We start from the raw sequence: 111,825 nt of genomic DNA, 5'->3' as shown, positions 1-111,825 counted from the left end.
CTTGCCCCAGGCCGCGGCGAAGTCGCGGGCGAACTTGGCCTGGGCGTCGTGCTGACCATAGACCTCGGCAATCGCGCGCAGCTGGGCGTTGGAGCCGAACATCAGGTCGGCCAGCGTGGCCGTCCATTTCGGGGCGCCGGTTTTGCGATCGCGGCCCTCCAGCACGCCTTCGGTTCCGGTGCGCTCCCACTTCGTGCTCATGTCCAACAGATTGACGAAGAAGTCGTTGGACAGCACGCCCACGCGCTGGGTGAACACGCCATGCTTGCTGCCGCCATGGTTGCCACCCAGCACGCGCAGACCCCCGACGAGCACGGTCATTTCGGGCGCGGTGAGGTTCAGCAACTGGGCCTTGTCCACGAGCAGCTCCGCGCCAGCGCCGCCCAGGCCCTTCTTGGCGTAGTTGCGGAAGCCATCGGCCTTGGGTTCGAGCACGGCGAACGAGGCCGCATCGGTCTGGTCTTGCCGCGCATCGGTACGGCCGGCGTGGAAGGGCACGGTCACCTCGACGCCTGCAGCCTTGGCGGCGGCTTCCACCGCAGCATTGCCCGCGATCACGATGAGATCGGCCAAGGACACCTTTTTGCCGCCCTGGTTGAACTCGGCCTGGATGGCTTCGAGCTTGCCCAGCACCTTGGCCAGCTGGGCCGGCTGGTTGACGTCCCAGTTCTTCTGCGGATCGAGGCGGATGCGCGCGCCGTTGGCACCGCCGCGTTTGTCGCTGCCGCGGAAGGTGGAGGCCGACGACCAGGCGGTGTAGATCAGTTCGGCGCCGCTCAAACCCGAGGCCATGACCTTGGCCTTGAGCGCGGCCACGTCTGCGGCCGAGATCAGCGGATGGTCAACGGCAGGCACTGGGTCTTGCCAGATCAGTTCTTCCTTGGGGACGAGCTTGCCGAGGTAGCGGCTGCGCGGGCCCATGTCGCGGTGGGTGAGCTTGAACCAGGCGCGGGCGAAGGCGTCGGCGAACTCGTTGGGGTTGGCAAGGAAGTGGCGTGCGATCTTCTCGTAGGCCGGGTCCATGCGCATGGCCATGTCGGCGTCGGTCATCATGATCGGCACCTTCTTGCCCGCATCGTCCGCCGCCGGGGCCATGTTCTTGTCGGTAGAGGTCTTGGGCGTCCACTGGTTGGCGCCGGCGGGGCTCTTCACCGAGCCCCACTCGTTGCCGAACAGCACTTCGAGGTAGCTCATGTCCCAGGTCGTGGGCGTGGGTGTCCACGACCCCTCGAGGCCGCTGCCGATCTGGTCGCCGCCCTTGCCGCTTTTGTATTTGCTGATCCAGCCCAGCCCCATGTCTTCGGTGGGCGCGGCCTCGGGTTCGGGGCCGACGTTGGTCGCAGGCCCTGCGCCGTGGCACTTGCCGAAGGTGTGGCCGCCTGCGGTGAGCGCGACGGTCTCATAGTCGTCCATGGCCATGCGGGCGAAGGTTTCGCGCACCATCTGCGCCGAACCCAGCGGGTCTTGCTTGCCGCCGGGGCCTTCGGGGTTCACATAGATCAGGCCCATCTGCACCGCGGCCAGCGGGTTTTCCATCTCGTTCTGCTTGGTGCCTTCGCGCTGGTCGTCGAGCCACTTGCCCTCCGAACCCCAGTACACCGAGTTGTCGGGTTCCCACTGGTCGGGTCGGCCGCCAGCGAAGCCGAAGGTCTTGAACCCCATGCTTTCCAGCGCGACATTGCCCGCCAGCACCAGCAGGTCGGCCCATGACAGCTTGTTGCCGTACTTCTGTTTCACCGGCCACAGCAGACGGCGGGCCTTGTCGAGGTTGACGTTGTCGGGCCAGCTGTTGAGGGGGGCGAAGCGTTGCTGGCCGTGTCCTGCGCCGCCGCGGCCGTCACCGATGCGGTAGGTGCCCGCCGCGTGCCAGGCCATGCGGATAAACAGCGGGCCGTAGTGGCCATAGTCGGCAGGCCACCAATCCTGCGAATCGGTCATCAGCGCCTTGAGGTCGGCCACCACCGCGTCGAGATCGAGGGTCTTGAAGGCCTCGGCATAGTTGAACGCCTCGCCCATCGGGTTGGACTTCTCGGATTGCTGCTGCAGGATGCCGATATTGAGCTGGTTGGGCCACCACTCCGCATTGCTGTGGGCACCGGCCATCGCTTGAGTCAGAGACCCACCCGCAAACGGGCATTTCAATTCGCTAGACATGGTTTACTCCTTTTGTGATTTGCTGGGTAAAGTCACCGGCGCTCAAGGGCGGGCGCGCTGCAGTGCTTGACCGGGCGCCAGATCGGCACGGGGCGTGACGCGAAGGGGGATGTGTTGCATGGCAGTCTCCTTTATGGGTATGGGGTGGTGCGCTGGCTGAACCAGACACCCAACCAGCGTAGTCGGTGAACGTTGCGAATAACAATTGAATGTTGTTATGCGATTGATTGACCAAATCAAAGCAGTCCCGAGGACCCGTCGCCCAATGAGACTTTTTTCCTCGCCAGGTCGCCTCATGTATGACAGCATGTCGCCATGTCCGCCCCGCGTCGGGGGCTTGAACCGTTGGCAATAGCCGCCCATTCATGGGGGGCGTTTGTCTTCAACTAGGTAAAAGTTTGTATATTGAGTTGGCCGCAGACCGGCGCACGCGAGAGGGTAACCCACCGATTTCGCTGTCCTCGCGCGTGCCAGACCCCTCATGGATGACACTCATTTCGCCCCGCCCAGCTCGCTCAGGAGCTATGCACGCACCTCCGCGCTGTCGATGGCGCTGGGCAGCGGCGTGTCGCATTGGCTGGCTCACAGGCACCCCGTGCGTCGCATCCTCATGTTGCACGGCGTGGGCGACGCGCGGATGACGCCCGACGACTTCCTGCGGGTGATGTCCTGGCTGAAGCAGCGCTACAACATCGTGCCGCTGGACGCGATGATCCACGACGTCATGGCGCGTCGGCCCGCCCCCTTCGGCTCTGGAAAAAGTGAGCTGGCCATCACCTTCGACGACGGTTTGCGCAATCAATACAAAATCGCCCGTCCCGTGCTTGAGCAACTCGGCATTCCCGCCATGATCTTCGTCTGCCCGGGCATGGTGGAATCCAAGCAGTGGATGTGGAACCACGAAGCCCGCGCGCGGCTGCGCCGTCTTTCTGCCGGGGCTCTGGCCGAATGGGCCGCGGCCGCCGGGTGCGAGGCCTCGAACCTTGAAACCACCATCGCCTGGATGAAAACCCTTTCGTTCCCGCAGCGTCAGCAGGCGCAGTCCACTTTGCGCGAGCACACGCCCGGTTTTGTCCCCACCCCGCAAGAGCACGAGGCCTACGACCCCATGACCTGGGACGAGGTGCGCGCCTGCGATCAGGGGCAGCTGTCGATCGGCTCGCACACCATGACCCATCCGATTCTTCCGACGCTGACGGAGGCGGAGATCCAGCGAGAGCTCCACGACAGCCGCAGCATGCTGGAGCTGCAACTGGGGCGTGCCGTCGATCTGTTTTGCTACCCGAACGGTTCGACGGATGAACGGGTCCGGAGCATCGCCCGGTCGCTCTATCGCGCCGCGGTGACCACCGAGGAAGGCACGGTCTCCGAAGCGGTCGACCCGATGGCCATACCGCGCATCCCCGTCACGTCCCACCTTCCCCTTCTGGCCTGGCGCATGCATCGTCCCTGGGCCTGAAGGGCGCTGCATTCGCGTCTTTCGTCTGGTCGTGCCACCACCCTCATGCAGATTGAACTCGTCACTTCGACGCCGGATTTCGACGCCCTGGAGCCTGACTGGCGCGCCCTCGAAGACCTGACCTCGCGCAACAGCCTCTTTCTCGGCTGGGATTGGCAGCGGCTCTGGTGGTCGCACTACGGGCAAGGGCGACAACTGCGGATTCTGGTGGCGCGCATCGGCGGCCAGGTCGTGGGCATTTTCCCGCTGTACCTGGAAACACACCGCGCCTTCAGGGTGCTGCGTGTGCGCAAGCTCAGGCCGATCGGTGCCGGAGGCGATACGGCGCCAGACGATCTGGGCATGGTGTTCGACCCGACCCATGAACAAGCCGTCTCCTGCGCCTTCGTCGATCACATCCTGCATCACGTTCCCGATTGGCAGTTGCTCGACCTGGTCGATCTGTCCGCCGATTCCGCCCTGGTGGCCTGCTTCGCGCAGAGAAGTGCCGACGCTTCCGAAACGATCGAACGCATGCCGGTGAACCGCATCATCTACGGCGATCTGCCTCCAGATTGGGAGCGTTATCGCCAGGGTCTCAGCCGCGATCGTCGTCAGGCATTGGCTCGCTATCGCCGCAAATTCGAGCAGTTGCCCGGCGCGCATTTTCGTCAGGTGAGGCAGTCCGGTGAAATCGACGAGGCCTTCGACTGCTTGGCGGCATTGCATCAACTGCGATGGAAGGGGCGGACGCAGGAGCTCAGTTTTACCTCCCCACAGTATCTCGGCTTTCATCGGGGCGTGATGCATGCGCTGCAGGCCCATGGTCGGCTGCGCCTTTTTTCGCTCGAACTCGAGGGGAAGACCATCGCCATGCTGTATGGATTCAGGTGGGGCCAAACCTTCTATCATTTTCAAGGCGGTTTCGATCCTGCGCATGCGGGCCTGAGTCCGGGGCAGCTCTTGATGGCCTATGCCATCGAACAGGCCATCGGTGAAGGTTGCAGGACCTTTGACACGCTCAAGGGTGAGTACGGTCACAAGAGACATTTCTTCCAGCAGACGCGGGAGACACTCGGCCTGCGTGTCCACCGTCCTGGGCTGATCCATTGGCTCTATCGACTGAAGGCCCGTGTGTCCGGGCACCGCGAACTGACAGAACCTGTACCGCTCAGCGAGGCAAGGAGCGCGACACTCACCCCGAACCCGGTAGCCGAGGAGCCAAGAGCATGAGTACGGATGCCGACGAGACTGGGCCTATCGACCCGGAAGCACTGGTGTCCGTGGTCATTCCCGCCTACAACGCCTGCAGCACCATCGCGCAGACGCTCGACAGTCTGCTCGCCCAGACCCACCGCAATCTCGATGTCGTGGTGGTGGACGACGGCTCCACCGACGGCACGGCCGAGATTCTGGAGGCCTATGCGGGGCGGGTGCGAGTGATCCGGCAGGCCAATGCGGGCATTGCCGTGGCGAGGAATGTGAGCGTGCAGGCGGCTCGGGGCGACTACATCGCCCTGCTCGACGCCGACGATCTGTGCCGTCCGGATCGCATTGCGATGCAACTGCGCTACCTCCAGTCGCACCCCGACATCTTGCTCTGCAGTTCCGATTTCGGCGCCTTCGACGAGACCGGCCCCCTGGAGCCCGCCTCTTACTGCGGTATTTACTACACCCGTTGCAGTCCGCAGCGCGGTGGCGTCCGGGCGCGTTACCCGCATGAAGAGACGTTCACCTTGCTGGCCCACGAAAGTGCCCGGCAGAACGGCAAGACCGACATCAAGGTCTACCGGGGAGAGGTCTACGACGAACTTGTGCGGGGCAATTTCATCCATCCACCCACGGTCATGTTCCGCAGAGACGCGCTGCAGCTTGCCGGGATGTTCGATACCGAGATCAGAATCGTCTGCGAGTGGGAATGGTTCGTTCGCGTGGCGCGCGTCGGACCCGTGGCCCATCTGGATCTGCCTTTGCTGGATTACCGGCGCAGCCCCACCCAGATTTCGTCCAGTCCGCGCACGGCGCTGGACTCGCTTTCGGTCGCCAAGAAGATTTACGCGCGCGAGAGCAAACCGGGGCAGCGCGGCAGTCGCCAATCGCTGCGCCACCTCGGCGCACTCAGCCTCAGCGCGGCCGACGTGCTGGCCGAGCTTCAACCCGAGGTGGCCTTCGGCCTGCTGACCAGCAGTGTTTTCGTGTATCACACCTTCAAGGGCCAGACGCTGCGCACCTTGTTTAAGATCATGGTGCCTTCCGGGCTGCTGAACCTCCTGCGGCGCGTTCGCTCTTGAATCGCGAGGGCGCGGCGGGCGGACGCAACCGGCCCCTTTGCTTCAACCCCTTTCCCATCTGATGACTGCTTCTCTTCCGCGCGATGCGGCGGGAGCGACGGGCGCGACCTCGCCCAGTCTCTCCGTGGACGATTTCGATTTCGACCTGCCTCCTGAACTGATCGCCCAGCATCCCGCGGCGCGACGCGGCGACAGCCGCCTGCTCGACGCGGGCAGTCCGCCCGCATGGCGGGATCGCGGTTTCCGCGAACTGCCCGGTCTGCTGCGCCGGGGCGATCTGGTGGTGTTCAACGACACGCGGGTGATTCCCGCCAGGCTCTGGGGCTTCAAGGCCGCGCAGGGTGATGCGCCCCACGCGCAGGCCGGCCCGGCGCTCGGGGGTGTCGTGGAAGTGCTAGTCGAGCGGGTGCTGGCCGATCACCGGGTATGGGCTCATGTGCGGGCGAGCAAATCGCCCAAGCCGGGGCAGGTTCTCTGGCTCGGCGCCCGTCGTCCGGATGCACCGGAAGGTGCGCTGCCGCCGTCTTCGGCGCCGTTGTTCGCGGTCCGCACCGTGGGGCGCGCCGGGCCCGACGACAGCCTGTTCGAGCTCGCGTTTCCCAGCGAGCCCTTGGCATTGCTGGATCAATACGGCGCCGTGCCCCTGCCGCCCTACATCACCCATGCACCCGGCGGCGAGGATGCCGAGCGCTATCAGACGGTCTATGCGCGGCATCCCGGCTCGGTGGCCGCGCCGACGGCGGGGCTGCACTTTGACGATGCGGTGCTGGCGCAGATCGACGCCGCCGGTGCGCGCCGCATGGCCGTCACGCTGCATGTCGGCGCGGGCACGTTTCAGCCTGTACGGGTGAGCGATCTTCGCCAGCACCCGATGCACAGCGAGTGGTACACCGTGCCCGAGGCGACCGCGCAGGCGATTGCCGAAGTGCGGGCGCTGCAGGTCGAGGCACGCGCGGCGGGCCGGGCCGATGCCGCGCCGCGGGTGGTGGCCGTGGGCACGACGGCGATGCGCGCGCTCGAATCCGCCGCCCTGGCCGCCGAGGCGGAGGGTGCCGCATTCGGCACCGTGCTGCCCGGCGCGCGCGATACGGCGCTGTTCGTCACCCCGGGCTATTGCTTTCGGGTGGTGGATGCCTTGCTGACCAATTTCCACCTGCCCCGGTCCACCCTGCTCATGCTGGTGTCGGCCTTCGCCGGCATGGACACCATACACGCCGCCTACGCGCATGCGATTGCGCAGCGCTACCGGTTTTTCAGCTACGGCGATGCCATGTGGCTTTGCCGCGAGGACGCCGGCACCTTGCGCTGACACAAACCCATGCGGGCCTCGTGCCGACAAAATCGGCGCCACGATTCAATCGGGAGCCACCATGGAACAACCGTTTTTCTCCGCACGGCTTGCGCAAGGCCGCGAGCAGCACCGTATCGAGCACATCGCAGCCCTGCGCCGACACATCGCTTCGCACAGGCCGCAGGTTCTCGGCGCCGACGAGCAGCATGACCTGCTGCACATGCACGAGGAGGAAAAAATCGCCCGCGACGTGTATGTGCAACTCGGCGAGCGCTGGGGGCTGCGCCCGTTTCTCAACATCAGCGGCGCTGAGCAGGCGCATAGGGACGCTATCGCCGCGCTGCTGTTGCATTACGGCTTGAGCGATCCGGCACCCGGGCTGCCCGTGGGCGTGTTCCACACTCCTGCTTTCCAGACGCTGCATGACAGTCTTCTGGCGCAGGGCCTGAGCAGCGAACGCGACGCCATCCAGGTCGGGCTGCGCATCGAGGAACTCGACATCTTCGATCTGGCCGAAGCCCGCAGCCGCACCCGCCAGCCTGAAATCCTCGCTGTGTATGAAGACCTGGAGCGCGGTTCGCGCAACCATCTTCGCGCGTTCCACCACCACTTGCTGCGGCTGGGCGACCGCTATGTGGCACAGCACATGCGCCAGGCCGACTTCGACGCCGTGGCCTTGAGCCCGCACGAGTCGTGCTGAGCGAGCGGATCAGGGCAACGCTGCACAAGTCCTTCGCGCGTCGCGCATCCTGGCCGCGGGCGGTCTGCGGCGTTGCCAGTCCTTGCCCTATTGATCCGGCACGTTGAAGTCTGAAATGGCACCCCACCCCAACCCTCCCCACAAGTGGAGAGGGAGCCAACACGCCTCCTCCGCGGCGTAGGGGAGGTTGGGATGGATTTACGCAGATCGCGCGAAGCGCAGTTCTCTCCTCCCCCACAGCGTGGGGGAGGTTGGGAGGGGGAGACGCTTGCATGGCGAGGCCCATTGACCCGTTCATCCTTCTTCAGGCCAGATCAATAGCTTGGGCCAGGGCCGTGGTTTGCGCCTTGCATCCCCTCCCGCGGCCAGGCGGGCCATCACGAAAACTTGTTTGGCGCTGCCTTAGTGCCCCGGCTTCTGATCCCGCCCCGTCTCCACCGCCGCGCGGGTCTGCTGCACGATCTCGTTCAGCGCCCGGTCCAGAAGGGTCTGCGCGCCCTGGGCGAAATGCGATGCGTCGTTCACCGCGAGCGGCTGGCTGCCGTCGAAGCGCCAATGCGCGGCGATGTGACCGGCGTGTGGGTTGGCCAGTTCGCAGGTCAGATCCAGGCGCACAGCGCCCTGGGTGGCGCGCACATCGTGCTCCAGGCGGTTGAGGGTGCAATGCAGCGTCCAGGGCGCGCGCACCAGCACGGCCTGCTGCTGCACCGCGCTCACCCAGGGCTGGCGGCTCAGGGTGTGGGCGATGGCCTCGCCGATGAGTTGGGCGGGTGGCGCCAGCCAGCGGCTGTCGCGATAGGCGTCGAGCGTGTCCGGGCTGCGGCTGTACATCATGGCCGGCGACTGCAACCCCGCGCTGGCCCGCACCGGCAGCAACTGGATGACGGTGGGCTGAGGCAGCGGAGGCGAGGCAATGTCGGCAGCGGTCAGCCGGTAGCTTTGCTGCACCGAGGCTCGGTTGATCGGCAGTGAGCAGGCGGCCAGTGCCAGACTGGCGGCCATCACCATGCCGACGACGGCACCGCGGCGCAGAGGGTTGAGGCGGCGGGCAGGATTCATGGTTGTTCTCCCGGGCCAGGCGCGGGCAGCGCCGGACCGTAGAGCAGTTGGCTGGGATTGGTCTTGAGGTTTTCGGTCAGGGAACCGAGCTGGCTGCTCAGTTGCTGCAGATTGCGCGCCAGGGCGTCCACCTCGGGCAGGGTTCGGGTCTGCAACTGGGTCATGGCCTGTACGCCGGCTTGGGTGAAGGCCGTGGTGGTATTGCCGGCCCGGGCCACGCTGCTGGCCGCCGCGCCGATCTGGGGCATGACCGCGCTGAGCTGCGCGGAGACGCCCCCGAGCTTCTGCACCAACACCTCGGTCTGACGCACGAGCACCTGGCCCTGCTCGCTCATCTGGGTCAGGTTCAGGCTGGTCTTGCGGCCATTGGCGAACATCTGATTGATGTTGCCCTGGTTGGATGCGAGTGTTGCAGACACGGTCTGGAGATTGCGCAAGGTCGCGCCGAGTGCCTGCACATTGGCCGGACTGAGCAACGCGTCCACCCGCTGGCTGATGCGCGCCAGCGTGATGGCCGCATCGTTGATGCCACCCTCGATCTGGGTGAACACCGAGGGCTTGTAGGGAATCACCGGATCAGGTTCGCCCGGTGGCGTGGGCAGCGGCCTGGGCGAGGCGCCGCCAATGAGGTTGACGGCCGACAGCCCGGTGACGCCTAGCGGACTGAGCTGTGCCACGGTGTCGTCGCGCACCGGCACGTCGCGGTCGATTTCGACTTCGATGCGGATGAGCGCCGGGCTCTTCGGATCGATCTCGATGCTGGCAACCTTGCCCACGGTCACGCCGCGGTAGAGCACATTGCTGTCGGTCTTCAGGCCGCTGACGTTGTCGGTGGCGTAGATCAGGTAGGGTCTGGTGGCCGTCTGCTTGCCACCGGTCGCCAGCCACCAGGCCAGGCCACCCAGCATCAGGGCCAGCAGCACCACGAACAGGCCGACGGCGGTGTAGTTGACTTTGGATTCCATGAGGGACCTCGACATCACCGGCCGTCTTGCGGGGCGGTTTCGTGAAGATAGGCGGCCGAGCGGCTGCCGCGGAAATAGGCCACGAGTTCCGGTTCGTCGCGTCGTGCCAGCTCGGCGGCCGGGCCGATGGCGAGCATTGTCTTGCGGGCGAGGAAGGCCACGGTGTCGCTGCCATGCCAGATCGAATCGAGATCGTGCGTGACTTGCAGGATGGTCAACCCCAGCAGGTCGCGCAATTCGTGGATGAGCTGATCGAAGGCCGCGCCGCCGATCGGGTCCAGGCCGGAGGTCGGCTCATCGAGCACCAGCAGTTCCGGGTCGAGCGCCAGGGCGCGGGCCAGCGCGGCGCGCTTGACCATGCCGCCCGAAAGCTCGGACGGATACTTGTGCGCCGCATCGGCCGGCAACCCGGCCAGACCGATCTTGAGCATGCCCAGCTCGGGCAGCAGAGGCTTCTCCACCAGGCCCTGCTCGCGCAGCGGCAGCAGCACGTTTTCCAGCACGGTCAGGCCGGTGAACAGGGCGCCGCCCTGAAACAGCACGCCGATGCGTTGGCGCAGCGCCTGTCGCTGGGCTTCGTCGGCCGTCAGCGCGTCCTGACCGAAGAGCCTGAGCGTGCCGGCGTTGGGCGCCCGCAGCAAAATCAGGCTGCGCAAGAGCACCGTCTTGCCCGAGCCCGAGCCGCCTACCAGCGCCATGATGGCGCCGCGCGGCAAAGCGAGGTTCAGGCCGTCGTGCACCACCACGTTGCCAAAGCGGTTGACGATGTTCTGGGCATCGATGACCAGATCGGCGCTTGTCTTCATAGATGCAGCAGGTTGTAGAGCACGGAAAACCCGGCGTCGATCACGATGACCAGGAAAATCGACTGCACCACGCTGACCGTGGTCGCGCGCCCCACCGCGGCCGCGCTGCCCTTGACGCGCAGCCCCTGCATGCAGCCCACCAGGGCAATGACGATGGCGAACACCGGCGCCTTCACCATGCCGAGCACCAGCGTCTTGAGCCCGACCACCTGCGGAATGCGCGCGGCGTATTCGCTGAACGGCACGCCATAGCCCACGGCCGCGACGACGCCGCCGCCCACCAGGCCCATCACGTCGGCGAACAGCGCCAGCAACGGCAGGGTGATGAGCAGGGCGACGACCTTGGGCAGCACCAGCATGTCGAAGGGCGAAAGCCCCAGGGCGCGCAGCGCATCGACCTCTTCCGTGATCTGCATGGTGCCGATCTGCGCGGTGTACGACGAGCCCGTGCGCCCGGCCACCAGAATGGCGGTGAGCAGCGGCCCGAGTTCGCGCAGGGTGATGATGGACACCAGATTGACGATCAGGATGTTGGCCCCATACGTGGCCAGCGTGGCCCCCGCCTGATACGCCATCACCATGCCGATGAGGAAGGACAGCAGACCGACGATGCCCAGTGCGCGCAGCCCGGCCGCGTCGATCTCGTGGATGATCTCGCGCCAGCGCAGCCGCCAGGGCCGCAGCAGCGCGGGCGTGCCGCGCCATACCAGCTCGCCGACGAAGGCCAGCAGCGCCCGCATCTCGTCCAGCGCGGTGAGGGTGGCGCGACCGATGTCGCCCAGCAGGCCGAGCGGATGCTGGGCCGCGGGCACCGGCAGCGCGCGCTGTTGCACGAGTTCGAGCAGCTGCCGCTGCGCATCGCTCAGTCCGGAGAGATCGATCTGCGCGCCAGCGCTCTTCCAGCGGTCCATGGCGTTGAGCAAGGTGAGGGCGCCGCTGGTGTCGAAAGGCACGTCCGGGGCGCGGAGTGCAATCTGCCGCACCCCCGCGGGGAGCTGCCAGTCGGGCGGGCGACGCAGACCGCGGGAAGTCCAGTGACCCTTCAGATGACATGACTGCGGAGTGCCGGAGACGACCTCCGCGCTGCCACCCCAGGCCAGGGCGGCGGGCGCGAAGTCGGTGGGAGGCGGCGCAGCGTGCATGGTGTCGGTCGGGCAGGTCGATAGGGTAGCGGATCGTGCGGCCTGCGCCGTGGCAACTCTGAAACAATGTCGCCCATGCTGCAATTCACCGTCCATCGCACCTCAGCCGCCGCGCGCCGCGGCACGCTCACCCTCAATCACGGCACCCTCGACACCCCGCAGTTCATGCCGGTGGGCACCTATGGCACCGTCAAGGGCATCACGCCCGACAGTCTCAAGCAGGCCGGAGCCCAGATCATTCTGGGCAACACCTTCCACCTCTGGCTGCGGCCGGGGCTGGAGGTCGTGCGGCAGTTCGGCGGACTGCACCGCTTCATCGGCTGGGACGCGCCCATCCTCACCGATAGCGGCGGCTTTCAGGTGTGGAGCCTGGGGGCGATGCGCAAGATCAGCGAGGAAGGCGTGCGTTTCGCCTCGCCGGTGAACGGCGACAAGCTGTTCCTCACCCCCGAGGTGAGCATGCAGATTCAGACCGTGCTGAACAGCGACATCGTCATGCAGTTCGATGAATGCACGCCCTACGACGTCGATCGCGGCGGGCAGAAGCACATCACCACCGAGACCGAGGCCCGCGCCTCGATGGAACTCTCGCTGCGCTGGGCCGCGCGCTGCAAGACCGAGTTCGCGCGGCTGGACAACCCCAACGCCCTGTTCGGCATCGTGCAGGGCGGCATGTTCGAGCCTCTGCGCGACGCCTCGCTCGACGGTCTTGCCGCGCTCGATCTGCCCGGCTACGCCATCGGCGGCCTGAGCGTTGGCGAGCCCAAGGACGACATGCTGCGCCTGCTGCGCCACACCGCGCCCCGCCTGCCCGCCAACAAGCCGCGCTACCTCATGGGCGTGGGCACTCCCGAAGACCTGGTCGATGGCGTGAGCGCGGGCATCGACCTGTTCGACTGCGTCATGCCCACGCGCAATGCGCGCAACGGCCATCTGTTCACCCGCTTCGGCGACCTGCGCATTCGCAACGCCCGTTTCAAGCAGGACGAACGCCCGCTCGACGAAAGCTGCCCCTGCCCCACCTGCCGCCAGTTCTCCCGCGCCTACCTGCACCACCTCGACCGCTGCGGCGAAATGCTGTTCGGCATGCTCGCCACCACCCACAACCTGCACTATTACCTGCAGCTCATGCACGACATGCGAGCCGCACTCGACGCCGGTACGTTCGAGGCCTTCGTCGCCCAGTTCCGTGCCGAGCGGGCGTGCGGGGTGTGATCGCTCGAACGCATTGGCGGCCTCGTGGCCTTTAACCTGCAGCCAGTTGCGTCGCCATGCGGCCGACCGCGCGCAGCGCTTCTTCCCGTTCCGCGGTCCAGCGACCGCCGACATTGAGCCGCAGACAGTTGCGATAGCGATTGGACGTCGTGAACAGCGTTCCCGGAACGATGACGATGCGCTGCTCGATGCAGCGCTGATAGAGCGCCACGGCATCGACCGATCTGGGCAGTTCGACCCAGAGGATGAAGCCTCCCGCAGGATCGGTCACGCGCGATCCCGGAGGGAATGCGGCGCCGATGATGTGGCGCGCGATGTGGGTCTGGTCGGCGAAGCAGCGTCGCAGTTGACGCAGACTTTGGTCGTAGCCTCCCTGTTCGAGCAGTTCGGCCACGGCCCACTCGATCACGGCGCTGCCGCCGCCGCTGAGCGCGCGTTTGAGCGCGGCGACTTGTTCGCTCCAGCGCCCAGCCTCCACCCAGCCGATGCCGCGAAGGCCCGGCGCCAGGGTTTTGCCGAACGAGCCGCAGAGCATCACATTGCCGTTGCGGTCAAAGGAACGCACGGCGCGACGGTTCTCCTCGGTTGGCACGAGTTCGTTGCAGATCACATCTTCGATCAAGGGAATGCCGCGTGCGTCCAGAAGTTCCGCGAGGCGCCGTTTTCTCGCGGTCGGCATGATGGTGCCCAAGGGGTTGGAGAGGGTCGGCACGGCGACGACGGCCTTGATCGGCTGGGTGTCCAGCGCGACTTCAAGGGCTTCCAGTGAGAGGCCAATGCCAGGCTGCATGGGAATTTCCACTGCGCGCAGCCCCAGCGCTTGCAGGGCGCGCAGAAAGCCGAAATAGGTCGGCGATTCGATGGCAATGACATCGCCCGGCTGCGTTACGGCGCGCAGGCAAAGGGTGATGGCCTCCATGCAGCCATTGGTGACGACGACGTGCCGGTGATCCAGGCTGCAACCCAGTTCCAGCGCCCGGCGGGAGATGGCTTGCCGCAGCGGCGCAATGCCCGGCGCTGTGGCGTAGACCCCAAGGCTGCTGGCATGCCGCTGTGCACAGCGTGCAATGGCCCGGCGTACCCGCTCGACTGCGTAAAGGTCTTCGCTGGCGGTGGCGGCGCCAAATGAAATGTAGGCAGGGTCGCCAGCGGCATCGAGCACCGCGTCGGCAATGGCGTTGGTTTCCACCGCGACGGCCCGCGCGGGAGGCCGCGTGGTGGTGGGCAAGGGGAGCAGCTTGCGCGCGCGCCGCACAAAAAACCCGGACTTGGGGCGTGCCTCGATCACGCCGCGGTCTTCGAGCGTGCGATAGGCCTGCACGGCGGTGGATATGGAAACGCCATGCTGTTCAGACAGGGCGCGAACCGAGGGCAGCCGCGCACCCGGACGCAGAGAGCCTGACGCAGCAAGCCCGGCGAGTCGCTCGGCAAGGGTGAGGTAGAGCGGGGTGTCGGGATGGGCGTCCATGGTTTGCATCATGGCAGAGATCTCCAGCCGCGACACCATACAGACGGGGACTGAAGCGACCAGTACAGATCTCAATAAATCGACTTTGTATCGATACAGATCGAAGGGCGTTGCGTCTGTTCTGACGACGTGGCGATGCCTACAGTGAAGCCATCACTCGCACGCTCTCAAAAGGCAATGGAAGGACGCCCCAAGTTTCCTCTCCCCAGGTGGGGGCGGGCCGCGAGCCGACCCTGGAAGCGCCTAGGAGATGGCCATGCATAGACTCGAACACGGGATGTTTCTTCGACTGGAGCGCGCAGCGGGTGCGCAGATTCGGCTTCTGTCCGGTCGGGTCTGGATCACCGAGAGTGGCCGGCCAGAAGATGTGTTTTTGTGCTCGGGGCAGAGCTACGACATCGTCGGCCCGGGCCGGGTCGTGGTGGAGCCCCAGGCGGGTTTGGCGACGCTGACAATCAGCCGCGAGGCGGCGTCCGCGAAAGCGCATCGATCCTGCTTCGACGTTCACCGCACGGCGAGCCCTGAGCGGAACTGATGTCTGCATCCCTTCCCGCCCTCGGCCTTGGCCTCAACACACCTATGTTGACCGACAACCTTTCCGCGTTGGCCCTCTTCGCCTTCGTCACCTCCCTCACGCCGGGTCCGAACAATCTGATGCTGCTGGCATCCGGCGCGAACTTCGGTTTTCGCGCGTCGATACCTCATCTGCTGGGCATCAGTACGGGGGTGCTGATTCTGCTGGCCAGCGTGGGTTTGGGATTGGCGGAGGTGTTTTCGCACTGGCCCTGGGCCGAAGTCGCCACGAAAGGGATCGGCGCGGGCTACATGGTCTATCTGGCCTGGCGCATGGCCAGCGCATCGCTTCCCGACGCTTCCGCCGGGCGGGCGCCGCGCCCCATGCGCTACATCAGCGCCTTCGCGTTCCAGTGGGTCAATCCCAAGCTGTGGCTGATGGCGCTCAGCGCGTTCTCCGTGTACGTACCGGGTTCGCGCGGATTCTTGACGGTGCTGGCCGTGGCGGCGCTATTCAGTGGGATCAATTTGCCGACCATCAGCGTCTGGGCGCTGGGTGGCGCCAGGCTGCGTCATTGGCTGATGGATCGGCGGCGTGTCAGGGTGTTCAACGTGGCCATGGCCGCCCTGCTGCTTGCCACGCTCTGGCCGATGTTGTCGTGAGGGCAAGGCGCAGGGTCTCCCGCGGCGCCGATCCTTCAGCCTTTGAGCGTCGCCCCGTAGCCCTCGTCGGCGACGGCCTTGACCAGTGATTCTGGTGTGGCGCTGCCTTGCACGGTGGCGCGGCCGGTGGCCAGGTCGACCTGGATCTCCTGGGTGCCGGGAACGGTTTTGAGCGCCCGGGTCACGGCGGCGACGCAGTGGCCGCAGCTCATGCCGGTGACTTGCAGTTGCACGGTGTTCATGGGATGTCCTTGTGGGGTCGATCGGGGGTTCAGGCGGTTTTTGCCAGGGCGTCGCGGGCTTGCATCAGCTTGCCGCAGACTTCCTTGGCCACGGCGTGGACTTCGGGTTTGTCGATCAGACCGAGCACCGAGGTGGGGTCCATGAAATCGATCACGATCTGCTTGCTCGCGGCGTCTTCGCGCACCACGACATTGCAGGGCAGCAGGGCGCCGATGTGCGGATCGAAGTCGAGCGCCTTCATGGCATAGCCCGGTGCGCAGGCGCCGAGGATGCGATAGGGCGGCCGGTCGACGCCGAGCTTGGCCTTGAGGGTGGCCGACACGTCGATGTCGCTGATGATGCCGAAGCCCTGCGCTTTCAGCGCTTCGGTGGTGCGGGTGATGGCTTCGTCGAAGGCGCAGCAGGGCTGGGCGGAAAACACGATGGAGGGCATGAGGCGTCCTTTCAGGCGGTGGGGGTGAGGGAAGGGAAGGCGGGCGTCTGGGCTGCAGCATGAGCCATGGGCGCATGCCAGGGCGTGAGGCGTTTGAGCCGCAGGCTGTTGCCCAGGACGAAGACCGAGGACAGCGCCATGGCCAGCCCGGCCAGCATGGGATGAAGGTGGATGCCCCAGGGCGCGGCCACGCCGGCGGCCAGGGGAATGAGCACGATGTTGTAGCCGAAGGCCCAGGACAGGTTGCCGTGGATGGTTCGCAGCGTGCGGCGGGCGGTGTCGATGGCGCTGGGCAGCGCGGCGAGATCGCCATGGGTCAGGCTGACGTCGGCGGCTTCGATGGCCACGTCGGTGCCGCTGGCGAGGGCCAGGCCCACATCGGCCTGGGCGAGTGCGGGACCATCGTTGAGGCCTTCGCCGACGAAGGCCACCCGCCTGCCCTGGGCCTGCAGATCGGCGACGATCCGGGCCTTGTCTTGAGGCAGCACTTCGGCATGCACTTGCGCGATGTTCATGGCCTGCGCCACGGCCTGCGCCGTGAGGCGGGCATCGCCAGTGACCAGCGCGATGTCGAGGCCGCGTTCGCGCAGCGCCTGCACTACGGCGGCGGCCTCGGGCTTGGGCGGATCGGAGATGCCCAGAAGGGCCGCGCAGACGCCGTCCTGCGCAAGAAAGACCGTGGTCTGACCCTGCGCCTGCAGCGCATCGGCCTGGGCGTCGAACGACCCGAGCGCAATGTGTTCGCGTGTCATCAGCCGCCGCGAGCCCAGCAGCAGTTCGCGCCCTTCCAGGGTGGCGCGCACGCCGTACCCCGGCAGGACGCTGAAGGCCTCGACCCGCGGCAGCTCCAGCCCGCGCTGCCTGGCCGCATCGCGCACGGCGCGGGCCAGCGGGTGCTCGGAATCGGCCTCCAGTGCGGCGGCCAGCCGCAACGCCTGATCGTCGCCGAGGGGGCTGTGCAGCGCCGTGAGCGCGGGGCGGCCCAGGGTGACGGTGCCGGTCTTGTCCAGCAGCACGGTGTCCACGCGCGACAGGTTCTCCAGCGCTTCGCCCCTGCGAAACAGCACGCCCATTTCCGCGGCGCGGCTGCTGCCCACGAGGATGGCCGCGGGGGTGGCCAGGCCCATGGCGCAGGGGCAGGCCACCACCAGCACGGCCACCGCGGAGACCAGGGCCGAACTGACGTCGCCCGCGAGGGTCAGCCAGGCGGCGAAGGCCAGGGCGGCGATCAACAGCACCACGGGGGTGAAGACGGCCACCACGCGGTCGGCCACGCGCTGCACCGGCAATTTGCCGGTCTGGGCGTTTTCCACCAGCCGCACGATCTGGGCAAGCACCGTGTCCTGACCCAGCGCGGTGGCTTCGATGACCAGGCGTCCTTCGAGATTGACCGTGCCGCCCACCACGCGGTCGCCTGGCTTGCGGCGCACCGGCAGCGATTCGCCTGTCAGCATAGATTCGTCGATGTGGCTGTCTCCATCGCGCACCGTGCCATCGACCGGCAGGCGTTCGCCGGGGCGCACCAGGACGCGCTCGCCGATGCTCAGGCTGGCGAGGCCGACCTGCTGCTCGGTACCCTCGGCATCAATGCGCGTGGCCTGCTTGGCCTGCAACCCCAGCAGTTTCTGGATGGCGGCCGAGGCTCGTCCCTTGGCACGCTCTTCCAGATACTTGCCCGCGAGAATCACGGCCACCACGACGGCGGCCGAATCGAAATAGAGATGCCTCGACTCGGCCGCGAAGAGCTGCGGCGCCAACAGCACCAGCGAGCTGTAGACCCAGGCGGCCCCGGCGCCGGTGGCCACCAGGGCATTCATGTCCGGCGAGAGGTGACGGTAGGCGAGAGCGCCGCTGCGGAAGAAACGCCGCCCAGGGCCGAACAGCACGGCTGTCGTCAACGCAAACTGCACGCCGTCCCAGAAATGCGCCATCGGCGAGGCCCGCAGCAAGGCCGCATCGAGTCCTGGCCAGGCCATGGGCAGCATGGCCAGGATCAACACCGGCAGCGCCAACAGGCCCGCGAGCGCCACGTCGCGCCGCAGGCGCTCGAGACCGTGGTGCGGTGCGGGGATGTCGTCACGCCGCAGCGGGTGCGCCTCATACCCGGCGTCCACGACGGCCTGGGCCAGCGTCTGCGCATCGGTCATCGCCGGATTGAAGTTGACCCGGGCCCGGTTGACCGCCAGATTGACCTCGGCCGACAGCACGCCCGGCTGACGGCGCAACGCTCGCTCCACCCGGCCCACGCAGGAGGCGCAGGTCATGCCCTGAATGTCCAGGACGGCATCGGCGAGTACCGGTGTGTAGCCGGCGGCGCGTACCGCGGTGGCGAGCGTATGCGGGTCGGTCATCGCCGGCTCGTAGCCCACCTCCGCCTGCCGCGTCGCCAGATTCACGCTGGCCGACCGCACACCCGTCTGTTTGAGCAGCGCCCGTTCCACCCGTGTGCTGCAGGCGGCGCAGGTCATGCCGTCGATGCCAAGACGCAGGGTCTGTGCCGGGCTGGACGGGGCTGGATTGGCAGCAACGGGCTCAGGCTTCATGCCGGGTCTGCGCCTCAGTTGCACCGCGCAGGGCGGCAAGAATGGGGCATTGCGCCACGGCACCGTGGCCGGGACAGGCGCTCAGCAGGGTCTGCAGCCCCGCCTTGAGCCGCTGCAGATCGTCGAGTTTGGCGTCGATCTCGGCCAGACGCTGCGCGGCGATGGCGCGCACGGCGCTCATATCGGCTTCGGGTCTGCCGTGCAGCGCCAGCAGCTCGCCGATCTGCATCAGCGAAAACCCCAGCGCCTGCGCCCGGCGGATGAAATCGAGCTGCTCCAGGGCCTGCGCCGTGTAGCGCCGGTAGCCGCTGGGGCTGCGCGCGGCGGGCGCCAGAAGCCCCAGACGCTCGTAGTAGCGCAGGGTCTCGGCACCGAGCTGCGCACGCTGCGCGAGTTCGCCGATGGTGAGCAGGGGGGTGTCCATCAGGTCGGGCGGGGGCGATGAGTTTGAGCAGACTGCATGAACAGACTTTACAACCTACTAAAGACTTTAAGGTTGTCGGGGTCTTGGGCGGGTGCCGCCACCGGTTCAGCCTGTCATCACCGCGCGGCCCTCATGGCGACGGGCTTCTGCGCAGCGCCCAGGCGACGAAGCGTCGGCCGTACAACGGCTGCCGCCAGATCAGCCAGCCGGCGGCCAGCGCGTTGAGCAGGGCCACGCTCAGCAGCAGCCCAGGCACGCCAACGCCCGCCACCAGCAGCGCCGCGCAATAGCCCGAGCAGACCACCATGTAGATCGCGTTGAGAATGTTGTTGGCCGCAATCACGCGGGCGCGGTGCGTCACCGGGGTGTGGTGCTGGATGAGGGCGTAAAGCGGCACGCTGTAGATCCCGGCGCTGGCCGAGAGCAGGAACAGATCGAGCATCACCCGCCAATGCGCCGGGTCGCGCATGAAGGGCAGTACCTCCTGCAGCGCCGACGGATGCGGCAGGTTGCGGGTGGCGAAGAACAGGTCGATGCCGAACACCGTCATGCCCAAAGCGCCCAGCGGCACCAGGCCAATCTCCACCCGGCCGCGGGCCAGCCCCTCGCAGGCGACCGAGCCGAGGGCGATGCCGATGGAAAACACGCCCAGCAGCAGCGAGGCCACGGCCTCGTTGCCGCCGAGAACGTCTTTGGCGAACACCGGGAACTGGGTGAGAAACGCCACGCCGTAAAACCACATCCACGAGATCGCCAGAAGCGCCTGCAGCACCGTGCGGTCGGCCGCGGCGAGACGCAGGTTGCGCCCCGTTTCGGTGAAGGGGTTCCAGTTGATGCGGAGCTGCGGATCCACCGGCGCGGTCGCGGGAATGAAGCGCGCCGCTGTCCAGCCCAGCAGGGCCACGGCCACGCAGGCCAGCCCGGCCAGCAGCGGGCCGCGCTCGAAGGTCATCAGCAGCCCCCCGGCCAGATTGCCCAGGAGGATGGCCACGAAGGTGCCCATCTCGGTCATGCCGTTGCCGCCGGTCAGCTCCGGCGGGCTGAGGTGCTGTGGCAAATAAGCGTACTTGGCCGGGCCGAACAGCGTGGAGTGCAGTCCCATGCCGAAGGTGCAGGCCAGCAGCGCCGGTATGCTGGCCGTGACGAAGCCCCACAGCGCCAGCAGCATGATGACGATCTCCAGGGTCTTCACCCGGCGCATCAGCGAGGCCTTGTCGTACTTGTCGGCCAGTTGTCCGCTGGTGGCCGAGAACAGCACGAAGGGCAGGATGTAGAGCGCCGCGATCAGGTTGACCATCAGGCCGGTGGACAGCGCCGTCGCCGCTTCGGCGCGGTAGGCCACCATCACCGTGAAGGCGAACTTGAACAGGTTGTCGTTGCCGGCGCCGCCGAACTGGGTCCAGAAGAACGGCGCGAATCGGCGCTGGCCCAGCAGGGCGAATTGATTGGGGCGGGCGCGATCGGTCATGGCGGTGTGCTCGGGCGGATGGGCGGGGCGATGGTACAGCCCGATAATGGCCGCCCATGACGACACCGCCACCTGCCGCCACGCCCGCCGTGGTCAATATCTCCTGCTACAAATTCGTCAGCCTCGACGACCTGCCCGGCTGGCAGGCGCGACTGGCGGCGCAATGCGAGGCGCTGCAGCTCAAGGGAACGATCCTGCTCGCGCCCGAGGGCATCAACCTGTTTCTCGCCGGGCCGCGGCCGGCGATCGATGCGGTGATGGCCACGCTGCGCGCCGACGCCCGGCTGGCCGACCTCAGCCCGAAGGAATCGCTCTCGGCGGAGCAGCCTTTCAAGCGCATGAAGGTGAAGATCAAGCGCGAGATCATCACCCTCAACCGCCCGCAGATCCGCCCCGAGGCCGGCCGCGCGCCGGCGGTGGCGCCCGAGCGGCTCAGAGCCTGGCTCGACGCCGGATGCGACGACGAGGGCAGGCCCGTGGCCCTGCTCGACACCCGCAACGCCTTCGAGCGCGATCTGGGCAGTTTCGTCGGCTGCGTGGACTTTCGCCTCGGCAAGTTCAGCGAGTTCGCCCCTGCCGTTGAGGCGCATGCCGCCGACTTTGCCGGCCAGACCGTGGTGACGTTCTGCACCGGGGGCATCCGCTGCGAGAAGGCCGCGCTGCTCATGCAGGACTTGGGCATCGAGCGGGTCTACCAGCTCGAAGGCGGCATCCTCAAATACTTCGAGCTGGTCGGCGACGCGCACTATCAGGGCGGCTGTTTCGTGTTCGACGAGCGCGAAGTGCTCGGCTCCGACCTGCGGCCCGGCGACGGCACCATCGCCCCTCCCGCAGCGCCGCGGCACCGCTGAACCTCACATCCCCTTGCGCGCCAGATAGATGCCCGCGAGCACCAGGCCCGCGCCGAGCAGTTGCGGGGCGGTCAGCGCCTCGCCAAGCAGGATCCACGCGTACACCACCGCCATGGCCGGCTGCACCAGCAGACCCACCGACGAGAGCGCCGGGTTGAGCCTGCGCACCGCGTAGGCGATGACCACCTGCCCGCCGATCTGCACCAGCAGCGCCAGTCCCAGCACCCACAGCCAGCCGATGGCCGCATTCGGCCACAGCCTTCCCTCGGCGAGGGCGAAAGGCCAGAGCACCACGGCGGCGAGCAGGGTGACCACGGCCATGAGCGGCGCGGTGGGCAGCCGCTGCCGCGCCTGCTGGATGCCCACCTGATACGCCGCGTAGAACACGGCCGACACCAGCCCGCTGGCGTCGCCCAGAAGCGCCCGGCTGTGGCCGACGTTGGGGCCGATCATCAGGGCCGCGCCGCCCAAAGCCGCGGCCAGCCCGGAGAGAAACACCGGCCGGGGAGCGTTGCGGGTAATGACCCAGAAGGCCAGGGTGATGAGCACGGGGGCGAAGTTCGATTCCAGCGTGGCGTTGCCCACCGCAGTCCAGGTCACCGCGAGGTGGAAAAACACCAGGTCGAGCGCGAACATGGCGGCGGCAAAGAGGGCCAGCCCCCAGGTCGGCCAGTGCGCCAGCAGGGCGGGCGGAGCCGGGCGCCGCGCGTGCCACGACGGGGCGGTTGTAGTGGTGGGAGCCTCGACCCGTTCGGGCGTTCGGCGGCTCCAGGCCACCGCGGCCCAGACCAGCAGAAACGGGGCGGCCACGGCCATGCGCCAGAAGGCGCTGGCGAACGGGCCGAGGTTGGCCGTGGTGTCGGCAAGGCGCACGAAGACGCCGGCGAGGCCGAGCACGGCGCCGCCAAGGAGCAAAATGAGGAAATCCATCACCGAATTGTCGGTGCAATTCATCGGTTCGTAGGAAGGGCCGCCGCCGGTGGCCCGCTTCAGTCATGCCTGTGCATACTCTGCGTCGATTGACCGGGCGGCGGCGCACGCCTTGGGCGGACCGCGCACTCGGTCTGGTGCTGGCCGCAGTGGCGGGCGCGGCCAATGCCGGCGGCTTCGTCGCCGTGCATCAGTACACCTCGCACATGACCGGCATCGTGTCGGAGATGGCCGATCACCTCGCTGTGGGGAGTTGGGCGCTGGTTGCGGCCGGAGCGGGGGCGGTACTGAGCTTCCTGGTGGGCGCCATGGTGTCCACGCTGCTGATCAATCTGGGCCGCAGGCAGCACCTGCACAGTGAGTATGCCCTGCCGTTGGTGCTCGAGGCGGGGGTGATGCTGCTGTTCGGCCTGATGGGGGCGGGCCTGTCGCAGCGCGACTGGGTGTTCATTCCGGCCACGGTCTCGCTGCTGTGTTTCATGATGGGCCTGCAGAACGCGATGATCACCAAGGTGTCGCACGCGGTGATCCGCACCACGCATGTGACGGGTATCGTCACCGACATCGGCATCGAGCTCGGGCGGATGGTTTACTGGAACCGCGACCCCGATCCGCAACTTCGGCCGGTTCACGCCGATCTCGGGCATCTCGCCCTGCTGACGGGTTTGCTGCTGCTGTTTTTCGGCGGTGGTGTGGTCGGGGCGATGAGTTTTGCCCGCATCGGCTACGTCACCACCGTGCCGCTGGCGGCCCTGCTCCTGTTGCTCGCGGCCGTGCCGGTGGGGGACGATCTGTACCGCCTGCGCAAGCGTCTTCTGGCGCACTGATTGCCCGGATTCAGGGTTTTTTCAGCGTCTTTTGCAGCTCGGCGCAGTGATCGATGGGCGGCGTGCCCGGGGTGAACCACACCGCGTCATAGCCTGCAGGAAGCTCGGGCCGGGTGTCGGGCGAGAGGCCCTTGAGCAGCAGGCTGAACAGTCGCACCGGGCGGGCGACGTCGCGCGGCATGTGCGCTTCATGCGCGGCCACATGCAGGGCGACGCCGAGGGTGCGGTTGGCGTGAAAGCTGCCTGTGAGCAGCACGACGGTCTTGCCGGAGCGCGCCTGCGCGAGGCTGTGCGCCGCCATGCTGTCGTCGCGGGCGAACTGGATGCGCGCCATCGCCGGAAGTTGAGAGGCGGGCAGGAGGCCGCAATGGCTCTCGGCCACGTCGTCGAGAATGCGCTGGCGCACTGCGGCAGGCACGCTGGTGTCCCACCGCGCCTGCTGCATGGCGGCGCGCATATCGGCTCGCGGCAGGTTGACCCCCACCACGGGCACCCCGGCGCGCACCGCGGCCATGACCGGTGCCGCATACATCGCCCAGGGCCAGCCGTCGTCGTTCCAGTGCAGCCGGGCGCGGACCACGGCCTCGGGCGCATCGCGCGGCCCCTCGAAGCGCTGGCCTGCGTCGGCCATCTCCAGAGCCAGTGCGGCCAGCGCGCCGCGTTCGCCCAGCGCGCTGACGATCCAGGCCTGCACGGCGTGATGGTCGGGATGGTCGTGTTGCTCGCCCAACAGGCACAGCGTGGCCCGCGCGCAATCGTCCACCAACTGTTGCGGCGTGATGAACTGCCGACCGCCCTGCAGGATGCGCCCGACCAGCGGCGAGTGGGCCTCGACCGGCTCGGTGTAGCGCGGCAGCGGCGGCAGCGCGGCGGCCCGCGCGGCAGAGGCCGCGAGCCAGAGCGGCGCGCCGGCGGCCAGACCCAGGGCGAGGTTCAGACGCCGACGCGTGGCGTCGGGGGGCGAAGACCGGGTGGATGATGGCATCATGAGGGCATGTTCAATCGCGTGGGCCGGTCGAACTTACTGCAAGAGCGCAAGCCCGCGTCCGCATCAGGTCAAGACCCATGTCGGCGTCAACTCCGTTGCTGCAGTCGCCAGACGACTCGGCCCCGCAGCGCCTGTTCTTCGCGCTCTGGCCTGGCGGCGCCCTGCGCGGGTGCATCGCCCGTCATCAGGCCCTGTGGCAAGCGTCGGCGGTGGCCAGGGCGACCCCTGCGCCCAAGCTGCATCTCACGGTGCTGTTCATGGAGGGGGTCGCGGCGCATCGGGTGCCCGAGCTGATGGGGGTTGGTGACGCGATCTCGCCGGAATGGACCGACTTCGATCTGACTCTGGACCGGGCTTGCGTGTGGCCGAGGGGCGGCATCGCGCATCTGGCGCCGTCGCAGCCGCCTGCGGAGCTGTTGCTGTTGCGCTTGCGCACGCAACTGGTCGCCCAGGTCGATCGACGCGGGCTGCCGTTCGATGGCCGCGCCTTTGCGCCGCATGTGACGCTGGCACGGCGGGCGCAGGCGTCGCAGCCGCCGACCGAGTTTCCGCCGCTGCACTGGCGGGTGCGGGGCTTCGCGCTGGTTCGATCGGTGCTGGGCGCCGGGCGCTACGAGGTGCTCGGCCAATGGCCGTCGTCAGGGCGATGAACCTCGGGCGCCCGGTGTCTAGGAGCCTGTCGGACTTGAGCATCGCGGGCTGCAAATCCGCAGCCACGGGCCACTCTCACACCCTTTTTTCGCTTCACGCGACTCAAGCCCGACAGGCTCCTAGGGCGGCTGGCTTGCGGGCAAGGCCAGCGGATAAGGCGGATGCCCGCGCGTTCCCACCAGCAAGTCGCTGAGCACGACCTGGACATCGGGCGTGGCGCGGGCGATGGCTTCGAGTCGCTCGATCTGATCGCCTTGCATGACACAGCCCGAAAGTTGCACCACCCGGCCCTGGACGAGAACCCACACCGCGCTGTCGCGCAGCGCCGGATCGGCCCGCAAGGCGGGCAGCAGGGCTGTGGCGATGCCCCGGTCGTAGTCGAAGCTGCTGGCATAGCGGCATTTCCCCGCCAGGTAGCAGCTGTTGCCGCGCTCGACGCGGTGATGCTCGACTTCCCGGATCTCGGCCCGCGTGTAGGTGGGCGGGCTGGGCGTGGGACAACCGACGAGGCCGTGCGTGGCCTGTGCGAACGGATCGTGGAACGGGTTGACGATCAGCGGCGCGGCCGCTGCGGCCCCGTGTCCGAGGGCCAGGAACACAAGCATGGCCGCACTGAGCGACGGCGGCATTCCGGCTCGCCGAGATGGGCGGGGAAGGCATCGTTGCATCGAAACACCTCCCTGGAGGCGCGGTGGATTGAATTCCAACAAGCTTACGCCCGGGCGTCCCAGGGGGTGGAGAGCCCGCGACGCCCTCGCGGCCATCGCGGCCCGAAGGCCTCGATGGCCAGCGGCGACCCGCCCGCCAGAGGCTGATACTCAGTAGCTGGACACGCTGCCCAGCGTGGAGATCCACCACGCCAGCACCCCGCCCGCCGCGACGACGATGAGCGCGAGCAGACGGCCCGCCCAGGTATCGCGGGCCGAGGGCATGTCGGCGACGGCGTCGATATCGCCGGTCAACATGGGCCGCACCAGATTCTGTCGCTTGACGGCCGCGTAGTAGGCAATGGCCGCCAGGTGCAGGCCGACGAGCGTATAGATCAGCGGCTGGCCGATGGTGGTGTGATAGAAGGTGAAGATCGCGCTGGTGCGGTTGCTCACATAGCTGGTGAGCGGTCCGGCGTTGAAAATGTCGTCGTTGGCGAACAGGCCGCTGATGACCTGCAGCGCCACCGCCGTCAGCAGGGCGAGCACCGAGAGGCTGCCCAGCGGATTGTGACCCGCGCGAAGGTGGGCAGGACGCGGATCGTCGCCACGCACATAGCGAAGGACCGTGCCAGGGCCGTGCACGAAGTTCCCAAACCGGGCGTGGTGGCTGCCGATCACGCCCCAGACCAGTCTGAAGACCAGCAGCGCGATGAGGGCGTAGCCGCTCCAGTAGTGGTATTGCATGGCGTTGCCGCCGGTCAGACCCGTGACGATGGAGACGGTGACGCAGACCGCCAGCGCCCAGTGAAACAGGCGCAGCGGCAGATCCCAGATGCGGACTTTCATGAAGTGGCTCCCGTGCTCAGACTCTCAGCCTTGCTGCAGCTTGCGGGCGCAATCGAGCGCGAAGTAGGTGAGGATGCCATCGGCCCCGGCGCGCTTGAACGCCAGCAGCGATTCCATCATCACCGCGTCGTGGTCGAGCCAGCCGTTTTGCGCGGCCGCCTTGAGCATGGCGTATTCGCCGCTGACCTGATAGGCGAAGGTGGGCACGCGGAACTCGTCCTTCACCCGCCGCACGATGTCGAGATAAGGCATGCCGGGCTTGACCATCACCATGTCGGCGCCCTCGGCGATGTCGAGCGCGACTTCGCGCAGGGCTTCGTCGGAATTGCCCGGGTCCATCTGATAGACCTTCTTGTCGGCCTTGCCCAGATTGGAGGCCGAGCCGACGGCGTCGCGGAACGGGCCGTAGAAGGCGCTGGCGTACTTGGCGCTGTAGGCCATGATGCGGGTGAGGATGTGGCCGTTGTCTTCCAGGGCGCGACGTACCGCGCCGATGCGTCCGTCCATCATGTCGCTGGGCGCGACGATGTCCACCCCGGCGGCAGCGTGGGTCAGCGCCTGCTTCACCAGCATCTCCACCGTGGGCTCATTGAGGATGTAGCCCGTGTCGTCGAGCAGGCCATCCTGGCCATGCGAGGTATAGGGGTCGAGCGCCACATCGGTGAGCACGCCCAGTTGCGGAAACGCGCTCTTGAGCGCCCGCACCGCACGCGGCACCAGCCCGTCGGGATTCGTGGCTTCGACGCCATCGGGCGTCTTGAGCTTGGGATCGATGACTGGAAACAACGCAAGCACCGGAATGCCCAGCCGCACGCATTCCTGTGCCACCGGCAGCAGCAGATCCAAGCTCAGACGCTCCACGCCAGGCATCGAGGCCACGCTCTGCCGCTGCTGCTCGCCGTCGAGAATGAAGACCGGATAGATCAGATCGTCCGCACTCAGGCGGTGTTCGCGCACCAGACGGCGGCTGAAATCGTCGCGGCGCAGCCGCCGCATGCGGGTGCCGGGAAAGCCCGGCAGGTTCACAAAGTTTTTCATCTTTAGTCGGTTGTAGGCTGGAACTTGAGGCGGTCAATGCTATCTTTTTCAGGCAGATGGTGCGCCGCCTGGCGGGCCATCTCCCGCTTCTCCTCCCTGAGCGGGGCCTTGTTTCAAGGCTTGAATCCCTGGCCAGCACTGCCGGGGATTTTTTTGTCTGGCCTCTTCGTCTGTCCCCGCGCAACAAGGTTCCCCAACGGCTCTTCTACACTGCATGTCTGTCTGAACAAGGGAGTTCGATATGGCTTTTCAATGGGTGCTGACCTGGCACATCATCTTCGTGATCGCGTGGTACGCCGGCCTGTTCTACCTGCCGCGCATCTTCGTGAATCTGGCCATGGTGCCCGAAGGCAGCACGGCCGAACGCGAACGCCTGCTGATGATGGGACGCAAGCTCTACCGCTTCACCCACATCCTGATGTGGCCCGCCATCATTCTCGGTCTGGTGTTGTGGCTCTATTACGGCATCGGTCTGCACGGCCCTGGCAATGGCTGGATTCACACCAAGGTCACCCTGGTCGTGCTGCTGGTGATCTATATGTTCTGGTGCAAACGCATCCTCCGGCAGTTCGAGCAGGGGCGAAACACGCGCAGCCACAAGTGGTATCGCTGGTTCAACGAGATCCCCACCATCATCCTGTTCATCATCATTCCGCTGGTCGTCATCAAGCCGTTCTGACCCATTCCCGGCGCGTCGCTGCCGGGCGCTGACGCATCATGTCTTCGCATCGCCCAGCGCACAGCGCGCGTCCGGTCTCCCGCTTTTCGCGCTATGCGCTGGCGGGCTATGCGCTGCTGATCGTCTATGCCAGTCTTTATCCCTTCGCGGGATGGCGCTGGCAGGGGCTGATGCCGTATGACTTCGTTCTCGCGCCGCTGCCGCGCTACATCACGCTCAGCGATCTGCTGATCAACGTCGGCGGCTACCTGCCGCTGGGCTATCTGATGGCGCGCTGTCTGCCCGCGCGCTGGCCGCGATGGGCGCTGTGGGGGGGCGGCAGCGCGCTCGCCAGCGGCCTGTCTTTCTGCATGGAGGCGTTGCAGGCTTTTCTGCCCATGCGGGTGTCGTCCAATCTCGACTGGCTGACCAATTCCCTGGGGGGGATCGCCGGGGCTGCAGTCTGCGTGTGGTTGCTGCCGCGCATTCGGCTGGCGGCCTTGCTGCGGCTGTGGCGCGAGCGCTGGTTTGCGCCTCATGTCGGCTATGGCCTGCTGCTGCTGGTGCTCTGGCCCGTGGCACTGCTGTGGCCGGCGGCCGTGTTGTTCGGCACCGGCCAGATCGGCCCGACCCTGCTGCAACCCGCGCTCGATACCGATACCTGGCGGGTGTTGTCGGCGTGGTTCGTCAACAGTGGGTTGCGTCTGCCCGACTTTGCCCCCATGAGTGCCCTGCGCCAGACGGGGATCACCGCGGCCATGCTGGCAGGCAGCATTCTCACCCTGGCCTCGCTGCTGCGGCCAGGGGCGCCGCGGCTGCGGCTGGCGCTGCTGCTGACCTTGACCGGCCTGCTCGCGGTCAGCCTGTCGGCCGCGCTGAGCTTCGGGCCCGAGCACGCGCTGGCCTGGGCAACCGTTCCCACCCTGCGAAGCGTGGCGCTGGGTCTGATGATCGGCCTGCCGCTGGCCTATCTGCCGCCTCGCTGGGGGGCGGTCGCGGGGGGGCTGTGCCTGGTGCTGGCGCTGGTCTGGATCAACGTTTCAGGGCCGGGGCCGTACTACGCCATGAACCTGCAGTCCTGGAGCCAGGGCCTTTTCATCCGGCTCTACGGCCTGCCGCAGTGGCTGAGCTGGCTTTGGCCGTTTGCCGTGCTGGTTTATCTTCTGGCGTATGCGCTCCGACCCGCGCGCCACGACTCTTGAGCACCTCTCATGAACTACTACGAACACCACATCTTTTTCTGCCTGAATCAACGCGACGCGGGCGCCACCCGGCCATGCTGTGCCGCCAGCGGCGCAGAGGCCGCCTTCGAGCACTGCAAGAAGGCGGTCAAGAAGCTCGATCTTGCCGGTGCCGGCAAGGTGCGGGTGAACCGGGCCGGCTGTCTCGATCGCTGCGAAGAAGGGCCGGTCTGCGTGGTCTATCCCGAGGGTGTCTGGTACACCTATGTCGATCAAAGCGACATCGACGACATCGTGCAGAGCCATCTGCTGGGCGGCAAGGTCGTCGAACGCCTGCATCTGCCCGACGCGCCCGGGGGCGGCGACTCGTCGGGGTCCGTGTGATGCCCATGAGCCGCTTCCAAGCGATCATCTCGCAGCGCGTGGCGCGCAGGGTAGTCCAGTGAGCGCGCAGACCCGCAAGCGCCTGGTGCCCGGCCCGGTGGGGCCGATCGAGGTGGCGGTCGATGCGCCCGAGGGGGCGCCACGCGGGTTGGCGCTGGTGGCGCATCCGCATCCCCTGTTCGGTGGCACCATGGACAACAAGGTGGCGCAGACGCTGGCCCGGGCCTGGCTCAAACTCGGCTTCGTCGCGGTGCGGCCCAATTTCCGTGGGGTGGGTGAAACCGCGGGATTGCATGATCACGGCGTGGGCGAAACCGACGACCTGTTGGCGGTGCTCGATTTTTTCGCGTCAGAACTAGCTGCAGAGACGCGGGCCGAGGCTGAAACCTTGCCCCTGGCGCTGGCCGGATTTTCCTTCGGTGCCGCCGTGGCGGCGCGATGCGCTCAGGCGTTGCGTCAGCGGGGCAGGGCGCTGCAGCATCTCACCCTGGTCGGCACGGCCGTCACCCGCTTCGAGGTGCCGCAGGTCAGGCCGGCCGACGCGGCGCCGCTGGCGGAAACCCTGTTGGTGCTGCATGGCGAGCAGGACGACGTGGTCCCGCTGCAGGCCGTGTATGACTGGGCCCGGCCGCAGTCGCTTCCGGTGGTGGTCTTTCCCGGCGCGGGACATTTTTTCCATGGCCTGCTGCTGCCGCTGCGCGACTGGGTGTGCCGTTGGCATGGGGCGGGATGCGGGTGAGCGCCCGCTGGTCAGGCAGGGCCCGGCGCTGCGGCTGATCCCGTGCACGCACGGTTGAGAATGGAATCGCTCCGCCGTGCGAACCTTCTGCCGGTCCCGTGCTCTGACCGTCTGCCGCAGCAGGCCCCGCTGCGGCAAAACTTCGTCACCCCTGCACGGTCCGTAGGCTGTTAGGGTGTTGTTTCTTGCGTTGTGTGTTTTCAGGATTTGCCCATGTCCGTTCAATCGTTCGTCGCCGCGTGCAGCGCGGCCAGCCTGCTCGTCTTGTCGCCACTGGCGCAGGCCGCTTCCGCACCGGCGGCAGCGCCCGCCCCAACAGCCACGGCCGCTGTTCCGCTCACGCCGATGCAGACCCTGCTCGCCACCGTTCCCCCGCCCAAACTCGATGCCCGGGCCTGGCTGGTGGTCGACCTGACCAGCGGACAGATCCTGGCCGAGCACGACGCCCATGCCCAGGAGGCTCCTGCCTCGCTCACCAAGCTGATGACGGCCTATCTCACCTTCAAGGCCCTGAAGGAAGGCACGATCAAGCTCGATCAGAAAGTCACCGAGTCGAAGGAGGCCTGGCAGACCGGAGGGTCGCGCATGTTCATCGACCCGCGCGTGCCGGTGTCTGTCAACGACCTGCTGCTGGGCATGATCGTGCAATCGGGCAACGATGCAGCCATGACGCTGGCGCAGACAGTGGGCGGCTCGGTGAGCGCCTTTGTCGCCATGATGAACCGCCAGGCGCAGCAGTGGAATCTCAAGGGCACGCACTTCATGGACCCCACGGGTCTGCCCGATCCCGGACACCACACCACGGCTTATGACCTCTCCATCATCGCCACGCACATCATCCGCGACTTTCCGGCTGACTACGCACGCTATTTCAAGGTCAAGGAGTTCACCTACAACCACATCACCCAGCCCAACCGCGTCAGTCTGCTGTTCACCGACCCTTCCGTGGATGGCATGAAAACGGGTTACACCTCCGAAGCCGGTTACTGCATGATCACCTCGGCGCAGCGCCAGTTTCCCAACGGTCCGCGGCGGCTGCTCACCGTGGTGATGGGCACGCCGACCGAGCGGGCCCGCGGGGATGAGAGCCAGGTGCTGCTCAACTGGGCCTATCAGAACTTCGACGACATCGTGCTGGCCGCACCCGGCAAGCCGGTGTTGACCGCGCCGGTCTGGAAGGGTGTGGACAACAAGGTCGAACTGGGCTCTTCGGTGCCGGTGATCATTTCCGTGCCGCGTGGCATGGGCAAGGATCTGCAGACCAAGGTGGTGCGGCCCGATCCGCTGGTGGCGCCGCTGCAGGCCGGGCAGCGCGTTGGCCAGCTGGACATCAGCATGAGCGGCAAGCCGCTGGCGGTCTATCCGCTGGAAGTCGTCAAGGCCGTACCCGAGGCCGGTCTGTTCGGCCGCGCCTGGGACAGCCTGCGTCTGATGATCAAGTAAAGGATTGCGCCGCCGAGCGGGGGTCAGGCCGTGGCGGCCTGCTCCTGTTCGACCACGCAAACCTCGCCGCGCAGCGAGTGCGGGTAGGCCGTGGTGATGCGCACGGGCATGATCTGGCCGACCAGCCGCGCGTCTCCCTTCAGATGCACGATGCGGTTGTTTTCCGTGCGGCCCTGCAGCTCCGACGGATCTTTCTTGCTCGGACCTTCGATGAGCACGGCCTGCTCCGTCTCCACCATGGCGGCGCTGATGGCCGAGGCTTGTCTCTCGATCTGGGCCTGCAGGGTCTGCAGCCGCCTGAGCTTGACGTCGGCCGGGGTGTCATCAGCCAGATTGGCTGCCGGGGTGCCGGGGCGCGGACTGAAAATGAAACTGAAGCTGGCGTCGAACTGCATGTCCTCGATCAACTTCATCAATTGCGCGAAGTCGGCATCGGTCTCGCCCGGAAAGCCGACGATGAAGTCCGAGCCGATGCAGATATCGGGGCGCACCGCGCGCAGCCGTCGCACGATGCTCTTGAACTCCAGCGCCGTGTAGCCGCGCTTCATCGCCGACAGAATGCGGTCGCTGCCATGCTGCACCGGCAGGTGCACATGGTTGACGAGCTGGGGAATGCGGCCATAGGCATCGATCAGCCGCTGGGTGAATTCCTTCGGATGGCTGGTGGTGTAGCGAAGGCGCGCAATGCCGTCGATCTCGGCCACGCACTCCAGCAGAAAGGCGAAATCCTCGCCTTCGCCCGCGCCGCGCCAGGCATTGACGTTCTGCCCCAGCAGCGTCACCTCGCGCACGCCCAGCGTCGCCAGTTCGGCCACCTCGGTGAGCACGTCGACCAGGGGGCGCGAGACTTCCTCGCCCCGGGTATAGGGCACCACGCAGTAGCTGCAATACTTGCTGCAGCCCTCCATGATGGACACGAAGGCGCTCGGCCCTTCCACCCGGGCGGGTGGGAGATGATCGAACTTCTCGATTTCCGGAAAGCTGATGTCGACCTGCGCGCGCCCCTGCGAGCGGCGCTGGGCAATGAGCTGCGGCAGGCGGTGCAGGGTCTGCGGGCCGAACACCAGATCGACGTAGGGCGCGCGCTTGACGATGGCTTCGCCTTCCTGGCTGGCCACGCAGCCCCCCACGCCGATGAGCAGATTCGGGTTGTCGGCCTTGAGTTCGCGCAGGCGCCCCAGATCGCTGAAGACCTTTTCCTGCGCCTTTTCGCGGATGGAGCAGGTGTTGAGCAGGATGAGATCGGCCTCCTGGGGCGAGGCGGCCGGCACATAGCCCTCGGAGGCACCCAGCACATCGGCCATCTTCGACGAGTCGTACTCGTTCATCTGGCAGCCGAACGTCTTGATAAAGACCTTTTTCATGGCATCAACATCCGTCATTCACTGAAAAACAGCCCGCATTGTCCGGGCGCCTTGGGCAGTTGGAGCTGACTGGCGACAGCGTCGTTCACCAGCCAGATGCGAAAGACATTGCCCATCGCATCGGTCTGGAACACCACGTGGCTTTCCACGCCGTCGAGCTGGCTTCGAGGAATGATGCGGTTCTGCGGACTGATCACCCGCACGCCCGGCCCCAGGGTGTAATCGGTGCAGTTGATGCTGACCTTTGGAAAGGCGCCAAACTCGGCTTTCCCTTGCAGGCTGCCCATCGGGTAATTCATCTGCGCCAGTGCTGCGCTCATTGCCCCCAGGCCAAGCGCCACGCCCAGAACGACCCGAACCGCGATCCGACCGGGCAGGGATTGAGGTTTCATCGCAGACTCCTTGGGCCAACGCCCGTTCGTCTTCGTGCAAGAGCGCCGAACCAGACGCAAGACAAATCGCAAACGCAAGGCAAAACCAGGCAAAACAAAAAAGCCCAGGCAATTGTGCATGGGCTTTTTTGGCGCCCACCAATTCGGCGCAATGGATCTGCTCGGGCAGAACCGGACTGTGTGAACCTGATGGACTTGAAACTGGTGGCGCTTCAGGGACTCGAACCCCGGACCTGCGGATTATGATTCCGTCGCTCTAACCGACTGAGCTAAAGCGCCAATTCGCAAACAAGCCGCGCAGTATAGCGCATCAGTTGTGGGTGAAAAGGGGTTTTCGTTTTTCCAGGAAGGCGGCCATGCCTTCCTTCTGATCGGCGGTGGCAAACAGCGACTGAAACATGCGGCGCTCGAAACGCAGCCCTTCGGCCAGCGACGATTCGAATGCGCGGTTCACGCACTCCTTGGCCATGCGCACCGAGGGCTGCGAATAACCGGCGATGGCTTCGGCCATGGCCACGGCCTCAATGAGTGCGCGTTCCAGCGGCACGACCCGCGCGACCAGGCCGCTGCGTTCGGCCTCCTGCGCGTCCATCATCCGGCCGGTGAGCACCAGATCCATGGCCTTGGCCTTGCCCACGGCGTGTGTCAGGCGCTGGGTTCCGCCCGCGCCGGGAATGATGCCGAGCTTGATCTCGGGCTGGCCGAACTGGGCGTTGTCGGCGGCGACGATGAGATCGCACATCATCGCCAGCTCGCAGCCCCCGCCCAGCGCGAAACCGCGGACAGCGGCAATCACCGGTTTGCGGATCTGCATCATCGCTTCCCAATTGCGCGTGATGAAGTCTTCGGTGTAGCTGGCGGGAAACGTTTTTTGCGCCATGGCGGTGATGTCGGCTCCTGCGGCGAAGGCCTTGTCGCTGCCGGTGACGACCATGCAGCCGATGGCCGGATCAGCGTCAAACGCCTTCAGTGCGTCGCCCAATGCGTCCATCAGGGCGTCGTTCAAGGCGTTGAGCTGCTTGGGGCGGTTGAGGGTGACGAGGCCGACGTGGCCCCGGGTTTCGGTCAGGATGACGGCGTCGTCTGCGCTCTGCATGGGCATCTCCTCAAGGAATCGGAATCGTTCGAAGGCATTGTGCGTCACGGCGCGGTGCCCAGCCAGGCGCTCTGGCGCTGCCGCTGCGACCGCTGGGGTCTGTCGGCCAGACGCAGTTGCACCCGGCTTGCCGGCATGACAAACCAGGGCGTCTGACTCTGCTGCTCGAGATCCTGGCGCAGCCAGCTCAGGCGCCAGATGTCGCCCTTGGCCGCCAGCGCGTGATGGCGCTCGAGCACGGATTTGCGCGCCCGCTCGCCGTCGAGCGTGAGCAGGAGATCGCCGGCCGCCAGCCCCGCGCGTTCGGCCCAGCCGCCGTTGCGCACGCGCTGCACGCTCAGCCAGCCGCCGGCCTGCTCCTGCACGGCCAGCCCCAGCGCGTCGAGCGGGGCGTCTTCCTGGACGGACCCTTGCACGCCGAAGTCGGCGAGCCTGGCTTTCAGCGGCGGCAGTTCGGTGCCGTGGACATGGCGGCGGAAAAAAGCCCGCCAGTCCAGGCCGCTCACTTCCTTGAGCAGGCCCGGCAAGGCGTCCTCGGCCACGCCTTCGGCGCGCAGCGGGGCGTCGGCACGACCGTAGCGGGTCCACAGCAGCCGCATCACGTCGTCCAGCGTGACGTCGCTTTCGCGGCGCAGCCGCAGGTCGATCGCCAGCGCCACCATGGCGCCAAGCTGGTAGTAGCTGACGGTGGCGTTGGCGGTGTTCTCGTCGGGGCGGTAGTACTTGGTCCAGGCATCGAAACTGGCCTCGGCCACGCTCTGCACGGAGCGGCCCGGCGTGCGCTGCACCGCGCCGAGGGTGCGGGCCAGGCCGTCGAGGTACTGCTGCGGGCTGATCAGCCCGGCGCGAAGCACCATCAGGTCGTCGTAATAGGCAGTGAAGCCCTCGAACAGCCAGAGCAGGGTGGTGGGGTTCTCGCGTTCCAGGTCGTAGGGCGTGAAGGCGTGCGGCTTGATGCGCTTGACGTTCCAGGCGTGGAAGTATTCGTGGCTGCAAAGGCCGAGGAAATCGCGATAGTCGCCGTCTGCGGCCTGCATGCGCGGATGCGGCAGGCTGCGCCGGGAGCACATCAGCGCGGTGCTGTCGCGGTGCTCGAGGCCGCCGTAGCCGTCGGCCGTCGGCGCCACCATGAAGAGGTATTGGTCGAAGGGCGCGCGCTTGCGGCTGGGCTCGAACAGCGCGATCTGCGCAGCGCAGATGCGCTTGAGGTCGCGGGCCAGACGTTTGGCATCCACCGTGTCCCGCAAGGCGGTGGCATGGGCGATCACCATGTGGTGGGCGGCTCCGCCGGCGTTGAAGGGAATCTGCATCAGATCGCCCATTTCCACCGGGTGGTCGATCAAGTCGTCGTAATGGGCCGCACGTCGGCTGCCGAAGCCTCTGGCGTCGCATTGCACGGCAGGCAGGGTGGTGGCCAGTGTCCAGTGCGGTGCGAAGTCAGGCGCGCTGATGGTGACGGTGTGCGGCAATGCCTCGCGGCCGGCTGCGGCCAGCAGCAGGCTGCTGGCGTTGAAAAAACCGCGCTGGGAGTCGAGATAAGCGGTCCGCACCGAGAGATCGAAGGCGTACACCGTGTAGCGCAGAAGCAGCGGTCCGTCGCAGGGCGCGACGCGCCAGCGGTTTTTGGCGATCTTCTCGATGTCGACGGTCTTGCCGCCGCACCAGGCCTGCAACCGCAGCACATGACGGGCGAATTCGCGCACCAGATAGCTGCCGGGTATCCACACCGGAAGCCAGAACTCCTGTCCCGTGGCCGCCGGGTCCGCCAGGTCGAGCTCGACCTGGAACTGGTGCGCGCTCGCGTCGGCTATCGAGACGCGATAGCTTGGCCCGGAGGATTCAGGATGCTGCGTGCCCGGGCGAGGGGCCTTGGGCCGTTGAAGGGGACGGGATTTCTGGGTCATGGCGTCGGGCGCTGCCTTCAAGCTGTGGCGCGGGTGAACAGGATCTGTAAATTCGCATTTGAACGGTTCAAAACCCATGCTAACCTGCTGGAATTATTCAGGCTTGATCCTTCCAACAGCGACTACAGCGGCACAGGCATCGTGGAACGCGACGTTTTTTCTGAGATTGCCGCACATGCGGGGGCTGGGGCTCCGGCACTGGTCTATCAACCCCAGGTCAGTTACCCGGCCGGTCAAGTGATCGGGCTGGAGGTGCTGTTCCGGTGGCGTGCGGAAGACGCCCCCAAGAGGCATTCTCCGCTGATGTTTCTGCCCCAGTTGACCCCGGCGCAGACCAGCGAGCTGTTTTTCTGGGTGATGGAAGAGGCCATTTCCGAGGCCCGTGTGCTGTCCAACTGGACGGGATGGAACGGCTACATCTCGGTCAACATCGAGGCCGACCAGATCGGCGACCCGGCCCTGATCGAACACATCAACACCACGCTGCAACGCTACGCCTGGGCTCCCGAGCGGCTGATGGTCGAGGTCACCGAGCGCCGCGCCATTCCGGCCTTTCCCAGTGTCGCGCGCAATGTGCAGTCGCTGCGCAAGGCTGGCGTGCGCGTGGCCATGGACGATTTCGGCGAGGGCTATGCCTCGTTCGAATACCTCAAGATCCTCGATCCGAGCGACATCAAGATTCCCGCCAGCTTCACGGCGGATGTCACCAAGGACGTGCGCAACGCCGAGATCGTGCGCGCCCTGGTCGACATTTCGCGGCGGCTTTCGATCAACGTGGTGGCCGAGGGCGTGGAGACGCGCGAATGCGCCCAGGCCTTGCACACCATGGGCCTGCAGAGCATGCAGGGTTACCTGTTCGGCGAGCCGCGTGAACTGGAGGAATGGGCGCAGTTGCTCAAGCAGCCCGGCGCCAGCGTGGTGCAGCCTTCCTAGGGCCGTATCGGCCCCCGAGAGGGATGGTCGGCCGGGCAAGACGGGTCGATACATTTCGTCACCGCATCGCCTGTTTTTTGCATCCATCATGGATGACCGATAAAAACAGGAGACAGGCATGAGCACCATCCCGGCACAGCCCAACGCGGCGGCGATTTCCCCCGAAGCCCCCGTCGTGGGCGCACGCCCAGGGCATCACGGCGCGCCGACCATCGCGGCGCGCATTGACCGGCTTCCCCCTTCGAAGACCGTGCGCAACATGGTCATTCTGCTTTCCCTCGGGGGGCTGTTCGAGTTCTACGATCTGTTCCTGACGACCTACATCGCGCCTGGCTTGTTCAAGAGCGGCGTGTTCACCGCGACGACCAAGGGACTGTTCGGCTTCGAGGGCATCGCCAGTTTTGTCGCGGCACTATTCCTCGGTCTTTGGGTGGGCACGCTGTTCGTGAGCTGGCTCTCGGATCGCTACGGCAGACGCGTGGTCTACACCTGGGCACTGCTCTGGTACTGCATCGCCACGCTGATCATGGCGTTTCAGCACACGGCCATGAGCATCGACATCTGGCGCTTCATCGCGTCCATCGGCATCGGGCTGGAGATGGTCAACATCGATACCTATGTCTCGGAACTGGCGCCGCAGGCCAAGCGGGGAACGTATTTCGCGTTGAATCAGTTCATCACCTTCAGCGCTGTGCCGGTGGTGGCCTTTCTGGGCTGGCTGCTCGTGCCGCATCAGATCGCCGGTCTCGACGGCTGGCGCTGGGTGGCCATCTTCGGGGCGCTGGGTGCCATCGTCATCTGGTTCATCCGGCTGCGGCTGCCCGAGTCGCCGCGCTGGCTGGAGGACAAGGGGCGTCATCACGCCGCCGACGCGATTCTCAGCCGCATCGAGCAACGGGTGGAGCGCGAGACCGGCCGGCCCCTGCCCGAGCCCAAAGCCTTTGTCGGCGATGTGGATCCTGTGAAGCCGCGCTGGGGCGAAATGTGGGAAGGGGTCTACCGCAAGCGCACGGTCATGCTCATCCTGTTCAACATTCTGCAGACCGTGGGCTATTACGGCTTCGCCAGTTGGGCGCCGACCTATCTCATCGCCAAGGGCTTCGATATTCCGAAATCGCTGCTGTACACCTTCATCATCGCCTTCGCCTACCCGATCTCGTCCCTCATCGGCGCCTCATTCGGCGACCGCTTCGAACGCAAATGGCTGATCGCGGTGCCCGCGCTGGGCGTGGCCCTGTTCGGGCTGCTGTTCGCGAATGCGAATGGGGCGACGGCCATCATCGTGTTCGGCATTGCGGTGGCGTTCTTCAACAACATCATGAGCTACGCCTACCACGCCTATCAGAGCGAGCTCTACCCCACTCGCATCCGCGCGCGAGCGGTGGGATTCGTCTATTCGTTCAGCCGGATCAGCGCCGTGTTCAGCGGCTTCGTGATCGCGGATCTGCTCAAGACCTCGGGCGATGTCGGCGTGTTCACCTTCATCGCCGCCGCGATGGTCGGTGTGGCGCTGGTCATCGTCATCATGGGGCCGCGGGTCACGAAGCGGCGCCTGGAAGACATCGCGCGTTAAGTCTGCTGCGCTGCGGGAGATAATGGGCAGTCCTTCGCCTCGGGCTGCCCGCCATGACCCCCATCGATGTCGTTGTTCCCGAACCCGTTTATCGCCGTGTTCCGGCCGGTCATGGCCTGCGCTGGTGGGTCGAGGGATGGCGCAGCTTTACCCTGGCGCCGCTGCCGTGGATCGGTCTGGCCGTGGCCATGCTCGTGCTGCTGTGGCTGCTGGGCGAGCTGCCGCTGGGGGGCATGCTCTCGCAATGGCTGAGTCTGCCGCTGCTGGCATTCGGGGTGATCTTTGCGGCACTGCTGCGCCAGCGGGTGACGCGGGCGCGGGAGATCACGCCGCAGGGTATGCCGGTGGAGCCGCAGAACGAGGGCGCGCTGTCGGCGTCGAGCCAGATGTGGACGCGCCGCCTCGGCCCGCTCTTGCTGGTTTCCTTGCTGGTGCTGGCGCTGGGCGGGGTGATCGGCGCGGCGATCGTGATGGGGTTGGGCGCGATGTTCGGCCTGGGTCTGGCCAGCTTTGGCGCGTTCGCCAAGATCATGACGCCTGGCATGGGCCTGACCGCGGGCGTGGGCGCCTTGGCGGGTTCGCTCATGACGCTGTTGCTCCTGGTCCTGCTGGCCCTCTACCTGTTCAGCGTGGCGTTCTGGTTCGTCAACACCCTGGTGGCGATCGGGGGCGTGCGTCCCTGGGGCGCGGTGAAGCTGTCGGTGCGGGCCGGCTTTGCCAATCTGGCGCCCATCACGCTGTTCACCGTGCTGCTGCTGCCGATTTCGCTGGTGGCCATGCTGCCTTTCGGCTTGGGGCTGCTGGTGTTGTTTCCCGTGCTGTCGGGGGCTTCGTTTGCGTCGTATCACGACGTCTTCGGCGACGGCGCGGCGGGCTGACTTTTCTTCTCGACGGTTTCACCATGAATGTCATCGACTATCTGCGCCAACACATCCGCACCGTGCCCGACTGGCCTTCGCCCGGCGTGCAGTTCCGCGACATCACACCGCTGCTGCAGAACCCGCGGGTGTTCCGCGTGCTCATCGACCAGTTCGTGCATCGCTACATGGCCCCCGATCTGCGCCCGGACGTGGTGGCCGGCATCGATGCGCGCGGCTTCATTCTCGGCGCCGTCATCGCCTACGAACTGAACATCGGCTTCGTGCCCATCCGCAAGAAGGGCAAGCTGCCCTTCGCCACGGTGTCCGAGGAATACGAACTCGAATACGGCAGCGCCACCGTGGAGATCCACACCGATGCCGTGCGCCCCGGCGACTGCGTGCTGCTCATCGACGACCTCATCGCCACCGGCGGCACCATGATGGCCGGCAAACGCCTGCTCGAAAAGCTCGGGGCCAGCGTGATCGAGGGGGCGGCCATCGTCGATCTGCCCGAACTCGGCGGATCGCAACTGCTGCGCGACGCGGGGCTGCCGCTGTTCACCCTGGTGGACTACGCAGGGCATTGACCGTGTCGTGGTCGATGCGGGTCTGGCGGGTTGTGCTGCATGCGCTGATGAGCGCGCTGCTTTTCGCCTGGGCGCCAGCTTGGGCGCAGCCCATCGGCTCGGCCCCGGAGGTGTCGATCCGCAGCGTGGACAGTGTGGCGCTGCAAGGGGCCACCGCCATCCTCGATCTCACCCTCAACATCCGCAACACGGGCGGTCTGGCGTTGCCGCTGCAGAAACTTCGATTCCAGCTTCAGTTCAACGGTCTGGAGGTGGCGCAGGGGGTGAGTACCGCGCCGGTCACCATCGCCGCGCAACAGCAGGCCCAGGTGCCCGTGCAGGTCGTCGTGAACAGCACGATCCTGCTCGGCCTCATCGCCACCCTGCCGCCCGATGGCATGGTGCGCTACGTGATTCTGGGGACGGCCGAGATCGGCCAGACCATGCTGCAGATTCCCTTCACCCACAGCGGGGCGGTGCAACTGGCGCTGCAGTAGTTCAGACTGCCGCGGCGGGCGCCTTGTCGAGCTGGCGGCGCATCATGCGGTGCGACCACAGCCCGCCGAACGGAATGAGCGAAGCGAGCAGCACGCCCAGGCTGCGCAAGGGCGAGAGCTGCCCGCGCGAGAGCGTCACCACCAATGCGATGGTGGCCCAGATGAACAGGGCGCCGTGAATCGGCCCGATGATCTTCACCCCGACGGGCCAATCGGCCGCGTACTTCAGCGGCACGGCCAGCAGCACCAGGGCGATGAGCGACGATCCTTCGACCAGCGCCATGACGCTGAGATGATGAAGAGGGGACTTGAACATGCGTGACACTCCGGCGTATCGAGATAGATGCGCGGAATGCTATGTCCCGAAAAATCCCCTACGACGCGAATATGGCCGGGCGATTCCGGAGGAATTGCCCGATCGCAATTCCTGCGTCAGCGGCTGCGCTGACCACCGCCCTGGCGGCGCTGGCCGCCGAAGCCGGCGTTCTGTCCACCCCCTGAGGGGCGGCGTCCACGGCCCTGGCCGTTGCGCATATGAGGCGGCAGATCGAGCTCGACCCAGGGCGTGCTCTGCCAGGAATCGGCACGGCGCTCGGGCGGCAGATTGCCGGTCGCCGACTTGGCGCCAGCGCCCGACTGGCGCTGGCCCTGAGGTTTGGCGTTGGCGGGCGCCTGCGAGGAACGCGCTTGACCGGGGCGGCCGTCGCCGCGCTTGGCCCCCTGGCCTGCGCCAGGTCCACCAGCACCCTGGCGGCGCTGGCCCTGACCGCCCGCACCGCCGCGGCGTTCGCCGCCATGCAGCACGGTGCGGCCCATGACGATGGGCTGGGCCTTGGCGTTGGGATCGGGTTCGAAGCCGGGAATGACCTGCTGCGAAATGGGGTTGCGCACCAGTTTTTCGATGTCGCGCAGGAAACCGAGTTCGTCCACGCAGACCAGCGAAACCGCCTGGCCGGTGCTGCCGGCACGGCCGGTGCGGCCGATGCGGTGCACATAGTCCTCGGGAATGTTGGGCAGCTCGTAGTTCACCACCACGGGCAGCTGATCGATGTCGATGCCGCGCGCGGCGATGTCGGTGGCGACGAGCACTTGCAGCTTGCCGCTCTTGAAATCGGCCAGCGCGCGCAGCCGGGCCGACTGCGTCTTGTTGCCGTGAAAGCCGGTGGCCTTGAGACCGTCCTTGTCGAGCTGCTCGGCGAGACGGTTGGCGCCATGCTTGGTGCGCGTGAACACCAGCGTCTGTTCCCAGTTGCGTTCACGGATGAGGTGCACCAGCATGTCGCGCTTGCGGTCGCGGTCCACCGGAAACACGATCTGTTCGACCAGATCGGCCGTGGCGTTCTGGCGGGCGACCGAAACCTGTTGCGGGTTGACCAGGAAGTCTCCGGCCAGGCGCTTGATGTCGTCCGAGAACGTGGCCGAGAACAGCAGGTTCTGGCGCTGCTTGGGCAGCAGGGCGACGATGCGGCGCATGTCGTGCACGAAGCCCATGTCGAGCATGCGGTCGGCTTCGTCGAGCACCAGCATCTGCACGGCCGACAGGTCGATATGGCGCTGACCATGATGGTCGAGCAGGCGGCCTGGCGTGGCCACCACGATGTCCATGCCGCGTGCCAGGGCGTTGATCTGCGGCTGCATGCCGACGCCGCCGTACATGGTCATGCTCTGCAGTTTGAGATGTCGGCCATACGCGGCGAGGTTTTCATGCACCTGCGCGGCGAGTTCGCGGGTGGGCGTGAGGATGAGCGCGCGGGGAATGGCGCGGCCCTTGGCGTTGCGCGCAGACTCGCCGCCGCCCAGACGCTGCAGCAGCGGCAGGGTGAAGCCCGCGGTCTTGCCGGTGCCGGTCTGCGCGGCCGCGAGCAGGTCATGGCCGGCAAGGACGACGGGAATGGCTTGTTGTTGAATGGGTGTGGGCTCGGTGTAGCCTTGTTCGGCAACAGCGCGCACGATGGGCTCGATCAGGCCCAGATCTTGAAAAGACATGTGAGAAGAAGCTTTCCGGGGCTGTGTGTGAACGGCCCCAAGACTCTGCCACCACGCTGACTTAGCGCGCCAGTCTGCAACAGATGGGGTGGGCCGAGAGGCTCGGCAGGAGTCAAAAGTGACTGCGGCTGGGAGACTGGACATGGCCGCTGGGCGCTATGGTAGTGGAATTCTTGCTGCACTGCGTGATCGCTGTGTCCTTGCGGCGACAATACGGCTTGGCCTGCAGCCCTGCGGGCGCTTTCACTCCAGACAGATTCAGGATAAAGATGGCTCAATACGTTTTCACCATGAACCGGGTCGGCAAGATCGTCCCGCCCAAGCGGCAGATCCTCAAGGACATCTCGCTGTCATTCTTTCCCGGCGCCAAGATCGGCGTGCTCGGTCTGAACGGTTCGGGCAAGTCCACGCTGCTCAAGATCATGGCCGGAGTGGATACCGACATCGAAGGCGAAGCCGTGCCGATGACGGGGCTGCGCATCGGCTATCTGCCGCAGGAGCCCCAGCTCGACCCCGCCCAGACGGTGCGCGAGGCGGTGGAAGAAGGCCTAGGCGGCGTGCTGGCGGCGAAAAAGCGCCTGGAGGAGGTTTACGCCGAGTACGCCGAACCCGATGCCGACTTCGACAAGCTGGCCGAGGAACAGGCGCAGCTCGAAGCCATCATCTCGGCGGGCGAGGGCGACAACACCGACCTGCAGATGGAAGTGGCCGCTGATGCGCTGCGCCTGCCGTCCTGGGAGGCGCTTGTCGGGCCGCTGTCGGGCGGTGAAAAGCGCCGCGTGGCGCTGTGCCGCCTGTTGCTCTCCAAGCCCGACATGCTGCTGCTCGATGAGCCGACCAACCACCTCGACGCCGAAAGCGTGGACTGGCTGGAGCAGTTCCTGCACCGCTTTCCCGGCACCGTGGTGGCCGTCACCCACGACCGCTATTTCCTCGACAACGCGGCCGAGTGGATTCTCGAACTCGATCGCGGCTCGGGCATTCCGTTCAAGGGCAACTACAGCAACTGGCTGGAGCAGAAGGAAGCGCGGCTGGAGCAGGAGTCGCGCAGTGAGGCGTCTCACCTCAAGACCATGAAGCAGGAGCTCGAATGGGTGCGGCAGAACCCCAAGGGCCGCCAGGCCAAGAGCAAGGCGCGCATGGCCCGGTTCGAAGAGCTGTCGAGCATCGAGTACCAGAAGCGCAACGAGACCAACGAGATTTTCATTCCCGTGGCCGATCGCCTGGGCAATGAGGTCATCGAGTTCAAGAGCGTGCGCAAGGCACATGGCGAGCGTTTGTTGATCGACGACCTGAGCTTCAAGCTGCCGCCGGGCGCCATCGTCGGCGTCATCGGCCCCAACGGCGCGGGCAAGTCCACGCTGTTCCGCATGATTGCGGGCAAGGACAAGCCCGATGCCGGCGAGATCACCGTCGGACCCACGGTCAAGCTGGTGTACGAAGACCAGAGCCGCGAGGCCCTGCCCGACGACAAGACGGTATGGGAGGCCGTGTCCGACGGACTCGACATTCTCAACGTGGGCAAGTTCCAGGTGCCTTCGCGCGCCTATTGCGGGCGGTTCAATTTCAAGGGCGGCGATCAGCAGAAGATCGTCGGCAATCTCTCCGGCGGGGAGCGCGGGCGGCTGCATCTGGCCAAGACGCTGATTTCGGGCGGCAATGTGCTGCTGCTCGACGAGCCTTCCAACGACCTCGATGTCGAAACCCTGCGCGCGCTCGAAGACGCGCTGCTGGAGTTCGCGGGCTGCATCATGGTGTCGAGCCACGACCGCTGGTTCCTCGACCGCATCGCCACCCACATTCTCGCCGCCGAGGGCGATTCGCAGTGGACCTTCTTTTCGGGCAACTACCAGGAATACGAGGCCGACAAGAAGCGCCGTCTGGGCGAGGAGGGCGCGCGGCCGCACCGTCTGCGCTTCAAGGCGTTGCGCTGAACCGGTCTTTGGCGCATGGAGCCTTTGCTCGTCGCTTGCCTGTGCGCCCAGTGGTGCGGCATCTGCCGCGACTGGCGTGCGGGTTTCGACGCGCTGGCGGCACAACTGCCGCCCGAGATCGTGGTGCGCTGGGTCTGGATCGATGTCGAGGATCGCGCCGATGCGCTCGGCGACTACGAGCCGCCCAGCTTTCCGGTTCTGGCGGTGCAGCGGGGTGGCGACCTGCTCTACTGCACGCCGCTGCCGCAGCAGCCTGCGCTCTGGCTGCGGGTGTTGACCGAACTGGCGCGCGCCGACGAAACATCGGCCCTGCAACTCGCGCGCCAAACGGCTGATGTCGGGCTGCCCGATCTGCGCGGGCTTCAGAGCCCGTGAGCGCTATTTCTAGGTCAAGGATGGTCATGTCGACGCGTATCGCCGATCTTCACATTGCGCGGGAAGCGCTGTTGCCCACGCCGAACGAATTGCGGGCCGAAGTGCCCGTCAGCGAAGCCCAGGCCCAGGCCATCTCGGGTTGGCGTCAGACCGTGCGCGACATCGTGCGGGGTGATGACGACCGGCTGATGGTCGTTGTCGGGCCTTGCTCCATCCACGACACCGCGGCGGCCATTGACTATGCGCGCCGCCTGCACGACGTGGTGGCCCGCTTCGACGATGCCTTGTTTCTGGTGATGCGGGTGTATTTCGAGAAGCCCCGCACCCGTCTGGGCTGGAAGGGCATGATCTACGACCCCGATCTGGACGGCCGCGGCGACCTTCACCAGGGCTTGCTCAAGGCAAGAAGCCTGCTGGTGGCTTGTGCGCAGCTGGGCATTCCCGCGGCTTCGGAAATTCTCGATCTGGTCACCCCGCAGTACTACGCGGAACTGCTGACTTGGGGCGCCATCGGTGCGCGCACCACCGAAAGCCCGCTGCATCGGCAGATGGCCTCGGCGCTGTCGGCCCCGCTGGGGTTCAAGAACCCGACCAGCGGCAAGCTGCAGACGGCGGTGGACGCCATCGTGGTGGCGGCGCAATCTCACCGCTTTCCCTCGATCTCGCTGGACGGTCGGGCCATGGTGATCACCACGACGGGCAATGCCGATTGCCACCTCATCCTGCGGGGTGGCGATGCGGGGCCGAATTTCGATGCCGCCAGCGTGGAGGCGGCCGTGGCTGCGCTACAGGCGGCCGATCTGCCAGGCCGGGTGATGATCGACTGCAGCCATGCCAACAGCCAGAGCGACTATCGGCTTCAGCCGCAGGTGGCGGCAGAGATCGCGGCGCAGATCGCCGCGGGCAGCCGCCGCATTCACGGCGTCATGCTCGAGAGCCATCTGGTCGAGGGCAAGCAGGCGCTCACGGCAGATTTGTCGGCGCTGCGGTATGGGCAGAGCATCACCGACGGCTGCATCGGCTGGGAGCCCACGGTGGCCGTCCTTGGCCAACTGGCCGACGCCGTGCGAGCGGGCCGGGACTTGCGACGCTGAGCAGCCCGAAGCGCCCGGCCCCGGGCGCTTCGGGCAAGGTCTCAGGCCGCGTGGAGCTTGGCCGCCACGCCCGCCACGCGCTGGCCGTAGCGGCTGGCGGTGTCGAGATCGCCCTGGGGGATTTCATCGACGCTGGCATCCGAGGGCGACTGCACCAGCAGCCCGACCGAGCCCCCGAGGTTGTTGGGATCGTTGCGCGTGGCGGCCTTGCTGTTGCTCGGTAGCAGGCCCAGGCTCACCCAGACGCCTCCGTGTTGCGAAGCCAGCGTCTGCATGGCGATCAGCGAGACCTGTTTGTCGCCGTTGAGGCTGGCGCTGTTGGTGAAGCCGCCGAACACCTTGTCCTGCCAGGACCGGGTGAACCAGGCCTTGGAGGTGGCATCGGCGAATTTCTTGAACTGCCAGCTCGGGCTGCCCATATAGGTGGGCGCGCCGAAGATGATGGCGTCGGCCGCGTTCAGGCGGTCCAGTCCGTCGGGCGGCAGATTGCCTTCGGCGTCGATTTCCATCAGATCGGCCTGAGCGCCTTGCGCCACATGCTGCGCCACGCGGCGGGTGTGGCCGTAGCCGGAGTGATAGACAACGATGACTTTGCTCATGGTGATTCCTTCGTGGGTGAACGGATGAGGCGGCCGGTATGACGTCGGCCTGCCGTTGCTCTTTCAGCGCAATCTCACGCTGCTCGAAGGTTAGTTCGTATTAGAACTAGAAGCCTGATTGGGGTTATCCCGATCTGTGGTAGTCACAGTGTGCGAAAGCCGTCGGGCAGTCGGCTGGGTCTGCTGGTTCGACGTGCACGGCCTCGACCCGCGCGGCAGGCGAGCCGGTGTGCGGCCAGCGCAGCAGGGCTTCGATGGTCTGCGCCTCGCCGCAGACGAGCCCTTCCCCCCGGCCATCGGGCAGGTTCAGCGCATGGCCGCGCAGCCCGAGCCTTTCGGCCTGCATGCGGGTCAAGGCGCGGAAGGACACGTCCTGCACCCGGCCGCTCACCCACGCTCGCCGCGCGATCATGGGGCCACGCCGCTGATCCACGCCTTGCGGATCAGACGTCCACATTGCGCCGAGGCGTAGCCGTCGTTATTGCCTCCGCTGTCGCGTCTGGCCAGGATGCCGTACCAGGTCTTGCTCGCATCGATCCAGGGATAAAAACCGAAGGCGCCGGCGCTGCTGAACGCGCCGTCGCCCACCGTGGGGTCGCTCTCCACCCAGTGACCAAGCGAGTAAGTCCAGCTTTCCGACTGCGGAATGGGGGTGTTGAGCGCGGTGGGGCAGGTGGCCGGGTTGGTGCAGACTGCGTCTTCGCCCAGCATCGTTCCCATCTGCAATGGCCCGCCCAGCATCTTGCGCAGAAATACGGCATAGGCGGCGGGAGTGGTGACCACACCCCCGGCGAGCTGCGGCTGGCTGTACGCCAGAGGCACATCGCTGCCGAGCTGCGACATGATCTCGCTGGCCAGCGCAGCGTTGTCGAGTGGCCCCAGGCCGATGCGGTCGGCATGCTGTTCCATGGGCCCGCCACCGTAGGAAAAATAGCCCACCGCATTGGGCGAGAGCACACCGTTGTTCATGTAGTTGGCGCACGCATCGACGGTCTGCCCCGGCAGGCAGGTGCTGAAGCTGACGTAGCCGCTGGTGAAATGTAGAAAGGACACGTCGGAAGCACTGAGTTGGCCGCCCTGTTTCTGCACCACATAGGCGGCATAGATCCATTTCGAGGCCGAGGCAATGCTCATCGCGCTGGAGGCGGTGTAGACCGGCGTGTTGCCGTCACTCGGTGCATTGACCGAGCCCGACGCCAGAGCCTGGCTGGCGTTGCCGATTTCCCAATAGAACGGCTGCACCGCGGTGCAGTAGGCGTTGCCCTGCGCCGTGGCCGCAGCGGCGGCCGTGCGCTGGGCCATGCTGGGGCTGGACGGGGTGCCGGCGGGCGGAGGAGGCGACGAGTCGCCTCCTCCGCCGCCACAACCGGCGAGCGCCAAAAGCGTGATCAAGGCGATGGGCAGGCGCATGACAGATCCTTTCATCAGCCCGCGTATTGGCGGACAGGAAGCTGGCGCCCGGAATGGTGCGCGATGGAGTCGTCAACGCAGACGCGCCGGGAACGCCGACAGGCGCCCTACCGATGCTCAGGGCGAGCGCGGGCTGCGCGCCCCAAAAATAGCCGATCCCACCCGGACGAGGGTGGCGCCTTCCAGGATCGCGGCTTCGAGATCGGCGCTCATGCCCATGGACAGGGTGTCGAGCGCCAGTCCGTGTTCGGCGGCCATGGCGTCGCGCAGCAGGCGCAGCCGCGCGAATGGCTCGCGCTGGGCGCTGGTCCCGGTTCTCGCCTCGGGAATGCACATGAGGCCGCGCAGGCGCAGCCTGGGCAGGGCAGCCACCGCCGCCGCCAGAGCCCCGGCGTCTTCCACGCGCACGCCGCTCTTGGTGGCTTCGTCGTCCACGTTGACCTGGATGCAGACCTGCAGGGGCGGCCGATCTGCCGGTCGCTGATCGTTCAGTCGCTGGGCCAGTTTCAGCCGGTCGATGCTGTGCACCCAGTCGAAATGTGCGGCGACGTCTCGGGTCTTGTTGCTCTGCAGGGGGCCGATGAAGTGCCACTGCAGGGCGGGCCAGTCCGGGCGCAGCGCGGCGATCTTGTCCATCGCTTCCTGCACATAGTTTTCGCCGAAATCGATCTGTCCGAGCGATGCGGCATGGGCGACGTCGTGCGCGGGAAAGGTCTTGGACACGGCCAGCAGGGTGACGGACCGCGGGTCGCGTCCGGCGGACTTGGCGGCCTGTTCGATGCGCTGGCGCACCGAGGCCAGAGAGTGTTCGAGCGACATGCGTGTGGAAAACGGGGGGTCGAAACAACACATCGGCGCAGGCCGGGCCGGCGAATTGCGGCAAACCGATGTTCTGACCTTAAGATAGCCGAATCGCTTACGCACCGTCACGCACAAGCTTGCTCGGGGGAGACATCGCTTGGACATTACCCAACTTCTCGCTTTCAGCGTCAAGAACGACGCATCCGATCTGCATCTGTCCGCCGGCCTGCCGCCCATGATCCGCGTGCACGGCGACGTGCGGCGCATCAACGTCGAGCCGCTCGATCACAAGGCGGTGCATGCCATGGTGTACGACATCATGAGCGATTCGCAGCGCAAGCATTACGAGGAGTTCCTCGAGGTCGATTTCTCCTTCGAAGTGCCGCAGCTGGCGCGTTTCCGGGTCAATGCCTTCAACCAGGCGCGCGGCGCCGGCGCGGTGTTCCGCACCATTCCGAGCAAGGTGCTCACGCTCGACGATCTCAACGCGCCGAAGATCTTCGCCGATCTCGCACTCAAGCCGAGGGGTCTGGTGCTGGTCACCGGGCCCACGGGTTCGGGCAAGTCGACCACCCTGGCGGCGATGATCAATCACTACAACGAGACCGAGTACGGCCACATTCTCACCATTGAAGACCCCATCGAGTTCGTGCACCAGTCCCGCAAGGCGCTGATCAATCAGCGCGAGGTCGGGCCGCACACCCTGAGTTTTTCCAACGCCCTGCGCTCGGCGCTGCGCGAAGACCCGGACGCGATTCTGGTGGGCGAAATGCGCGATCTCGAAACCATCCGGCTGGCGCTGACCGCGTCTGAAACCGGCCACCTGGTGTTCGCCACCCTGCATACCTCTTCCGCGCCCAAGACCATCGACCGTATCGTCGACGTGTTCCCGGCCGAAGAAAAGGAAATGGTGCGCGCCATGCTGTCGGAAGCCCTGATCGGCGTGATTTCGCAGACGCTGTGCAAGAAAAAGGACGGTTCCGGACGGGTGGCCGCGCATGAAATCATGATCGGCACGCCAGCCATCCGCAATCTGATCCGCGAAAACAAGATCGCGCAGATGTATTCCATGATCCAGACGAGCCAGTCCTACGGCATGCAGACGCTCGACCAGAACCTGGCCGATCTGGTCAAGCGCAACGTGATCTCCGCCACCGAGGCGCGCACCAAGGCCAAGCAGCCCGAGAATTTCCCCGGAGCCTGATCGCGCGATTCAGCGCACAGCCTCGGCATCAACACCCTTCCTCATCCATCGTTCCCAGCAGGCCATGAAACTATTCGACAAGCTCCGAGCCGGTTCGCGCAAAGACGGGGTGGACGACGCGCCCGAATCCCAGTTCTTCACCACCGGCTTCCACGACGCGGAAGTCTCCAGTCTGGACAGCGTGGTCGACTGGTCGCAGCGCTCGGCGGAGATTGGCGCCACCAAACTGTCGCGCAGCACCGGCGGTCAGCGGCTGTTCGAACTCTGGCAGCAGGACAAGTACATGGCTGGCCTCACGTCCGCCGACCTGGAGCGTTGCGTGAAGTACTTTCACTTCTATACCGTCAAGGCCAATGCCGATCTGATCGCGCAGGGTGAGACGGGCAGCTTCATGGTTGTCCTGCTGCGCGGGGCGGTCGCGGTCGATCGCATGCAGCCCTGGGGCGACCGGCTGCGCCTGACCGAAGTGCGCGCCGGCAGTCTGCTGGGCGAGATGTCGCTGGTCGATGCGGCGCCGCGCTGGTCTTACTGCACCACGCTGACCGACAGCGAGATCGCCGTGCTCGAAGCCAGCGATCTCGACCGCATGATCGCGCAGGATCCGGCAGCGGCCTGCCGTCTCATCGGCTCGCTGGCGCGCCGTTTGTCGCTGCGGCTGCGCAAGCTCAGCGCGCGCGTTGCCGCAACGTCGCCAGGCGGCTGAGCCAAGGCCCGAACCGTGAATCAGGGCATGCAAGAAACCGACAAGCGCTGGGGGGCGTATGGATCGTGATCAGGCTTCCAAATTCATCAACGATCTGCTCAAGCTGATGATCAGCCGCGGCGGCTCGGACCTGTTCCTCACCGCCGATTTTCCGCCGGCGATCAAGGTCGATGGGGCCGTTTCCAAGCTGTCGTCGCAGGCGCTCAGCAGCCAGCACACGCTGGCGCTGGCGCGCTCGATCATGAACGACAAGCAGTCGGCCGAATTCGAGCGCACCAAAGAGTGCAATTTCGCCATCTCGCCTGCCGGGCTCACCCGCTTTCGCTGCAATGCCTTCATCCAGCAGGGCAAAGTGGGCATCGTGCTGCGGCAGATCCCCCAGGAGCTGCCTTCCATCGACGGCCTGGAATTGCCGCCGGTGCTCAAGACGCTGGCCATGCACAAGCGCGGACTCATCATCTTTGTCGGCGCCACGGGCTCGGGCAAATCGACCTCGATGGCCGCGATGCTCGATTTCCGCAACGAAAATTCCTACGGCCACATCATCACGGTGGAAGACCCGATCGAGTTCGTGCATCCGCACAAGAACTGCATCGTGACCCAGCGCGAGGTGGGGCTCGATACCGACACCTGGGAGGCGGCGCTCAAGAACACCCTGCGGCAGGCGCCCGATGTCATTCTGATGGGCGAGATCCGCGACCGCGAGACCATGGAGCATGCCGTGGTGTTCTCCGAGACCGGCCACCTGGTGCTGGCCACGCTGCACGCCAACAATGCCAACCAGGCGCTCGATCGCATCATCAATTTCTTCCCTGAAGAGCGGCGATCGCAACTCCTGATGGACTTGTCGCTCAATCTGCGCGCGCTGGTGTCGCAGCGGCTGGTGCCGCTGCAGACGGGCAAGGGGCGCGTGGCTGCCGTCGAGATCCTGATCAATTCGCCCTTGATTGCCGATCAGATCTTCGAAGGCAAGCTCACCGAGATCAAGGACGTGATGCGGCGCTCGCGCGAACTGGGCATGCAGACCTTCGACCAGTCGTTGTTCGACCTGTTCGATGCCGAGAAAATCGGCTACGAAGATGCGCTGCGCAACGCCGATTCGGTCAACGATCTGCGTCTGCGCATCAAGCTCGACAGCAAACGGGCCCGCAACGCCGATATCGGCAGCGACACCGGGCATCTGGCCATCGTCTGAAGCACCGGGCGGTCAAGGCTGCGGCAGCACGCTCACGATCCACCCTTCGACGGGGTCGATGACGTCGGGCAGTCCATAGCCTTCGTGTCGTCTGAGGCAGGCCCAGGCTGCCTGCATCAGACACAGCGCAGCGTCCAGCGCATCGCCTTGAGGGTCGAGCCGCATCTGTTGCCGTTGTTCGCCGGTGCACCGTAGGCGGAGGCCCAGAGGATGATGGCCGGACTCCAAAGTCGCCAACAGCAGATCGCGCGCGCTTTCCCGCTCGGTGGTTTGCTTGGCACGGTCATCGCTCTTGTAGCTGCGTCGGCCCAGCACGGCACGGGCGGCGTGACCCGGATAGGCCTCGAACGCCACGCGCTCAGAGTCGCCCGCGTGCAGACCGGGCAAGGTCACGTTGGCATCGAGCAGCAGGGGCGCGGCGGCGTGCAGCATCCAGGCCACCGGGGGGTTCACCCATTTCATCGACGGCGAAGATCCCGCGGGCCGGTCGCAGGCGCGGTGGGCGAACTTCGCGCCCGCGGGGCGGGCGGCGCAAAACTCACGAAAGATCGCGCGCAGCTGCGCCCGGCTCTGATGGCGCAAATGCATGATCAGACGTTCCCAGGGCAGCGGGGTCTCGTCGCCACGATGGCCGGGCCAGCGCAGGGCATCGACCAGTTCACGCGGCAGACCGAAGGGCAGATCGAAGGCGCCGATCCACGGGCCGGGCGTGTTCAGCCATTGACTGAACGCGTCGAGCGTCTCGAGTTGGGTGAAATCTTGGAGGACCACGACGCCCGGCTGCTGCACGGCCAGTCGGCCATGCGCGATCACGATGGGTTTGCGGCGGCTGGGCGCACTGCTGAAATCGACGCCGTGGAGCAAGACGTCGTGGCGCGTGCGGTTCATCCCCGCAGCACGGAAGGAGGCGGAGCGTCTGTCGCCGACATCGGCCGCATCAGCAGGCTGCGCACCGGCGCAGGCAGGCCCAGTTGTGTGGCTTCACCAAGGTCGAACCACTGACCTTGCGGCTCCGAGACGCCGGGCTGGACCTGCAGATCGACCCGCAGGGGGAGAATGGTCAGCTCGAAATGGGTGAACGCGTGGCGAAACGTCGCCAGTTCCTGATGTCCGATGACCCGTCCGAACCGCGCGGCGAACTGCAGCGCCTGTTCGGTGGCATCAAACTGCGGCAGACTCCACAGCCCGGGCCACACCCCTTGCTGCGGCCGTTTCTCCAGCCAGTTGAGCCCGCCTGAAGGGTTGCGCAGCCAGAGCATCACGGTGCTGCGTTCGGGGCGGGTCTTGCGGGTGGGCTGACGCACGGGCAGTCTCTGGGGGTCACCCGATCGGCGTGCGCGGCAGTCTTCGACAAAGGGACAGGTGGCGCAGGTGGGTCGGCGTGGCTTGCACAAGGTAGCGCCCAGATCCATCAAGCCCTGGGTATAGGCGGCGATGTCGGGCGCCTCGGGCAAAAGGCGGCGGGCGAGTGACCAGAGCTTGCGCGTGGTGGCCGTGGACGGCACCGGGTCGTCGATGCCGTGACTGCGGCAGAGCACCCGCTGGACGTTGCCGTCGAGTATGGCGGCGCGCTCGTCGAAGCAGAAGGCGGCAATGGCCGCCGCCGTGGAGGGGCCGATGCCCGGCAGCGTCGCCAGGCTTTCTGCGGTCTGCGGAAACGCACCGCCATGCGCTTCGACCACGATCTGCGCGCAGCGATGCAGATGGCGCGCGCGCCGGTAATAGCCCAGCCCGCTCCAGGCGGCGAGTACCTCGTCCTCGGGCGCCGCTGCCAGCGCCTGCACCGTGGGAAACCGAGCGGTGAAGCGCGCGAAGTAGTCCAGCACCGTGACGACCTGCGTCTGCTGCAGCATGATTTCCGAGAGCCACACGCGGTAGGGGTCGCGCACCTGCCACGGCAGATCGTGGCGGCCATCGTGGCGCTGCCAGCGCACCAATCTGTCGGCGAAGTCCGGCAGGGGCTGGATGGTTTCGGCGGGCTGGGCCGCTTGGTCGGTATTGGGCACGGTGGGCAGGCGCGCATCGGGGTGCAGGCGCCCCGCATTGTGCCAGCGCTGCCCGCGCGGCGTGCTTACCCGAGCCGCACGCGCTGGACCTGATCGTTCAGGCCGCGCTGCAGGCTGCTGTTCTGGGCGATCTGCCCCTGGAGTTCGCCAATGCGGTCGTGCAGACTGTCCTTGGTGTCTTCGATGCGCTGAAGGGTGGCCAGACGCCGGTTGAGCTGCTTCTTGCGTTCGCGCACCTGGCTGTCGAGCTGGGCGATGGCCGAACGATCCCAGTTTTCGATGTCGCGCAGGGCGCGCTCAAACAGATCTCGTACCCGCGAGGAAAGCCCGCGCAGGGTGCGCAGGGTGTAGGCATTGTTCTGCAGCTTCAGCCAGTTCACGCCCGACAGGTGCTCGGTGTAGGCATGCATCACGCGGTCGAACTCCTGCATCAGGCTGCTGAGCCTCAGCACGCGCGGCGCCGTCACGGTGAAACCGAACTCGCTGTTGGCCCGGGTGAAGGCGGCGGCCAGCATCTGGCGGATTTCCTCGATCTGCGTCTCGGCCTCGACCAGCCGGTTGCGAAGTTCACTGCCGATGCGGGCCAGCTCGCCCTTCACGCCCAGCTTCAGCAGGGCCCCGCCCATGCGCGATTCGAGCTGTTCGAGATCTTGCAGCACCGCTTTGGAAGCGAAGCGCTCGCGCAACTGTTCGAGCATGCGGTTGTTGACGGCGCGCAGCGCCAGCACCTGCGCCATGCCGGCATCGAATTCGCTGCGCTCCGCGGCCAGTCGCTGCAGCATGAGCACCACCATATTGGTGTTCTTGCCGCGCAGTCCGAGCAGTTCGTCGAGCTGGCCCTGGGTGTCATGCTGTTGCTTGCGCAACTGCTGGCCGAGTTCGGACTGCACCTGCTCGACCGCGTCGCGCACGGCGGCGTCGAGCATGCTGCGCCGGTCGATATTGGCCGCGCGGTTGAGCGCATTCTCCAGCGCGCCCAGGCCCGAACGAGCGAGCAGCGGCCCATCGCCCTGAATGCGGGCCAGCAGGGCCTTGTGCGCCGAGACGGGGAAAACACGTTCGCTCGCAAGGCGCAGCGTTGCGGCGGTGGTCTGGACCTGATGATCGATGCTGGCCGAGATCTGCGGCGCGGTGAGCAGCGGATCCCAAAGCGAGTCGACCTTGTTGAGCGCCACCAGGGTCTGCGTGCCGCTGGCGGGGGCGATGTGGCGGGTCCAGATGTCCAGATCGCTGCGCGTCACGCCCGTGTCGGCCCCCAGCACGAAGACCACGGCGTTGGCCGAGGGGATGAGGGAGAGCGTCAGTTCCGGCTCGGCGCCCACGGCATTGAGACCGGGGGTGTCGAGAATGCTCAGCCCCTGGTCGAGCAGGGGGTGGGCGAAGTTCACCAGCGCGTGGCGCCACAGCGGTATTTCGACCTCGCCGTCGGCATCGACCTGGAGCTGCGCCAGATCCTCGGCATCGTGGAAGAAGCCCAGCTCCTGGGCGCGTTCCAGGGGGACGCGCTGGGTGTCGGACAAATGGGTGAGCGCCTGGGCCAAGCCCTGCGCATCCTGCGACGGCAGCTCGAAGTGGGTCCAGATCTGAGGGCTCGACTTCCATTGCGCCAGCGTCTGCGACTGCAGGCGCGTGTCGATGGGCAGCAAGCGCAGGCCGCGGGGTTGCGATGGGTCGGAGAACAGCTCCATCGGGCACATCGTGGTGCGCCCGGCGCCCGCGGGCAGGATGCGCTGGCCATGGCCGCTGAAGAAGATGGCGTTGATCAGCTCGGACTTGCCGCGCGAGAACTCGGCGACGAAGGCCAGAGTCATGCGGTCATGGTCCAGCCGCTGGATCTGCCGCTGCAGTACGGGCCGGGCCTGTTCGAGGTCGAGCCCGGTCTCTTCGAGCCAGGCCAGTAGGGATTTGACGCGGTGCAGGCGTTCGGCACGCCATTCGGCGTAGTCAAACAGACCGGCGGTGAGAATCGGGGCTTCAACGTGCGGATTCATGGCGGCATCGCATCGGATTCGGGGTGGACGCAAGTAAAACACAGCGTCTGCCTGATTTCGATCAGCGAATCCCCGTCCTGGACTTTGCTTTGAGAATTTTTTGGCACTTGGGGCAGAAAAAGGTGCTGCGCTGTCCCTGCACGATCTGCTGAATGGGCGTGGCGCAGTGGCGACAGGGCAAGCCTGCACGACCGTAGACCCAGGCCTGAAGCTGGAAGTAGCCCAATTCGCCGTCGCTGTGGGCGAAGTCGCGCAGGCTGCTGCCGCCTAGTGCCACGGCCTGGCTCAGGGTTTCGCGCAGGGCCGACGCCAGGCGCTCGCAGTCGGCAGGACGCAGATGCGCCGCGGGTGTGCGGGGGTCGATCCGGGCGTGAAACAAGGCTTCGCAGGCGTAGATGTTGCCGACGCCCGCAACCATCTGTTGCGACAGGAGCAGCGGTTTGATGGCCGCATGCCGCCCGCGCAGGGCGCGCAAAAGCGCGGCGCCGTCGAAATCGGCACTCAGCGGTTCGGGCCCAAGGTTGCGCAGCAGGGCGTTGTTGTGCACCGCATCGCCCGCATGCCAGAGCACGGCGCCGAAGCGTCGCGGGTCGCGCAGCCGCAGCACCCCTCGGTCGGTTTGCCACTCGACATGATCATGGGGCGAAAGGGGGCCTGGTGCTTGCGCGGCAGGAGTCCAGCGCAGCGAGCCCGACATGCCCAGATGCACGATGAGCACACCGGCGATGTCCTGGTCTGGCGTCCTGGCATCCGGCGTGGTGCGTGCCATGCGCAGCAACAGATACTTGCCGCGGCGCTGCAGCGCCACGATGCGCAGGCCGGTGAGCGCTGCCGGGTCGATGTTCAGCGGCCAGCGCAGCGGTTTGCCCAGGCGCAGAGCGTTCACGCGGGCACCGGTCAATGCCGGCGCCAGGCCCAGGCGGGTGACTTCGACTTCGGGGAGTTCGGGCATGGCGGCATTGTGCCGCAGGGGGGAAATGGCAGACTTCTACAATCCCGCCATGAATCGGCCTGGTCTGATTCACGCATCCTTTCCCTCAGTCGACTTTCAGGATTCCCATGCGCGCTGCCGTTCTTGTGTCGGCCTTGTTGTTTCCGGCGTTCGCCTCCCTACCCGAGACCGCGTTCGCGCAGCAGGCGGCCGAACGGGTCAGCGCGGAGGAAACGGCGCGGCAGGTGTTTGCGGTGCTTGCGGGAGAAATCGCGGCCAACACCGGGCATCCGGGCGTCGCCTACACCGAGCTGCTCAAGGCTGCGAAGGATCTGGGTGCCGAATCGCTCTACCGCCGTGCCGCGGAAATCGCCCTGCGCGCGGGCGCTCCCGACAAGGCGCTGGTTGCGGCTCAGGCGTGGCGCAAGGCCATGCCCGGCTCACGCGAGGCGGGGGCCTGGGTCGTGCAATTGCAGATGTTGATGGGCAGGACGGCCGAGGCCGGCGCCACGATTGCGCAGGATCTGGCCCATACGCCCGAGCCCCAGCGCGGCCAGGCCATTGCCGATCTGCTGCCCCTGGCCGCGCAGGCGAACGACCCCGCCGCCACGCTCGCCATGATGCGCACAGCGCTGGCCGGACAGTCGCAGTTTGCCCAGACCGACGTGGTGCTCGGCCTGTTGCGCGCGCGCTCGGGTGACCGCGCAGGCGGTTTTGCCGATGCGCTGCATGCTTTGACCCTCAGCCCCGGTCTTTCGCCGGCAGCGGCCTTGCTGCTGCAGCTCTATACCGTCAATCCCCAGGCGGCCGATGCGGCGATGCCGAAGTTCGCGGCCGCCCAACCGAAAGACAGCGGTCTGCGTCTGGCATGGGCGCAGGCGGCGCTGGCGCAGCAGCGCGATGGCATTGCGCTCAAGGTGCTCGACAAGCTGGTGGTGGATGCGCCGGATCTGGCGCCCGCGTGGCTGATGCTGGGCAGTCTGCAAACCGAGTTCGGTCAGTCCGCTCAGGCGGTGGTGTCGTTGCAGGCGTATCTGCGTCTGGCGCGCGCCCAGGCCGAGCCGCCGGTGCTCACACCGGCCTATCTCGCGCTGTCGGAGGCCTCGCGCAAGCTGGGCGATCTGGACCAGGCCCGGCGCTGGCTCGACCAGATCGAGCCCGACGCCAACAACCGCCTCGCCGTCGTCAGCAGCCGCGCGGCGATTCTGGTGCAGCAGGGCAAGATGGACGAGGCGCTCAAGCTGGCGGATTCCCTGCCTCGGGGCAGCGCGGCACAGCGCAAGGATCGCTGGCTGGCCCGTGCGCAGATCTTGCGCGAGGCCGGGCATTTCGAGGCGTCGTTCAGGCTGCTGCAGTCCGCGCTCAAGCAGATGCCCGATGATGTCGATCTGCTCTACGAAGCGTCGATGATGGCCGACAAGAGCGGCCACTTCAAGGAGATGATGGCAATGCTGCGCAAGGCCATCACGCTCGATCCGGACTCGCAGCCGGCCTACAACGCCCTCGGCTACACCCTGGCTGATCGCGGCGAACAGTTGCCCGAAGCCCGCAAGCTGGTGTCCCGTGCGCTGGAGCTGTCGCCGGGCAACCCCTTCGTGCTCGACAGCATGGGCTGGGTCGAATACAAGACGGGGCGCAAGGATCAGGCGCTCGATCTGTTGCAGCAGGCCTACGACGCGCGGCCCGATCCGGAAATCGGCGCCCACCTGGGCGAGGTGCTCTGGCAGCTTGGCCAGCGTGATCGGGCGCGTGCCATCTGGCGTGAAGCCATCGATCGCGCGCCGCATGACACCATGGTGCAGGCGGTGCTGCGCAAGTTTGGCGTGACGTTCTGATGCGGCGCCGTGTTTTCAGCTCGGCCCTTCTCGGCGCCGCGGCGCTGATTCTGGGCGGCTGCGCCGCGCCGCAGGTCTCCCAGTCACCCGAGGCCCCAGACACGCTTGTCATGGCGGGGCGTCTGTCACTCGTCAGCGGTCAGCCCGATGCGCAGAAGGCGCTCTACGGCGGATTCCGGCTGGTGTTGAAAGGTGCGGCTTCTGGCGAGTTCGAAGTCTTCTCGCCCTTGGGGCAAATGATGGCCAAGGCCGCGTGGAGTCCAGGTCAGGCCAGCCTGGACGATGGACGGCAGACGCAGCGCTACGGCTCTTTTGACGACATGACCCGCGCCGCCCTCGGCGTGGCGCTGCCGCAAGCCGCCTTGCAGGACTGGGTGCGCGGCCGTCCCGCCGCTGGCCTGCCATCAACGGCGCTGGAAGACGGCGGCTTCTCGCAACTGGGGTGGCGGGTGCGGCCGACCTGGCGCGACGGTGCACTTGCCCTGGTCGAGGCGCAGCGCCAGACGGGTGAGCCCACCGAGCTGCGCATGGTGATCGAGTCCACCACGGCGCAGCCGGCTGCGGTGGCGTCGCAGACCTCTCGTTGAAGCACGGCGGCTGGTTTCGTTCATGCGCGCCCTGTTCAATCTGCCCGCGCCGGCAAAGATCAACTGGTTTCTCCACATCACCGGCAGGCGGCCGGACGGCTATCACACCCTGCAGACGGTCTTTCAGTTCATCGATTGGAACGACGCCATCGATCTGATCCGCCGTGACGACGGGGTCATTCGCAGAATCGGAGCGGACGATCTGCCGCAGGACGATCTCTGCGTGCGCGCGGCGCGTCTGCTCCAGGAGTTCACCGGGTGCCGGAGCGGAGTCGACATTCATCTGCGCAAGTCCATTCCGCAGCAGGCCGGACTCGGCGGCGGCAGCTCAGACGCGGCCACGGTGCTGATCGGGCTCAACCGTCTGTGGCGTCTCGATCTGTCGCGCGCCGACCTCATGAGCCTTGCCCTGCAGCTCGGCGCCGACGTGCCCATCTTCATCTTCGGCCGCAATGCCTGGGCGGAAGGTGTGGGCGAGAAGCTGCAGGCCATCCTGCTGCCCACACCCTGGTTTGCTGTGGTGCATCCAGGACGCGGCCTGTCCACAGGCGCCGTGTTTTCCACCCTCGACTTGACAACCCCAAGGGCCGAAGCAAAAATAGCAGGCTTTGCTGAATGGCTTGGCAAATTTTGCGAGTCTGGTGGGCAAGGGCAAGGCGCTGACCGAGGGATGAATGTTCCGGACGAATTGGGCTTTTCCCCCGCCAAGGGAGCAAGCCCATTGTGGGGCAGGAACGATTTGCAGCCTGGCGCCGTCGCGCTGGAGCCCGAAGTGGCTCGGGCGATGCAGGCCGTACGCGCTGAACTGGATCGCAGGCCATCTGGGCTGCGCTTCGAGGTGCGGATGACGGGCTCGGGTAGTGCAGTTTTTGCCTTGGTCGACGCTTCAGTCGTGCAAGGATTGCAGGACGAGGGCGGTTTACCGGCAGGTGTGCCGGCCTCATGGCCAGCGGGCTGGAGGGGCCGACTATGCAAGGGATTGCGCGAGCATCCCTTGCAGCACTGGATTCAAGCATAATGTCGGCCTTGCGTTGCGAACGCGCAGCGCAAGAAGGCAAACGGTTTTTTAGTCATTCGCCGCGTGCGGATGATGTTGGGGAGTCGCCAAGTTGGTTAAGGCACCGGATTTTGATTCCGGCATGCGAGGGTTCGAGTCCTTCCTCCCCAGCCACGATTTTTGAAAGCCGAATTTTGAAAGCGTTTCGCCTGCGGCGCTGCAGACCGCGGGCTTTGCCAGGGTGGTCAGATGCCCCGGCATTTCAGGCGCAGTAATCGCGCAACACTCCACCATGACACCGAATCCGGCGGACTTTATTCTGTTCACCGGCAATGCCAATCCGGCGCTTGCCCAGGAAGTTGCGGAACAACTCGGTATCGGCCTTGGCCAGGCCTACATCGGCAGGTTCTCGGACGGTGAAGTGACCGTCGAGATCCAACAGAACGTCCGGGCGCGCGAGGTGTTCATCGTCCAGTCCACCTGTGCGCCGACCAATGACAACCTGATGGAACTGCTCATCATGGTCGATGCACTCAAGCGTGCCTCGGCCGAGCGCATCACGGCCGTCATCCCCTATTTCGGTTACGCGCGGCAGGATCGGCGCCCTCGGTCCGCACGTGTGCCCATCACGGCGAAAGTCGTGGCCAACGTCCTGCAGGCGGCCGGCGTTGCGCGGGTGGTCACCATGGATCTGCACGCCGACCAGGTGCAGGGCTTCTTCGATATTCCGGTCGACAACATCTACGCCTCACCGATCTTGTTGTCGGATCTGCGCGAGAAGAATTACAGTGATCTCATCGTTGTCTCGCCCGACATCGGCGGCGTGGTGCGTGCCCGCGCGCTGGCCAAATTGATGGACTGTGATCTGGCCATCATCGACAAGCGCCGCCCCAAGCCGAACGTTTCGGAGGTGATGAACGTCATCGGCGAGATCGAAGGGCGCAACTGCATCATCATGGACGACATGGTGGACACCGCCGGCACGCTGACCAAAGCCGCCGAGGTGCTCAAGACGCGCGGTGCCAAACGGGTCATGGCCTATTGCACTCACCCGGTGCTGTCCGGCCCCGCCATTCAGCGCCTGCAGAACAGCGCCATCGACGAACTGGTCGTCACCAACACCATTCCGCTGCGCGAGGAAGCGCGCGAATGCGGCAAGATCCGCCAGCTTTCCGCGGCCTCGCTCATTGCGCAGACCATTCAGCGCATTGCTTACGGCGGCTCGGTGCTGCAACTGTTCAACGAGCAGGAAACCCTTTTCTGATTCTTTTGTCCGCCGATTCCGGCGGGTTCTCACGGCGCTGGTCGCAGGCGCCGTTTACCACGGGGCATGGCCCCTTTTTCAGGAGTCGACATGAAAGTCGTCGCATTCGAACGTAGTTTGCAGGGCACTGGTGCGAGCCGCCGCCTGCGTCGTGCCGGGAAGACTCCCGGCATCATTTACGGTGGCGAGCAAGCGCCCCAGATGATCGAGCTCGATCACAACGCGTTGTTTCACGCGCTGAAGAAGGAGCAGTTCCATTCGTCCGTTCTGGACATGGACGTGGCCGGCAAGACCAGCCAGGTGCTGTTGCGCGACTACCAGATGCACCCCTACAAGCAACTGGTGCTGCACATCGATTTCCAGCGCGTCGACGCGGGGCACAAGATTGCGATGAAGGTGCCGCTGCACTTCACCGGCGCGGAGAACTCTCCCGCGGTCAAGCTCAGCCATGGCCTGGTCAACCACGTGATGAACGAAGTGGAAGTGTCCTGCCTGCCGGCCGACCTGCCCGAGTTCATCGCGGTCGATCTGAGTGGCTTGGTGCTGCACCAGAGCGTGCACGTCAACGACCTCAAGCTGCCCAAGGGCGTGACGGTGCTCATGCACGGGGTGGACAATCCTGCCGTCGTGACGGTCAGCCCGCCAGCGGGTGGCGTGAGCGACGAAGGTGCTGCTGCCGCCGAGGGCGAAAGCAAGTAATCAGCGTCTTGAAAAACGACAAGGCCGCCCGATGGAAATCCTGAAGGCGGCCTTGTCGTTTGCGGCGCGCAGGGTCAGGACTGATCCACCGGTCGAGGCCGGCGGTCGGCTCCGACCGCGACATAGGTCAGCAGGGCATCGGTGACTTTGATGACCTCGACATTCGACGGTGTGCGCTGCGCGTAGACCTCCACCCGCACGGTGACCGAGGTGTTGCCGACATGGTCGATTTCGGTGAAGAACGACAGCACATCGCCGACCAGAACCGGTTGCTTGAACAGAAACTCCTTCACCGCCACGGTGGCGACGCGGCCTTTGGCGCGCCAGGCGGCCGTGATGCCGCCAGCGATGTCGACCTGCGCCATGATCCAGCCGCCGAAGATGTCGCCGTGCATATTGACGTCGGCAGGGCGGGCCTGAATGCGCAACGTCGGGGCGCGGTCGGGGAGTTGGGGAACAGGGGTCATGGAAGGCTCCGAGCAGAGCGCCGTTTCGGCGCAGATAATCAAAACCCGTAGTTTAAGGAGCCCCTGCATACGCGGCTGAACGTGGTTGCATCCCGGTTTGCCAACGGGTGTGTGATCGCGACACCGATGGGCGGGCTCGCTGAATCCCTTTGTGTGAGCTGCCCCGCCTGTTCGCGGCGGAGGGAGCCCGAACCGTTCATTCCATGCACGCGAGAAACTCCTCCGCCATGCCGGAGTCATCCCCTTCTGCCACCCCGACGCGATCGCGCTGGGCGGTGATTTCAGCGCTTTGGCCTTACCTCTGGGAATACCGCGCCCGCGTGGTGTTGGCGTTGTTGATGATGATCGCCGCCAAGCTGTCGAACGTAGGCGTGCCGCTGGTGCTCAAGGACATCGTCAACGCGCTCGACCTCAGGCCTGGAGACGCCCGTGCTGTGCTCGTCGTGCCGGTGGCGCTGTTGGTTGCCTACGGCTTGCTTCGCTTGAGCGTGTCGCTCTTCACTGAATTGCGCGAGGTCGTGTTTTCCCGGGTGACGCAGGGGGCCGTGCGCAAGGTCGCGCTGCAGGTTTTCGATCATCTGTTCAGTCTGAGCATGCGCTATCACCTGGAGCGTCAGACGGGGGGGATGTCGCGCGATATGGAGCGGGGCACGCGCGCCATCTCCAGCCTGGTGTCGTTCACCCTCTACAGTATTTTGCCCACTCTGGTGGAGATGGCGCTGGTCATCGGCATCCTGCTGGTCAAGTACGACATCTGGTTTGCCGGCATCGCGCTGATCGCGCTGGTGATGTATGTCGGATTCACCATCACCGTGACCGAGTGGCGCACCCAATTGCGCCGTGACATGAACACCCAGGATTCGCGCGCCAACCAGCGAGCCATCGACGCCCTGCTGAACTACGAAACGGTGAAGATGTTTGGCAATGAGGCCCTGGAGTCGGCACGCTACGACGACAACCTCAGGAGCTGGATGCATGCGGCGATCAAGTCGCAGAATTCGCTCTCGCTCCTCAACCTCGGGCAGAGTGTGATCATCGCCACGGCCGTGACGCTGTTGGTGTGGCGGGCGACCGTGGGTGTCGTGAACGGCAGCATGAACCTGGGCGATCTGGTTCTGGTCAACGCGTTCATGCTGCAGCTCTATGCCCCGCTGAATTTCCTCGGCGTGATCTACCGCGAGATCCGGCAATCCACCACCGATCTCGAGCGCATGTTCACCATTCTGGAGGAGCATCAGGAGATCAGGGACGCGCCGCAGGCCCTGCCGTTGCAGGTCGGTCGGGGCGAGGTTCGTTTCGAGAGCGTGCGCTTTGGTTACCACCCCGAGCGCCTTATTCTCGATGGACTGGATTTTGTCGTTCCGGCCGGTACGACACTGGCCATCGTCGGGCCTTCCGGTGCCGGAAAATCCACGCTGGCGCGCCTGCTGTTCCGTTTCTACGCGCCCGAGGCCGGCCGTATCTTGATCGACGGGCAGGATGTTTCGCAGGTGACACAGGCCAGCGTGCGCCGCGCCATCGGCATCGTGCCGCAGGACACGGTGCTGTTCAACGACACCATGGGCTACAACATTGCCTATGGCAAGCCGGGCGCCACAGCGGCCGAGGTGGAAGCTGTGGCGCGCGCTGCCCATATTCATGACTTCATCGTCAGCACGCCCCTGGGCTACGACACGCAGGTGGGCGAGCGCGGGCTCAAGCTGTCGGGTGGTGAGAAGCAACGTGTTGCGATTGCCCGCGCCTTGTTGAAAAACCCGCCCATCCTGATCTTCGATGAGGCCACCTCGCAGCTCGACTCACACAACGAAAAGGCGATTCAGGCCGAGATTCGCGCCGCCTCGCGCGACCGCACGGCCCTGGTCATTGCCCACCGCCTGTCCACCGTGGTCGATGCGCATCAGATCCTGGTGGTGGACAAAGGACGCGTGGTGGAACGGGGCACCCACGCCCAACTGCTCCGGGCCCAAGGTCTGTACGCCCGCATGTGGACCTTGCAGCAGGATGGTCTGAGGCTCGATAGCGAATCCACGGCGATGGCTTGAAAACGGCGCATGCGCGCGTTGGGCGAGAGGCCGGAACAGCAATTGCATACACCTATTGCGCAACTGTGACGTACGGTTACACTTGCCCAATACGTTCACTTCTACCTACACGGAGATTCGCATGATCAAGAAACTGTTTGGTTTGACCGTTCTGGCCGCGGCGGCGTTGTCCAGCGTTCAGGCGGCCGAACTCACGGGCACGCTCAAGAAGGTCAAAGACACGGGCAGCATCACCGTCGGCTACCGCGAGTCGTCGATTCCCTTCTCCTATCTCGACAATACCGGCAAACCCGTCGGCTACGCCATGGAGCTTTGCGGCAAGGTGGTCGATGCCGTCAAGGCCGATCTGAAAATGCCCGATCTGAAGGTCAGCTACGCACCCGTGACCTCCAGCAACCGCATTCCCCTGCTGGAGAACGGCACCATCGATCTGGAGTGCGGCTCCACCACGAATTCGGTGGCCCGCCAGAAGCAGGTGTCTTTCGGGCCGACCTATTTCGTCATCAACGTGACCGCGGCGGTGAAGAAAGATTCGGGCATCAACGACTTCGCCCAGCTCGGTGGCAAGAACATCGTCACCACATCTGGCACCACCGCTGTGCCGCTGCTGAAGAAGTATGAAAAGACCAAGGACATGGACTTCAAGGAAATCTACGGCAAGGATCATGCCGAGAGCTTCCTGCTGATGGCCGATGGCCGCGCCGCAGCCTTCGTGATGGACGACATCCTGCTGGCGGGCCAGATCGCCAACTCCAAGGACCCGTCGGCCTACAAGATCCTGCCGGGCTCGCTGCGCCAGGAGCCCTACAGCATGATGTTGCGCAAGGATGATCCGCAGTTCAAGGCGCTGGTCGACAAGACCATCGACGGCGTCATGAAGTCGGGCGAGATCAACAAGATCTACGCCAAGTGGTTCACCAGCCCGATCCCGCCCAAGGGCATCAATCTGAACTTCCCGGAAACGCCGGCGATCAAGGAGGCCTTTGCCCATCCGAACGACAAGGGCGTCGAATAAGCTGCGCCTTGCGGATACGGAGCCAAGCCGGCAGTTCTGCCGGCTTTTTTCCTTGCACACCAAGAATTCCGTCGAGGGGATGACATGCTGGGCTTAGGCATTTTTCTGGAAGACACGCCCGATGGCGACACGACCTGGGGCATGTCCCTGCTCTCGGGGCTTGAGTACACCCTGATCCTCGTGGTCTGCGCCTGGATCATCGCCATGGTGCTGGGTTCGGTGCTGGGGGTCGTGCGAACGACCAAGAGCCGATTCTGGGTCACCTTGGGTAATGCCTACGTGGAACTGTTCCGCAATATTCCCCTTCTGGTGCAGTTCTTCATCTGGTATTTCGTGCTGCCCAGCGTGATTCCGCCTTTGAAGCGATTCGCCAACGACGTCGATCCCGGCACCTTCCAGATCCTGACCGCCGTGGTCTGCCTTGGCCTGTTCACCGCGGCGCGCATCGCCGAGCAAGTGAAGTCGGGCATCCAGTCGTTGCCGCGCGGGCAGACCTTGGCCGGGCTGGCCCTGGGGCTGACGCCGACGCAGACTTACCGCTATGTGCTGCTGCCCATGGCGTATCGCATCATCATTCCGCCGCTCACATCCGAGTCGATGAACCTGGTGAAGAATTCGGCGGTTGCCTACTCCATCGGCCTGACGGAGCTGTTCTTCCGTACGCGGGAGATGGGCGAGATGACGTTCCGCTACTTCGCGGCCTTTGGCGCCGCCACGGTGCTGTATGTGGCCGTGGCGTTTTCCATCAATCGCATCATGGCGTGGGTGGAACGTGCCTCGGCCGTGCCCGGCTATATGGGCGGGAGCAAGTGATGGGCGGATTCGACTTTTCCTCCATCGTCTCGGTCATGCCCTTTCTGCTCAAGGGCCTGGCCTATACCGTGCAGCTCACCGTGGTGGCGGCGATTGGCGGCACCCTGCTGGGCATTCTCCTGGCGCTGGCGAGGCTGTCGCACCTGAAGTGGCTGTCCACCCTGGCAGCGGGATACATCAATCTGATGCGCTCGATTCCGCTGCTGCTGGTCATCTTCTGGTTCTACTTCCTCGTGCCGGTCATGCTGCAATCGCTCAGCGGTGCGGACTATCCACCCAAGATCGGTGCCGAGCGATCGGCCTATGTGACCTTCATCCTCTTCGAGGCCGCGTATTTCGCGGAGATCGTGCGCGCCGGCATCCAGAGTATTCCCAAGGGCCAGTTGGGCGCCGCATACGCACTGGGCCTGACCTATGCGCAGTCGATGCGTCTGATCATTCTGCCGCAGGCCCTGCGCAATATGCTGCCCGTCCTGCTGACCCAGACCATCGTGCTGTTTCAGGACGTGTCGCTCGTGGCGCTGCTGAACGTCACCGATTTTGTCGGTGCCGCCGTGAAGATCGCCCAACGCGACAGTCGCGTAGTGGAGATGTACACCCTGGTTGCGGTGGTGTATTTCGTGCTTAGTTTTTTGCTGTCGCAAGGCGTCAAACGCCTGCATCGGCGCATCGCCATCGTGCGCTAATTGACCTCTATGGATCGTTCCATGAATCAGACTCCTGTTCAGGGTGCGGCAGCGCCCATGATCGACATTCGCCAGATCAGCAAGTGGTACGGCGATTTCCAGGTTCTCACCGATTGCTCCACGCAGATCGCGCGCGGCGAGGTCGTGGTGGTGTGCGGGCCCTCGGGCTCGGGCAAGTCCACCCTGATCAAGTGCGTGAATGCGCTGGAGCCGTTCCAGAAGGGTGATGTGGTGGTGGATGGCACGTCGATTGCCAACCCGAAGACCGATCTGCCCAAACTGCGTTCGCGTGTGGGCATGGTGTTTCAGCACTTCGAGCTGTTCCCGCATCTGACGGTGGCGGACAACCTCACGCTGGCGCAGATCAAGGTTCTGGGGCGCAGCAAGGCCGAGGCGCGGGAAAAGGGCCTGCTCTATCTTGATCGAGTCGGCCTGTCCTCGCACAAAGACAAGTTCCCAGGACAGCTATCCGGCGGTCAACAGCAACGCGTGGCGATTGCCCGCGCCCTGTCGATGGACCCGATCGCGATGCTGTTCGACGAACCCACTTCGGCCCTCGATCCCGAGATGGTCGGTGAAGTGCTCGACGTGATGGTCAAGCTGGCCGAGGAGGGCATGACCATGATGGTGGTCACGCATGAAATGGGATTTGCCCGCAAGGTGTCTCACCGCGTGGTCTTCATGGACGCGGGGCGTGTCGTGGAGGACTGTCCCACGTCGCAGTTTTTCTCGCCCAGCGAGCAGCGCAGTGAGCGCGCGGCGCATTTCCTGGCAAAGATCCTGCAGCACTGAGACGTTGTGAACAAATCCGCCACTCCCGAGCATGCCGCGCTGGCGTCCCCACTCGGCGTTGCACTCGGTGGCGCCGGATTCATTCACAGCGTTTAAAGCGCTGTCGCAGGGCGGGCGTAGCATGTCGGCGTTGCTGTTTTTGCCGCCGATATGACCTCGATTCAGACGCTCACACTCACCCGTCCCGACGATTTTCATCTGCACCTTCGCGATGGCGCCGCGCTGCGCGATGCCTTGCCCTGGACGGCCAGGCAGTTCGCGCGGGCCATCGTCATGCCCAATCTCAAGCCGCCGGTGGTGCGGCTGCAGCAGGCGCTGGAATACCGGGGCCGCATCCTCGCCGCCTTGCCCGAAGGCAGCGATTTCACGCCCCTGATGACCCTCTACCTCACCGACGACACTACGCCGGCGATGGTGGAAGAGGCTAGGCAGAGCGGAGTCGTCCACGCCTTCAAACTCTATCCGGCGGGAGCCACCACCAACTCGGACAGTGGCGTCACCGAACTCAAGCGCATCTATCCTGCGCTCGAAGCGATGCAGCGCGTGGGCATGCCGCTGCTCATTCATGGCGAGGTCACCGATCCGGAGGTCGACGTCTTCGACCGCGAGGCGGTCTTCATCGAACGGCATCTCATCGCCTTGCGCCGGGCCTTCCCTGAGCTGAAGATCGTGCTCGAGCACATCACCACCGCGCAGGCCGCGCAGTTCGTGCGCGAGGCGTCCGAGCGCGATGACCAGGGCGTGCCCCGCCTGGCGGCAACCCTCACCGCGCACCATCTGCTGCACAACCGCAACGCCATGTTCAAGGGCGGCATGCGACCCCACTACTACTGCCTGCCCGTGCTCAAGCGCGAGACCCATCGTCTGGCGCTGCTCGATGCGGCTACCAGCGGCGACGACCGCTTTTTTCTCGGCACCGATTCGGCGCCGCATGCGCGCCATACCAAGGAAGCCGCCTGCGGCTGTGCTGGCTGCTTTACCGCGGCGAATGCGCTGGAGCTTTATTGCGCCGCCTTCGAGCAGCGCGATGCGCTGCACCGGCTCGATGATTTCGCCAGCCGGTTCGGCGCCGCGTTCTACGGTTTGCCGCGCAACCGCGGTGACATCACGCTTACACGCACACCCTGGAACGTGCCCGAACACCTGCCCTACGCCGACACTGACATCGTGCCCTTGCACGCGGGCGAAGCCATGGAGTGGCAGGTTCAGACTGGCGCTTGAGCAATCTACGCGGCCAGGGGAATGGGCTGGTCGGGCACGCGGTAGTTGCTCAGGGTCATCAGGTCGATGCCGCAACTCAGGTTTTCGGCCCAGTCGATGAACTGAGCGACTGCCGCCTTGCCGCGAATCGGCGCGCCATGCTGCGGCACGATCATCTCGATGTCCAGAGTGCGCACCATGCTGGCCCAATAGCGCAGGATTTTGTTGGACACCATATAGCGCCGGTGGAAGGCTTCCATATGGGGTAGGGCGTCGCTCAGGTTCGTATAGGGGCGGCGTGCCTGCTCGCCACTGACGAGCGAGACCCCCAGATCGCCAGAAAACAGGATCTTGCTGATCGGGTCGTAGAACTGGAAATTGCCCTCCGCATGCAGGAAATGCGCGGGCAGGAGCACCAGATCGCTTTCGCCCAGGCGCAGCGTGCCCCCCGTATCGGGTACGCCGATGATGCGTTTGTCGGTCTTGCCCAGTTTGCAAAAGTGCGGAGCAAAACGCGCCCACAGCCGGGAGATGACCAGATCGGCCTTGGAGGCCGTCATCCATCGATCGAGCGAGGCGATGATGTCGGGGTCGGCGTGCGAGGCCAGCAGATAGTGCAGATCCTGCGGCGCCATGTATTTGCGCATCGTGAGCGTCAGCTCGTTGAAGGTCATATTGCCGCCAGGATCGATGAGCGCGCCGTGGCCGTGATCAATGATGAGAAACTGGTTGGCCTGGACGGCGTCGGCGTTTTCCTCGACCAGATCGCTGAACATCAAGCAGAGATGCGTGCCATTGTTGAAGAGTTCGGTTGCCACGAGCGTGTTCTTTCGTTGAACTGCAAAAACTGTAAAGGCGACGAATCTAATCCTTTGAATGCCTCGCGCCTTGTCCTGGGTCAAGAGCGAGAGTGTCTGGACGAGACTGGCCATACCAGCATGCGCAAAGCGTGAATCCACGATAATCCGATCTGCGAAGTGGAGTGGGCAGTCGCGGTGCGCTTCGCGCATCGAGGAAGGTCCGGACTCCATAGGGTGGGATGACGGCTAACGGCCGTGCACGGTGACGTGACGAACAGGGCCACAGAGACGAGTAAACACCGGGCAACCGGTGTGGACGTGAAACGCGGCAACCTCCATCCGGAGCAACACCAAATAGGCAGACACGCCAGCGGCAACGCTGGCACAGCGCGGCCCGCGCGAGTCTGCGGGTAGGTGGCTTGAGCCCCGTAGCAATGCGGGGCCTAGAGGAATGGCTGCCACGGCGTCGGCGCAAGCCTGCGCTGCACAGAATCCGGCTTATAGCTCCGCTTCGCACTTTCCCTTTTTCTCGGCATCCAGCGGGTGAGGTTGAGTGCTGCTCGGCATTCTGAGGTTGCTCTGGTGCAGCCTTTTTCTAGAAAAGACTTTCACGACTCGCTCTAAAGCGTTCATTTTTAATGGAAACATGCTTATTTACTGGTTTCATAAACAGTATCTAAGTCCTTGTTTTGTAAAAGATTTTTCAGGGTTTCTGGCTTGACCGCGGCTATCGCCATCCCCTAAAGTGGCGATTAGTGCAAAAAAGTGGGAAATTGTGCAGGGCTTTGCACATTCAGGGCTCCCACCAGGGCACGGCAACCGCGGGCGAATTCATGTTCATTGGCATTTCGGCACTCAATCTGGACGGCAAGGGTCGCATGACCGTGCCTGCCCGGCATCGGGATGTGCTGATGGCCCGGTCGCAGGGTCGGCTCACGCTGACCAAGAGCCCTGACGGTTGTCTCATGCTGTTCTCGGATGATGAATGGGTCGGGTTCCGCGACAAAGTCATGCAATTGCCGATGGCGGCGCAGGGCTGGCGCCGCATCTATCTGGGTCATGCGACCGAGACGGAAATGGATGCGACCGGCCGGGTGCTCATTTCGCCCGAGTTGCGCCAGGCAGCGGGACTGGAGCGCGAAGTCGATCTCATCGGCATGGGTCGGCATTTCGAAATCTGGGATCGCGCCAAACATCAGGCGCAAGAAGCGGCGGTGATCGAGGCAGGTATGCCCGATGCCGTGCGCGACATTGTGTTGTGACCGTGTATGCGCCAACACGCTCCCACGCCCAGCGCCGAAACGGCGCACCGCACCGTGTTGCTGCACGAGGCGGTCGACCAATTGATCACCGACCCGAGCGGGGTGTATCTCGACGCGACCTTCGGGCGTGGCGGGCACAGCCGGGAAATCCTGCGTCGCCTGTCGCCTGCCGGACGGCTGATTGCGATCGACCGCGATCCGCAGGCCATCGAAGCCGCGGCCCAGATTCACGATGCGCGTTTTGTGATCGCGCATGCGCCGTTCTCCGAGTTTGCGCGGGTGCTGCGCGATCAGGGCGTGTCGCAGGCCGACGGGCTGCTGTTCGATCTGGGGGTGTCGTCGCCGCAACTCGATCAACCCGAGCGCGGATTCAGCTTTCGCGCTGACGGGCCTCTGGATATGCGCATGGACACCAGCAGCGGGCCAACCGTCGCTGAGTATCTGGCATCGGCAAGTGTGGATGAGATTGCAACCGTGCTGAGGGACTATGGAGACGAACGGGCGGCTGTCCAGATTGCAAAGAAGATTGTGGCTCGCCGCGATGCCGGAGCGCCCCTTGCGCGCAGCGGCGAACTCGCCGCACTGGTTGCCGCCACAGTCAAGAGTCGTGAGCCGGGCCAGGATCCGGCCACCCGCACGTTTCAAGCTCTTCGGATTCACGTCAATGCCGAGCTTGCGCAGATCGAAGCGGCGTTGAGCCAGGTGCTCGACTGCCTGAAACCGGGCGGGCGGCTGGCCGTGATCAGTTTTCACTCACTCGAAGACGCGCTGATCAAGCGCTTCATTCATCGCCATGCCCGCGCGCCCGCCGTCGATCGGCGCCAGCCCTTCGTGCCCGGGCTTTCGGCCGAGTTCAAGCCGGATTTGAGCGAAGTGGCGCGGCTGCGCCCTACGGCGGCGGAAGTCAGCGGCAACGCGCGGTCGCGCTCCGCCATGCTGCGCGTGGCGCAACGGGTCTGAGGGGCAAGCCATGACCCGCATCAACCTCGTGCTCCTGTTCGTCGTGGTGCTGTGCGCCATGTCGGTGGTGCGCGCGCAGTACCAGGGCAGGCGCACCTTCGCGGCCCTGGACGTGGCGCAGCAGCGCGCTGAGCAGCTGCAGATGGACAAGGATCGTCTTCAGGTGGAGTACCGCGCGATGAGTGCGCCGGGGCGCATCGAGCAGATCGCCCGAACCCAGCTCGACATGCGCCCGATCACCGCGGCGCGTACCGTGTTCGTGCACGAAGGCCAGTCGACGCTGACGCCCTTGCCCGCCGTGCCGCAGTCTCAGCCCCGTTCAGCCGGCAAGGGAGCGCACCGATGAAAAATCCTGCGCTGCGCCCTCACATGCCTGCTGCCAGTTACGACAAGAGCCCGCTGCTCAACGTCAAGCTGCCGCCGGGCCGTGCCTGGCTGGTCAAGGGGTTGTTGTTCGCCGCCTTCGCGGCGCTGGCCCTGCGCGCTTTCTGGGTGCAGGTCTGGACGACCCAGTTCTACCAGAATCAGGGCGAGCTGCGTTTTGTGCGCACCATCGAGCTGCCGGCCATGCGTGGCCGCATTCTCGATCGCAACGGCAACATCCTGGCGTCGAGCATTCCCGCGAAGACCATCTGGGCCGATCCGACCCAGGTCGAGTCCGACAACGGCAAGGTGCAGCAGCTCGCGCGGCTGCTGGGCCTGAACGCCGCCGATCTGAAGCGCCGCCTCGATTCCGACAAGCAGTTTGTCTATCTCAAGCGGCAGGTGGACATCGACATCGCCAAGCAGGTCAAGGCGCTGGGCATCAAGGGCATTTACGAGTCGCCCAGCTATAAGCGTTACTACCCGGAAGGGTCGGCGGCAGCGCAGCTCATCGGCTTTTCCAATATCGAGGGTCAGGGCCAGGACGGCATGGAACTGGCGCTGCAATCGCGCCTGGCTGGCCATCCGGGCGTGCGCAAGGTCGTCAAGGACCGGCTGGGCAATGTGATCGAGGACGTGTCGGGCGGCGTGCCGCCAGTGGATGGGCAGGATGTGCGCCTGTCGATCGACAGCAAGATCCAGTACCTCACCTATCAGGCGCTCAAGCAGTCGGTGGTGGACAACAAGGCCAAGAACGGCAGCGCCGTCGTGATCGATGCGAAGACCGGCGAAATCCTGGCCATGGCCAACTATCCGAGCTTCGACCCCAACACACGCCGCCGCATGACCGAGTCGGACATCCGCAACTACGCGGTGACCGACGCCTTCGAGCCGGGCTCCGTGCTCAAGCCCATCACGCTGAGTGCGGCGCTGCAGGCCGGGCTCATCACGCCGACCACGGTGTTCCACACCGCGCCGGGCTGCCAGCAGTTCTTCGGCGCCAATATCTGCGACGACAACAACAACGGCGATATCGAACTGCCGCAGGTCATCCAGTATTCGAGCAACGTCGCCACTTCCCAGGTGGTGAGCAAGATGCCGGCCCAGGTGCAGTGGAATATGTACACGGCGGTCGGGTTCGGTCAGCGTCCGCAGATCGAGTTTCCGGGCGCCACCAGCGGGCTCATGCGGCCGATGAAGCGCTGGCGTCCGATCGACCGGATCACCATGGGGTTCGGCTACGGCCTTGGCGTCTCCACCCTGCAGCTGGCGCATGCCTATCTAATCTTCGCCGACCGCGGCCGCATCTTCCCGGTCACTTTGTTCAAGCACGACGAGGCACCCGAAGGCGTGCAGGTCGTCTCGCCCACCGTGGCGCGTGAAATGCGCGGCATGCTGGCGCTGGTGACGCAACCTGGCGGCACCGCACCCGCGGCGGCCGTGCCGGGCTATTCCACGGGCGGCAAGACGGGCACGGCCTGGATCGCCAAGGATGGCCGCTACGACAAGAAGCTGTTCCGGGCCCAATTCGTCGGGCTGGCGCCGATCAACCATCCCGTGCTGGTGATGGCGGTCTCGGTGGACCAGCCCTCGGCCGGCAAACACTTCGGGGGCCAGGTCTCCGCGCCTGTGTTCGGCGCCGTGGTGCCGCAGGCTCTGCGCATTCTGGGCGTGCAGCCTGACCTGCCGGTCAAGCCCGATCTGGTGCCCGCACAAACGGCGCAGGCCTTGCAGCTGCCGGCCGGTCGGCTGGTGAAGGGGGGCGCATGAAGACGGTCGATGCCGTGCTGCAGGCGCTGCGCGATCTGCGGGTCGGGCCGCGGGCGCCCTGGTCCACCGACAGTCGCAGCCTGCGGCCGGGCGAGGTATTCGTCGCCTGGCCGGGTGCTGCGCGCGATCCGCGCCAGTTCGCCATGCAGGCGCTGGCGGCCGGTGCGGCGGCGGTGCTGGTCGAGGCCGAAGGCGCGCAGCACTTCGGTTTCTCCGATCGGCGCATTCTGGCGGTGGATGGCCTCAAGGCCCTGGCGGGTCCGCTGGCGGCCGCCTGGTACGACCATCCGTCGCGGCAGGTCAAGCTGTTGGCGGTGACGGGAACCAACGGCAAGACCTCCTGTGCGCTATGGACCGCCCAGGCCCTGAACGCAGCGGGACGGCGCTGCGGGGTGATCGGCACGCTCGGCGCGGGATGGCCCGACGCCCTGCGGTCCACCGGATTCACCACGCCCGACCCCGTGCGTCTGCAGGCGCTGCTCGCCATCTTGCGTGAACAGGGTGCCGAGTGGTGTGCGATCGAAGCATCGAGCATCGGCCTGGAAGAGCACCGCCTGGCGGGCTGCGAGCTGCATGCCGCGGCCTTCACCAATCTCACCCAGGATCACCTCGATTACCACGGCGATATGGCGTCCTATGCGCGCGCCAAGCAGGCCTTGTTTGCCTGGCCGGGTCTGCGCCATGCCGTGCTCGACATCGACGACCCCTTCGGCGCTTCGACCCTGTTGGAAGACTGCCGCAGCCGTGGCCTGGCGGTGCAGACGTCTGCGTTGAGCGCCCCTGCGGATTGGCGTGCCGAGAACCTGGAGCAGAACCTCGCGGGCCAGCGATTCACGCTGGTGCATCGCCATGCTCGCCACCCCCTCGATCTGCCCGTACTCGGCGCCTTCAACCTGCGCAATCTTCTGGTCGTGGCGGCTCTGTTGCAGACCACGGGCATGGACGCCGCCGAGATTGCAGACGCGCTGCGCACCGTGCGCGCCGTACCCGGTCGCATGCAGATGCTTGGAGGCCATGGCGCGCCCCTGGCCGTCATCGACTATGCCCACACGCCCGACGCGCTGGACAAGGCGCTGCAGGCCCTGCGCCCCGTGACGGCGGCCCGGCAGGGCAGACTGTGGTGCGTGTTCGGCGCGGGCGGTGATCGTGACGCGCGCAAGCGCCCGCTGATGGCCCAGGCCGCGCAGCGCCACGCCGACCGCGTGGTGCTGACCAGCGACAACCCGCGCAGTGAGGCGCCCGAAGCCATCCTTCAGGATCTGCTCGCCGGCGTGACGCACGAGGTTGCCACGCCGTTTTCCACGGTGGAAGATCGTGCGCTGGCCATCGCCCAGACCCTTGCCCATGCGGCTGTCGACGATGTCGTGCTGATTGCCGGCAAAGGCCACGAGAACACTCAGGAGATCGCCGGACACAAGCAGGCCTTCAGCGACGCCTTCCATGCCCGCATGGCGCTGGCTGCGCGGGGCGCGGGTCTGTGCACCTTGGGCGAAGCGCGTGATTGGATCGGGCCCGGCGCTCAGCTCATCGGCGAAGCCGGCGTGGCGCCCGTCGCGGTGGAAACCGACAGCCGCAGGCTCACGCCCGGCGCCCTGTTCGTCGCGCTGCGCGGCGAGCGCTTTGACGCCCATGAGTTTCTGCCCCAGGCCAGGGCCGCGGGCGCCAGCGCCTTGCTGGCCGAGCGCGGCATTGCGGCCGCCGGCCTGCCCGGTATCGAGGTGGCCGACAGCCTGCGGGCCTTCGGCTTGCTGGCGCGGGGCTGGCGACGGCAACAGACCTTGCCCCTGATCGCCGTGACCGGAAGCAATGGCAAGACCACGGTGACGCAGATGCTCGCCTCCATCCTGGCCGCCTGGCACGGCGACGACCGGCGGCTGGCGACCCGGGGCAATTTCAACAACGACGTGGGCGTTCCGCTCACCTTGCTGCGCCTGCGTCCGCAGCATCAGGCCGCCGTGGTCGAGCTGGGCATGAACCATCCGGGCGAGATCGCCTGGCTGGCCCGTCTGGCCGAGCCCACCGTGGCCGTGGTGAACAACGCCCAGCGCGAGCATCAGGAATTCATGCAGAGCGTCGAAGCCGTCGCCCGGGAGAACGGCGCCGTGCTTGCCGCGCTGCCGCAGGACGGCGTGGCCGTGTTCCCCGCCGACGATGCCCAGGCCGCGATCTGGGCGGCGCTGAGCGCGGGGCGGCCAAGCCTGCGCTTTGTCTTGCGCGAGGGCGAAACCTCCGCACCCGAAGCCGAAGTCAGCGGTCAGGCCTTCTATCGGGAAGGACAACTGCGATTGCAACTCCACACGCCCGCCGGGCATGCCGAAGTCGGTCTGGCCTTGCTCGGGCGGCACAACGCCCGCAACGCGCTGGCGGCGACCGCGGCGGCCCTGGCCGCAGGGGCGCCCCTGGAGGCCATCTGCCGCGGCCTCGAGAGCTTTTCCCCGGTGGCGGGACGGCTGGTGCCTCATCGTCTGAAAAGGGCTGACGGCCGGGCGCTGCTGTTGATCGACGACAGCTACAACGCCAATCCAGACTCGGTCCGCGCGGCCATCGACGTTCTGGCCGAGCTGCCCGGGCGCAGCCTGCTGCTCCTCGGCGACATGGGGGAAGTGGGCGACCAGGGTCCGGCCTTTCATGCAGAAGTGGGCGCCTACGCCGCGCAACGCGGCATGGCGGCCTTGTGGACCTGTGGCGAGATGACGGCGCACACGCAGGCCGCCGCGCAGGCCGCCGGCCTGCGCGAGGCCCGCCATGAGCCCGATGTGACGGGCTTCGCCTTGCAGTCGCCTGACCTGGACGGCTTCGACACCGTGCTGGTGAAGGGCTCGCGGTTCATGCGCATGGAGCGCGCGGTGCAGGACATCGCGGCACTGGCCACGAACGGCAACGACGCCCGCGATCAGGAGGTGCCCCATGCTGCATAGCCTGGCCATGTGGCTGATGGATCTCTCGCCCGACCTGCGCTTCTTCCGGGTGTTCAACTACATCACTTTTCGCGCGGTCATGAGCACGCTCACGGCCCTGTTCATCGGCCTGCTTGCGGGCCCGGCCGTGATCCGCAAGCTCACGGCGATGAAGGTCGGCCAGGCGGTGCGTCAGGACGGTCCGCAGACCCACCTCATCAAGACCGGCACGCCCACCATGGGCGGCGTGCTCATCCTGCTGTCCATCGGCGTGTCCACCCTGCTGTGGATGGATCTGAGCAACCGCTTTGTCTGGCTGGTCCTGCTGGTGACGCTGGGCTTCGGTGCCATCGGCTGGGCCGACGACTACCGCAAGGTGGTGTACCGCGACCCCAACGGCATGCGTTCGCGCGACAAGTATTTCTGGCAGACCCTCATCGGCGTGGCCGCCGCGTTCTATCTGGCCTTTGCGGTATCGGGCAAGAGCAATGCCGCGGTCTGGCATCTGTTCGTGGAGTGGCTGCGCAGCGGCATGACCATGCCCTTGCCGCCGGTGTCCGACCTCATCGTGCCGTTCTTCAAGTCGGTCAGCTATCCACTGGGTGTGACCGGCTTCATCGTGCTGAGCTATCTGGTCATCGTGGGCAGCAGCAACGCGGTCAACCTGACCGACGGCGCCGACGGCCTGGCCATCATGCCCGTGGTCATGGTCGGCAGCTCGCTGGGTGTGTTTGCCTATGTGGTGGGCAACGCGGTGTATTCCAAATACCTGCTGTTCCCTTTCATTCCCGGCACGGGCGAGTTGCTGATCTTCGTCGGCGCCATGGTGGGGGCCGGGCTGGCCTTCCTCTGGTTCAACGCCTATCCGGCGCAGGTGTTCATGGGCGACGTGGGGGCGCTGGCCCTGGGCGGCGCGCTGGGCACCATCGCCGTCATTGTGCGTCAGGAAATCGTGCTCGCGGTCATGGGCGGGGTGTTCGTGGCCGAGACGGTGTCGGTCATGATCCAGGTGACCTACTTCAAATATACGAAGAAGAAGTACGGCGTGGGGCGGCGCATTTTCAAGATGGCGCCGCTGCACCATCACTTCGAGCAGCTCGGGGTGAAAGAGTCGCAGGTCGTGGTGCGGTTCTGGATCGTCACCATGATTCTCTGTCTGGTGGGCCTTGCGAGCCTGAAACTGCGATGAACCTGAGCTCGCTCTCCGTTCTCGTGCTCGGCCTGGGCGAATCGGGCCTGGCCATGGCACGCTGGTGCTCCGCGCAGGGCGCGAGGGTGCGCGTGGCCGACAGCCGGTCGGAGCCGCCGGGCCTGGCCGTACTGCAGCGCGATTTGCCCTCGGTGCCAGTGCACGGCGGCAGCCTGGATGTTGCGCTGCTGGACGGCGTGCAGCTGGTGCTGCGCAGCCCGGGCATCGCGCCGCATGCGACGGCGTTTTCCGCCCTCGTGCAGGCGGCCAACGAGCGTGGCGTGCCCATCGCCGGCGAACTGCATCTGTTCCAGTGGGCGCTCGACGCCTTGCGCGCCGAGCGCGGCTATGCGCCCAAGGTCGTGGCCATCACCGGGACGAACGGCAAGACCACGGTGACCCGCCTGACCGGGCTGATGCTCGAACGCGCGGGCTGGAGCGTCGCGGTGGCGGGGAACATCTCTCCGTCGATGCTCGACGTGCTGCAGGCCAGCCTCCAGGCGGGTGATCTTCCGGACGCGTGGGTGCTGGAACTGTCCAGTTTTCAGCTTCATGGCATGGAGACCTTCGCCGCGGACGCCGCCACGGTGCTCAATCTCACCCAGGATCATCTCGACTGGCACGGCGACATGGCGGCCTATGCCGCCGACAAGGCCAACATCTTCGGTGGCGAGGCTGCGGCTGGGGTCACGGTGCTCAACCGCGACGATCCCGCCGTGCTGGCGATGCGGCGCCCGGGGCGCCGTTTGCGGCGCTTCGGTCTTTCGGCGCCGCAACAGCCTGGCGATTGGGGCGTGACGCGTGAGGGCGGCCTCGACTGGCTGGTGCGCGCGCTTCCCGATGTCGAGGCCGAGCGCGCACTGGCTTCACCGCCCGTCGCGCGCCGCGGCAAGTCGGCCGTGCAACCCGCCACCGAGCTGAGCCTGCAGCGTCTCATGCCCACGGAGGCCCTGCGCATCCAGGGCGGGCACAACATTGCCAATGCACTCGCAGCCCTCGCGTTGGGCGACGCGGCCGGCGCGCCCCTGGCGCCCATGCTGCACGCGCTGCGCGACTACCGGGGCGAACCGCACCGCATGCAGACCGTGGCCGTGATCGACGACGTGCGCTGGATCGACGACAGCAAGGGCACCAATGTCGGCGCCACGGTTGCGGCGCTGGCCGGTATGCAGAGTCCGGTCGTGCTCATCGCCGGAGGCGACGGCAAGGGACAGGATTTCTCGCCTCTGCGCGCTCAGGCAGCCCGCTTGCGCGCTGCCGTCCTCATCGGCCGTGATGCCCAGGCCATCGCCGATCAGCTTGGCGACCTGGCGCCCGTCGAACTGACACAGTCCCTGGAGCAGGCCGTGCAACGCGCCGCCACGCTGGCCCAGACCGGCGACGTGGCGTTGTTGTCACCCGCCTGCGCCAGTCTCGACATGTTCCGCAACTACGCCCACCGTGCCGAGGTGTTCGTTGCCGCCGTCCGAGCACTCGCAGAAAGCCGTGGACAGGTCTGGAACGAAGGGGCCGATCATGCTTGACCGCATGCTGCCCTTCCTCGGCCGCAAGCGCAACAAGGCGTCCGCTGACCTGCCGGTGCGCGTGGGCCACATGGCGCCACGCAACTCGCGCATGCTGGAGTACGACCAGAACCTGGTCTGGGTCACGCTGCTGCTGCTTGCCTACGGCCTGGTCATGGTGTATTCGGCCACGATTTCCTTTCACGATTCGCCGCGCTACGCGCAGTGGTCGCCCTATCACTATTTCATGCGCGATCTGTTCTCGATCGCCGCGGCACTGCTGGCGAGCTGGATCGTGGTGCAGATTCCGATGGCCGAGCTGCAGAAGTGGTCGATGCGTTTCTTCTTCCTGTCGCTGATCGGGCTGGTGCTCGTGCTGCTGCCGCATATCGGCAAGGATGTGAACGGCTCCAAGCGCTGGGTGGTGCTGCCCGGCGGGCTGAACTTCCAGCCCTCCGAGCTGGTCAAGCTCACCGCGCTGATCTACACCGCCGATTTCATGTCGCGCAAGCAGGAGGTGAAGCAGAGTTTCTTCAAGACTTTCCTGCCGATGATGGCGGTGATGATGATCGTGGGCGTGCTGCTGCTGGCCGAGCCGGACATGGGCGCCTTCCTGGTGATCGCGTCCATCACCCTGGCCATCCTCTTTCTGGGCGGGGCCAACGGGAAGCTGTTCGCGCTGTCCAGCGTGGCCGTGATCGGCGCCTTCGTGCTGATGATCGTGCTCTCGCCGTGGCGGCGCGACCGCATCTTCGCTTACCTCAACCCGTGGGCGGAGTCGAACGCGCTGGGCAGCGCCTATCAGCTCTCGCACGCGCTCATTGCCATGGGGCGCGGCGAGTGGTTCGGCGTCGGCCTGGGGGGCAGCATCGAAAAACTGCACTACCTGCCCGAGGCGCATACCGACTTTCTGCTGGCCATCATCGGTGAGGAACTCGGGCTGGTGGGCGTCGGCGTGGTGATCTTCGCGTTCTACTGGATCGTGCGCCGCGCCTTCGACATCGGCCGCCAGGCGCTGGTGCTCGACCGCATGTACAGCGCCCTGGTGGCACAGGGCATCGGTGTGTGGATCGGCGGCCAGGCCTTCATCAATATCGGCGTGAATCTCGGCCTGCTGCCCACCAAGGGGCTGACGCTGCCGCTGATGAGCTATGGCGGCTCGGCGCTGCTGCTCAACTGCATGGCCATCGCCGTGCTGCTGCGCGTCGATTTCGAGAACCGGGTTCTGATGCGCGGAGGTCATGTATGAGCCAGACCGCTCCCGTCGCCGTCATCATGGCCGGAGGCACCGGCGGTCATATCTTCCCCGGCATGGCCGTGGGCGAGGGGCTGCGCGCCGCGGGCTGGACGGTGTACTGGATGGGCGCACCCACGGGCATGGAGGCGCAGCTCGTGCCGCGTCACGGCTTTGACATGCTCTGGGTGCGCTTCGGTGGTCTGCGTGGCAAGGGGCTGCTGACCAAGCTGCTGCTGCCGCTGAATCTGCTGCGTGCGTTCTGGCAGGCTTGGCGCGCCCTGCGGCGGGTGGGTGCCGATGTGGTGGTCAGCATGGGTGGCTACATCGCCTTTCCCGGCGGACTGATGAGCGTGTGGGCCGGGGCCAGGCTGGTGGTGCATGAGCAGAACGCGGTGGCCGGTCTGGCCAACAAGGTGCTGGCGCGTCTGGCCGATCGCAGCTACAGCGCCTTCCCGGAGGCCTTGCCGGGTGCCGCCTGGGTGGGCAATCCGGTTCGCGCCGAGATCTGCGCCTTGCCTGCGCCCGAGCAGCGCTACGCCGGGCGTAGCGGGCCGCTGCAGGTGCTCGTGGTCGGCGGCAGCCTGGGGGCGCAGGCGCTCAATACGCTGGTGCCGCAGGCGCTGGCGCTGCTGTCCGAACAGACGCGACCGCAGGTGCGCCATCAAAGCGGGGCCAAGCAGTTGCCGGCCTTGCAGCAGGCCTACGCGCAGGCGGGTGTCCAGGCCGATTGCGTGGCCTTCATCGACGACATGGCCGCGGCCTATGCGCAGGCTGATCTGGTGATCTGCCGTGCAGGGGCCTCCACCGTGACCGAAGTGGCCTGCGCGGGCGTGGCCGCGCTGTTCGTGCCGTTTCCCCACGCAGTCGACGATCACCAGACGGTGAACGCGCAATTTCTCGCAGGCCGCGATGCGGCGCTGCTGATTCAACAACGCGACCTGAGCGCACAGAGGCTTGCAGAACTGCTGCAAAGCCTGGACCGCGCGCGGCTGCTGCAACTGGCGCAGGCGGCACGCGGCCTGGCACAGCCCGACGCGGTGCAGGCGGTGGTGGCGGGCTGCATCGCCCTGCTGCCGGGTGGCGCAACAAGGCAAGGACAAGGAAGGCTGGGACAGGGGCGATGAAACACGCCATTCGCACGATTCATTTCGTCGGCATCGGCGGCGCCGGCATGAGCGGTATCGCCGAGGTGCTGCACAACCTGGGCTACGGCGTCAGCGGCTCGGATCTGAACGAGAGTGCCACGGTGCGCCGACTGCGTGATCTGGGTTTGCGCGTGGCCATCGGGCACGACGCTGCGCAGGTGCAGGACGCCGATGCCGTGGTGATTTCCACCGCGGTGCGCGCCGACAACCCCGAGGTGCTCGCGGCGCGCGCACGCCATATTCCGGTCGTGCCACGCGCTGTCATGCTGGCGGAGCTGATGCGTCTGAAGCGCGGCATCGCGATTGCGGGCACGCATGGCAAGACCACCACGACCAGTCTGGTCGCCAGTGTGCTGGCCGAGGGCGGGCTCGATCCGACCTTCGTGATCGGCGGCAGGCTCAACAGCGCGGGCGTCCATGCCAAGCTTGGGCAGGGCGAATACATCGTGGTCGAGGCGGACGAATCCGACGCGTCCTTCCTCAATCTGCTGCCAGTGATGGCCGTGGTCACCAATATCGACGCCGACCACATGGACACCTACGGCCACGACCCGGCCCGGCTGCGCCACGCCTTCGTCGATTTCATCGCCCGGCTGCCTTTCTATGGCGCCGCGGTGTTGTGCGTGGACGACGCGGCGGTACGCGGCATCATGCCGTTCATCTCCAAGCCCATCACCAGCTACGGCTTTGCCGAGGATGCGCAGGTGCGCGCCATCGACGTGCGGGCCGACGGCGCCCAGATGCGCTTCACCGTGCTGCGTCGCAATGGCGTGGAACTGCCGCCCCTGGCCATGACGCTGAACCTGCCGGGGCGTCACAACGTGCAGAACGCGCTGGCGGCCATCGCCATCGCCACCGAGCTGAATGTGGACGACGCCGCGATCCAGCGCGCGCTGGCGGGCTTCACCGGCGTGGGTCGGCGCTTTCAGCGCTACGGCGAAGTTCGCGCGGCCCATGGCGGCCCGTTCACGCTCATCGACGACTATGGCCACCACCCCGCCGAGATGGCCGCCACGCTGGCGGCCGCGCGCGGCGCGTTTCCGGGGCGTCGGCTGGTGTTGGCCTTCCAGCCGCACCGCTACACCCGCACCCGCGATCTGTTTGAAGACTTCGTCAAGGTGTTGGGCGATGCCGACGCGGTGCTGCTGGCCGAGGTCTACGCCGCGGGCGAGGCGCCGCTGGTGGCGGCCGACGGGCGCAGCCTGGCGCGCGCGGTGCGCGTGGCCGGCAAGACCGAGCCGGTGTTTGTCGAAGCCATCGGCGACATGCCCCAGGCCATTCTGGACATGACCCGAGACGGCGATGTGGTGATCTGCATGGGCGCGGGTTCGATAGGCGCCGTCGCCGCGCAGGTGGTGGCGCTGGCGGCCGGCACAGAGGGAGACGCGACATGACGACATGGCCCAAGATCGATCCGCGCGGCCTGGGCCGCGTCGCAGTGCTCATGGGAGGGCTGTCGGCCGAGCGCGAGGTGTCGCTGATGTCGGGCAAGGGTGTGCTCGCGGCGCTGCAGTCGCGCGGCGTCGATGCCTTCGCCTTCGATCCTTCGGTGGATGATCTGGGGGCGCTGCGGTCGTTCGGTGCGCAACGGGCGTTCATCAATCTGCACGGCCGCTGGGGTGAAGACGGCACGGTGCAGGGCGCGCTGGAACTGCTGGGCATCCCCTACACCGGGCCCGGCGTGCTGGCCTCGGCGCTGGCGATCGACAAGGGCATGACCAAACGGCTGTGGCAATGCGAAGGCCTCTCGACGCCGCAATGGCGCGAGGTGGGCACGCTCGAAGAGGCCCGCGAAGCGGCGCAGGCCCTGGGTTTTCCGCTGATCTTCAAGGCGACGCACGAGGGCTCGACCCTGGGTCTGAAGCGGGCCGACGGCGCCGACGGCGTGGATGAGGCCTACCGCGAGGCAGCACGCTTCGACTCCCGCGTGCTGGTCGAGCAGTTCATCGAGGGCGACGAGGTCACCTGCGCGGTGATCGGCACCGGCGTCCAGGCCCGGGCGCTGCCGCTCATCCGCATCGTCGCGCCGGGCGGCAACTACGACTACGAACACAAGTATTTCAGCGACGACACGCGCTATATCTGTCCGAGCGAACTGCCCGCCGAGGAAGAGGCGCGCATTCAGGACCTGGTGCTGCGCAGCTATCGCACGCTGGGCTGCCGCGGCTGGGCGCGGGCCGATGTCATGATCCGCGCCACCGACCGTCAGCCCTTTCTGCTCGAAATCAACACCTCGCCCGGCATGACTGGCCACTCGCTGGTGCCCATGGCCGCGCGCGTGGCGGGGCTGGAGTATGCCGAGCTGTGCCTGCTCATTCTCAGCATGGCCGCGCTCGATCAATCGCACGGGGAGAGTGTGAGCCCCCACGCTTCGGCTTCGCCTGCGCTGCCCCCCGAGGGGGCTGCCTCCGTCTTGGGGCGGCCCGGCGACGGAGGTGCTGGCCCCCACGCTTCGGCTTCGCCTGCGCTGCCCCCGGCCGTGGACGGGGAGAACAGTCGATGAGTCGCTACGCGCCGCGCGAACTGCCGCTCGACGTCCGCCTGATGCAGGGCACGTCCCGTGCCTTGTACTGGCTGGTGGCGCTCGGTTGCGTGTTCGTCGTGGCGCACTGGATGATGCAGCGCAGCTGGTGGGACATCCGCGCGGTGCGGCTTCAGGGCGACCTGCAGCGCATCAGTCCGGTGACGGTGCGTGCCGAGGCCTTGCCGCAGTTGCAGGGCAACTTCCTCACCATCAACCTCGCCCAGGCGCAGCGCGTGTTCGAGAACCTGCCCTGGGTACGCACGGCGGTGGTGCAGCGTCTGTGGCCGATGCAGTTGGGCGTCACCCTGCAGGCGCAGCAGCCCGTGGCCCTCTGGCGCGAGCCGGGCAGCGCGCCGCAACTGGTCAATGCGCAGGGACAGGCCTTCACGGCGAACCTCGGCGAAGTCCAGGGTCTGGGCCTGCCTCTGTTCAGCGGGCCGGTGGGAACGAGCGCGCAGGTGCTGCAGATGAGCCAGACCTTGCAGCCGCTGATGCGTGCCTTCCAGCAGAACGTGGTGGCGCTGGCGCTGGGCAGCGGCGGCAATTGGAGCGTGCAGACCCGATCGGGCCTGCATATCGATCTGGGCAGCGCCCCCGACAGCACCGCCACCCAGACCCGCCTCAAGCAGTTCATGACCCTGATGCCGCAACTCGAATCGCGCTACGGGCGTGCCATCGACAGCGTCGATCTGCGCTATCCCAATGGCTTCGCGGTGCATCTGCAGGGCGTGGATCTGCCGGGCATGAACAAGACAACGAACAAGACGACGACACCGCAACCCGCGGGGAGGAATGATTGACATGGCCAAGGACTACAAGGATCTGGTGGTTGCGCTGGACATCGGCACGTCCAAAGTGCTGGTGGTGGTGGCCGAGATGCTGGCCGATCGCGACAATCCGGCGGCGGGTTTCAAGATCGTCGGCATGGGCCAGGCCCCGACCGCGGGCATGCGCCGCGGGGTGGTGGTGGACATCGAGGCGACGGTGCAGTCCATCCAGGCGGCGCTGAAAGAAGCCGAGCTGATGGCCGATTGCAAGATCACCCATGTCATCACCGGCATCACCGGCAGCCACATCCGCGGGCAGAACTCGCACGGCATGGTGGCCATCAAGGACCGTGAGGTCACGCAGGCCGACGTCACCCGGGTGATCGAAACCGCCAAGGCGGTGAACATTCCGGCGGATCAGCGCCTGCTGCTGGTCGAGCCGCAGGAGTTCATCATCGACGGCCAGGAAGTGAAAGAGCCGGTGGGCATGAGCGGGGTTCGCCTGGAGGTGAACGTGCACATCGTCACCGGGGCCCAGACCGCGGCCGAGAACGTGATCAAGTGCGTGCGCCGCTGCGGCCTGGAAGTCGAGCAACTGGTGCTGCACCCGCTGGCTTCCAGCCACGCCGTGCTCACCGACGATGAAAAGGAGCTCGGCGTGGCCGTGGTGGACATCGGCGCCGGCGTGACCGACATCGCCATCTACACCGGAGGCGCCATCCGCCATACGGCCATCATCCCGGTGGCGGGCGAGCTGATCACCAGCGACATCGCCATGGCGCTGCGCACGCCCACGCGAGATGCCGAGGACATCAAGATCGAGCATGGCATCGCCAAGCAGGTTCTGGCCAATCCCGAAGAGACGCTGGAGGTGCCGGGGCTGGGCGACCGTGGGCCGCGCATGTTGTCGCGTCAGGTGCTCGCCAGCGTGATCGAGCCGCGCACCGAGGAAATCTTCGCGCTGGCGCAGCAGGTCATTCGCGAATCTCACTTCGAGGATGTGCTGTCTTCCGGCGTGGTGCTTTGTGGCGGTTCGGCGCAGATGCCCGGCATGGTCGAGCTGGCGGAAGACATCTTCCTCAAGCCGGTACGCGTGGGTACGCCGAGCTACAGCGGTCCGCTGGCCGACATGGTGCGCAATCCGCGCATGGCCACGGTCATGGGACTGTTGGCCGAAGCCTTGCACCAGCGTCAACGCGGCGCGCGCATCGCGCAGAAGAGCAGTTCGGTCAAGGGCTCGCTGGGACGTCTGCGCGAGTGGTTTGCTGGGAATTTTTGAGTTCTGCGCACCCGTCTGCGGAAGGGTCCGCAGACGGGTGCGCAGAGTGTGTTCGGCGGACGTAGGGTGCGTCAGCCGGTTTTCAACGGAGGTGTGACATGGCTTTTGAAATGATCGAGAACGACGCCCACAGCGCGTTCAACCAGGGAACCAACATCAAGGTGATCGGTGTTGGCGGTGGCGGCGGCAACGCCGTCGAACACATGATCGCCTCGGGCGTGCGTGGGGTGGAGTTCATCTGCGCCAACACCGATGCCCAGGCGCTCAAGACGTCCAGCGCGCATCAGTTTCTGCAGCTGGGCAAGACGGGCCTGGGCGCCGGCGGCAAGCCGGTGGTCGGGCGCGAGTCGGCCGACCAGGCGCGCGGCCAGATCCGCGATGCGCTCGAGGGCGCGCACATGCTGTTCATCACGGCCGGCATGGGCGGCGGCACCGGCACGGGTGCTGCACCGGTGATCGCCAAGATCGCCCGCGAGATGGGCATTCTGACGGTGGCTGTGGTGACGCGACCGTTCGACTTCGAGGGTTCCAAGCGCATGTCCAACGCCGAGCAAGGCCTGGCCGAGCTGGAGGCCAACGTCGATTCACTCATCGTCGTGCTCAACGAGAAGCTGCTGGAGGTTTACGGTGACGACATCAGCCAGAAAGAGGCCTTCGGCAAGGCCAACGACGTGCTGAAGAACGCCACGGGCGGCATTGCCGAGATCATCAATGTGCCAGGCCTGATCAACGCCGACTTCGAGGACGTGAAGAGCGTGATGGGCGAGCCGGGCAAGGCCATGATGGGCACCGCCGTGGCCAGCGGCCCCGACCGTGCCCGGCTGGCTGCCGAGCAGGCCGTGGTCTGCCCGCTGCTCGACGGCGTCGATCTCTCGGGGGCCAAGGGCGTGCTGGTCAACATCACCGCCGACGACTCGCTGCGCCTGGGCGAAACGCGCGAGGCCATGAACGCCATCCGTGCCTATGCCTCGCCGGATGCGAACATCATCTTCGGCACCGTCAACGATCCGACCATGGGCGACTCGCTGCGCGTCACCGTGCTGGCCACGGGCCTGTGCGGCAAGGCGGAAAAGGCGGCTCCCGAGCTGACCATCATCCGCACGGGAACCGACAATATGCCGGTGATGGGGCAGGGCTACGGCATGCCGACTGGCGCCGACACGCACCAGATCCCGGCGATCTGGCGCAGCGGCCGCGGCGCGCCTTCGGCCCATGTGAACGCGTTGATGCAAAGCGGTATGGAAGAAATGGAAATCCCGGCCTTCCTGCGCAAGCAGGCCGACTGAGAGCTTGTGAACCTTTCAGCCATGCCCGCCTTGCACGCCAAAACACCCCCGCTCTTTGTTGCAAATGCTCGCCATAGCCCGCGCTATGGCTGTGCTTTGCGCCTCGATCGGGCGCGTTTTGCCGCGCCTTTCGGACATGCCCGAAAAATTCACAAGCTCTGAGTTTTTTCCCAGACGCGGCCGCGAACGGACGCGGCGACGCACTGCGGCGGCATGAGCCGTGCCGCAGGGCCGACCCGCCCCTCACGGAGTGACCCGACTCCGCGTGGCGCTGTCGCCGCTGCGCCAGAAGCGGCGCGCTGCGGCGCCCTGACAGATCACCTCCCTGTCAGGGCGCCGCAGCGTCGTCTTCGCCGGGCTGGCTGCAGGGTCTGGCCAGAGTGTCTAAAATGCATAGCATCTCGCAATCAAAAACAGGGTTTCGATAATTTATCGTCATGTTGGCGCAACGCACCATTCAATCCGTCAATCGCGCCGTCGGCGTCGGCCTGCACAGCAGCGAACGAGTGGAACTCGCCCTGCGTCCGGCTCCGCCCGATACGGGCATCGTGTTCACCCGCACCGATCTGAGCGAGCCCGTCGAGATCCCACTCAATCCGTTCGCCGTGGTCGATACCCGCATGGCCACGACGCTGGGCCGTGACAATGTGAAGATCCATACCGTCGAGCACCTGCTTTCGGCCTGCTCCGGTCTGGGCATCGACAATCTGTATATCGACGTCACCGCGGAGGAAATTCCCATCCTCGACGGCTCGGCGTCGTCGTTCGTTTATCTGCTGCAGTCCGCGGGCATCGCGCTGCAGAACGCGCCCAAGCGATTCATCCGCGTGCGCAAGCCGGTGGAGTTGAGATTGGGGCAGGGCGCCGACCAGAAGTGGGCACGGCTGGAGCCCTACGACGGTTTCAAGCTGAGCTTCGACATCGATTTCGACCATCCCGCCGTCGATCAGACGGCGCAGTCCACAGTGTTCGATCTGGGGCGCGATTCGTATGTGAAAGACATCGCGCGCGCCCGCACTTTCGGGTTCATGCGCGACGTCGAAACCCTGCGCGAGCGCGGACTTGCCCTGGGCGGCAGCATGGAAAACGCCATCGTGATGGACGAGTACCGCGTCCTCAACCAGGAGGGCCTGCGCTTCGACGACGAGTTCGTGAAGCACAAGACCCTCGATGCCATCGGCGATCTCTACGTGGCGGGCAAAGCCCTGATCGGGGCCTACAGCGCCTTTCGCAGCGGCCATGCGGTCAACAACCTGCTGCTGCGCGAGCTCTTCGCCGACGAATCCAGTTACGAGATCGTCAGCTTCGACGACGCAAACCGCGCGCCGGCGGGGTTTCGCGCCATTCCCACCTTCGCGTTCTGAAGGGCTCGTTCAGTCGCCGCGACGCAGAAGGGCTTGCAAGCGAGCCTTGACCGCGGGCGGGCAAAGCGGCTCCAGCGTGGCTGCGGCGGCCATGGGGGCCGCCTGAGCGCCCTGGGGCTGCACCCGGATGCGAATGTCGCGAACGTCGTGGCCTTGGGCCCTGAGTTGGTGCAGCAGCGTCGGCTTGAACTGGCTGAGCTTGGCCGCCACCGCGCTGGAACTGGCCGTCAGACTCCACACCCCGTCATGCCACCGCCCCGCCCTGACCCCTTCCAAGAGGGCCTGAGGCAGCAAAGGTCGGACGCACAGCCACATCTGGTGCGACTGACTCGCGGCGTCCTGCAGGGCCGCGATGGGCTGCGTCACCCGGGCCCAGGCCGACAGGGATCCGACGCCCTTCGGGGCGAAAGTCGGGGTCGGCGAGGCGGTGCGGGGGCGATGGGTGGGCATGGAGCAGAGGGAACGGACTGGAAATCGTCGGATCCATCCCCATTGTGCCTGCCAGTGCGCGGCAAAACCGCACGCATACAATGAAATGTTCTCGGAAGACCGGGCGTGTGCCAGTTGCTGCGGTGTTCCATCAAACACACTCAAGACCGCGGACCTGGAGTCCGCCTTCCCATGCCAGTCAAATTCCTCACCAGTCTGTTCGGCAGCCGCAACGAGCGTCTGTTGCGCCAATACCGGCGCGTGGTCGAGCGCATCAACGCCCTGGAACCGCAATTCGAGAAACTCAGCGACGATGAACTGAGGGCCAAGACCGCCGAGTTTCGCCAGCAGGTCGCAGGAGGCCGCAGCCTCGACGATCTTCTGCCCGAAGCGTTTGCCGTGGTTCGCGAGGGGGGCAAGCGCGCGTTGAAGATGCGCCATTTCGACGTGCAGATGATCGGCGGCATGGCGCTGCATCACGGCAAGATTGGCGAAATGCGCACCGGCGAGGGCAAGACCCTGGTGGGCACGCTGCCTGTCTATCTCAATGCGCTTTCGGGCAAGGGCGTGCATGTGGTCACGGTGAACGACTACCTGGCCCGGCGCGACGCTGAATGGATGAGCCGGCTCTACAACTTCCTGGGCCTGACCGTGGGCATCAACCTGCCCAATATGACCAAGCCGGAGAAGCAGGCTGCCTACGCCTCCGATGTCACCTACGGTACCAACAACGAGTACGGCTTCGATTACCTGCGCGACAACATGGTGTACGAGCCTGCCGAGCGGGTGCAGCGCGGCTTGAACTATGCGTTGATCGACGAGGTCGACTCCATTCTCATCGACGAGGCCCGCACGCCGCTGATCATCTCGGGCCAGGCCGACGACAACACCGAGCTTTACAAAAAGATCAATGTGATCGTCCCGCGTCTGGTGCGTCAGATCGGTGAAGAAGATCCGATCACCGGCAAGGGCGTGGAGAAGCCGGGCGATTTCACCGTGGACGAGAAGGCGCATCAGGTCTTCCTGACCGAGGCGGGTCACGAGAAGGCCGAGGCCATCCTGACGGAGCTGGAGCTGATCCCGCAGGGCACCACGCTTTATGACGCGGCCAATATTGCGCTGATGCACCATGTGTACGCCGCACTGCGCGCGCATCACCTCTATCACCGCGACCAGCACTATGTGGTGCAGAACGGCGAGGTCATCATCGTCGACGAGTTCACCGGCCGAATCATGGCCGGCCGCCGCTGGTCCGACGGGCTGCATCAGGCGGTGGAAGCCAAGGAGGGCGTGGACATCCAGAGCGAGAACCAGACGCTGGCCTCGATCACCTTCCAGAACTATTTCCGCATGTACGCCAAGCTCGGCGGCATGACGGGCACCGCCGACACCGAGGCCTTCGAGTTCCAGGAAATCTACAAGCTGGAAACGGTGGTCATCCCGACGAACAAGCCCATCCGCCGCAAGGACGCGCAGGACAAGGTCTACAAGACCGCGCATGAGCGCGACCTGGCGGTGGTGGAAGACATTCGCGACTGTTTTGAGCGCGGCCAGCCAGTTCTGGTGGGCACCACCTCGATCGAGAGCAGCGAAAAGCTGTCGGCGTTGCTGCACGAGAAAAAACTCTCGCACCAGGTGCTCAATGCCAAGCAGCATGCACGCGAAGCCGAGATCGTGGCCCAGGCCGGACGGCCCGGCATGATCACCATCGCCACGAATATGGCGGGTCGAGGCACTGACATCGTGCTCGGCGGCAATGTGGAGAAGCAGTGCGAGATTCTGGAGGCCGATCCCAATCTGTCCGACGAGGAAAAGGCCGAGAAGGTTCACACCGTCAAGAGCGAATGGCAGTCGCTGCACGACAAAGTGATCGCTGCGGGGGGGCTGCACATCATCGGTACCGAGCGCCACGAGAGTCGCCGTATCGACAACCAGTTGCGCGGCCGGTCCGGTCGCCAGGGTGACCCGGGTTCGACGCGGTTCTACCTGTCTCTCGACGATGCGTTGATGCGCATTTTCGCGGGCGACCGCGTCAAAGCCATCATGGAACGCCTGAAGATGCCCGAGGGCGAAGCCATCGAGGCCGGCATGGTGACGCGTTCGATCGAGTCGGCGCAGCGCAAGGTCGAGGCCCGCAACTTCGACATCCGCAAGCAACTGCTGGAGTATGACGACGTCTCCAACGAGCAGCGCAAGATCATCTACCAGCAGCGCAATGAATTGCTTGACTCCACAGAAGTCGGCGAGCAGATCACTTCGCTGCGCCAGGGGGCGTTTGCCGATCTGGTGCGGGCCTATGTGCCCGAGCAGAGCATGGAAGAGCAGTGGGACATTCCGGGCCTTGAAACGGTGCTGCGCGACGACTGGCAGATCGAATTGCCGCTCAAGGCATGGCTGGAATCCGACGAGAACATGACCGACGAAGACGTGCTCGAGCGCGTGCTCGAAGCCGCTGACACCGCCTACGCGACCAAGGTCGATCTGGTCGGGCGCGACAACTTCGCCCAGTTCGAGCGTGTGGTGCTGCTGCAGACGCTCGACCAGCAATGGCGTGAGCATCTGTCGTCGCTGGATCATCTGCGCCAGGGCATTCACCTGCGGGGCTATGCGCAAAAGCAGCCCAAGCAGGAGTACAAGCGCGAGGCGTTCGAGTTGTTCGGTCTGATGCTCGACTCGGTGAAGTCCGAAGTCACCCGCGTGCTGATGACGGTCCAGGTCCAGAGCCCGGAGCAGGCAGAAGAGGCCGCCGAAATCATCGAGGAGAAGGCCCAGCGCATCCAGGTCAACTTCCAGCACGCGGATGCCGGATCGGGCATTTCCGTGCTCGACAGCACCGAGGCTGCCTTGGCCGGGATGGCCGCGACCGCTTCGGCGGCGTTGGCGACTCCGCAGGAGAATCCCTACCCCAAGGTCGGGCGCAACGACCCCTGCCCCTGCGGCAGCGGCAAGAAGTACAAGCATTGCCACGGCAAGCTGAGCTGAAGCCGACTGCCGGGCTGCGGGGGCACGCACGCCCCGCGCACCCTACCTTCCGTCACGTTGTGGAGAGTCTGTCATGGCCGTGAACCTTCAAGCCCCTGATCCCACCCAGCTACTGGCCATCGAGGGCGTTCTGTTGGGCGTCAGTGAGGCGCAGATCCGCAAGCCTGGGCGCAAAGACCTCACCGTGGTGCAGATCGCGCCCGGTGCGAGCGTGGCCGGCGTGTTCACTCAGAATCGATTCTGCGCCGCCCCGGTGCAGGTCTGCCGGGAGCATCTTCAAAGCACGGGCGGTCACGACGTGCGTGCCCTGGTCATCAATACCGGCTGTGCCAATGCGGGAACCGGCGCCCAGGGCCTGGCCGACGCGCGGCAGACCTGCGTGGAACTGGCCAGCCTGCTTGACGTACGGCCGGAGCAGGTGCTGCCGTTTTCCACCGGAGTGATTCTCGAGCTGCTGCCCATGCAACGCCTGCTCGCGGGCCTGCCGGGGGCGATGGCCGCCGCCCGCAGCGAAGGCTGGGCCGATGCGGCGACCGCCATCATGACCACCGACACGCTGCCCAAAGCGGCCAGCCTGCGGGTGGTGATCGATGGGGTCACGGTGACGCTGAGCGGCATCAGCAAGGGGGCGGGCATGATTCGCCCCAATATGGCGACCATGCTTGGCTTCATCGCCACCGATTGCGCCGTCAGCCCCGAGGTTCTGCAGCAGCTCACCCGCGCCGCGGCAGACGACTCGTTCAACAGCATCACCATCGACGGCGACACCTCGACCAACGATTCGCTCATCGTCATCGCCACGGGCAAGACCTCTTTGCCCCCGATCACGCGCGCCGACAGCGCGCAGGCCAAGGCGCTGCAGACCGCGCTCACCGCGCTGGCGCAGCGGCTTGCCCAGGCCATCGTGCGCGACGGCGAAGGCGCGACCAAGTTCATCAGTGTCCGAGTCGAGGGCGCCCTGAGCCGGGACGAGGCACGGCAGGTGGCCTATGCCGTGGCGCACTCGCCGCTGGTGAAGACCGCCTTTTTCGCCAGCGACCCGAATCTGGGGCGCATTCTGGCCGCCGTGGGTTATGCCGGCGTGCACGATCTGGACGTGGATGGCGTCGATCTCTATCTCGACGACGTGCATGTCGCCACGCGCGGCGGCCGCCATCCCGATTACCGCGAGGCAGACGGACAGCGCGTGATGCAGCAGGCCGAGATCACCGTGCGCATCGTGCTCGGCCGTGGCGCCGCAGCGGCGACGGTGTGGACCTGCGACCTGTCGCACGACTATGTGTCCATCAATGCCGATTACCGCTCCTGAACCCGAAGAAGACCATGCCCGGAACGAACCGACGTACCTCGCCTCCCCGATCACCTGCGTCCAAGGCGGCCGTTGAGACCCCAGCGTCCGTCGATCTGAGCGGCCCGCTTCTCGCGCTGTTCCAGCGGGCCCACGGCTTGCTCGACCGTCTGGAGACCCTGCTGCCTGCGCCCATGTCTGAGCCGGACTGGCATGCCTCGGTCGCGTTCCGCTGGGTCAGCAAGGGTGGGCGCAAGCAGTTGGTGCCGGTGCACAAGCTCTCGCCCATCGCGTACGACGATCTGATCGGCATCGAAGACCAGCGTCGCAAGGTCGAGCGCAATACGCGGCAGTTCGTCCAGGGCAAGCCGGCCAACAATGTGCTCATCACCGGCTCGCGCGGCACCGGCAAATCGTCTCTGGTGAAGGCCAGTCTGAACAAATTCGCGCGCCAGGGGCTGCGTCTGATCGAGGTGGACAAGGCCGATCTGGTCGACCTGCCCGAACTCACCGATCTGCTCGCGGCCAGGCCCGAGCGTTTCATCGTCTTCAGCGACGACCTTTCATTCGAGGAAGGCGAGCCGGGTTACAAGGCGCTCAAATCGGTGCTCGACGGCTCGGTCAGCGCCACGGCGGACAACGTGCTGATCTACGCAACCTCCAATCGGCGGCATCTCATGCCCGAGTATCTGCAGGAAAACCTGAGCTACAAGCATCTCGAGAACGGCGAGATCCACCCGGGAGAGGTGGTGGAGGAGAAGATTTCCCTGTCCGAACGCTTCGGGCTCTGGGTGAGTTTCTATCCCTACAGTCAGGACGACTATCTGCGCATCGCCGCGCACTGGCTGCGCGCGTTCGGCGTGACCGACAGGCAGATGGACAAGGCCTTGCAGGAGTCGCTGGTTTGGGCACTGGAGCGTGGTTCCCGTTCGGGCCGCGTGGCCTGGCAGTTCGCCCGCGACTGGGCAGGACGCGGCGGAAAGTGACCGATCGCCAGAAGACGCAGCGCCAGCCCGTTGCCGTGGCGGTCGGGCTGATGATGCGGGAGGACGGGGCCTTTCTGATGGCGTCGCGTCCGCAGGGCAAGCCGTATGCGGGCTACTGGGAATTTCCAGGCGGCAAGCTCGAAGCGGGTGAATCGCTGAGGGACGCGTTGGCCCGGGAATTTGAGGAAGAGCTCGGGGTACGCGTGCGCGAGGCCCAGTTCTGGAGGAGCTTGCGAGTCGACTATCCCCATGCGCTGGTCGACCTGCAGTTCTGCCGCATCACGGCCTGGGAGGGCGAGCCTCAGGGCCGTGAGGGCCAGCAGTTGTCATGGCAGACGCTGCCGGTCACGCTCAGCCCTGTGCTGCCGGGTGCTCTGCCCGTGCTGGAATGGCTGGCCGAAGACCCAGGCTGAGCCTGGCCCGGCGCTGAGGCCTGTTCAGTGGCGTTGGCCCGGGCTCTGGGCGCGGCGCTCCAGGTCTTGCTCCATGGCCTCGATGTCGGCCGCATCAGGTTTGGCCTGCACGCGGTAGCTCTCACTGGCCCAGGCGCCGAAATCGAGGGACTTGCAGCGTTCGCTGCAAAAGGGGCGCCAGGGATTGTCCAGGCTGTAGACCGTGGGCGTGCCGCAGTGCGGGCAGGGCACCTTGCGCTGGGTCGCCGCTGACGGCGTTCGAGAGGGCGAGGCCATGCTGATTCAGGGGCAGAGGGTCATGTCGAAGGGCACTTCATCGGCACTGGGCGTCATGTGCCATTCGGCATCGGGCTGCATGAAGCGCACCGAGACCATGAGGCGGTGTCCCGTGATTTCGGGAACCACGCCCAGGGCACCATCGATGCGCAGTCGCAGCAACTGGTAGGTCTTGCCGGCGAGCTGCTGCTGATAGCTGCCGTGGACGGCCTGAATCTTGCGCGTACTGCCGGCGTCGCGCAGCAGGCGCAACAACAGCTCCACGCTGCTGGCAAGTGGAGCGAAACATTGAAGCCAGCGTGCCAGATCGCTTTGGCGCTGTTGCTGCGGCAGGTGTTGCCAGGCGTAATACGCCGGCAGATCGAACTCGCAGGTGCCACCAGGAATGTTGGCGCGGCTGCGGATCGCCATCAGCCATTCGTTGTCCTGCAGACTCTGGCCAACCCGGCCCTGCTGCTGACTGAGGGACTGAAAGGCCTGATCGAGTTCGCCAAGAATGGCGTCTAGGGCCGACTCGGCCACGGCCGGGTTGCCCCGATAGGCGATGAAGGTCTGCCGCTGGCGTTCGAGCTCTTTGAGAATTTCCGATTTGAGATCCTGGCGCGCTGCGACGTCCATGATTTCGAACAGGGTGATCAGTGCGAAATGATGATGCTCCGGCAGCGCGCTTTGCTGCAGCACATCGACGCGGCGGAACAGATGTTCCAGCCTGAGCAGCGTGCGCACACGTTCGTGCAAGGGATATTCGTACAGAATCACGGGCCGATCCGGTTGGGGCAGCTTGGCGCACGGCGAAGCGCGGGGAGGTTGGCATGCCGCCCGGCGGGGCGACGGCGGCTGCCTGCATTGTCATGCAAGCCGCGCCTGAACTCAATTTTTGTGGACGAATGAACGATAGCGCGCATGCAGCGCATCGACTTGTCGGGACAGGTGTTCCCGATCACCGCGGTTGTCGAGCACGTCGTCTGCCACCGCCAGGCGCTGCGCTCGCGTGGCCTGCGTGGACATGATGGCCTCGATCATTTCGGCCGCCAGGCCGGAGCGCGCCTGCACCCGCGCAAGTTGAACCTCGGGCGGGCAGTCGACTACGCAGAGCCGGTCGATCTGCGGCCGCCAACGATCCAGATGTTCCACCAGCAAGGGCACGACGAGCACGAGATAGTCGCCGGGCCGTTCGGCTGCGGCTTGCCGCATGACTGACCCGATGCGGGGGTGGAGGATGGATTCCAGGAGGGCGCGCGCTTCGGGATCGGCAAACGCGCGCTGGCGCATCGCCGCGCGATCCAGGGCGCCGGTGTTGTCTCGGATGTCGGGGCCGAACGCTTCGACCAGCGCGGGCATGGCCGCGCCGCCTGAGGAGGTGAGTTCGTGAGCGATGACGTCGGCATCGACGATGACGGCCCCATGCGCGGCAAAGAGATCCGCCGCTGCCGATTTGCCCGAACCTATGCCTCCGGTGAGGCCGACGCGCAGACGCGCTGCGCCCTTCATGCCCCTGCGCTGGGCAGCAGCATCGCCACCAGGGTGTCCGGCCCGATCAACAGCAGAAGAATGCCGGCGGCGGCCAGGAAGGGGCCAAAGGGAATCGGCCGTCCGCGCTCGGTCAGCTTGAGCGCCTGCAGCGCAATGCCGATTACGGCGCCGCAAATGCTGGACAGCAGAATGATCGGCAGGAGTGCCGCGACGCCAAACCAGGCGCCGAGCGCCGCCAGCAGCTTGAAGTCACCAAAGCCCATGCCCTCCTTGCCCGTCAGCAGCTTGAATCCCTGGTACACGATCCACAGCGCCAGGTACCCGACCACCGCACCCCACACCGCACTGGAGAGTTGCGCTGGATGCAGGACCGCATGCCACAGTAGCCCGAGCCAAAGCAGGGGCAGGGTGATGCTGTCGGGCAGCAAGGTGGTGTCGAAGTCGATCAGGGCCAGGGCGATGAGCGCCCAGAGCAGGGCGATGTAGGCCACGCTGTCCCAGCTTGCGCCCCACCGAACCACCACGGCGGCGCTGAGCAAGGCGGTCATCAACTCCACCAGCGGATAGCGCCACGAAATCGCCGTGCCGCAGGCCGAACACTTGCCGCGCAAAAACAGGAAACTCAGAACCGGAATGTTTTCCCACCAGGTGATGGCATGGCCGCAGGAGGGGCAGCGCGAGCGCGGTGCCGCAAGGTCGAAGCGCTCGGCGGGTGGGGCTTCGTCATCGGGATGGAGGGTGGCGTGGGCATCGGCCTGCCACTGCCGCTCCATCATCACCGGCAGGCGATAGATGACCACGTTCAGAAAGCTGCCCACCGCCAGGCCGATCAGCCCGGCAGCCACGATCCAGAAGCTCAGGGGCGCTGCGCTGAAATCGGGCATCAGCCTACGACCTTGCCCAGGTTGAAGATCGGCAGATACATCGCCACCACCAATCCGCCGATGATCACGCCCAGAAACACGATGATGATGGGCTCGAGCAGGGCGGAGAGGTTTTTCACCAGCTCGTCCACTTCGGCTTCGTAGATGTCGGCGGCCTTGCTCAACATCGAATCGAGCGAGCCGGACTCTTCACCGATGGATGTCAGCTGGATGACCAGCGGCGGAAACACGCCCTGAGTCTGCATCGACGTGGTCAGACTGGTGCCTGTCGACACATCTTGCTGAATCTTTTCGGTGGCGCGGAGATAGACGATATTGCCCGCGGCACCGCCCACGGCGTCGAGCGCCTCGACCAGCGGCACCCCGGCGCCGAACATCGTGGCCAGCGTGCGGGTCCAGCGCGCCAGGGCGCCCAGCCGGACCAGTTTGCCGAAAACGGGGACGCGCAGCAGCAAGCGATCCATGCTTTCCTGCATCTTGATCGATTTCTTCCACGACTGCAGAAAGAAATAGCCGCCGAGAAAAATGGTGCCGAACAGGATGTACCAGTAATGCACGAAGAAATTGGACATGGCCACCACCATCAGCGTGGGGGCGGGCAGACTCGCGCCGAACTGCGAGAACACGTCGGTGAACACGGGCACGACGAACAGCATGATGATGGACACGACCACGAAGGCCACGACCATCACCGCAATCGGGTAGGTGAGCGCGCTTTTGATCTTGCTGCGGATGGCCAGCGACTTTTCCTGATACGTGGCCAGACGGTCGAGCACCAGTTCGAGCATACCGGCCGTCTCGCCCGCTTCGACCAGGTTGCAGTAGAGCGCGTCGAAGTATTTGGGATGCTTGCGAAAGGCGTTGGACAGGCTGGTGCCGGTTTCCACGTCGCCGCGGATGTCCATGATCAGCCGGGCCATGTTCGGGTTGGGGTGTCCGCGTCCGACGATGTCAAAAGACTGCAGCAGCGGCACGCCAGCCTTGATCATGGTGGACATCTGCCGCGTGAAGGTGGAAATGTCCTTGGCCTTGATGGCCTTGCCGCTGGTCAGCCGGCGCTTCTTGACCTTGGTGACCAGAATGCCCTGGCGCCGCAGTGAGGCGGAAACGATGGCTTCGCTGCCCGCGCGCAGTTCGCCGCGTTGGAGCTTGCCCTGCCGGTCCTTGCCTTCCCACTCGAAAAGCGCTTCCTTCGCCGTTCGCGCCGTCGCTGTAGCCATGGTGCTTCCCCCGTTTACTCGTTGGACACGGCGATGATTTCTTCCAGGGAGGTGACCCCCTGTTTCACCTTGATCAACCCGGACTCGCGCAGCGAGCGCACGCCTTCCTTGCGCGCCTGCTCTGCGATGTCCATGGCTGTGCCGTGATTAAGGATGATGCGTTGTATTTCCTCGGAAATCGGCATGACCTGATAGATGCCGACACGTCCCTTGTAGCCCGAGCCGCCGCAGGCGTTGCATTTTCCGGCCTTGTAAGGCTTCCAGCTGCCGTCGAGATCTTCTTCCTGGAAGCCCGCCTCAAGCAGGGTTTCGGCAGGCAGGTCAACCGGTGTCTTGCACTGATTGCAGAGCTTGCGTGCCAACCGCTGCGCCGTGATGAGGATGACGCTGGAGGCGATGTTGAAGGCGGGAACGCCCATGTTCATCAAGCGGGTCAGCGTGGTGGGTGCGTCGTTGGTGTGCACCGTGGACAGCACCAGGTGGCCGGTTTGCGCTGCCTTGATCGAGATGTCGGCGGTTTCCAGATCGCGGATTTCCCCGACCATGATGATGTCCGGATCCTGGCGAAGGAAGGCGCGCAGCGCGTTGGCGAAGGTCAGGCCGGCCTTCTCATTGACGTTGACCTGGTTGACGCCGGGCAGGTTGATTTCTGCGGGATCTTCAGCCGTGGCGATGTTGACCCCGGGTTGGTTGAGCAGATTCAGACAGGTGTAGAGCGAAACGGTCTTGCCGCTGCCCGTCGGCCCGGTGACCAGAATCATGCCGTAGGGGCGCCGAATTGCCCGCAGAAGCTTTTCGCGTTCCTCGGGCTCGTAACCCAGCGCGTCGATGCCGAGCTTGGCTGCGGACGAGTCGAGAATCCGCATCACGATCTTCTCGCCGTAAAGGGTGGGTAGCGTGCTGACGCGAAAGTCGATGGATTTCTCGGGGCTGATTCGCAGCTTCATGCGCCCATCCTGGGGCACCCGGCGCTCGGCAATGTCGAGCTTGGAAATCACCTTGATGCGCGAGGCGAGCTTCTCTTTGATCGAGGCTGGCGGCTGGGCAATTTCGCGTAGTTCGCCGTCGACGCGAAACCGGATCCGGTAGAAGTGCTCGAAAGGCTCGAAATGCAGGTCGGATGCCCGCATATTGATGGCATCAATCAGCATCTTCTGCAGAAAGCGCACCACGGGAGCATCGTCAACCTCGTTGGCCTGTTCCTTGGCCTCCGGGGCCTCGCTGCCATCGCTAAGGTCGCCCAGATCGAAATCTTCGCCGACCAGCGCCGAAATCTGGCTGTTGGCCGACTGCCCAGCCTGCTCGATGATGCGCGTCAGCTTGTCATACTCGACGACGACCAGCTCGATCTGTGCCTGCGACTGAAACTTGATCTTGTCCTCTGCCTCGTGATCGGCGGGATCTGCGGTGGCCACGACCAGGCGATTGCCGCGCTTGAGCAGCGGCAGCACCTTGTAGCTCTGAATGATTTTGGAGTCGATCGCACCGGTTGCCAGACGGGTCGGGTCATAGGCGTCCAGGTCGAGAAGCGGCAAGGAAAAGGTCTTGCTCACCCAATGCGCCAGATCGGGCGCATTCATGGAGCCACTGCCAATGAGCGTGGCGATGAAGCTGCTGCGCGTTTCCTGACTGCGCTGATGGATCTGCTCAACCAGGGTGCGCGGCAGCAGTTCAGCCTGCACCAAAGCATGCGCGAGGCCAGGCAGGGCCTTGGATGGCGGTGAGGCGGATGCGGCGATCGAGGTGGCGGACATGATGCTGCAGAGATTAGGCCGCCCATGATGCGGGCGACCGAGAGGGTTTGTAAATCCTTCACGCCGCACCTGGTGGGTTGGTGGCGTGAAAAATCCACAGTTTAGAGGTGTTACGGCACGATTGTGGCGGTCTTGACGGTGCGGGCCACTTAGCCAAGAAAAACGGCCGCCATCGTGTTCACGATGGCGGCCGTTTTCTGGATTCTGGTCGGGGTGAGAGGATTCGAACCTCCGGCCTCTACGTCCCGAACGTAGCGCTCTACCAGGCTAAGCTACACCCCGATCTCATCGGATTCCGCGCAGAGGATCTCATCTTGTACCAACGAGTTCAAACCGTGCGTCCCAAAGAGTAAGCGCATAAGTCTAGCAGAGCCTGCCGGGCTGGGCTAGCAAGAAGGGGGCGGAGCGCCTGTTCTGCGACGCGTAATTCTTCCTGTGCGGCTTGGCGCACAGCCTCCATCGCGCCGCAGCTCTGAACGATGTCCATCACGTCGTCGAGGGCGGTGGTGTCGCCCTGGCGGATGGCGTTTTCAAGGAGGGAGCGTTGCGCGGCAGTGCCCTGTCGCATGGCGATGATGAGCGGCAGCGTGGGCTTGCCTTCGCGCAGGTCGTCGCCAATGTTCTTGCCCAGTTCTGCGGAGTTGCCGTTGTAATCCAGCAGATCGTCGATCAATTGGAAGGCGGTGCCGAAACTGCGACCAGCCAAAGCCATTTGTTCCTGCGTCTGCGCAGTCGCGCCGGCAAGCACAGCCCCAATGCGCGCGGCGGCCTCGAAGAGTTTCGCCGTCTTGAATCGAATGACCTGCAGGTAGCGCTGGTCGTCGACCTCCGGATCATGCATGTTGAGGAGCTGCAGGACTTCGCCTTCAGCGATCACATTGGTCGCGTCGGCCAAGATGTCGAGAATGCGCATGTTGCCGACGGACACCATCATCTGGAATGCGCGCGAATACAGAAAATCTCCGACCAGCACGCTGGCCGAGTTGCCGAAAAGAGCGTTGGACGTTTCCCGGCCACGCCGCATGGACGACTCATCCACCACATCGTCATGCAGCAGCGTGGCGGTATGGATCAATTCCACCACGGCGGCCATGACGTGCTGTTGGCCGCCGCGAAAGCCCAGTGCCTGCGCCACGAGCAGCAGCAGCGCTGGGCGCAGCCGCTTGCCACCACCAGCGACGATATAGCCGCCAATGGTGTTGATCAGTGCAACTTCGGAGGCCAGATGGGCATGAATGGCCTGGTCGACGCAAGCCATGTCCTCTTTGATCGGTGCAAAGACGGCATGAATCGTCGGCGTGCCGGATGTGTCAGGCGCTTGCGTGGAGGGAAGCGGCATGGGTGAATCCGTTGCGAATCGTGTGCTGGTTGACAATTTTTGATCTTTCGCTGCAAGCGACCATTCTAAGAAGGTGTGGGCGGAGGGCGCCGTGTTCGGACTCTGTGCGATGGTGCAGGGGCAACGATGCCGGCCTGGGGCTGGCGAAAATCGCAAGCAATGCTAGAATATGCAGCTTTTTCCGGGCGGTCCTGAGTGTTGAATGGAATGGTGCTTTGCGATGGCTGGGCTCCAGTCAGGCGCTGAGGGTGCCCGGTGGTCCGTGCAGGGGCTGATGGATCTGATCGAATTGATCGGTCGGCCACACGCACGATTTCTCAGAGGTGAACTTATGTATGCGGTCATAAAAACCGGCGGCAAGCAGTACCGTGTTGCGGCTGGCGAAAAAATCAAGGTAGAACAGATGCCGGCAGACGTAGGTCAGGATATTGTGCTGGAAGAGGTGCTTGCCGTGGTCAACGGTGAAGACGCCAAATTCGGTACTCCCCTGGTCAGCGGTGCAAAGGTGACGGCCAAGGTGCTGTCGCACGGGCGGCACGACAAGGTGCGCATTTTCAAGATGCGTCGCCGCAAGCACTATCAGAAGCATCAGGGGCATCGGCAGAATTACACCGAGCTTCAGATCGAAACGATCTCGGCCTAAGGAGTATCAGACATGGCACAGAAAAAGGGCGGCGGCTCGACGCGTAATGGTCGCGACTCAGAAGCCAAACGGCTTGGCGTGAAGGTGTATGGCGGCCAGGGCATTTCGGCTGGCGGCATCATCGTGCGCCAGCGTGGCACCAAGTTCCACGCCGGTCACAATGTCGGCATCGGCAAAGACCACACCTTGTTCGCGCTGGTCGACGGCCGCGTTGAATTTGAAGTGAAGAGCGCGTTCAATCGGCAGACGGTTTCCGTCGTAGCCAACTGATCGGCAGATCCGGCACCTCAGTGGCCGGATCGGGGTGAAAGCCCCACCAACGCCCCGGCATGGTGACGCAAGGCACACGACGCGTGTGCCTGTTTCACCAGCCGGGGTTTTCTGTTTTTTCTGCGAAACGAGCCCCCCGTGAAATTTGTCGATGAAGTCGTGATCGAAGCGCACGCCGGAAACGGCGGCAACGGCTGCGTGTCGTTTCGCCGCGAAAAATTCATTCCCTTTGGTGGCCCGAACGGCGGCGACGGTGGTCGCGGCGGGCATGTCATTGCGCGTGCCGACGTCAATCTGAACACGCTGGTGGATTTCCGATTTTCGAAATTGCACCGCGGACGCAATGGCGAGCATGGGCGCGGTGCGGATCAGTATGGCGCGGGGGGTGACGACAAGGTGCTGCGCATGCCGGTCGGCACCCTGATCTACGACGCGGAAACGAATGCGCTGATCGCCGATCTGGTGCAGGATGGCCAGGAGATCATCATCGCCCGGGGTGGCCAGGGCGGGCTGGGCAACCTGCACTTCAAGTCCAGCGTGAATCGTGCTCCGCGCGAATCGACCAAGGGGCAAGAGGGGGAACACCGCAAACTGCGCCTCGAATTGAAGGTGCTGGCCGATGTGGGTTTGCTGGGCATGCCCAATGCGGGAAAGAGCACCTTGATTGCCGCCGTGTCGAACGCCCGGCCCAAGATCGCCGACTACCCGTTCACCACGCTGTATCCCAATCTCGGCGTCGTGCGTCTGGGGCCAGGCCGGAGCTTCGTCATTGCCGATATTCCCGGGCTGATCGAGGGTGCGGCTGAAGGGCAGGGGCTCGGACACCAGTTTCTGCGCCATTTGCAGCGGACCAAGCTGCTGCTGCACATCGTGGACATGGCGCCTGTGGAAGAGGGCGCAGATCCTGTCAAGGATGTTCGCGCCATCGTGGCCGAGCTGAAAAAATACGACGCGGACCTGGCCGCCAAACCTCGTTGGCTGGTGCTCAACAAACTCGATCTTCTGCCTGAAGGCGAGCGCGAGGCCGCGGTGAAGAATCTGCTGCGCCGACTGCGCTACAAAGGCCCGGTATTCCCGATTTCGGCACTGGCGCGCGAGGGACTTGACCCCTTGCTGCACGCGATTGCCGAACATATCGGCCAGAGCAGGCCGGTCGAAACCGTCGAACCCGATCCCCGCTTTCGTGACGATTCTTTTGACGATGTCCGCCCCTGAAATGCAGCTGTTGTCGAGTTCCGTCGTGCAATCCGCGCGGCGCATCATCATCAAGGCCGGCTCCAGTCTGGTGACCAATGAAGGGCGCGGCGTCGATCTCGAAGCCGTCTCGCGCTGGGCCGGACAGATTGCGGGGCTGCGCTCGGCGGGCAAGGACGTGATTCTGGTTTCCAGCGGTGCCATCGCCGAGGGCATGCGCCGCCTGGGCTGGTCGCAGCGTCCGCGTGAGATGCATCAATTGCAGGCCGCGGCGGCCGTGGGCCAGATGGGGCTTGCGCAAGCCTACGAAACGGCGTTCCGCGAGCGCGGCATGATCGCCGCCCAGGTCTTGTTGACCCACGCCGATCTGGCCGATCGCCAGCGCTACCTCAATGCCCGCACGACCTTGCTGACCCTTTTGGAGCAGGGTGTCGTGCCGGTCATCAACGAGAACGACACGGTGGTCACCGACGAGATCAAATTCGGTGACAACGACACCCTGGGCGCCCTGGTCACCAATCTGGTGGAAGGCGATGTGCTCATTATTCTCACCGACCAGTCCGGTCTGTACAGCGCCGATCCACGCAAGCATGCCGACGCCACGCTGATCGCGCAGGCTGACGCCGAGGATGCCACGCTGCAGGCGATGGCGGGCGGCGCCGGCACCGGAATCGGCACCGGCGGGATGGCCACCAAGGTCACGGCAGCGCGGCGCGCAGCGCGCAGTGGCGCACATACGGTGATTGCAAGCGGCCGCGAGCCCGAGGTCTTGGCGCGGCTCGCACGGGGTGAAATCGTCGGCACCCAACTTTTGGCCGGACACGCCAAGCTGGCCGCACGCAAACAGTGGATGGCCGATCACCTGCAGCTGCGGGGCTGGGTGACGGTGGATGAAGGCGCGGCCCGTCGGCTTCGCGCCCAGGGCGCGAGTTTGCTGCCCGTCGGCGTGATCGAGGTGCACGGGGACTTCGAGCGGGGCGACGTCATTGCAGTACGTGACGCCAGTGGCGCGGAAATCGCCCGTGGATTGAGCAATTACGCGGCATCCCAGGCCCGGCGCATCATGCGCCGTCCGTCTTCGGACATCGAGGCCATTCTTGGATTCAGCGAGGAACCCGAGCTGATCCACCGCGACAATATGGTGTTTCTGTAGGCGGATTCCGCCGCTATCAATCCGAAGGGGCGTGCAGCCCCAGTTCGATGCGGCGCACCAGGTCGGCCGCAGGGCCTCGGACCGACTGGTTGCGGCAGAAATCATCGCGGAACAGCGTGGAGTGCACACGAGCGGCGCCGTTTTCGGGAATGGGCTGCCAGTCACTTCCGGCTGCCGCCACCCACTGCTTGCTGGCGTCGTTCCAGAGGGCATAGAGTTTCCACTGCCGCTTGGCGCAATTGATGCCCTCGTAGGTGATGTTGCTCGGACCGTCAGGCGTTTTTCCGACCAGGGTGTAGCGCACGGTCTGTCCGGGTTCTACCGAGACCGACCCCCGATCGACATAAAACTGAAGCGACCCACTCGCGGTGATGTGCACGTGCACGAGGTCTTGGGGTGCGCGGGGAAAGGTCACTGGGGCTTCGGCTGTCGTCGTTTTGGCGCCGAACCAGCCTTCGTCGCTGGTGGACTGCGCGTGGGCGCAGGGCGCCAGGACGAGTGCGGGCCACAGACAGGCCAGCAGTGCGGCGCGCACAGGCGCCGATCGGGAAAACATCATGCGGGATCCGGGTTGGTGAGATGGGAGGACGTAGCGCCAGGCTCGGCAACCGTCCCCGGCCCTTCGTGCCGATGGCGCAGATTGGCGCGCAGGAATCGCGTACGAGGTTCGGCTTTGGGCAGGAAGTGCGCCAGCTCGGTAAGCGCCATCTGATAGACCTCGCGTTTGAACTCGATCACGCTGTCGAGCGGGATCCAGTATTCGTTCCAGCGCCAGGCGTCGAATTCGGGGTGCTCGGTGGCGCGCAGGCAGACATCACAATCGCGTCCCGTCAGGCGCAGCAGATACCAGATCTGCTTCTGGCCCTTGTAGATGCCGCGGCTGTCGCGGCGAACGAAGTGACTGGGCACGTCGTAGCGCAGCCAGTGCCGGGTACGGGCGATGATGCGGACATGACAAGGGTTGAGGCCGACCTCTTCGTGCAACTCACGGTACATCGCCTGTTCGGGCGTTTCGCCCGGGTTGATGCCACCCTGGGGAAACTGCCAGGAATGCGCCCGGACGCGCTTGCCCCAGAACACCTGATTTCTGGCGTTGAGCAGGATGATGCCCACGTTGGGACGGTAGCCTTCGCGATCCAACATCGCCTGATCCTCGATCTTTTAGAATTCTCCGCTTGATTATAGGCAGCGACGCCGTCGTTGCAGGGGGTATCTCCACAGGGCGAAGGGGCCCGTGGAAGGCCCTTGACGGCTGACGCAGCCGATCCCGCTGTCCTTCTCACCCCTTCTCCTCAATGTCGGCCCCGCGCCGCTACGCATGAAAATTTCCCGATTTTTCATCTCCACTCAGAAAGACGATCCGGCTGATGCCGATGTTCGCAGCCAGGCGCTGATGCTGCGCGCAGGCATGATCAAGAAGCACGCCGCCGGGCTTTACAGCTATCTGCCGCTGGGCTTGCGCAGCATCCGCAAGGTCGAGGCCATCGTGCGCGAGGAAATGAATCGCGCGGGTGCGATCGAGTTGCTCATGCCCGTCGTGCAGCCCGCCGAACTCTGGCAGGAGACGGGCCGCCTGGACAAGTTCGGGCCCGAGCTGCTGCGCATCAAAGACCGCCACGACCGCGACTTCGTGGTCCAGCCGACGTCCGAGGAGGTCGTGACCGACCTGGTGCGCAGCGAGGTGCGGAGCTGGCGTCAGCTGCCGCTCAACTTCTATCACATCCAGACCAAGTTCCGCGACGAACGACGTCCGCGATTTGGCGTGATGCGGGCCCGCGAGTTCACCATGAAGGATGCCTATTCCTTCGATCGCGATTTCGAGTCGGCGCAGGCCAGCTACCGAGCGATGTTCGATGCCTATGTGCGGATCTTCCAGCGCTTTGGCTTCGAGTTCCGTGCCGTTGCGGCGGATTCCGGCGCCATCGGCGGATCGCTCAGCCATGAATTCCACGTCATTGCCGACACCGGAGAAGACGCCATCGCCTACTGTGAGGGTTCGGACTTTGCCGCCAACATCGAGAAGGCCGAAGCGCTTTCCCTGATCGCCACGCGCGCAGAGCCCTCACAAGCCCTGCAGAAGACGCCCACGCCGGGCGCGGCGAAATGCGAGGACGTGGCGGCCCTGTTGGGCATCGCACTGCAGCAGACGATCAAATCGGTCGTGCTTGCGGTCGACGCCGAGAAGGCCGGACAGCCGGCCACGGTGGTGCTGCTGCTGGTGCGTGGCGATCATGCGGTGAACGAGGTCAAGGTGGGCAAGCTTGCCGGCCTGTCCAACACTCGCATGGCGACCGAGGCCGAGATTGTGGCCACCTTCGGCACGCCCCCGGGCTATCTGGGGCCGCTGGGCACCCGCCTTCCCGTTCGCGTGATTGCCGACCGCACGGTGGCCCAGATGCACGACTTCGTCGTCGGCGCGAACGCCGAGGACTTCCACTACACCGGCGTCAATTGGGGGCGCGACCTTCCCGAGCCCGAGGTGGCGGACATCCGCAACGTGCTGGCGGGCGACCCCAGCCCGGATGGCCAGGGCACGCTCTCGATCTGCCGTGGCATCGAAGTGGGCCATGTGTTCTATCTGGGCACCAAGTATTCGGCCGCGATGGGCGCGACCTTCCTGGACGACAAGGGCAAATCGCAAACGCTGGAAATGGGGTGCTACGGCATCGGCATCACCCGCATTCTCGGGGCCTGCATCGAGCAGAACCATGACGCCAAGGGCATGATCTGGCCGGATGCGATCGCGCCGTTCACCGCCGTGATCTGTCCCATCGGCTATGACCGCAGCGAGGCCGTTCGCCAAGCGGCCGACGCGCTCTACGACGAGCTTCTGGGGGCCGGTGTGGATGTGGCGCTGGACGACCGCGGCGAGCGCCCGGGCGTGATGCTCGGCGATTGGGAGCTGATTGGCGTGCCGCATCGATTGGTGGTTTCCGATCGCGGCATCGCCGCGGGCACGGTGGAATACCAGCATCGCCGCGATGCCGCGCCTACCGTGCTGCCACTGGCCGAGGCGTCTGCGCAACTGCAGTCCCGCCTCAAGCACTGAGCCTGTTTTCGACACGGCCCGCGAGCGTATGAGGCGTCTATCGCGCCGCCATTGCCTGGTGCGGATGGCTGGGCTCGGCGCCGCCATCGGCGCGGGCTGGGGCCTGCCCGCGACCTACGCCTGGGCGGGGGCGCAGAAGGAAGAGCAGCTCAGCGACGCGGTGCGCACCGTGCTGGCTGCGCAGATCGCCGAGGCACCCCCGCCGCAGCCGCATTTTCGCGATGCCAACCACTTCGCCCAGTATTGGGTGTGGCTGGCGACCGAGTCGGCGCGGCTGCAGAACCGCATCCCCGGGTTTTCTGTGCGCCGCGATTTTCTGCAGACCGTCTGGTACGAATCGCACCGCGCCGGACTGGAGCCCGCGCTGGTGCTGGGGTTGATCCAGGTGGAAAGCGGCTTCAAAAAATACGCCATCTCATCGGCCGGTGCGATGGGTTATATGCAGGTCATGCCGTTCTGGACGCGGCAGATCGGCAATGGCGAGGTGGCCAGTCTGCTGCACATGCAGGTGAATCTGCGTTACGGCTGCGTCATCCTGCGTCACTATCTGAACCTCGAAAACGGCAACCTGTTCTACGCCCTCGGCCGCTACAACGGCTCGCGCGGGCGGGCGGCCTATCCGGATGCGGTACTCGCCGCGCGACAGCGCTGGCTGGTCGCGGGCGGTTCGGGCTGAAGGTTCAGCGCGGCATCATGCCGCCCATGCGCTGCATCATCTTGAACATCTTGCCGCCCTTCATCTTTTTCATCATGTCGCGCATCTGCTCATATTGTTTGAGCAGCCGGTTTACCTCCTGCACCTGAACGCCCGCGCCTTGGGCGATGCGGCGCTTGCGCGTGGCCTTGATGACATCGGGCTTGTGGCGTTCCTGCGGCGTCATGCTGTGGATGATGCCCTGCATGCGGCGCATATCGCGTTCGGCGCGGCTCATGTCGGCCTGCCCGGCCTTGGCCTGCATCTCGGCCGGCAGCTTGTCGAGCATGCCCTGCAGGCCGCCCATCTTGTTCATCTGCTGCAGTTGCATGAGAAAGTCGTTGAGGTCGAATTGGGCGCCCGACTTCACCTTGGCGGCGAGCTGCTGGGCGGCGTCGATGTCGACCTGGCGCTGCGCCTGCTCCACCAGCGCGAGGATGTCGCCCATGCCCAGAATGCGGTCGGCCATGCGACGCGGATCGAAGGGCTCCAGGCCGTCGATCTTCTCCGACACCCCGGCGAACTTGATCGGCGCTCCGGTGACCTGGCGCACCGAGAGCGCCGCACCCCCGCGGGCATCGCCATCGAGCTTGGTGAGCACGATGCCGGTCAGCGGCAGGGTGTCGTGGAAGGCGCGTGCGGTGTTCACCGCATCCTGGCCCTGCATGGCATCGACCACGAACAGGGTTTCGATGGGTTTGAGCGCGCCGTGCAGCTCCCGGATCTCGCGCATCATGGCCTCATCCACCGCGAGACGACCCGCTGTGTCCACGAGCAGTACGTCGAAGTGGTGGCTGCGCGCATAGTCGACCGCGCGGTGCGCGATGTCCAGCGGCTTGTCGGTGGGCTCGGAAGGAAAGAACTCCGCACCCGCCTGGGCCGTCACGGTCTGCAACTGGGCGATGGCCGCTGGCCGGTAGACGTCGCACGAGACGGTAAGCACCTTCTTCTTCTGCCGTTCGGTCAGCAGCCGCGCCAGCTTGGCGGTGGTCGTGGTCTTGCCTGCGCCCTGCAGACCGGCCATGAGCACGATGGCCGGCGGCTGGGTGGCGAGGTTGAGCGGTACGGCATCGCCGCCCATGAGGTCGGCAAGTTCGCGCTGCACCACACCCACCAGCGCCTGGCCCGGGGAGAGCGAACCGACGACTTCCTGGCCCAGGGCTTTTTCCTTGACGCGGGCGGTGAACTCCCTCACGACCGGAAGCGCCACATCGGCTTCGAGAAGCGCGAGCCGCACTTCGCGCAGCATGTCCTGGATATTGGACTCGGTGATGCGTGCTTCGCCCTTGAGGGTCTTGACCACGCGGGACAGACGTTGGGTGAGGTTGTTGAGCATGAGGCGTGGAGGATTCGGGCGTTGGGTGGACCGGCAGGCGCGGGGCCTGTTGCCAGTCTGGTGTTTGCCGCTCGCGGCCTAGGGCTGCCGCAGGGGGGTCGGTTAAACTTGAAACATGTCGATTTTAGTGAATAGCCTCGCCTTTGCCTTCTATATGCTGGCTGCGGTGTTGTCGCGCCCCACGCCCGCTTTGGCGCTGGGTCATGCGGAAAGCGGCAACCAAGGGACGACGCAACGCTCCGAGCGCTGGTCGACCTGGGTGATGGCGCTGGCCTGGATCGCCC

106 protein-coding genes, 3 tRNA genes, 1 other RNA gene and 2 pseudogenes (2 of these 112 running past the window's edge) are annotated in these 111,825 nt (G+C 65.5%); 67 read left to right on the top strand and 45 right to left on the bottom strand.

Annotated features, from left to right (window positions below; genetic code table 11):
• Nucleotides 1–2,154 carry the 5' portion of a catalase/peroxidase HPI gene (gene katG, locus BVH73_RS06100; protein WP_079417033.1) on the bottom strand. Its footprint begins 33 nt before the window's first position, so the window shows 2,154 of its 2,187 coding nt (coding positions 1–2,154); the start codon lies at nt 2,152–2,154; the stop codon falls past the left edge of the window.
• Nucleotides 2,155–2,635: 481 nt separating this feature from the next.
• Here katG and BVH73_RS06095 point away from each other — a divergent pair, with 481 nt between their 5' ends.
• The 5 genes from BVH73_RS06095 (at nt 2,636) to BVH73_RS06075 (ending at nt 7,874) form a co-directional block, all read left to right on the top strand.
• Nucleotides 2,636–3,613 carry a polysaccharide deacetylase family protein gene (locus BVH73_RS06095; protein WP_079417031.1) on the top strand — a complete coding sequence of 326 codons (978 nt, stop codon included), beginning with the start codon at nt 2,636–2,638 and terminating at the stop codon, nt 3,611–3,613.
• Nucleotides 3,614–3,658: 45 nt separating this feature from the next.
• The gene (locus BVH73_RS06090; RefSeq protein WP_079417029.1) at nt 3,659–4,825 is read left to right on the top strand and encodes a GNAT family N-acetyltransferase; all 1,167 of its coding nucleotides are present in this window, start codon (nt 3,659–3,661) and stop codon (nt 4,823–4,825) included.
• Nucleotides 4,822–5,883 carry a glycosyltransferase family 2 protein gene (locus BVH73_RS06085; protein WP_079417027.1) on the top strand — a complete coding sequence of 354 codons (1,062 nt, stop codon included), beginning with the start codon at nt 4,822–4,824 and terminating at the stop codon, nt 5,881–5,883. The genes BVH73_RS06090 and BVH73_RS06085 overlap by 4 nt, the downstream gene beginning before the upstream one ends.
• Before the next feature lie 61 nt (nt 5,884–5,944).
• Nucleotides 5,945–7,192 (top strand): tRNA preQ1(34) S-adenosylmethionine ribosyltransferase-isomerase QueA, encoded by a 1,248-nt coding sequence (gene queA / locus BVH73_RS06080; protein ID WP_079417025.1) that lies wholly within the window; start codon nt 5,945–5,947, stop codon nt 7,190–7,192.
• Between the two features lie 61 nt (nt 7,193–7,253).
• Nucleotides 7,254–7,874: a DUF2202 domain-containing protein gene (locus tag BVH73_RS06075; RefSeq protein WP_154048432.1), complete on the top strand. Its 621-nt coding sequence runs from the start codon at nt 7,254–7,256 to the stop codon at nt 7,872–7,874.
• Nucleotides 7,875–8,276: 402 nt separating this feature from the next.
• Here BVH73_RS06075 and BVH73_RS06070 read toward each other — a convergent pair whose 3' ends face one another.
• The 4 genes from BVH73_RS06070 to BVH73_RS06055 are packed head-to-tail and all read right to left on the bottom strand — an operon-like array spanning nt 8,277 to nt 11,846.
• Entirely contained in the window at nt 8,277–8,933 is a 657-nt protein-coding gene (locus BVH73_RS06070) for an ABC-type transport auxiliary lipoprotein family protein (protein ID WP_079417021.1), read from the bottom strand.
• A complete protein-coding gene (locus BVH73_RS06065) occupies nt 8,930–9,898 on the bottom strand; it encodes an MlaD family protein (protein ID WP_079417019.1) in 969 nt (322 codons plus the stop codon). The genes BVH73_RS06070 and BVH73_RS06065 overlap by 4 nt, the downstream gene beginning before the upstream one ends.
• A gap of 14 nt (nt 9,899–9,912) precedes the next feature.
• On the bottom strand, nt 9,913–10,704 hold the full coding sequence (locus BVH73_RS06060) for an ABC transporter ATP-binding protein (RefSeq protein ID WP_079417017.1): 792 nt from the start codon (nt 10,702–10,704) through the stop codon (nt 9,913–9,915).
• Nucleotides 10,701–11,846 carry an MlaE family ABC transporter permease gene (locus BVH73_RS06055; protein ID WP_079417015.1) on the bottom strand — a complete coding sequence of 382 codons (1,146 nt, stop codon included), beginning with the start codon at nt 11,844–11,846 and terminating at the stop codon, nt 10,701–10,703. Before BVH73_RS06055 ends, BVH73_RS06060 begins: the two co-directional genes overlap by 4 nt.
• 75 nt (nt 11,847–11,921) lie before the next feature.
• Here BVH73_RS06055 and tgt point away from each other — a divergent pair, with 75 nt between their 5' ends.
• Nucleotides 11,922–13,061 carry a tRNA guanosine(34) transglycosylase Tgt gene (tgt, locus tag BVH73_RS06050; RefSeq protein ID WP_079420390.1) on the top strand — a complete coding sequence of 380 codons (1,140 nt, stop codon included), beginning with the start codon at nt 11,922–11,924 and terminating at the stop codon, nt 13,059–13,061.
• Between the two features lie 31 nt (nt 13,062–13,092).
• Here the strand turns inward: tgt and BVH73_RS06045 are convergent, their stop codons facing one another.
• Nucleotides 13,093–14,541, bottom strand: a complete 1,449-nt coding sequence (locus BVH73_RS06045) for an aminotransferase-like domain-containing protein (RefSeq protein ID WP_245800437.1) — start codon at nt 14,539–14,541, stop codon at nt 13,093–13,095.
• Between the two features lie 244 nt (nt 14,542–14,785).
• On the opposite strand from BVH73_RS06045, the gene BVH73_RS06040 reads away from it, so the two are divergent.
• On the top strand, nt 14,786–15,064 hold the full coding sequence (locus tag BVH73_RS06040; RefSeq protein ID WP_169836758.1) for a DUF2917 domain-containing protein: 279 nt from the start codon (nt 14,786–14,788) through the stop codon (nt 15,062–15,064).
• Nucleotides 15,064–15,705: a LysE family translocator gene (locus BVH73_RS06035; RefSeq protein ID WP_245800436.1), complete on the top strand. Its 642-nt coding sequence runs from the start codon at nt 15,064–15,066 to the stop codon at nt 15,703–15,705. The genes BVH73_RS06040 and BVH73_RS06035 overlap by 1 nt, the downstream gene beginning before the upstream one ends.
• Nucleotides 15,706–15,740: 35 nt before the next feature.
• On the opposite strand, the gene BVH73_RS06030 is transcribed toward BVH73_RS06035, so the two are convergent.
• The 5 genes from BVH73_RS06030 to BVH73_RS06010 all read right to left on the bottom strand — a co-directional run bounded on the left by BVH73_RS06030 (nt 15,741) and on the right by BVH73_RS06010 (nt 20,816).
• Complete coding sequence (locus BVH73_RS06030; protein WP_079417009.1) at nt 15,741–15,947, bottom strand: CopZ family metallochaperone; 207 nt, start codon at nt 15,945–15,947, stop codon at nt 15,741–15,743.
• 29 nt (nt 15,948–15,976) lie between these two features.
• Nucleotides 15,977–16,381 carry a DUF302 domain-containing protein gene (locus BVH73_RS06025; protein ID WP_079417007.1) on the bottom strand — a complete coding sequence of 135 codons (405 nt, stop codon included), beginning with the start codon at nt 16,379–16,381 and terminating at the stop codon, nt 15,977–15,979.
• Between the two features lie 11 nt (nt 16,382–16,392).
• The gene (locus tag BVH73_RS06020) at nt 16,393–18,924 is read right to left on the bottom strand and encodes a heavy metal translocating P-type ATPase (RefSeq protein ID WP_079417005.1); all 2,532 of its coding nucleotides are present in this window, start codon (nt 18,922–18,924) and stop codon (nt 16,393–16,395) included.
• Nucleotides 18,914–19,348, bottom strand: coding sequence for a heavy metal-responsive transcriptional regulator (locus BVH73_RS06015; protein ID WP_079417003.1), 435 nt, complete (start codon nt 19,346–19,348; stop codon nt 18,914–18,916). Before BVH73_RS06015 ends, BVH73_RS06020 begins: the two co-directional genes overlap by 11 nt.
• A gap of 130 nt (nt 19,349–19,478) precedes the next feature.
• Nucleotides 19,479–20,816: an MFS transporter gene (locus tag BVH73_RS06010; RefSeq protein ID WP_079417001.1), complete on the bottom strand. Its 1,338-nt coding sequence runs from the start codon at nt 20,814–20,816 to the stop codon at nt 19,479–19,481.
• 56 nt (nt 20,817–20,872) lie between these two features.
• On the opposite strand from BVH73_RS06010, the gene BVH73_RS06005 reads away from it, so the two are divergent.
• Complete coding sequence (locus tag BVH73_RS06005; protein WP_079416999.1) at nt 20,873–21,667, top strand: sulfurtransferase; 795 nt, start codon at nt 20,873–20,875, stop codon at nt 21,665–21,667.
• A gap of 3 nt (nt 21,668–21,670) precedes the next feature.
• On the opposite strand, the gene BVH73_RS06000 is transcribed toward BVH73_RS06005, so the two are convergent.
• A complete protein-coding gene (locus BVH73_RS06000) occupies nt 21,671–22,597 on the bottom strand; it encodes a DMT family transporter (RefSeq protein ID WP_079420386.1) in 927 nt (308 codons plus the stop codon).
• Between the two features lie 65 nt (nt 22,598–22,662).
• On the opposite strand from BVH73_RS06000, the gene BVH73_RS05995 reads away from it, so the two are divergent.
• Nucleotides 22,663–23,424: a YoaK family protein gene (locus BVH73_RS05995; RefSeq protein ID WP_079416997.1), complete on the top strand. Its 762-nt coding sequence runs from the start codon at nt 22,663–22,665 to the stop codon at nt 23,422–23,424.
• Between the two features lie 10 nt (nt 23,425–23,434).
• On the opposite strand, the gene BVH73_RS05990 is transcribed toward BVH73_RS05995, so the two are convergent.
• A complete protein-coding gene (locus BVH73_RS05990; protein WP_245800435.1) occupies nt 23,435–24,412 on the bottom strand; it encodes a ChaN family lipoprotein in 978 nt (325 codons plus the stop codon).
• Between the two features lie 77 nt (nt 24,413–24,489).
• On the opposite strand from BVH73_RS05990, the gene BVH73_RS05985 reads away from it, so the two are divergent.
• Nucleotides 24,490–25,062 carry a 2'-5' RNA ligase family protein gene (locus BVH73_RS05985; RefSeq protein ID WP_079416995.1) on the top strand — a complete coding sequence of 191 codons (573 nt, stop codon included), beginning with the start codon at nt 24,490–24,492 and terminating at the stop codon, nt 25,060–25,062.
• 120 nt (nt 25,063–25,182) lie between these two features.
• Here the strand turns inward: BVH73_RS05985 and BVH73_RS05980 are convergent, their stop codons facing one another.
• From BVH73_RS05980 to hemB, 3 genes are all read right to left on the bottom strand, one after another.
• The gene (locus BVH73_RS05980) at nt 25,183–25,692 is read right to left on the bottom strand and encodes a BON domain-containing protein (RefSeq protein WP_169836757.1); all 510 of its coding nucleotides are present in this window, start codon (nt 25,690–25,692) and stop codon (nt 25,183–25,185) included.
• Nucleotides 25,693–25,881: 189 nt separating this feature from the next.
• Complete coding sequence (locus BVH73_RS05975) at nt 25,882–26,559, bottom strand: cytochrome b/b6 domain-containing protein (protein ID WP_079416990.1); 678 nt, start codon at nt 26,557–26,559, stop codon at nt 25,882–25,884.
• Nucleotides 26,560–26,583: 24 nt separating this feature from the next.
• Nucleotides 26,584–27,597 carry a porphobilinogen synthase gene (hemB, locus tag BVH73_RS05970; protein WP_079416987.1) on the bottom strand — a complete coding sequence of 338 codons (1,014 nt, stop codon included), beginning with the start codon at nt 27,595–27,597 and terminating at the stop codon, nt 26,584–26,586.
• 241 nt (nt 27,598–27,838) lie between these two features.
• Here hemB and BVH73_RS05965 point away from each other — a divergent pair, with 241 nt between their 5' ends.
• The 5 genes from BVH73_RS05965 to BVH73_RS05945 all read left to right on the top strand — a co-directional run bounded on the left by BVH73_RS05965 (nt 27,839) and on the right by BVH73_RS05945 (nt 32,002).
• Nucleotides 27,839–28,276 (top strand): CopD family protein, encoded by a 438-nt coding sequence (locus tag BVH73_RS05965; protein ID WP_079416985.1) that lies wholly within the window; start codon nt 27,839–27,841, stop codon nt 28,274–28,276.
• A 38-nt stretch (nt 28,277–28,314) separates the two neighbouring features.
• A complete protein-coding gene (locus BVH73_RS05960; RefSeq protein ID WP_245800434.1) occupies nt 28,315–29,457 on the top strand; it encodes a VanZ family protein in 1,143 nt (380 codons plus the stop codon).
• 9 nt (nt 29,458–29,466) lie between these two features.
• Complete coding sequence (locus tag BVH73_RS05955) at nt 29,467–29,820, top strand: (2Fe-2S) ferredoxin domain-containing protein (RefSeq protein ID WP_079416980.1); 354 nt, start codon at nt 29,467–29,469, stop codon at nt 29,818–29,820.
• Between the two features lie 58 nt (nt 29,821–29,878).
• Nucleotides 29,879–30,559 (top strand): alpha/beta hydrolase, encoded by a 681-nt coding sequence (locus tag BVH73_RS05950; protein ID WP_179947963.1) that lies wholly within the window; start codon nt 29,879–29,881, stop codon nt 30,557–30,559.
• Between the two features lie 213 nt (nt 30,560–30,772).
• Nucleotides 30,773–32,002 (top strand): D-alanyl-D-alanine carboxypeptidase family protein, encoded by a 1,230-nt coding sequence (locus BVH73_RS05945; RefSeq protein WP_079416974.1) that lies wholly within the window; start codon nt 30,773–30,775, stop codon nt 32,000–32,002.
• 23 nt (nt 32,003–32,025) lie between these two features.
• Here the strand turns inward: BVH73_RS05945 and miaB are convergent, their stop codons facing one another.
• From miaB to BVH73_RS05920, 5 genes are all read right to left on the bottom strand, one after another.
• A complete protein-coding gene (gene miaB / locus BVH73_RS05940; RefSeq protein ID WP_079420382.1) occupies nt 32,026–33,366 on the bottom strand; it encodes a tRNA (N6-isopentenyl adenosine(37)-C2)-methylthiotransferase MiaB in 1,341 nt (446 codons plus the stop codon).
• Nucleotides 33,367–33,380: 14 nt separating this feature from the next.
• Nucleotides 33,381–33,758, bottom strand: coding sequence for a hypothetical protein (locus tag BVH73_RS05935; protein ID WP_079416972.1), 378 nt, complete (start codon nt 33,756–33,758; stop codon nt 33,381–33,383).
• A gap of 202 nt (nt 33,759–33,960) precedes the next feature.
• A tRNA-Met gene (locus BVH73_RS05930) sits at nt 33,961–34,037 on the bottom strand.
• 31 nt (nt 34,038–34,068) lie between these two features.
• Nucleotides 34,069–34,854 (bottom strand): enoyl-CoA hydratase, encoded by a 786-nt coding sequence (locus tag BVH73_RS05925; RefSeq protein ID WP_079416969.1) that lies wholly within the window; start codon nt 34,852–34,854, stop codon nt 34,069–34,071.
• 44 nt (nt 34,855–34,898) lie between these two features.
• Nucleotides 34,899–36,758 (bottom strand): M61 family metallopeptidase, encoded by a 1,860-nt coding sequence (locus BVH73_RS05920; protein ID WP_079416967.1) that lies wholly within the window; start codon nt 36,756–36,758, stop codon nt 34,899–34,901.
• A 141-nt stretch (nt 36,759–36,899) separates the two neighbouring features.
• Here BVH73_RS05920 and BVH73_RS05915 point away from each other — a divergent pair, with 141 nt between their 5' ends.
• The 5 genes from BVH73_RS05915 (at nt 36,900) to BVH73_RS05895 (ending at nt 41,187) form a co-directional block, all read left to right on the top strand.
• Nucleotides 36,900–37,691 (top strand): EAL domain-containing protein, encoded by a 792-nt coding sequence (locus BVH73_RS05915; RefSeq protein WP_079416965.1) that lies wholly within the window; start codon nt 36,900–36,902, stop codon nt 37,689–37,691.
• A 118-nt stretch (nt 37,692–37,809) separates the two neighbouring features.
• On the top strand, nt 37,810–39,264 hold the full coding sequence (locus BVH73_RS05910; RefSeq protein ID WP_079416963.1) for an MFS transporter: 1,455 nt from the start codon (nt 37,810–37,812) through the stop codon (nt 39,262–39,264).
• Nucleotides 39,265–39,317: 53 nt separating this feature from the next.
• Entirely contained in the window at nt 39,318–40,142 is an 825-nt protein-coding gene (locus BVH73_RS05905; RefSeq protein ID WP_079416961.1) for a DUF7847 domain-containing protein, read from the top strand.
• A 23-nt stretch (nt 40,143–40,165) separates the two neighbouring features.
• A complete protein-coding gene (locus BVH73_RS05900; RefSeq protein WP_079416959.1) occupies nt 40,166–40,711 on the top strand; it encodes an adenine phosphoribosyltransferase in 546 nt (181 codons plus the stop codon).
• Between the two features lie 2 nt (nt 40,712–40,713).
• The gene (locus tag BVH73_RS05895; protein WP_154048431.1) at nt 40,714–41,187 is read left to right on the top strand and encodes an LEA/WHy family protein; all 474 of its coding nucleotides are present in this window, start codon (nt 40,714–40,716) and stop codon (nt 41,185–41,187) included.
• Nucleotide 41,188: 1 nt separating this feature from the next.
• Here the strand turns inward: BVH73_RS05895 and BVH73_RS05890 are convergent, their stop codons facing one another.
• On the bottom strand, nt 41,189–41,503 hold the full coding sequence (locus BVH73_RS05890; RefSeq protein WP_079416955.1) for a DUF3817 domain-containing protein: 315 nt from the start codon (nt 41,501–41,503) through the stop codon (nt 41,189–41,191).
• A 116-nt stretch (nt 41,504–41,619) separates the two neighbouring features.
• Entirely contained in the window at nt 41,620–43,173 is a 1,554-nt protein-coding gene (locus BVH73_RS05885; protein ID WP_079416953.1) for a DEAD/DEAH box helicase, read from the bottom strand.
• Nucleotides 43,174–43,442: 269 nt separating this feature from the next.
• Between BVH73_RS05885 and ettA the strand changes: the two genes are divergently transcribed.
• From ettA to BVH73_RS05870, 3 genes are read left to right on the top strand one after another with little or no spacing between them, the layout of a single operon-like run.
• Entirely contained in the window at nt 43,443–45,107 is a 1,665-nt protein-coding gene (gene ettA / locus BVH73_RS05880) for an energy-dependent translational throttle protein EttA (protein WP_079416951.1), read from the top strand.
• A 15-nt stretch (nt 45,108–45,122) separates the two neighbouring features.
• Nucleotides 45,123–45,482, top strand: a complete 360-nt coding sequence (locus BVH73_RS05875; RefSeq protein ID WP_079416949.1) for a thioredoxin domain-containing protein — start codon at nt 45,123–45,125, stop codon at nt 45,480–45,482.
• A 26-nt stretch (nt 45,483–45,508) separates the two neighbouring features.
• Nucleotides 45,509–46,576, top strand: coding sequence for a 3-deoxy-7-phosphoheptulonate synthase (locus BVH73_RS05870; RefSeq protein ID WP_079420380.1), 1,068 nt, complete (start codon nt 45,509–45,511; stop codon nt 46,574–46,576).
• A gap of 41 nt (nt 46,577–46,617) precedes the next feature.
• On the opposite strand, the gene BVH73_RS05865 is transcribed toward BVH73_RS05870, so the two are convergent.
• The 4 genes from BVH73_RS05865 to BVH73_RS05850 all read right to left on the bottom strand — a co-directional run bounded on the left by BVH73_RS05865 (nt 46,618) and on the right by BVH73_RS05850 (nt 49,404).
• Nucleotides 46,618–47,175, bottom strand: a complete 558-nt coding sequence (locus BVH73_RS05865) for a flavodoxin family protein (protein WP_079416947.1) — start codon at nt 47,173–47,175, stop codon at nt 46,618–46,620.
• A gap of 124 nt (nt 47,176–47,299) precedes the next feature.
• Nucleotides 47,300–47,587, bottom strand: coding sequence for an acylphosphatase (locus BVH73_RS05860; protein WP_079416945.1), 288 nt, complete (start codon nt 47,585–47,587; stop codon nt 47,300–47,302).
• Entirely contained in the window at nt 47,584–48,585 is a 1,002-nt protein-coding gene (locus BVH73_RS05855) for a hypothetical protein (RefSeq protein ID WP_245800433.1), read from the bottom strand. The genes BVH73_RS05860 and BVH73_RS05855 overlap by 4 nt, the downstream gene beginning before the upstream one ends.
• A gap of 117 nt (nt 48,586–48,702) precedes the next feature.
• Nucleotides 48,703–49,404 carry a YggS family pyridoxal phosphate-dependent enzyme gene (locus BVH73_RS05850; protein ID WP_079416941.1) on the bottom strand — a complete coding sequence of 234 codons (702 nt, stop codon included), beginning with the start codon at nt 49,402–49,404 and terminating at the stop codon, nt 48,703–48,705.
• Nucleotides 49,405–49,543: 139 nt separating this feature from the next.
• On the opposite strand from BVH73_RS05850, the gene BVH73_RS05845 reads away from it, so the two are divergent.
• The 3 genes from BVH73_RS05845 to BVH73_RS05835 all read left to right on the top strand — a co-directional run bounded on the left by BVH73_RS05845 (nt 49,544) and on the right by BVH73_RS05835 (nt 52,488).
• Nucleotides 49,544–50,590 carry a type IV pilus twitching motility protein PilT gene (locus BVH73_RS05845; RefSeq protein WP_079416939.1) on the top strand — a complete coding sequence of 349 codons (1,047 nt, stop codon included), beginning with the start codon at nt 49,544–49,546 and terminating at the stop codon, nt 50,588–50,590.
• A gap of 64 nt (nt 50,591–50,654) precedes the next feature.
• Nucleotides 50,655–51,293 (top strand): cyclic nucleotide-binding domain-containing protein, encoded by a 639-nt coding sequence (locus BVH73_RS05840; protein WP_079416937.1) that lies wholly within the window; start codon nt 50,655–50,657, stop codon nt 51,291–51,293.
• A 58-nt stretch (nt 51,294–51,351) separates the two neighbouring features.
• Nucleotides 51,352–52,488 (top strand): PilT/PilU family type 4a pilus ATPase, encoded by a 1,137-nt coding sequence (locus tag BVH73_RS05835; protein WP_079416935.1) that lies wholly within the window; start codon nt 51,352–51,354, stop codon nt 52,486–52,488.
• Between the two features lie 12 nt (nt 52,489–52,500).
• On the opposite strand, the gene BVH73_RS05830 is transcribed toward BVH73_RS05835, so the two are convergent.
• From BVH73_RS05830 to mutM, 4 genes are all read right to left on the bottom strand, one after another.
• Nucleotides 52,501–53,376 (bottom strand): DUF429 domain-containing protein, encoded by an 876-nt coding sequence (locus BVH73_RS05830; protein ID WP_079416933.1) that lies wholly within the window; start codon nt 53,374–53,376, stop codon nt 52,501–52,503.
• Nucleotides 53,373–54,503 (bottom strand): A/G-specific adenine glycosylase, encoded by a 1,131-nt coding sequence (gene mutY / locus BVH73_RS05825; protein ID WP_079416931.1) that lies wholly within the window; start codon nt 54,501–54,503, stop codon nt 53,373–53,375. Before mutY ends, BVH73_RS05830 begins: the two co-directional genes overlap by 4 nt.
• 56 nt (nt 54,504–54,559) lie before the next feature.
• Nucleotides 54,560–56,485: a dynamin family protein gene (locus BVH73_RS05820; protein ID WP_079416929.1), complete on the bottom strand. Its 1,926-nt coding sequence runs from the start codon at nt 56,483–56,485 to the stop codon at nt 54,560–54,562.
• Between the two features lie 61 nt (nt 56,486–56,546).
• Nucleotides 56,547–57,437, bottom strand: a complete 891-nt coding sequence (mutM, locus tag BVH73_RS05815) for a bifunctional DNA-formamidopyrimidine glycosylase/DNA-(apurinic or apyrimidinic site) lyase (RefSeq protein ID WP_079416927.1) — start codon at nt 57,435–57,437, stop codon at nt 56,547–56,549.
• A 107-nt stretch (nt 57,438–57,544) separates the two neighbouring features.
• Here mutM and BVH73_RS05810 point away from each other — a divergent pair, with 107 nt between their 5' ends.
• The 6 genes from BVH73_RS05810 to BVH73_RS05785 all read left to right on the top strand — a co-directional run bounded on the left by BVH73_RS05810 (nt 57,545) and on the right by BVH73_RS05785 (nt 62,798).
• A complete protein-coding gene (locus tag BVH73_RS05810; protein WP_079416925.1) occupies nt 57,545–59,251 on the top strand; it encodes a tetratricopeptide repeat protein in 1,707 nt (568 codons plus the stop codon).
• Nucleotides 59,251–59,838, top strand: a complete 588-nt coding sequence (locus tag BVH73_RS05805; RefSeq protein WP_079416923.1) for a lipoprotein insertase outer membrane protein LolB — start codon at nt 59,251–59,253, stop codon at nt 59,836–59,838. The genes BVH73_RS05810 and BVH73_RS05805 overlap by 1 nt, the downstream gene beginning before the upstream one ends.
• Before the next feature lie 22 nt (nt 59,839–59,860).
• On the top strand, nt 59,861–60,856 hold the full coding sequence (gene ispE, locus BVH73_RS05800; RefSeq protein ID WP_079416920.1) for a 4-(cytidine 5'-diphospho)-2-C-methyl-D-erythritol kinase: 996 nt from the start codon (nt 59,861–59,863) through the stop codon (nt 60,854–60,856).
• Nucleotides 60,857–60,932: 76 nt separating this feature from the next.
• Nucleotides 60,933–61,009 (top strand) — tRNA-Gln (locus BVH73_RS05795).
• Nucleotides 61,010–61,127: 118 nt separating this feature from the next.
• Nucleotides 61,128–62,099 (top strand): ribose-phosphate pyrophosphokinase, encoded by a 972-nt coding sequence (locus BVH73_RS05790; RefSeq protein WP_079416918.1) that lies wholly within the window; start codon nt 61,128–61,130, stop codon nt 62,097–62,099.
• Nucleotides 62,100–62,189: 90 nt separating this feature from the next.
• A complete protein-coding gene (locus BVH73_RS05785; RefSeq protein ID WP_079416916.1) occupies nt 62,190–62,798 on the top strand; it encodes a 50S ribosomal protein L25/general stress protein Ctc in 609 nt (202 codons plus the stop codon).
• Nucleotides 62,799–62,872: 74 nt separating this feature from the next.
• Here the strand turns inward: BVH73_RS05785 and BVH73_RS05780 are convergent, their stop codons facing one another.
• Entirely contained in the window at nt 62,873–63,265 is a 393-nt protein-coding gene (locus BVH73_RS05780; RefSeq protein WP_079416914.1) for an acyl-CoA thioesterase, read from the bottom strand.
• A gap of 203 nt (nt 63,266–63,468) precedes the next feature.
• Here BVH73_RS05780 and BVH73_RS05775 point away from each other — a divergent pair, with 203 nt between their 5' ends.
• The 6 genes from BVH73_RS05775 to pyrC all read left to right on the top strand — a co-directional run bounded on the left by BVH73_RS05775 (nt 63,469) and on the right by pyrC (nt 69,834).
• Nucleotides 63,469–65,307 (top strand): ABCB family ABC transporter ATP-binding protein/permease, encoded by a 1,839-nt coding sequence (locus BVH73_RS05775; RefSeq protein ID WP_079416912.1) that lies wholly within the window; start codon nt 63,469–63,471, stop codon nt 65,305–65,307.
• Between the two features lie 121 nt (nt 65,308–65,428).
• Entirely contained in the window at nt 65,429–66,322 is an 894-nt protein-coding gene (locus BVH73_RS05770; RefSeq protein ID WP_079416910.1) for a transporter substrate-binding domain-containing protein, read from the top strand.
• Between the two features lie 84 nt (nt 66,323–66,406).
• A complete protein-coding gene (locus BVH73_RS05765; RefSeq protein WP_079416908.1) occupies nt 66,407–67,135 on the top strand; it encodes an amino acid ABC transporter permease in 729 nt (242 codons plus the stop codon).
• Nucleotides 67,135–67,821: an amino acid ABC transporter permease gene (locus tag BVH73_RS05760; protein ID WP_079416906.1), complete on the top strand. Its 687-nt coding sequence runs from the start codon at nt 67,135–67,137 to the stop codon at nt 67,819–67,821. Before BVH73_RS05765 ends, BVH73_RS05760 begins: the two co-directional genes overlap by 1 nt.
• A 57-nt stretch (nt 67,822–67,878) precedes the next feature.
• Entirely contained in the window at nt 67,879–68,613 is a 735-nt protein-coding gene (locus tag BVH73_RS05755) for an amino acid ABC transporter ATP-binding protein (RefSeq protein ID WP_079416904.1), read from the top strand.
• Nucleotides 68,614–68,763: 150 nt separating this feature from the next.
• The gene (pyrC, locus tag BVH73_RS05750) at nt 68,764–69,834 is read left to right on the top strand and encodes a dihydroorotase (protein WP_079416901.1); all 1,071 of its coding nucleotides are present in this window, start codon (nt 68,764–68,766) and stop codon (nt 69,832–69,834) included.
• A 5-nt stretch (nt 69,835–69,839) separates the two neighbouring features.
• Here pyrC and BVH73_RS05745 read toward each other — a convergent pair whose 3' ends face one another.
• Entirely contained in the window at nt 69,840–70,631 is a 792-nt protein-coding gene (locus tag BVH73_RS05745; RefSeq protein WP_079416899.1) for an oxygen-binding di-iron domain-containing protein, read from the bottom strand.
• 156 nt (nt 70,632–70,787) lie between these two features.
• Between BVH73_RS05745 and rnpB the strand changes: the two genes are divergently transcribed.
• The 16 genes and pseudogenes from rnpB (at nt 70,788) to lpxC (ending at nt 90,158) form a co-directional block, all read left to right on the top strand.
• An RNA gene (gene rnpB / locus BVH73_RS05740) (RNase P RNA component class A) lies at nt 70,788–71,130 on the top strand.
• Nucleotides 71,131–71,446: 316 nt separating this feature from the next.
• Nucleotides 71,447–71,875 carry a division/cell wall cluster transcriptional repressor MraZ gene (gene mraZ, locus BVH73_RS05735; RefSeq protein WP_079420378.1) on the top strand — a complete coding sequence of 143 codons (429 nt, stop codon included), beginning with the start codon at nt 71,447–71,449 and terminating at the stop codon, nt 71,873–71,875.
• Nucleotides 71,876–71,881: 6 nt separating this feature from the next.
• Entirely contained in the window at nt 71,882–72,835 is a 954-nt protein-coding gene (gene rsmH, locus BVH73_RS05730; protein WP_079416897.1) for a 16S rRNA (cytosine(1402)-N(4))-methyltransferase RsmH, read from the top strand.
• Nucleotides 72,836–72,845: 10 nt separating this feature from the next.
• A complete protein-coding gene (gene ftsL / locus BVH73_RS05725) occupies nt 72,846–73,181 on the top strand; it encodes a cell division protein FtsL (RefSeq protein ID WP_079416895.1) in 336 nt (111 codons plus the stop codon).
• On the top strand, nt 73,178–74,968 hold the full coding sequence (locus BVH73_RS05720; protein WP_079416893.1) for a peptidoglycan D,D-transpeptidase FtsI family protein: 1,791 nt from the start codon (nt 73,178–73,180) through the stop codon (nt 74,966–74,968). The genes ftsL and BVH73_RS05720 overlap by 4 nt, the downstream gene beginning before the upstream one ends.
• Nucleotides 74,965–77,886, top strand: a complete 2,922-nt coding sequence (gene murF, locus BVH73_RS05715; protein WP_079416891.1) for a bifunctional UDP-N-acetylmuramoyl-L-alanyl-D-glutamate--2,6-diaminopimelate ligase MurE/UDP-N-acetylmuramoyl-tripeptide--D-alanyl-D-alanine ligase MurF — start codon at nt 74,965–74,967, stop codon at nt 77,884–77,886. The genes BVH73_RS05720 and murF overlap by 4 nt, the downstream gene beginning before the upstream one ends.
• Nucleotides 77,876–79,054 (top strand): phospho-N-acetylmuramoyl-pentapeptide-transferase, encoded by a 1,179-nt coding sequence (gene mraY / locus BVH73_RS05710; RefSeq protein WP_079416889.1) that lies wholly within the window; start codon nt 77,876–77,878, stop codon nt 79,052–79,054. The genes murF and mraY overlap by 11 nt, the downstream gene beginning before the upstream one ends.
• Nucleotides 79,051–80,577, top strand: coding sequence for a UDP-N-acetylmuramoyl-L-alanine--D-glutamate ligase (gene murD / locus BVH73_RS05705; protein WP_079416887.1), 1,527 nt, complete (start codon nt 79,051–79,053; stop codon nt 80,575–80,577). Before mraY ends, murD begins: the two co-directional genes overlap by 4 nt.
• Nucleotides 80,570–81,805, top strand: a complete 1,236-nt coding sequence (gene ftsW / locus BVH73_RS05700; protein WP_079416885.1) for a putative lipid II flippase FtsW — start codon at nt 80,570–80,572, stop codon at nt 81,803–81,805. Before murD ends, ftsW begins: the two co-directional genes overlap by 8 nt.
• Nucleotides 81,802–82,917 (top strand): undecaprenyldiphospho-muramoylpentapeptide beta-N-acetylglucosaminyltransferase, encoded by a 1,116-nt coding sequence (murG, locus tag BVH73_RS05695; RefSeq protein ID WP_079416883.1) that lies wholly within the window; start codon nt 81,802–81,804, stop codon nt 82,915–82,917. Before ftsW ends, murG begins: the two co-directional genes overlap by 4 nt.
• Nucleotides 82,914–84,332 carry a UDP-N-acetylmuramate--L-alanine ligase gene (gene murC, locus BVH73_RS05690; protein WP_079416881.1) on the top strand — a complete coding sequence of 473 codons (1,419 nt, stop codon included), beginning with the start codon at nt 82,914–82,916 and terminating at the stop codon, nt 84,330–84,332. Before murG ends, murC begins: the two co-directional genes overlap by 4 nt.
• Nucleotides 84,329–85,276, top strand: a pseudogene (locus BVH73_RS05685) (D-alanine--D-alanine ligase); the annotation flags it as partial. The gene murC and the pseudogene BVH73_RS05685, both read left to right, overlap by 4 nt.
• Nucleotides 85,277–85,437: 161 nt before the next feature.
• Nucleotides 85,438–86,262, top strand: coding sequence for a cell division protein FtsQ/DivIB (locus BVH73_RS05680; RefSeq protein WP_079416878.1), 825 nt, complete (start codon nt 85,438–85,440; stop codon nt 86,260–86,262).
• 1 nt (nt 86,263) lies between these two features.
• Complete coding sequence (ftsA, locus tag BVH73_RS05675) at nt 86,264–87,508, top strand: cell division protein FtsA (RefSeq protein WP_079416875.1); 1,245 nt, start codon at nt 86,264–86,266, stop codon at nt 87,506–87,508.
• Between the two features lie 98 nt (nt 87,509–87,606).
• Nucleotides 87,607–88,794, top strand: a complete 1,188-nt coding sequence (gene ftsZ / locus BVH73_RS05670) for a cell division protein FtsZ (RefSeq protein WP_079416873.1) — start codon at nt 87,607–87,609, stop codon at nt 88,792–88,794.
• 437 nt (nt 88,795–89,231) lie between these two features.
• Nucleotides 89,232–90,158, top strand: a complete 927-nt coding sequence (gene lpxC, locus BVH73_RS05665; protein WP_079416871.1) for a UDP-3-O-acyl-N-acetylglucosamine deacetylase — start codon at nt 89,232–89,234, stop codon at nt 90,156–90,158.
• A 9-nt stretch (nt 90,159–90,167) separates the two neighbouring features.
• On the opposite strand, the gene BVH73_RS05660 is transcribed toward lpxC, so the two are convergent.
• On the bottom strand, nt 90,168–90,608 hold the full coding sequence (locus tag BVH73_RS05660) for a DciA family protein (protein ID WP_245800429.1): 441 nt from the start codon (nt 90,606–90,608) through the stop codon (nt 90,168–90,170).
• Between the two features lie 171 nt (nt 90,609–90,779).
• Between BVH73_RS05660 and secA the strand changes: the two are divergent.
• The 5 genes and pseudogenes from secA to BVH73_RS05640 all read left to right on the top strand — a co-directional run.
• A pseudogene (secA, locus tag BVH73_RS05655) lies at nt 90,780–93,348 on the top strand (preprotein translocase subunit SecA); the annotation flags it as partial.
• Between the two features lie 92 nt (nt 93,349–93,440).
• Nucleotides 93,441–93,569, top strand: coding sequence for an SEC-C metal-binding domain-containing protein (locus BVH73_RS16155; protein WP_425444138.1), 129 nt, complete (start codon nt 93,441–93,443; stop codon nt 93,567–93,569).
• Nucleotides 93,570–93,642: 73 nt separating this feature from the next.
• On the top strand, nt 93,643–94,878 hold the full coding sequence (argJ, locus tag BVH73_RS05650; protein WP_079416867.1) for a bifunctional glutamate N-acetyltransferase/amino-acid acetyltransferase ArgJ: 1,236 nt from the start codon (nt 93,643–93,645) through the stop codon (nt 94,876–94,878).
• Between the two features lie 14 nt (nt 94,879–94,892).
• Complete coding sequence (locus tag BVH73_RS05645) at nt 94,893–95,843, top strand: ATP-binding protein (RefSeq protein WP_245800428.1); 951 nt, start codon at nt 94,893–94,895, stop codon at nt 95,841–95,843.
• Between the two features lie 50 nt (nt 95,844–95,893).
• The gene (locus BVH73_RS05640) at nt 95,894–96,256 is read left to right on the top strand and encodes an NUDIX domain-containing protein (protein ID WP_245800479.1); all 363 of its coding nucleotides are present in this window, start codon (nt 95,894–95,896) and stop codon (nt 96,254–96,256) included.
• 24 nt (nt 96,257–96,280) lie between these two features.
• Here BVH73_RS05640 and BVH73_RS05635 read toward each other — a convergent pair whose 3' ends face one another.
• The 8 genes from BVH73_RS05635 to BVH73_RS05600 form a co-directional block, all read right to left on the bottom strand.
• The gene (locus BVH73_RS05635; protein WP_079416863.1) at nt 96,281–96,532 is read right to left on the bottom strand and encodes a DNA gyrase inhibitor YacG; all 252 of its coding nucleotides are present in this window, start codon (nt 96,530–96,532) and stop codon (nt 96,281–96,283) included.
• Nucleotides 96,533–96,538: 6 nt separating this feature from the next.
• Nucleotides 96,539–97,291, bottom strand: coding sequence for a cell division protein ZapD (gene zapD / locus BVH73_RS05630; protein WP_079416861.1), 753 nt, complete (start codon nt 97,289–97,291; stop codon nt 96,539–96,541).
• 111 nt (nt 97,292–97,402) lie between these two features.
• Nucleotides 97,403–98,023 carry a dephospho-CoA kinase gene (gene coaE / locus BVH73_RS05625; protein ID WP_079416858.1) on the bottom strand — a complete coding sequence of 207 codons (621 nt, stop codon included), beginning with the start codon at nt 98,021–98,023 and terminating at the stop codon, nt 97,403–97,405.
• Entirely contained in the window at nt 98,020–98,889 is an 870-nt protein-coding gene (locus BVH73_RS05620; RefSeq protein ID WP_079416855.1) for a prepilin peptidase, read from the bottom strand. Before BVH73_RS05620 ends, coaE begins: the two co-directional genes overlap by 4 nt.
• Nucleotides 98,889–100,109 (bottom strand): type II secretion system F family protein, encoded by a 1,221-nt coding sequence (locus BVH73_RS05615; RefSeq protein WP_079416852.1) that lies wholly within the window; start codon nt 100,107–100,109, stop codon nt 98,889–98,891. The genes BVH73_RS05620 and BVH73_RS05615 overlap by 1 nt, the downstream gene beginning before the upstream one ends.
• Nucleotides 100,110–100,123: 14 nt before the next feature.
• Entirely contained in the window at nt 100,124–101,863 is a 1,740-nt protein-coding gene (gene pilB, locus BVH73_RS05610) for a type IV-A pilus assembly ATPase PilB (protein WP_079416849.1), read from the bottom strand.
• A gap of 205 nt (nt 101,864–102,068) precedes the next feature.
• Nucleotides 102,069–102,145, bottom strand: a tRNA-Pro gene (locus BVH73_RS05605).
• A 46-nt stretch (nt 102,146–102,191) separates the two neighbouring features.
• Entirely contained in the window at nt 102,192–103,202 is a 1,011-nt protein-coding gene (locus BVH73_RS05600; RefSeq protein WP_079416847.1) for a polyprenyl synthetase family protein, read from the bottom strand.
• A gap of 331 nt (nt 103,203–103,533) precedes the next feature.
• Here BVH73_RS05600 and rplU point away from each other — a divergent pair, with 331 nt between their 5' ends.
• The 4 genes from rplU to proB all read left to right on the top strand — a co-directional run bounded on the left by rplU (nt 103,534) and on the right by proB (nt 106,462).
• The gene (gene rplU / locus BVH73_RS05595) at nt 103,534–103,845 is read left to right on the top strand and encodes a 50S ribosomal protein L21 (RefSeq protein WP_079416845.1); all 312 of its coding nucleotides are present in this window, start codon (nt 103,534–103,536) and stop codon (nt 103,843–103,845) included.
• Nucleotides 103,846–103,857: 12 nt separating this feature from the next.
• Nucleotides 103,858–104,115: a 50S ribosomal protein L27 gene (rpmA, locus tag BVH73_RS05590; protein WP_079416843.1), complete on the top strand. Its 258-nt coding sequence runs from the start codon at nt 103,858–103,860 to the stop codon at nt 104,113–104,115.
• A gap of 138 nt (nt 104,116–104,253) precedes the next feature.
• A complete protein-coding gene (gene cgtA, locus BVH73_RS05585; protein WP_079416841.1) occupies nt 104,254–105,330 on the top strand; it encodes an Obg family GTPase CgtA in 1,077 nt (358 codons plus the stop codon).
• A 1-nt stretch (nt 105,331) separates the two neighbouring features.
• Nucleotides 105,332–106,462: a glutamate 5-kinase gene (gene proB / locus BVH73_RS05580; RefSeq protein WP_079416839.1), complete on the top strand. Its 1,131-nt coding sequence runs from the start codon at nt 105,332–105,334 to the stop codon at nt 106,460–106,462.
• 16 nt (nt 106,463–106,478) lie between these two features.
• Here the strand turns inward: proB and BVH73_RS05575 are convergent, their stop codons facing one another.
• Nucleotides 106,479–107,021 carry a CNP1-like family protein gene (locus tag BVH73_RS05575; RefSeq protein WP_079416837.1) on the bottom strand — a complete coding sequence of 181 codons (543 nt, stop codon included), beginning with the start codon at nt 107,019–107,021 and terminating at the stop codon, nt 106,479–106,481.
• Nucleotides 107,018–107,605 (bottom strand): RNA pyrophosphohydrolase, encoded by a 588-nt coding sequence (locus BVH73_RS05570; RefSeq protein WP_079416835.1) that lies wholly within the window; start codon nt 107,603–107,605, stop codon nt 107,018–107,020. Before BVH73_RS05570 ends, BVH73_RS05575 begins: the two co-directional genes overlap by 4 nt.
• Before the next feature lie 175 nt (nt 107,606–107,780).
• On the opposite strand from BVH73_RS05570, the gene BVH73_RS05565 reads away from it, so the two are divergent.
• Both BVH73_RS05565 and BVH73_RS05560 read left to right on the top strand, forming a co-directional pair.
• A complete protein-coding gene (locus BVH73_RS05565) occupies nt 107,781–109,511 on the top strand; it encodes a proline--tRNA ligase (RefSeq protein WP_079416833.1) in 1,731 nt (576 codons plus the stop codon).
• A 28-nt stretch (nt 109,512–109,539) separates the two neighbouring features.
• Nucleotides 109,540–110,187, top strand: coding sequence for a lytic transglycosylase domain-containing protein (locus BVH73_RS05560; RefSeq protein WP_079416831.1), 648 nt, complete (start codon nt 109,540–109,542; stop codon nt 110,185–110,187).
• 4 nt (nt 110,188–110,191) lie between these two features.
• On the opposite strand, the gene ffh is transcribed toward BVH73_RS05560, so the two are convergent.
• Nucleotides 110,192–111,541 carry a signal recognition particle protein gene (ffh, locus tag BVH73_RS05555; RefSeq protein ID WP_079416829.1) on the bottom strand — a complete coding sequence of 450 codons (1,350 nt, stop codon included), beginning with the start codon at nt 111,539–111,541 and terminating at the stop codon, nt 110,192–110,194.
• A 115-nt stretch (nt 111,542–111,656) separates the two neighbouring features.
• Here ffh and BVH73_RS05550 point away from each other — a divergent pair, with 115 nt between their 5' ends.
• Nucleotides 111,657–111,825, top strand: partial view of a cytochrome C assembly family protein gene (locus tag BVH73_RS05550; RefSeq protein WP_079416827.1) — the beginning only. 671 nt of this gene lie beyond the right edge of the window; 169 of the gene's 840 nt are visible here — the first part of the coding sequence; its start codon is at nt 111,657–111,659; the stop codon falls past the right edge of the window.

Source organism: Thiomonas intermedia, assembly GCF_002028405.1.
GTDB lineage: Bacteria > Pseudomonadota > Gammaproteobacteria > Burkholderiales > Burkholderiaceae_C > Thiomonas > Thiomonas intermedia.
Note: the sequence above shows the minus strand (reverse complement) of the source record. Positions and strands in the feature narration are given on the sequence as shown.

Bases quoted from the DNA above. Each gene is read 5' to 3' on its own strand.
- BVH73_RS05765 (WP_079416908.1), top strand. From the start codon at position 66,407: ATGCTGGGCTTAGGCATTTTTCTGGAAGACACGCCCGATGGCGACACG.
- BVH73_RS05850 (WP_079416941.1), bottom strand. From the start codon at position 49,404: ATGTCGCTCGAACACTCTCTGGCCTCGGTGCGCCAGCGCATCGAACAG.
- murG (WP_079416883.1), top strand. From the start codon at position 81,802: ATGAGCCAGACCGCTCCCGTCGCCGTCATCATGGCCGGAGGCACCGGC.
- BVH73_RS05810 (WP_079416925.1), top strand. From the start codon at position 57,545: ATGCGCGCTGCCGTTCTTGTGTCGGCCTTGTTGTTTCCGGCGTTCGCC.
- BVH73_RS06010 (WP_079417001.1), bottom strand. From the start codon at position 20,816: ATGACCGATCGCGCCCGCCCCAATCAATTCGCCCTGCTGGGCCAGCGC.
- BVH73_RS05640 (WP_245800479.1), top strand. From the start codon at position 95,894: ATGATGCGGGAGGACGGGGCCTTTCTGATGGCGTCGCGTCCGCAGGGC.
- rsmH (WP_079416897.1), top strand. From the start codon at position 71,882: ATGCGCCAACACGCTCCCACGCCCAGCGCCGAAACGGCGCACCGCACC.
- BVH73_RS05965 (WP_079416985.1), top strand. From the start codon at position 27,839: ATGGCTTTTCAATGGGTGCTGACCTGGCACATCATCTTCGTGATCGCG.
- tgt (WP_079420390.1), top strand. From the start codon at position 11,922: ATGCTGCAATTCACCGTCCATCGCACCTCAGCCGCCGCGCGCCGCGGC.
- queA (WP_079417025.1), top strand. From the start codon at position 5,945: ATGACTGCTTCTCTTCCGCGCGATGCGGCGGGAGCGACGGGCGCGACC.
- BVH73_RS05560 (WP_079416831.1), top strand. From the start codon at position 109,540: ATGAGGCGTCTATCGCGCCGCCATTGCCTGGTGCGGATGGCTGGGCTC.
- BVH73_RS05660 (WP_245800429.1), bottom strand. From the start codon at position 90,608: ATGCCCACCCATCGCCCCCGCACCGCCTCGCCGACCCCGACTTTCGCC.
- argJ (WP_079416867.1), top strand. From the start codon at position 93,643: ATGGCCGTGAACCTTCAAGCCCCTGATCCCACCCAGCTACTGGCCATC.
- BVH73_RS05875 (WP_079416949.1), top strand. From the start codon at position 45,123: ATGGAGCCTTTGCTCGTCGCTTGCCTGTGCGCCCAGTGGTGCGGCATC.
- ftsA (WP_079416875.1), top strand. From the start codon at position 86,264: ATGGCCAAGGACTACAAGGATCTGGTGGTTGCGCTGGACATCGGCACG.
- BVH73_RS05755 (WP_079416904.1), top strand. From the start codon at position 67,879: ATGATCGACATTCGCCAGATCAGCAAGTGGTACGGCGATTTCCAGGTT.
- BVH73_RS05780 (WP_079416914.1), bottom strand. From the start codon at position 63,265: ATGACCCCTGTTCCCCAACTCCCCGACCGCGCCCCGACGTTGCGCATT.
- BVH73_RS05775 (WP_079416912.1), top strand. From the start codon at position 63,469: ATGCACGCGAGAAACTCCTCCGCCATGCCGGAGTCATCCCCTTCTGCC.
- BVH73_RS06035 (WP_245800436.1), top strand. From the start codon at position 15,064: ATGTCTGCATCCCTTCCCGCCCTCGGCCTTGGCCTCAACACACCTATG.
- BVH73_RS06055 (WP_079417015.1), bottom strand. From the start codon at position 11,846: ATGCACGCTGCGCCGCCTCCCACCGACTTCGCGCCCGCCGCCCTGGCC.
- BVH73_RS05975 (WP_079416990.1), bottom strand. From the start codon at position 26,559: ATGAAAGTCCGCATCTGGGATCTGCCGCTGCGCCTGTTTCACTGGGCG.
- BVH73_RS06030 (WP_079417009.1), bottom strand. From the start codon at position 15,947: ATGAACACCGTGCAACTGCAAGTCACCGGCATGAGCTGCGGCCACTGC.
- BVH73_RS06005 (WP_079416999.1), top strand. From the start codon at position 20,873: ATGACGACACCGCCACCTGCCGCCACGCCCGCCGTGGTCAATATCTCC.
- ftsZ (WP_079416873.1), top strand. From the start codon at position 87,607: ATGGCTTTTGAAATGATCGAGAACGACGCCCACAGCGCGTTCAACCAG.
- ftsW (WP_079416885.1), top strand. From the start codon at position 80,570: ATGCTTGACCGCATGCTGCCCTTCCTCGGCCGCAAGCGCAACAAGGCG.
- BVH73_RS06075 (WP_154048432.1), top strand. From the start codon at position 7,254: ATGGAACAACCGTTTTTCTCCGCACGGCTTGCGCAAGGCCGCGAGCAG.
- mraZ (WP_079420378.1), top strand. From the start codon at position 71,447: ATGTTCATTGGCATTTCGGCACTCAATCTGGACGGCAAGGGTCGCATG.
- BVH73_RS05860 (WP_079416945.1), bottom strand. From the start codon at position 47,587: ATGATCGCGCGGCGAGCGTGGGTGAGCGGCCGGGTGCAGGACGTGTCC.
- BVH73_RS06040 (WP_169836758.1), top strand. From the start codon at position 14,786: ATGCATAGACTCGAACACGGGATGTTTCTTCGACTGGAGCGCGCAGCG.
- pilB (WP_079416849.1), bottom strand. From the start codon at position 101,863: ATGTCCGCCACCTCGATCGCCGCATCCGCCTCACCGCCATCCAAGGCC.
- murF (WP_079416891.1), top strand. From the start codon at position 74,965: ATGAAGACGGTCGATGCCGTGCTGCAGGCGCTGCGCGATCTGCGGGTC.
- BVH73_RS06070 (WP_079417021.1), bottom strand. From the start codon at position 8,933: ATGAATCCTGCCCGCCGCCTCAACCCTCTGCGCCGCGGTGCCGTCGTC.
- rpmA (WP_079416843.1), top strand. From the start codon at position 103,858: ATGGCACAGAAAAAGGGCGGCGGCTCGACGCGTAATGGTCGCGACTCA.
- BVH73_RS05820 (WP_079416929.1), bottom strand. From the start codon at position 56,485: ATGAATCCGCACGTTGAAGCCCCGATTCTCACCGCCGGTCTGTTTGAC.
- BVH73_RS06020 (WP_079417005.1), bottom strand. From the start codon at position 18,924: ATGAAGCCTGAGCCCGTTGCTGCCAATCCAGCCCCGTCCAGCCCGGCA.
- murC (WP_079416881.1), top strand. From the start codon at position 82,914: ATGAAACACGCCATTCGCACGATTCATTTCGTCGGCATCGGCGGCGCC.
- BVH73_RS06085 (WP_079417027.1), top strand. From the start codon at position 4,822: ATGAGTACGGATGCCGACGAGACTGGGCCTATCGACCCGGAAGCACTG.
- BVH73_RS05910 (WP_079416963.1), top strand. From the start codon at position 37,810: ATGAGCACCATCCCGGCACAGCCCAACGCGGCGGCGATTTCCCCCGAA.
- lpxC (WP_079416871.1), top strand. From the start codon at position 89,232: ATGTTGGCGCAACGCACCATTCAATCCGTCAATCGCGCCGTCGGCGTC.
- BVH73_RS05680 (WP_079416878.1), top strand. From the start codon at position 85,438: ATGAGTCGCTACGCGCCGCGCGAACTGCCGCTCGACGTCCGCCTGATG.
- BVH73_RS05870 (WP_079420380.1), top strand. From the start codon at position 45,509: ATGTCGACGCGTATCGCCGATCTTCACATTGCGCGGGAAGCGCTGTTG.
- BVH73_RS06060 (WP_079417017.1), bottom strand. From the start codon at position 10,704: ATGAAGACAAGCGCCGATCTGGTCATCGATGCCCAGAACATCGTCAAC.
- mutM (WP_079416927.1), bottom strand. From the start codon at position 57,437: ATGCCCGAACTCCCCGAAGTCGAAGTCACCCGCCTGGGCCTGGCGCCG.
- BVH73_RS05645 (WP_245800428.1), top strand. From the start codon at position 94,893: ATGCCCGGAACGAACCGACGTACCTCGCCTCCCCGATCACCTGCGTCC.
- BVH73_RS05620 (WP_079416855.1), bottom strand. From the start codon at position 98,889: ATGCCCGATTTCAGCGCAGCGCCCCTGAGCTTCTGGATCGTGGCTGCC.
- BVH73_RS05855 (WP_245800433.1), bottom strand. From the start codon at position 48,585: ATGCGCCTGCCCATCGCCTTGATCACGCTTTTGGCGCTCGCCGGTTGT.
- BVH73_RS05885 (WP_079416953.1), bottom strand. From the start codon at position 43,173: ATGTCTTTTCAAGATCTGGGCCTGATCGAGCCCATCGTGCGCGCTGTT.
- BVH73_RS06065 (WP_079417019.1), bottom strand. From the start codon at position 9,898: ATGGAATCCAAAGTCAACTACACCGCCGTCGGCCTGTTCGTGGTGCTG.
- hemB (WP_079416987.1), bottom strand. From the start codon at position 27,597: ATGAAAAACTTTGTGAACCTGCCGGGCTTTCCCGGCACCCGCATGCGG.
- BVH73_RS05900 (WP_079416959.1), top strand. From the start codon at position 40,166: ATGAATGTCATCGACTATCTGCGCCAACACATCCGCACCGTGCCCGAC.
- BVH73_RS05635 (WP_079416863.1), bottom strand. From the start codon at position 96,532: ATGGCCTCGCCCTCTCGAACGCCGTCAGCGGCGACCCAGCGCAAGGTG.
- BVH73_RS05835 (WP_079416935.1), top strand. From the start codon at position 51,352: ATGGATCGTGATCAGGCTTCCAAATTCATCAACGATCTGCTCAAGCTG.
- BVH73_RS05830 (WP_079416933.1), bottom strand. From the start codon at position 53,376: ATGAACCGCACGCGCCACGACGTCTTGCTCCACGGCGTCGATTTCAGC.
- ftsL (WP_079416895.1), top strand. From the start codon at position 72,846: ATGACCCGCATCAACCTCGTGCTCCTGTTCGTCGTGGTGCTGTGCGCC.
- BVH73_RS05980 (WP_169836757.1), bottom strand. From the start codon at position 25,692: ATGCCGCCGTCGCTCAGTGCGGCCATGCTTGTGTTCCTGGCCCTCGGA.
- BVH73_RS05945 (WP_079416974.1), top strand. From the start codon at position 30,773: ATGTCCGTTCAATCGTTCGTCGCCGCGTGCAGCGCGGCCAGCCTGCTC.
- BVH73_RS05985 (WP_079416995.1), top strand. From the start codon at position 24,490: ATGTCGGCGTCAACTCCGTTGCTGCAGTCGCCAGACGACTCGGCCCCG.
- BVH73_RS05785 (WP_079416916.1), top strand. From the start codon at position 62,190: ATGAAAGTCGTCGCATTCGAACGTAGTTTGCAGGGCACTGGTGCGAGC.
- miaB (WP_079420382.1), bottom strand. From the start codon at position 33,366: ATGAAAAAGGTCTTTATCAAGACGTTCGGCTGCCAGATGAACGAGTAC.
- coaE (WP_079416858.1), bottom strand. From the start codon at position 98,023: ATGAAGGGCGCAGCGCGTCTGCGCGTCGGCCTCACCGGAGGCATAGGT.
- BVH73_RS05925 (WP_079416969.1), bottom strand. From the start codon at position 34,854: ATGCAGAGCGCAGACGACGCCGTCATCCTGACCGAAACCCGGGGCCAC.
- BVH73_RS05805 (WP_079416923.1), top strand. From the start codon at position 59,251: ATGCGGCGCCGTGTTTTCAGCTCGGCCCTTCTCGGCGCCGCGGCGCTG.
- BVH73_RS05990 (WP_245800435.1), bottom strand. From the start codon at position 24,412: ATGATGCCATCATCCACCCGGTCTTCGCCCCCCGACGCCACGCGTCGG.
- BVH73_RS06015 (WP_079417003.1), bottom strand. From the start codon at position 19,348: ATGGACACCCCCCTGCTCACCATCGGCGAACTCGCGCAGCGTGCGCAG.
- pyrC (WP_079416901.1), top strand. From the start codon at position 68,764: ATGACCTCGATTCAGACGCTCACACTCACCCGTCCCGACGATTTTCAT.
- ettA (WP_079416951.1), top strand. From the start codon at position 43,443: ATGGCTCAATACGTTTTCACCATGAACCGGGTCGGCAAGATCGTCCCG.
- BVH73_RS06045 (WP_245800437.1), bottom strand. From the start codon at position 14,541: ATGATGCAAACCATGGACGCCCATCCCGACACCCCGCTCTACCTCACC.
- BVH73_RS05565 (WP_079416833.1), top strand. From the start codon at position 107,781: ATGAAAATTTCCCGATTTTTCATCTCCACTCAGAAAGACGATCCGGCT.
- BVH73_RS05960 (WP_245800434.1), top strand. From the start codon at position 28,315: ATGTCTTCGCATCGCCCAGCGCACAGCGCGCGTCCGGTCTCCCGCTTT.
- ispE (WP_079416920.1), top strand. From the start codon at position 59,861: ATGCGCGCCCTGTTCAATCTGCCCGCGCCGGCAAAGATCAACTGGTTT.
- BVH73_RS05935 (WP_079416972.1), bottom strand. From the start codon at position 33,758: ATGAAACCTCAATCCCTGCCCGGTCGGATCGCGGTTCGGGTCGTTCTG.
- BVH73_RS05770 (WP_079416910.1), top strand. From the start codon at position 65,429: ATGATCAAGAAACTGTTTGGTTTGACCGTTCTGGCCGCGGCGGCGTTG.
- BVH73_RS06025 (WP_079417007.1), bottom strand. From the start codon at position 16,381: ATGCCCTCCATCGTGTTTTCCGCCCAGCCCTGCTGCGCCTTCGACGAA.
- BVH73_RS05840 (WP_079416937.1), top strand. From the start codon at position 50,655: ATGAAACTATTCGACAAGCTCCGAGCCGGTTCGCGCAAAGACGGGGTG.
- BVH73_RS06000 (WP_079420386.1), bottom strand. From the start codon at position 22,597: ATGGATTTCCTCATTTTGCTCCTTGGCGGCGCCGTGCTCGGCCTCGCC.
- BVH73_RS06090 (WP_079417029.1), top strand. From the start codon at position 3,659: ATGCAGATTGAACTCGTCACTTCGACGCCGGATTTCGACGCCCTGGAG.
- proB (WP_079416839.1), top strand. From the start codon at position 105,332: ATGCAGCTGTTGTCGAGTTCCGTCGTGCAATCCGCGCGGCGCATCATC.
- BVH73_RS05865 (WP_079416947.1), bottom strand. From the start codon at position 47,175: ATGAGCAAAGTCATCGTTGTCTATCACTCCGGCTACGGCCACACCCGC.
- BVH73_RS16155 (WP_425444138.1), top strand. From the start codon at position 93,441: ATGGCCGCGACCGCTTCGGCGGCGTTGGCGACTCCGCAGGAGAATCCC.
- mraY (WP_079416889.1), top strand. From the start codon at position 77,876: ATGCTGCATAGCCTGGCCATGTGGCTGATGGATCTCTCGCCCGACCTG.
- rplU (WP_079416845.1), top strand. From the start codon at position 103,534: ATGTATGCGGTCATAAAAACCGGCGGCAAGCAGTACCGTGTTGCGGCT.
- BVH73_RS05995 (WP_079416997.1), top strand. From the start codon at position 22,663: ATGCCTGTGCATACTCTGCGTCGATTGACCGGGCGGCGGCGCACGCCT.
- BVH73_RS05600 (WP_079416847.1), bottom strand. From the start codon at position 103,202: ATGCCGCTTCCCTCCACGCAAGCGCCTGACACATCCGGCACGCCGACG.
- BVH73_RS05575 (WP_079416837.1), bottom strand. From the start codon at position 107,021: ATGATGTTTTCCCGATCGGCGCCTGTGCGCGCCGCACTGCTGGCCTGT.
- BVH73_RS05720 (WP_079416893.1), top strand. From the start codon at position 73,178: ATGAAAAATCCTGCGCTGCGCCCTCACATGCCTGCTGCCAGTTACGAC.
- ffh (WP_079416829.1), bottom strand. From the start codon at position 111,541: ATGCTCAACAACCTCACCCAACGTCTGTCCCGCGTGGTCAAGACCCTC.
- BVH73_RS05955 (WP_079416980.1), top strand. From the start codon at position 29,467: ATGAACTACTACGAACACCACATCTTTTTCTGCCTGAATCAACGCGAC.
- BVH73_RS05890 (WP_079416955.1), bottom strand. From the start codon at position 41,503: ATGTTCAAGTCCCCTCTTCATCATCTCAGCGTCATGGCGCTGGTCGAA.
- murD (WP_079416887.1), top strand. From the start codon at position 79,051: ATGAACCTGAGCTCGCTCTCCGTTCTCGTGCTCGGCCTGGGCGAATCG.
- BVH73_RS05920 (WP_079416967.1), bottom strand. From the start codon at position 36,758: ATGACCCAGAAATCCCGTCCCCTTCAACGGCCCAAGGCCCCTCGCCCG.
- BVH73_RS06095 (WP_079417031.1), top strand. From the start codon at position 2,636: ATGGATGACACTCATTTCGCCCCGCCCAGCTCGCTCAGGAGCTATGCA.
- BVH73_RS05615 (WP_079416852.1), bottom strand. From the start codon at position 100,109: ATGGCTACAGCGACGGCGCGAACGGCGAAGGAAGCGCTTTTCGAGTGG.
- BVH73_RS05790 (WP_079416918.1), top strand. From the start codon at position 61,128: ATGACACCGAATCCGGCGGACTTTATTCTGTTCACCGGCAATGCCAAT.
- BVH73_RS05570 (WP_079416835.1), bottom strand. From the start codon at position 107,605: ATGTTGGATCGCGAAGGCTACCGTCCCAACGTGGGCATCATCCTGCTC.
- BVH73_RS05905 (WP_079416961.1), top strand. From the start codon at position 39,318: ATGACCCCCATCGATGTCGTTGTTCCCGAACCCGTTTATCGCCGTGTT.
- BVH73_RS05760 (WP_079416906.1), top strand. From the start codon at position 67,135: ATGGGCGGATTCGACTTTTCCTCCATCGTCTCGGTCATGCCCTTTCTG.